This window comes from Marinomonas sp. 5E14-1 (assembly GCF_039939215.1).
Classification (GTDB): Bacteria; Pseudomonadota; Gammaproteobacteria; order Pseudomonadales; family Marinomonadaceae; genus Marinomonas.
Map to the genome: position 1 here is coordinate 173,015 of NZ_JBDXMW010000002.1, position 114,181 is coordinate 287,195.

Sequence of the window (114,181 nt, forward strand, 5' to 3'; positions counted from 1 at the left end):
CAATAGAAAGAATACAGCGCTCTATCTCGAAGAATTTACGCGCAATCCCTTCGTTATGCCTTACATTCTCTATCAGTTCGTTGATGTCATGCATCTATATGCCCTACCGCAAAAAATAAAGCGGCTCACTTTTCCACATTAATAAAGTCAAAATATTCGGAATCTAATTGATATATAATGCATTATAGTACGATGCTTGAACAATTTGAGCCATACCTGATAGCTATTTGATAAAAAGCGCTACAAAAAAATAACAATTTGATGTTTCTACCATTAGATAATGAAAAAACCGCCTCCTAATTAATCCGTTCCTCCCATCAAGAAAAAACACTTCATGCCGATAGCTTTATTGCAACTAAACCAATTAGGCTAATAAATGAATATAAGAGAAATTGTTGAAACACAGGTCACCCAGAATAGTAAAGCGGGCAATCCGGTGTCAGGCAATGCTCATTTTGCACTAATGATGAGCTTATTTAGTCAGCCAGGCCCTTCACTATTGGATACCTCTGATACCTTGAATGCCCATCAGCCTCACGCCTTGACTCGACCGATTCAATTTTCTCATCGAATTGGCTCGAACCCAGTTGCTAATCTCGCCTTACTCAAAGCGTTAAGCCAAGAACCATTGGCCTCAGGTGAAGCTTTCCAATACGACCTAGTAGAAAGTTTAGAGCAACAAATCCACACGCGAATCTAATTATAAAAACTAAGATGAGAGCGGAATAGAACAAAGACCAAACACTCGACTCCATTGTTTTGCATGTTTCTGAGATGCTTCCTGATAATCAAGCCAAACACTGCGGCTTACTCCTTGCAATGAAAACTGATGCATAAAAACCCGTGTTTCATTACTGACTTTGCCTAATTCGGCCAATCGATTCAGTAGAGGCAAAACCTCATAAGCACTGCTGTTTATCCTTCCCATATATGGTTGTAATGCCTTCACATAATGACGCTCAAATTGTTGAGACAAATACGCCATAGGTGCTCCACAAGCCTTCTGGTCTAACGCACTTGTTTCTTTAGACACTTGATTCAAATAACTTGTGATTCGAGATAAAGAATACAAAAGTCGTCCCGCATATTCACTATTCAACAAAGCCTTTAAATCATTTTCAAATCTGTCACCATCAACAACTGGAAGGCTCTCCAGATTCTCACCTATAACAATAAGGTGATTCAAAGCATTCAATAATTCTTGCTGATGTTCCTTTGAGTAATTTAAGGGTAAAAAGCCATTGGAGAGACTAAAAAAAGCATCACTCTCTTCTCCTTGAAAAATGGCATTTCCAAAGGCAATCGGTAATTCAAGCCGCTTTTTCTGCGCTACCTGATAAAGAGACTCAGCAAGTTCTCTATCTGTTACCTCACAAGATTCAATTGCACGTATAATATCCAGCTCGTACAAAAACCGCTGACTATCCGGCATTACTTTTCCTAAAATGCTGTTCTTTTTTCCCGCCACAGCACCAACACCACATTGCTGAAGAGATAGGAAATCCAACAGACCAATATCAAAAGCAGACAAGTCCAGCTGACGTAATCTTTTAGGAGGTAAACGATTTGGCATTACAATTGCTGGAGTTTCTGTGGAAAAAAACTGAGAACGGTTTAAATCCTGTACATAATCAGACAAAGTAGTCTCTGCTTTAAAACGCGTGTCACATCCGCTCACTCCAATGAGTATAATGCCACCTAACAGAATCATAGAAAGAAAAGGTTTTACTAACATGAACAAGCTACTCATTCAAAAGCGTGAAGAAATTTCTGAAACTCGCGTTGCCAAAATGGTTTTTCCAGGTACAACAAATCACTACGACACATTATTTGGCGGCATTGCATTACAATGGATGGATGAAGTGGCTTATATAGCAGCAACACGCTTTTCGAGAAAATCTATGGTGACAATTTCAACAGAGCAAGTTGACTTCAACCAGCCCATTCCATCTGGGATCCTGGTCGAGCTGATCGCCCGAGTTGTTCATGTAGGACGAACATCCCTAAAGGTAGAAGTGTCTATTTTCCTTGAGCAACTAGACAGCGACAAGCGTACAAAAGCAGTAACAGGCCACTTTAACTTTGTCGCCGTTGATGAAAACAAAAAGCCAACTCCTATTTTTGATGAAGAAGGCTCACTTTAAATAAACATCAGGGGATGAGTAAACCAAAGCCTGCGCATCCCCTCCCCCCCCATTAAATAACCAATAGATTAATTAGAATAGCGCTTCGCAATTTCTTCCGCTAATTCATCAAAACTCTTTTCAGCTTCTAACTTCTGAAATAAAGCCGCTTCACTTTTCATAGAAGTACGTAAAATGCTTTCAGCCACGCCTTCTGCCTGAGAAGGATCTAAACCAACCAAAACAACTAAACCACCAGATGGTGTTGGCATTTGGCGAACCACTTTAGAACCGATCAATTGTTGCTCTGTCACTTGCTTAGTCACAACACTGTTCACTCGATCCACCGTTTCTGCATCGCCTGCACCTGTTGTTTCCACGTATTGTTTAACCATATTTTGCAAATCAACACTCAACACTTGAGCCAATTCAACTCTTGCCGCAGTAGCCGCCATTTGCTTCATATAATTAGGGCCTGCCGCTGACTTCTCGCTGTAACCAACCGCTGACAAAGCTACACCTTCAACAGGTGCACCACAAACCCAATCAGGCGCAGCTTGATTTGAACCATCCGCAAAAGCACAATCAGGAATTGCTGCTACAGGTGTATTCACAACATCTTTACTGCAGGCAACCAACACAACACTGGATACTAATAGACTGGCAAGTTTCAATTTCATTTTATTTCCCTTCAATAACAATAATTTTGTGATGCAACATCAAAGATATTTTTACAAGATAGCTCTATCTTAGTTATTTATTTTCCGAAGCACAAAAAAGGGCGCTATGAATAGCACCCTTTTACATCAACTTACGCTATTAATTACTCAGTATAAGATGCTTTTTCTTCCTCTGTAACATCTTTCATAGAAAGTTTGATACGACCACGAGCATCAACATCTAGAACTTTAACGATGACTTCTTGACCTTCAGAAAGGAAGTCTGTCACAGCACGGATACGCTCTTCAGCGATCTGAGAAATGTGAACCAAACCATCTTTACCAGGCAGGATGTTAACGAAAGCACCAAACTCAGCAAGACGAACCACCTTACCTTTGTAAAGCTTATCTACTTCTGCTTCTGCTGTGATTTCGTGAATCAACAATAGCGCTGCATCAGAAGACGCCTTATCCGCTGCGTAAATACGAACTGTGCCATCATCATCTAGATCAACAGACGCGCCTGTTTTTTCTGTGATAGAACGAATCGTTGCGCCACCTTTACCGATAACGTCACGAATTTTCTCTGGGTCAATTTTGATTGTCGCCATAGAAGGTGCGTTAGGAGACACTTCTGGACGAGCATAACCAATCACTTGAGCCATTTCACGAAGGATGTGCTTACGCGCGTCCATTGCTTGGCTTAATGCGATATCCATGATTTCTTCATTGATACCTTCGATTTTGATGTCCATTTGAAGCGCAGTAATACCTTCTTCCGTACCTGCTACTTTAAAGTCCATATCACCAAGGTGATCTTCGTCACCCAAGATATCAGTCAATACAGCAAAACCGTCGTCTTCTTTGATAAGGCCCATTGCAATACCAGCAACTGGCGCTTTAAGAGGAACACCAGCGTCCATCATAGACAAAGAAGCACCACAAACAGAAGCCATAGAGCTCGAACCGTTCGATTCAGTGATCTCAGACACAATACGAATTGTGTATGGGAATTCGTCTTCACTTGGCAATACCGCTTGAACACCGCGACGAGCAAGACGACCATGACCGATTTCACGACGACCAACACCGCCCATACGACCACATTCACCTACAGAGTATGGAGGGAAATTGTAATGAAGCATGAAGCTGTCTTTGCTTTCGCCCGCTAAACCGTCAGACATTTGAGCATCACGGCTTGTACCTAGAGTACAAGTCGCAATTGCTTGAGTCTCGCCACGTGTAAACAAAGAAGAACCGTGAGTTTTACTTAACAAGCCAACTTCAACATTAATTGGACGAACCGTTTTGTTATCACGGCCATCAATACGAGGCTGACCATCAATAACACGACGACGTACAGTACGTTTTTCAAGTTTAGCAAACGCACCCGTTACATCGGCTTCAGAAAATTCACCTTCTTCAGTGACTAACGCAGCAACTGCTGCATCGCGCACTTCGCCTAATTTAGCGTAACGCGCCATTTTTTCACTGATGCCGTAAGCTTCTTCAATTTGTGCTGCGTAACCTGTAGTTAGAGCTTCAGTCAATGCTGCATTTGCCGCTTCAGCTTCCCACTCCCAACGAGGTTTAGCACACTCAGTTGCAAACTCAGAGATCGCAGAAATAGCTGTTTGCATTTCTTTATGAGCAAAAAGAACCGCACCCAACATTTCGTCTTCTGTCAGTTCTTGTGCTTCTGATTCAACCATAAGAACCGCGTCTTTCGTACCAGCAACAACCATGTCTAGCAAAGAGCTGTCTAGAGCAGAATAAGAAGGGTTTAAGATATAACCAGACTCATCGTTGAAACCAACACGAGCTGCACCAATTGGGCCATTAAATGGGATACCAGAAATGGTTAAAGCAGCAGACGTTGCCAACATAGCGGCGATATCTGCATCCAAATCGGTGTTTGTCGACATTACTGTACAAACAACTTGAACTTCGTTCATGAAACCTTTTGGAAACAATGGACGAATTGGGCGGTCAATAAGACGAGAGGTTAATGTTTCTTTTTCAGAAGGGCGACCTTCGCGCTTCAAGAAACCACCAGGGATTTTACCAACGGCGTAGGCACGCTCTTGATAATGTACAGACAATGGGAAAAAGTCTTGACCAGGTTTTGCAGATTTCGCACCAACAACAGTTGCTAACACTTGCGCATCACCAATAGTACATAACACCGCACCTGTTGCTTGACGAGCAATGCGGCCTGTTTCTAGCGTTACGGTATCGTTACCGAACTGGAATGTTTTTGTCGTAATACTCACACGTATTCCTTTTCATTAAAAAAATTACTTGCTCCCAAAGACCTCTTTTAAAGCCAGTACTCATATATGCTCTTCTGTTCAATTCATCACAACAGACAAAGTAAAAAACACATATGAAGTACAGGCTGTCCCTTGGGAAACCTATAAAAAAAGGGCCATAATAATTTATGGCCCTTCTTCAGTCTTAGCGACGTAGACCTAACTTTTTGATCAAGCTAGTGTAACGTGCTGCATCTTTACGCTTAAGGTAATCCAACAATTTACGACGTTGGTTTACCATGCGGATTAGACCGCGACGTGAGTGATGGTCATGGATATGAGCTTTAAAGTGACCTTGAAGACCTTCGATGTTCTTAGTCAACAATGCTACTTGAACTTCAGGAGAACCAGTGTCGCCTTCCGCTACTTGAAACTCTTTAACCAACACTGCTTTTGATTCTGCAGTTAATGCCATATCTATATCTCCAAAATAATATGCTATTTAAAAATAAAGGATAGCCGAGCATATTTTCAGTTACCCTAAGCCCGTAAGTCTAACACTAAATGTTCGTTAACTCACTGGTATTTACGAGTCGATGAGGACGAATAAATGCCTCTTTTATCACACCCAGACCTAAAAAACGCTGAGTATCTTGATCATACAGCCTAACTAACATCTCATTTTCTAAAGACGTAGCATTCTTAACTGGACGACCAAACAACATTTCCTTTGTATCATGAGTCGATAATTCGACTTTATTTAGATGTTCAACGGAAGTATCCATTGACATTAAATAACGATCTAGTTCGTCTTCACCTTTTTCTGCAATGCTTTCAAACTCTTCGAGAGTCAGCATGACTTCTGGCGAATAACCTGCTGTCGACACTCTATGCAATGAATGCAAATGTGCACCGCAACCTAAAGCTTCTCCGATATCTTCACCTATAGTTCGAATATACGTGCCTTTGGTACATTGTATGTCCAATGTCAGCGTGTCTTCTGTTCTAGAGACAAGGGTCAGATTCGTAATAGTAACGCGTCGACGTTTCCTTTCTATGACAATGCCTTGACGAGCATATTCATACAAAGGTTTGCCTTCATGCTTTAGCGCAGAATACATTGGAGGAATCTGCTCTATCTCACCACGGAAACGATTTAGTATGGACTCAAGCTCATCGTCTGTTAAAACAGGAACGGCTTCATCCGTTAATACATCACCCTCACGGTCACCCGTTGTGGTTCTTTTCCCTAATTGAATACAAGTAATGTAACGTTTATCTGCATCCAACAAAAATTGTGAAAACTTGGTTGCTTCCCCCAAACACAATGGCAACATGCCAGTTGCCAAAGGATCAAGCGCGCCAGTGTGACCCGCTTTTGCCGCTCGATAAAGACGACGAACACGTTGTAGTGCTTGGTTTGAGCTTAAACCTATCGGCTTATTCAGTAGAACGATACCGTCTACTGAACGCCACTTTGTTTTAGACATAAAAAAGTATTACTCGCTTTCGTTACCACTTTTCGTTTCATCATCACGAATCGCTTCATCAATCAGATTCGACATTCGCGAACCATTCAAAACACTTTGATCATAATGGAAACGCAAATGAGGCATGACACGAAGTTTTACTTCTTTTGCTAAACGGCCACGCAAGAAACCTTTGGCACTGTCTAAAGCTGCTTGATTTTCAGCCAACACTTCTGGCTGATCGTCTTTACCCAACACAGTGTAATAGATATCTGCATAACCTAAATCTTTTGCAACGCGTACTTCATTGATAGTAACTAACCCTAAACGAGGGTCTTTTACTTCAAATTGGATTAAGGACGCCAGCTCCTTTTGGAGCTGGTCACCAATCCGACTAGTACGACTAAATTCGCCTGCCATGATTATGTCCTATTAAAGAGTACGCGCAACTTCGATGGTTTCGAAAACCTCGATCTTATCGCCTACTTTGACATCGTTGTAGTTTTTCACACCGATACCACATTCCATGCCTCGACCAACTTCGTTAACCGCATCTTTAAAGCGACGAAGTGATTCTAGCTCACCTTCATAAATAACAACATCATCACGTAGAACACGGATTTGTTTATTACGGTATACCGTACCTTCAATCACCATACAGCCAGCAATTAAGCCAAACTTAGGAGAGTTAAATACGTCACGAACTTCTGCTGTACCTTGAATTTCTTCACGTAGATCAGGAGACAACATACCTGAAAGTGCTTGTTTAACATCGTCGATAATGTTGTAGATAACGCTGTAGTAACGAAGATCAATACTTTCACGCTCGATAAATTGCTTAGCAGATGTATCGGCACGAACGTTGAAACCAAAGATAACCGCTTCAGAAGCCAAAGCTAACGTTGCGTCAGTTTCACTAATACCACCCACACCGCTAGAAACAATGTTCACTCGTACTTCATCTGTATTCAAATCCGTTAATGACTTAATCAAAGCTTCAAGAGAACCACGAACATCGGCTTTAAGAATAACGTTCAAAGTACGAACTTCATCTTTACCCATTTCAGAGAATAAGTTCTCCAATTTCGCAGAATGTTGACGAGCAAAACGCACTTCACGGTATTTGCCTTGACGGAAGTTAGCCACTTCACGCGCTTTACGCTCATCCGCAACTACGATGAATTCTTCACCCGCATCAGGCGTTCCATCAAGACCAAGAATTTCAACTGGAATAGAAGGCCCTGCAGAAGTAATTGACTTACCGTTCTCGTCCAACAAGGCACGTACGCGGCCCATTTGTAAGCCAGCCAAGACAATGTCGCCTTTCTTCAAGGTACCGTTCTGAATAAGCAAAGTTGCGACAGAACCGCGTCCGCGGTCAAGGCGAGCTTCAACAACCACACCTTTCGCTGGCGCACTAGGAACTGCTGTTAACTCAAGCACTTCAGATTGAAGAAGTATGGCTTCTAACAGCTCTTCAATACCTTCACCAGACTTCGCAGATACACCAACGAACTGAATGTCACCACCCCATTCTTCAGGTACAACTTCTTGAGCAACCAATTCATTCTTAACGCGATCAAGATCAGCGCCTTCTTTATCAATCTTAGTGATTGCCACAACCATAGGCACTTCAGCGGCACGAGCATGCTGAATCGCCTCAATTGTTTGAGGCATAACACCATCATCCGCAGCACAAACCAGGATAACGATATCAGTTGCTTTCGCACCACGAGCACGCATAGAAGTAAACGCAGCGTGTCCAGGTGTATCTAGGAAGCTAACCATGCCATGCGGTGTTTCAACATGATATGCACCAATATGCTGGGTAATGCCGCCAGACTCACCTGCAGCAACGCGTGTTGTACGAATGTAATCAAGTAAGGATGTTTTACCGTGGTCAACGTGACCCATTACAGTAACAACAGGTGCACGCTTAATCGCTTCACCTTCGTAATCGATCGCTTCCATCATGTCATTTTCAACAGCATTTTCATCGATATAAGTCACTGTGTGACCCATTTCTTCGACAACAAGTGTTGCTGTATCACGGTCAATCGTTTGGTTAATGGTTGCCATTGCACCCATTTTAAACATGACCTTAATAACTTCCGCGCCTTTTACGGTCATTTTCTCAGCCAGTTCCGCTACTGTAATACTTTCTGGTAGCGCGACTTCGTGGATAATTTTCGCAGTTGGCTTTTGGAAACCATGCTCTTGTGGCTTAGAAGGTTTCTTATTTTTGCGCCCTAACTTACCGCGACGAACTTCCTCATCACCATTCAAGTTTACACGTGCGCCACGCTTGTTCTCTGGAGTACGACCGCGAGGCTTATCTTTCTCTTTATCGTTGTCGTGTCTCGTAGCGCCTTTTTTACCTTTTGGCACTGCAGTAGACTTTTTATTATCCGTTGCAGGTTGAGACGCTTTCTTAGGTGCTTTCTCTCGCTTAACCGTTTCCACGGGCTCTGCTCCTTTGTCGGAAGCGTTTTGCTCCGCATCATGTACCACATTAGCTTCAGCAGCCTGACGCGCTTTTTCTGCAGCTTCTGCTTTTTCTGCTTCTAACTTTTTCTCAGCTTCTAAACGTAAGCGAGCTTCTTCTGCCGCTTGTTCTTCTGCAAGGCGCTTGGCTAGCTCTTCTTGCTTTTGAGCTTCGTCATCTAAATCATCACGCTTCACGTAAGTGCGCTTTTTCTTTACAGCAACATTGACCGCTTTACCACCATCACCACGAGACAAAGTACTAGTTGTCTTACGCTGTAGAGTAATTCGTTGGCTGCTATCGCCTTCGTCACCATGTTGACGCTTTAAAAAATTCAACAAGGTTTGTTTTTCAACTTCAGAGACTTCTTGATTTGCACTCGTTTGAGGCAGACCAGCATCTTTCATCTGAGTTAGTAGCTTATCGATTGGTGTATTCACCAACTCGGATAGTATCTTTACGGTTTGAACTGTCATTAAGTTCCCCCTTATGTACTCAGATTTTATTCAGATTCAGCAAACCAAGGTGCGCGGGCAGTCAAAATAAGACTTGCAGCACGCTCTTCAGTCATACCTTCAACTTCAAGCAATTCATCAACTGATTGCTCAGCCAAATCTTCCATAGTAATCACACCAATAGACGCAAGTACTAAAGCAAGGTGATTATCCATTCCTTCCATTGCCAACAAATCAGCAGCAGGTTTAGCACCATCTAATTGCTCTTCAGCTTGAAGCGCTTGATTCAACAAAGCCTCTTTTGCTCGTGAACGCAGCTCGTTTACTAAATCTTCATCAAATCCGTCAATGTCTAACATTTCTTCCATTGGGACATAAGCCACTTCTTCTAAAGAAGTGAATCCCTCATCAACCATTTGGATTGCCAAATCGTCGTCTATATCCAGACCAGTAACAAAGACATCAATCAGCTTCTGTGACTCTTCTTGCTGCTTCGCTTCGGCATCTTCACTGGTCATTACATTCAATGCCCAACCTGTTAAGGTAGAAGCCAAACGTACATTCTGACCATTACGACCAATTGCTTGTGCTAAATTATCACTTTTAACCGCCACATCCATAGAATGAGAATCTTCATCGATGACGATAGAATCAACTTCAGCAGGCGCCATGGCATTAATAACAAGCTGTGCTGGGTTATCGTCCCAAAGTACGATATCAACACGCTCACCGTTCATTTCATTCGATACTGCTTGAACTCGTGCACCACGCATACCAACGCATGCACCGATTGGATCAATACGACGATCGTTTGTTTTAACTGCAATTTTTGCGCGTAAGCCTGGATCTCTTGAAGCACTACGAATTTCAATCACTTCTTCTGCGATTTCTGGCACTTCCAGACGGAACAGTTCAACCATAAACTCTGGTGCGTTACGAGATAGAATCAACTGAGCTCCGCGGCTGTCGTCACGAATTTCTAACAACAATGCACGAATACGATCGTTCATTCTGAAACTTTCACGCGCGATCAATTGATCTTTTGGTAAAGACGCTTCTGCGTTTTCACCAAGGTCAATGATCAAGCTATCACGAGTCACTTTCTTAACTTGACCGTGTACAAGCTTGCCAACTTTCTCTGCATACAACGCAACCATCTTAGCGCGTTCAGCTTCACGAACTTTCTGTACGATAACTTGCTTTGCAGTTTGCGCTGCGATACGACCAAAGGTTTCAGACTCAACTTCTTCTTCGTAAATGCCGCCAATATCAACGCCTAGGTTTTGCTCTTCAGAATCATCAATTGTTAATTCATACGCAGGTGCAGAGTAGTCTTCATCTGCAACAATGTTCCATTGGCGATATGTTTTATAATCACCTGTACGCTGATCGATAGAGACACGAATTAACGCCTCTTCTTCAAAACGGCGTTTGGCAGCACTAGCTAAAGCAATTTCAACGGCTTCGAAAATAACTTGTTTCGGAACATCTTTCTCGTTGGAAACGGCTTCCACTACCAAAAGAATTTCTTTGCTCATCCTTTTAGCCTCTCTTCAAGGTTAATTTTTAAAATTGTGGAACAACATTCGCTTTATCGATTAAATCAATAGGCAATAAATATTCTTCTTGATCTACACGAATGACAACGTCTTCGTTTTCGATCCCCATAAGTTGACCTTTAAACTTACGACGCCCATCAAATGGCACTCGCAAACGCAAAGAAACAACAGAACCAATATAGGCTTGATACTGAACCAAACTAAATAAAGGTCGATCTAAACCTGGTGATGAAACTTCTAGGTTATATTCCCCTGTAATTGGGTCTTCAACATCTAAAATAGAACTAACTTGACGGCTAACACTGACACAATCTTCTACATCGATGCCCTTCTCCGCATCCGTCTCAATAAAAATGCGAAGCACAGAATCTTTACCTAAAGATAAATATTCCATTCCCCAGAACTCAAACCCTAATCCTTCAACGACAGGTCGAATAAGCTCTTCTAAAATCGTATATTTTGCTGACAATCGTTTTCTCCGAAAATCAATTTTGTAAAACGCAGAAACAAAAAACGGGCTCAAGGCCCATTTCCATTTATAAAACAGCAATAAGAGTACAGATAACAAAAAACCCCATATAGGGGTTCTTAGTACTCTGTTCAGTAACACTGAGAGAGCATCCTTCAAAGAAGGTCGTCAATCCTGACACTTAATACCAAGAACAAAATGGTGCGGATACCTAATAAAGGAAACCATGAAGACAAATCGTACTCATCTTCAACCAACCAAATTACTCTGCATCAATATCGCGACATCATACACAAGATATAACATAAATTCAAGATTGGTGCGGATGGGGGGACTCGAACCCCCACGAGCATAGCTCACCACCCCCTCAAGGTGGCGCGTCTACCAATTCCGCCACATCCGCAAAACACTTACATAAACAACAAAACATCCAATTTAGATATTTCATTGAATCCTATAGACTAAAATTACTCAGTTACAGGTAGGTCTGAAGTCACTTGTGTTTCACCTAGTTCAGGCAAACTAATTGAATCTTCCACTTGAGGAACAGAAGGAACAAAATCAAGCGCACCAGAAACACTTTTCGCTTGTTCGCTGGCAAAAAAAGCCAAACCAAAACTCGTCAAAAAGAAAACCAATGCAAACACAGCCGTCATTTTCCCGAAGAAACTACCGCCGCCTTGACTACCAAATACTGTTTGAGATGCACCGCCACCAAAAGAGGCACCAGCATCTGCACCTTTACCTTGCTGCAGTAAAACCAACGCAATAATCGCTACTGCCGCCAGTACATGCAAAACTAAAATAAGTGCTTCCATTAATTAACCTGCCGCTTTTACTATTGCTATAAATTCTTTCGCATCAAGTGATGCTCCACCAACAAGAGCACCATCGACATCAGGCATTTCAAATAAAGCCGTACTGGTTGATGCTTTAACACTTCCGCCATACAGAATTTGCACTTTTTGAGACACAACTTCTGAAGACTTTGCCAAGAAGGCTCTAATTGACTGATGCACTTCTTGGGCTTGCTCAGCACTTGCTGATAATCCTGTGCCTATCGCCCAAATCGGCTCATAAGCAATAACTATTTTTGCGAACGCTTCGATTCCAACCTTAGAAACAACAGCCTGAATCTGACGCTCGCACACAGAAAATGTTTGATTTGCTTCACGCTCTTCCAACGTTTCACCAATACACAAAATTGGCGTCAATTCAGCACTCAAAGCAGTTGTAATTTTAGCAGCAACAACATCATCTGTTTCATTATAAAGTGTTCGGCGCTCCGAATGACCAAGTAAAACATACTTAACGTTGAAATCACCTAACATAGAAGCCGAGACTTCCCCTGTATAAGCACCTTTCACTTCATCACTAACATTCTGAGCAGCTAAGCTAAAGTTGCTCGTTTTAACAAGCTCATTAACAAGTGACAAATATGGAAAAGAAGGGGCAATCACCACTTCAGAGTTAGAACCCTTCATCTCAAGCAAACCATCAACTAGTGCATCAATAGACTCTTTTGAGCCATTCATTTTCCAGTTTCCAGCTACTATTTTCCGACGAATCATATTCTAACCCCTAAATTCGAGGCGCTCATTCTATGGAAAGCCTCGTTTGGTTTCAAGTGTTTATTTAAGTGACCAAAGATATTCACTTTATATAGATGTTTTGGACTCAACAACCAGCTTCACTTCTTCCGCTAGATAGTCTACTAGTTCGTTAACTGTTTCATCATCACGACCTTCAACCATCACTCGAATCAAAGGTTCCGTACCTGATGCTCGCAGCAACACTCGCCCCAAACCATTCAAACGCTCATTGGCAATCGCAATCGCTTTTTGCAAAGCAGGTTCTTCGTTAGGTACAAAACGTTTTGCTACACGAATATTTTTTAATTTTTGAGGAAATTTAACCAAGCCAGTCAAGAGTTCGTCTAATGACTTATCCTCTTCAACCATAGCTCTCAGCACTTGCAGAGCAGCAACAATACCATCACCCGTGGTGGTAATTGAACGACACACAATATGACCCGATGGTTCGCCACCAAGCACCCAACCATGTTGCATTAGCTTTTCATTTACGTATCGGTCACCAACCGCAGCGCGACTAAAACCAATACCCGTTTCAGAAAATGCTAGTTCAAGACCAAAATTGCTCATTAAGGTTCCAACAACACCACCACTAAAGCGACCTGTTTGCATCAAATGGTTGGCAATAATATAAAGAATATCGTCACCATCGCAAACCACACCATGACGATCAACCAAGATCAATCGATCGCCATCACCATCAAGAGCAATACCAATATCAGCTCCTTCAGCCAATACATTTTTACGCAACAGCTCAGGCTTAGTTGCACCGCTAAACTCATTGATATTTAATCCATCAGGATTCACACCAATGGAAATAACTTCCGCACCCAATTCAGAGAAAACTCGAGGTGCGACATGATAAGTAGCGCCATCAGCACAATCGACTATTATCTTTAATCCACTCAACTGCAGACCAATTGGAAAGGTGCCTTTGCAATATTCGATATAACGCCCTGCCGCATCCTCAATTCGTCTAGCACGACCAATCAAGCTAGATTCAACCACTTCCATAGGCTGTTCTAGAAAATACTCTATACGCTCTTCGATCTCATCTGAGATTTTCCCGCCTTCTGCAGAGAAAAACTTAATACCGTTATCTGAGTAAGGGTTATGAGAAGCACTGATAACAATGCCTGCACTGGCACGAAAAGTACGAGTTAAATAAGCAATAGCCGGTGTTGGCATAGGACCAACCAAACGAACATCTGCACCAGCAGCAACAATGCCAGATTCAAGTGCAGATTCAAACATGTAACCTGAGATACGAGTGTCTTTGCCTATTAATATTTTTTTGTCATTTTCCTTAAAAACTTGACCAGCTGCCCACCCAAGCTTAAGCATAAACTCAGGTGTAATTGGCGTTGTACCGACCTTCCCACGAATTCCATCTGTACCAAAATATTTACGCATCAAACCTCTCTCTCAATACGAGACATCAGCGCCAGCATTTCTACATGCGACCTAACATCATGAACCCTAAAAATACGAGCACCCTTCATATAAGCGGAAGCATTTGCCCCCATGGTGCCATACAAACGTTCTTCAACTGGTAAACCTAACACATCGCCAACCATGGTCTTTCGAGACAGACCAACCAGAACGTCAAAACCCAATTCTTTAAAATACTCTGTATGCTTAACTAGCGATAAATTATGAGCCAACGTTTTACCAAACCCAATACCAACATCTAATATTAGGCGATCTCTCGCAATACCCGCTTCTTCACAAGCATCTACTCTAGCCAGCAAATACGCTGCAACATCCGAAACAACAGAATGGTAATCGGGTTGATCCTGCATTGTTTTAGGCGTACCTTTCATGTGCATCAAACAAATCGGCAAATTGGTACTTGCTGCCACTTCCAAAGCACCTTCACGCTCAAGCGCTCTAACATCATTAATCAGTCCCGCATTAAGAAAAGCCGCACCTTTCATTACGTCTGCAGTACTTGTATCAACAGACACAACAATATCAAAACGTTTTTTGATTGCTTCAATGACAGGCAAAACACGATCAAGTTCTTGTTGAACCGAAACAGGAGCAGCACCAGGGCGAGTCGATTCACCGCCAACATCAATAATGCTAGCACCTTCTTGAATCATTCTTTCCGTTTGACGCAAGGCAGAATCTAAGGAATTAAACGCTCCGCCGTCAGAAAAAGAATCCGGAGTAACATTTAATATCCCCATAACATGAGGAAGGGACAAATCTAACGATTTGTCCCCAAAAGATATCAACGACATGACATAACCACATCAAACAACGAATACAAATTATTCACCCAGAGGCTTGGAAGCTTGATTTGGGTTTGTATCTAAATCATCTGATGAAACATCTACAGAAGACGGCTCAGCCTCATTTACAGGATCAACAGACACATCACCCTTTGGTGGCGTCGAACCTGGATCCGTCCAACCTTCTGGCGCCGATGGCTTTTTACCATCCATAATTTCTTTAATTTGCTTCGCATCAATTGTTTCATACTGCATTAAGGCTTCAGCCATAACATCCAGCTTAGAGCGGTTTTCATGCAGTATTTCAGTCGCTTTAGTATAACAACGAGCAATGATATCTTGAACTTCAGCATCTATTACTTTGCCAGTTTCTGGTGAGAAATAGTTCGCTTTACTTCCAGTAGGTCCTGAAATGTAGCTACCGCTGTTTTCATCTTCTTCGTATGCGTATGGACCAAGCTTTTCAGACAAACCCCACTTAGTAACCATGTTACGAGCAATGCTAGTTGCACGCTCAATATCATTAGACGCACCAGTAGAAACACCATCAAACCCATGAATCATTTCTTCGGCAATACGTCCACCATATAAGCTACACACTTGGCTTTCCAAACCGATTTTACTGACACTGTACTTATCTTCTTCAGGTAAATACATGGTAACGCCCAGAGCACGGCCACGAGGAATAATAGATACTTTATACACAGGATCATGTTCAGGGACCAAGTAACCAATAATAGTATGGCCCGCTTCATGATATGCCGTGTTTAACTTTTCTTTATCACTCATCACCATGGTTTTACGCTCAGCGCCCATGAGGATTTTATCTTTGGCTAATTCAAGTTGCTCCATATTTACCAAACGGCGATTAGAGCGAGCAGCAAACAATGCCGCTTCGTTTACTAGGTTAGCAAGATCAGCACCAGAGAAACCCGGTGTACCACGAGCAATGTTTTTTGGCTCAACATCATCATCGCAAGGCACTTTACGCAAATGCACTTTGAGAATCTGCTCACGACCACGAATATCTGGCAAACCTACTTGTACCTGACGATCAAAACGACCAGGACGTAACAATGCTGGATCCAATACATCAGGACGGTTAGTTGCCGCGATAACAATAATACCCTCGTTACCTTCAAAGCCATCCATTTCAACCAACAACTGGTTCAACGTTTGCTCACGCTCATCATTACCGCCACCCATACCGGAACCACGGTTACGACCTACCGCATCGATCTCATCAATAAAGATAATGCAAGGTGCATGTTTCTTAGCCTGCTCAAACATGTCGCGCACACGAGACGCACCAACACCAACAAACATTTCAACGAAATCAGAACCAGAAATCGTAAAGAAAGGCACTTTCGCTTCCCCAGCAATCGCTTTTGCAAGTAAAGTCTTACCTGTACCTGGAGGGCCACACATCAAAATACCACGTGGAATCTTACCACCTAAGCGCTGAAATTTACTCGGCTCTCGTAAAAAGTCCACCAACTCTTCAGTGTCTTCTTTCGCTTCATCACAACCAGCGACATCAGCAAACGTTGTCTTAATCTGATCTTCTGGTAACAAGCGCGCTTTAGACTTACCAAAAGACATTGGCCCGCCCTTACCGCCACCACCACCTTGCATTTGTCGCATGAAGAACATAAAAATGGCAAGAATAAGCAGAATAGGGAAACTCGCTACAAGCAACTGAGTCCAAATACTTGTTTGCTCAGGCAAACGCCCTTCAACAACAACATTATTGTTTAGCAAATCATCCATTATTTTAGGATCTGCAGCAGCAGGACGAACAGTATCAAACGAATCTCCGCTCGTTCTGTTACCGCTAATGATATAGCCATCAACAGTTACTTTTGCGATACGGCCGTCTTGAACCTCTTTCACAAATTCAGAATAAGTAATTCGATTTGTTTCAGCCGGAGTATTAAAATTGTTAAAAACTGTTAGCAGTACAGCTGCAATAACTAACCACAACAGTATATTTTTCATCATGTCGTTCAAGAGCACACCTCTAAACGGTTATTTTTAATGTATCTGATAATAGTATCAGAACATGTTCGATTAACCTTTGTATTGTCTTCCTAATAAATAAACTTCGCGACTTCTCGCTCGCGATGCATCTGGTTTCCGTGTTACCACAGACGAAAATTGAGCCCGCATGGCTTTGAGGTATTCTTCAAACCCCTCACCCTGAAACACTTTAACCAAAAAATTCCCATCTGGACGTAGCACTTGAGCTGCCATATCCAATGCAAGCTCTACAAGATACATAGCTTGCGGCTGATCTGAAGAACTGTTACCACTCATATTGGGGGCCATATCTGAAATTACAAGATCTGCTTTTTCATTACCCATTTCAGCCAAAATGGCCTCGTAAACCTCTTGCTCAGTAAAATCTCCCTGAACAAACCTCACACCGGGTAGTGGCGCCATCTCCAAAATATCAGACGCAATAATCGTACCCTTGTCTCCCACAAGTTTAGCCGCAATTTGAGACCAGCCTCCTGGCGCTGCGCCTAAATCTACCACACGCATTGCAGGTCGAAACAGCTTATCCTTATCGTTAATTTCTATCAGCTTGTAGCTTGCTCTAGAACGATAACCATCTTGCTGGGATTTTTTGACATAAGGATCATCAAAATGTTCCTTCATCCAACTATTACTACTTTTTGATCTTGCCACGTTTTCATCATACCTAAATCAGTCTATATTCCGCTATAATATCGCTTAACCTCTAAAGCCTCCAATAAAGAGGGTCAACTAATATGAGAAAATTTTACTATGAGCATTACAAACGCCCAAAAAAAGCAATATCGTCTAATCGGACACGCCCTTAACCCAGTCGTCATGATAGCGGGCAACGGCTTAACTGAAACCGTATTAACAGAAGTAGATCGCGCCCTTGAAGATCATGAGCTTATCAAAGTACGCATTAGCATTGCGGACCGTGATGTACGAACTGCATTAATTGCGGAAATTAGCAAAATAATGAAATGTGAAACCGTTCAAACGATTGGCAAAGTCGCACTCTTTTATCGCGCAGCCCTAGAGCCAAATCCAAAGCTATCTAACTTACTACGTTAATGGCGACATAAGAGATGGTCTTTTTGTTTAAAAAAAACGACTATCTCTAAACCCCTCTAGATTTCGGCCGATACCTTTGACAGGTATCACAGGAGCCGGAGCATGTTATTTATAGAGGCAATCAATAAAGCCAGCCCTCAATCGAGCGGAAAAAAACTGATCAATAGGGAAAGAAAACGCCCTACCATCAGCCATAAAGACTCTGTTGATTTGAGTTCAGCAGGCAATCAAGTTAAAGAAATTCACCTTGATAGCCACGAGAAAACTCAACTAACCGCCCCCGCAAGTGTGTTTGCCAATCTTATCGAACATGTTTTGAGCCATACAATGAGCACAAAGCTACATCTACACTCACCGGAAGAACTTTCTTTAGATTCAAAAGAATGGAAACTCTTTTTACAAGTACCACCAATAAAAACAGAAAGCTCTCAAAGAACAGCTGGCTACATCGAGCCGGAAATACATAAGCAACCACCAGCCAAGCAGTTAATTTTCCATATTCCAGTAAAGCCTGCTTATGGTGTGCCAATTGAGATGACATTATTGCTGTCACCTCACCATGGTTCACCAGAAACACACAGTTTGTTCCATACACTGCCAAAAGAGATCTGGCTACCAGTGTTAAACACCCCTTATTCACCTGATTTCCTATCGCAGCAACTGACCCATTATCATATTTTTCTCGATCAAGATGGCGAGCCAGACCAACTATCGCCCCTGTATTCACATATTAACCAGAGCAAAATCTCTGCAAACCAGGATCCGACCAACACCTCTGGTTTAAGAATTTGGCGTGCAAAAAATAATGCCTTAACGCCCGTTGTATTAGGAGACAAAGAGATCGGCTTGCTCTTTTTCGCCCATTACAAACCGTTAGATAGTAGTGCCATGAGCAATGATGAAAGATATCTCCAAGCCAATAATATCTATACAAAGGCCTAACTTATTAGCAATTGAAGTAGCCAAAAAAACAAAAAAGCCCTTTACATTAACAAAGGGCTTTTTCACATCAAATAAGAGAAAATCAGATAGAAATACTAAATACTAAATACTAAAACTCGCACCACAACCGCAAGTTGATGTGGCATTTGGGTTTTGCACAGTAAATCGAGAACCTTCTAAATTTTCTTTATAGTCTACTTCCGAACCAACTAAGTACTGAAAGCTCAGAGGATCAACCACCAAACTAACGCCATCGCGTTTCACTTCTGTATCATCTTCTTGATACTCTTCATCAAAAGTAAAACCATATTGAAAGCCAGAACACCCGCCACCAGTCACGTAAACACGCAACTTAAGACGATCGTTTTCTTCTTCCTCAACCAAAGATTTCAACTTCGCAGCCGCCGCCTCTGTAAACTCAATAGGATCTACTGATTCAACACTACTCATTTTGACACCATAATAACTATTTTGAATGACCGAATTATCTTCTTAACCAAGTATTTTAGTCAAGTATCAATCAATGTTCACGAGTAGAGCGGAATCGAACATCAGGCCATTTTTCTTCAGCCATCATTAAGTTCACTCGCGTTGGAGCCAAGTAAGTTAAATGACCGCCACCATCAATCGCTAAATTATCACGACACTTATTCTTAAACTCTTCGAATTTCTTTGGATCATCACACTCAACCCATCTAGCCGTATTAACATTCACGGCCTCATAAATACATTCCACTTTGTATTCATCCTTTAAACGGTAAGCAACCACTTCATATTGCAATTGACCAACCGCCCCAACAATAAGTTCATTGTTACGCTGTGGCATAAACAACTGAGTAGAACCTTCTTCAGAAAGTTGCTGCAAGCCTTTTTGAAGGGCTTTCATCTTCATCGGATCTTTCAGTCGTACACGACGGAAAAGTTCAGGAGCAAAGTGAGGAATACCAGTAAATTTAAGATCTTCACCTTCCGTAAAGGTATCACCAATCTGAATTGTACCGTGATTATGCAAACCTATAATGTCTCCCGAAAATGCCTCCTCTACGCCGTCTCGGTCACCAGCGGTAAAAGACACAGCATCTGTCACCTTAATGTCTTTACCCAAGCGACAATGACGCATTTTCATTCCGCGACTGTAAGTACCAGAACACACACGCATGAAAGCAATACGATCTCGGTGTTTTGGGTCCATATTAGCTTGAATTTTAAAAATAAAACCTGAGAATTTTTCTTCTAATGCAGAAACCTCACGTGAATTGGTTTCACGAGCAACTGGCGATGGCGCCCACTCGACAAATCCATCCAACATTTCACAAACACCGAAGTTAGATAAGGCTGTACCAAAGAACACTGGCGTCAATTCGCCTGCCAGATAAGCGTCGAGTTCAAACTCATGACTCGCACCACGAACAAGTTCAATTTCTTCCATGTACGCTTCCCAATCATCACCAAGCAGCTCTTTCGCTTCATCAGACTCCAAGCCTTCAATACGAATATCGTCCATCAAGGTATGACCTCGACCACGCACAAAAACATGAATCGTATCTGTGTAAAGATTATAAACACCTTTAAAGAAATCACTCATACCAATCGGCCAAGTAATCGGTGCAGCAGCGATTTTCAAAACTTCTTCTACTTCATCTAACAACTCGATTGGATCACGAATATCTCGGTCCATTTTGTTAATAAAAGTTAAAATTGGCGTATCACGCAGACGACACACATCCATTAATTTAATGGTTCGATCCTCAACACCTTTAGCGCCATCAATCACCATCAATACAGAGTCAACAGCGGTTAAAGTACGATAAGTATCTTCCGAGAAATCTTCGTGTCCAGGTGTATCAAGTAGGTTCACCATACGATCTTTGTAAGGAAACTGCATCACAGAAGAGGTAATCGAAATACCACGCTGCTTCTCCATCGCCATCCAGTCAGATGTTGCATGCTTATCACCTTTTCGCCCTTTCACCGAACCTGCTGTTTGAATCAACTGGCCAAGCAACAAAAGCTTTTCAGTAATGGTGGTTTTACCCGCATCAGGGTGGGAAATAATCGCAAAGGTGCGGCGCTGCTCGACTTGATCGATAAACTCTTGGGACATGATAAATGGTCTTCTACTGTGCATAAGACGCACCCTAAAAACAGAGTACGTAAAAGTGAGGTTAAAATAATTGGCGCTATTTTCGCTGATTTTCCACTTATACACAATCAATGCTGACCAGAAAGCATACTCAGACACGCTTTTGCCAAACCATTTAAACTAGGGAGTATTAATATTCCAAGGGATTTACTTCAGTAAACCTATTAACAAGAAAAAATGGCAGCACCACTCATACAAAGCACTAGCAGAACATAACGAACTAACTTCACAACAAGATGTTTGTTATAAAAAAAGGAACCAGACTGACAAGGTCTAGGCTCCTTTTAAATGACTCATTACACAACTCTAATCATGATGATTTGTACTTTCTATTGCTCCACTCCTTTCTGCGTTCTTGCGCTTAGGGAACAAGCGGCGAACAACAACAAAGAACAATGGCACAAAGAAGATTGCCAATACTGTCGCAGTTAATGTGCCACCGACAATACCAGAACCAATAGAGATACGGCTATTTGCACCAGCCCCTGAAGACAAGGCCAAAGGCAAGGTCCCGACAATGAAGGCTAAAGAGGTCATAATAATCGGACGTAAACGCAATTGCGCCGCTTCCACCGCAGCATCCCAGGCATTCGCACCTTTACTGTAAGCCGCTTCTGCAAACTCAACAATTAAGATGGCATTCTTTGATGACAAACCTATCGTCGTCAACAAGGCGACTTGGAAATACACATCGTTTTCCAAACCACGAAGATGCGCCGCTGCTGCCGCACCAATAACACCTAATGGAATGACCAACATCACAGAAAAAGGCACAGTCCAACTTTCATACAAGGCCGCAAGACATAAGAAAACCACTAAAATAGACAATCCATACAATAGCTGGGTTTGACCACCAGACAATCGTTCTTGATAAGACAAGCCACTCCACGCACCAATTGACCCTGGCGGCATCTCATCAGAAAGTCTTTGCAGCTCATCCATTGCAACACCAGAGCTGATACCATCAGCCCCTGAACCTTGAATACCATAAGACGCAGAACCATTAAATCGGTTCAAAGTTTTTGGGCCATAAGACCATTCACTGGTCATAAAGGCCGACATTGGCGTCATGGTATTGTCGCTTCCGCGCACATACCAATGCTGCAAGTTTTCAGGCGTTGAACGATATTGTGCATCACCTTGCATATAAACTTTCTTCACACGACCACGATCAATGAAGTCATTTATATAAGTGCCTGCCCATGCACTGGTCAAGGTCGAGCTAATGTTGGACAAAGACAAACCAAGCGCCGAGGCTTTTTCTTGGTCTATGTCAATTTTCAATTGTGGCGCTTCTGACTCACCACTCAAACGAACCCCCGTCAACAAAGGGCTGGTACGAGCATTCGTTAATAACTCATCACGCATTTCAATGAGTGTCTCACGACTGGTATTACCCGACGCCAACAATTGGAAAGTAAAGCCATTCGTTTGACCCAAGCCACGGATAGAAGGTGGAATCAATGAGAAGATACGGGCGTCACGAATTTTCCCAAACGCCCCATAAGAACGCCCTACAATGGCACCGGCACTGTCTTTAGGGTCTTCACGTTCGGACCAATCCGTTAACGCGGCGAAAGCAAGACCAGCATTCTGACCACTTCCCATGAAGTTAAAACCAGACACCGTAAATAACGCTCTCACATTGTCTTTTTCTGTGTTCAAAAAGTGATCTTCAACCTTACGCATCACTTCATTTGTACGAGCTTGAGAAGCACCTTCAGGTAATGACACCATAACAATCACTCGACCTTGGTCTTCCGTCGGTAGAAAGCCCGTTGGCAAGTTGTTCATCATATAAACCAAGCCCGCCACAATAAGACCATAGCCAAACAACCAGCGCATTGGCTGTTTTACTAAACGCTCCACTCGACCCGAATAACGATTCGTCGCCCGGTCGAAGTTACGGTTAAACCAACCACCTAAACCTGTTTTTGGCATACCATGATTTGGCTTAAGCAATGTGGCACACAAAGCAGGCGTAAGCGTTAGTGCCACCACCACAGACAATGTCATTGCGGCCACAATCGTCACAGAAAACTGACGATAAATAACGCCAGCAGAACCGCTGAAAAAAGCCATCGGTAAAAACACAGCCGACAACACAACCGCAATACCAATCAAAGCACTGGTGATTTCTTTCATGGATTTAATCGTGGCTTCTTTAGGAGAAAGCCCTTCTTCTTCCATGACCCTTTCTACGTTTTCAACTACCACAATGGCATCATCCACCAGCAAACCAATAGATAACACTATGCCAAACATGGTTAAGGTATTAATCGAAAAACCAGCAACTTCTAATACCCCAAACACACCCAGCAAAACCACAGGAACCGCAATGGCAGGAATAAGCGTAGCTCGCCAATTTTGCAAGAAAATAAACATGACGATGACCACTAATACAATGGCCTCGAATAATGTCTTCACGACCTCTTCAATAGAGATTTTAATGAATGCCGTACTGTCTACAGGATAAGCCAACTTATAACCATCAGGCAGATTTGGCTCTAATTCAGCCAATGCCGCTTTCACCCCTTCAGAGGTAGATAAGGCATTTGCACCAGGAGACAACATCACCGCCATACCTGAACCTGGGTGACCATTTAAGCGCACCATATTAGAGTAAGATTCACTACCGATTTCAATTCTCGCCACATCACTCAAGCGAACCGTTGCGCCACTGTCATCATAAGCCAAGATGATCTTTTCAAACTCTTCTACGGTTTGTAGTTTTGATTGAGCGGTGACAGAAACATTCAACTCTTGGCTTTCAAGAGCAGGAAAGGCACCTAGGCTGCCGGCTGCAATTTGAGTGTTTTGTGTATTGACGGCAGCAGACACATCAGAAGGAATTAAATTGTACGAGGCCAATTTCAATGGATCTAACCAAATACGCATGGAGTATTGAGCACCAAACACGCGAATACTGCCCACGCCATCTACTCGAGCAACAATGTCTTCAACACTGCTCACCATAAAATCAGACACATCAAACGCGCTGTCGGTATCCGTTTCATCATAAAGAGCAGCAACCAAGAGAAAATCGGAGTTCGACTTTGTTACGGTCACACCACTTTGCTGCACAGCCTCTGGCAGGCTAGAGGTCACTTGCTGAACTTTATTCTGCACTTGAACTTGGGCCAAATCAGCGTCTGTACCTTGTTCAAACGTCACCGTAATATCGGAACTGCCCGTTGAAGTACTGGAAGAAGAAAAATACAGCAACCCATCAAGCCCTGTAAGTTGTTGCTCTAGGACTTGAGTTACACTGTTCTCAACCGTTTCAGCCGATGCCCCCGTATAAGTGGCTGAAATATTGATAGAAGGCGGTGCCACATCCGGATATTGAGAAACAGGCAGCGTAGTAATTGCGCCTAAACCCGCCAACATAATGGCAATGGAAATAACCCAAGCAAAAACCGGTCGGTTAATAAAAAATTGCGCTAACATTTGGATACTCCCTTAGTTCGAAGACGAGGTTGTTGCTTCATTCTGTTCAAGCATTGAGCCTGTTTGAGTATCGAAGGTTAATTCAACTACGGTTACCGCACTTCCCGGTCTCACTTTTGATGAACCCTCAACAACGAGCTTATCTCCAGCGTTAATTCCAGAAGCAATCAGCCATTGATTACCAATCGCTTTCTCCGTTTCTAGTATGCGTTTTTCAATGGTATTGTTCGCGCTCACCACATAGGCAATTGGATTACCTCTTACATCTCGTGATACGCCTTTTTGAGGCACTAAAATACCGGCTGTGTAAGTGGCTTCATGAATCACACCACGAACAAACATCCCCGGAAGAAGCAAGTTATCTGGGTTCGGGAATTCTGCTCGCAATGTGACACTGCCTGTTGATTCATCTACGCTCACTTCACGCGCTTTCAGCACACCTTGATAGGAATACAAAGAGCCATCTTCTAGCGTCAGTGATACTTCATTACTACCCGCTTCAATACCATCATCTAGCAACAGTGTACGCTGGTTTAATTGGTCCAAGCTGGTTTGAGACAAATCCACATAGATAGGATCTAATGAGCGAACCGTTGTCATCGCGGTTGTTTGGCTACCAGTTACCAAAGCCCCCACAGTCACTTCTGAAATACCAATTCGCCCTGCAATAGGCGACGTAATTTTAGTGTATTCCAAACTAATTTTAGCGTTTTCTAAAGCCGCTTCCGCTTTCTTTTGATTCGCCACCGCTTCTAAATACGCCACGTGTGCATCATCACTGTCGGACTGGGAGACGTTATTTTGTTTGCGCAATTCCGTAAAACGTTGATCTGTTTGACGAGCCGACGCCAAGATGGCATTTGCAGACTCCAAATCCGCCTGAGCTTGCTTGTAAGAAGACACATAAGTGGAATCATTCAGGGAATATAAAACGTCACCCGCTTTTACATCTTGACCTTCTTCAAACAAACGCTGATTTACCAAACCACCAACTTGAGGACGAATTTCAGCAACAAGGCTCGCGGCGGTACGCCCAGGCAATTCGGTTTTCAGCGCCACACGTTGTGGTTCAACAACCACGACACCCACTTGGACACTTGGTGCTGCTTTGGGCGCAGCGTTCGTTTTTGCCTCTTCCTGACACCCCGCTAAAAGCGCTAACAGTAGAAGACCCGAAGCGTATTTTGATTTTGTGAGCATTGATTTGAGTTCCTTTTAAATTAAAAAAATCGTTGGCATTACTATAATGTATAAGCACAGCCACAATGTAGAATGAAACGTGTAAATGAATGTAAGTCGACATTTTTACCGGGTTTCAGATAACTCAATTATCTGCACAATTAATGCCACCGAGCACTAAAACATTTAAGTTCCCTTTTTTTTCCATTATTTAAAACTGTGAACATCTGATATATAAACTTTCATCAACCAATGTCAGAAAAGACATAAGTTAATGTAAGGCGCTAATGACTTTTAAATATCCCTTTTATTTGTGACCAGCGGCTTACTAACATGGCAAAAAATATTAAAAAGCACCCAAATACCTGACCGATTGTCATTACTTCATCAAACCAAAGCACAGCAAAAATCGCAGCCCAAACAGGTTCCAAATTCATAATGACGGCACCATGACTGACGGGGGTCAAACTCAAACCATAAGTCTGTAATAAATAACGCAAACTTGTTGCGATTAATGTGCTGGCGAAAAACCATCCAACAACTTCTAGTTCAACACTCTGCGGTAGGCTCTCTGCCAAAAGCGATATACAAAGCAGCAGAACGCCTGCTGTACTTAATTGAATACTGGTCAGTACCAAAACATGCATACGAACGAGAAAACGTGACAGTAAATTTAGCTGGAGAGCAATACCAATTGCCGTGCCAAGGAAATACAAATGAGCCACTTCAAAACTCAAACCATTACTCAGCGCTAGAAACGCTAATCCTACAACAGCAACAGGCAAAGCAACCCAAATACTTAAAGTAGAGCGAACACCAAATACCAAACGGCCAATAATCGGCACAAACACCACGCCAAGACAGGTAATAAAAGCCCCAACACCAAGGTTCGTTCCTTTATCCAAGCCTGTTATCCAGCTCATCATCGCAATCCCCATAACAGCACCGATCATAATCGCTTGCTTGACGTCTACCCGCTGCATAACACGAAAGTGTTTTTTCCCAACAAGGAACAAAACAAAACCAGCTATCAGAAAGCGAGTCCCCATGAAGAACAAAGGCGGTAATCCTGCCAGCGCCTCTTTGGAAAAGATCCATCCAAAAGCCGCCAAAACAGTCACTAAAACCAGTATCCATTCAGCTCTAAAACCAGAATTTTGCCCCACTCTTATTCCTTAGTAATCAATAATGCTCTGAGATAAAAATCGGTGAGTTTAACAATAAGAAGAGAAATAAAAACAAGAAAGAAAAAAAAGCGAATGAAAAGCCCACTTGCCTTCTCACATTTAAGACCTCAATTGTGCTTTTAAAACATGGACCAAAAGTTCTCACATAAGAAGCCCTACAGACTGAGTTTAACCTAGGCTATAAACATCATTGCGACACTTATAAAAACACCTAATTACTTAGCAACTTTAGGCCAAGCAAATACAATCGAAATTATCGAAGCGAACCCTAACAATCAGCGATATTGCACATAACCAACTAATGACAGTGGCGACACACTAGCCAAAGAAGAAGTCAGTAATATCTTTAGTGGCAGAGCAATAAAACTGCGCAGCCAAACCAATGCTACTACCAACCGTCAATAACAGTGGTAAATCCGCGATTTCTACAACATCAATAGCAATCGGTGCAATGGTTCCCATTGATGCAACAACAAAAAAGCAGGCACAACATTCAAACCGAAGCTCACCGTTGCCACGACATCACCAATACTTTTCGCAACGCTGGCAAAAGCGCTAAAGGAGACTTTATGATGTTACATTTTAGCAAGGGAGGCGGGATGATAATAAAACGATCATAGAGACAACTAATAATTAATTGTCATGACCGTCATTAATCCCCATATAACAAAAGTATATGCTTCAAAACGCAAATCAATTCAAAAAAGTAATAAGCATGTTTTTATAACTGATGAACATCATAACCATAAACGGGATCTAACTTTGACTGGATGAGGTCTGGTGCAAATTGAGACGCGGCTTTTAACGCCTTAAGTTTCATTTTCCCAACAAATCCACCGTGCATGTGATACAAGCTCGCATTGGCTTTGGACATTTTTTGAATGTTAGTCGCTCGTGGTTTACGGATTTTCTCATACTCGATTAACGCATCAGAAATCGTGTGATCTGCAACACATTTCGCCAGAACATAAGCATCCTCGATTGCCATAGCAGCACCCTGCGCCATAAAAGGCAGCATAGGGTGACAAGCATCTCCGAGTAATACAGCGTGCCCTTGATGCCATGTAGGCAGCTCATCTCGACCATTTAATGCCCATAAAAAACTATTGCTTGCGGCAGACAAAATCTCTGTCACTTCAGGATGCCAACCAGAGAAACTTTGTCTAAGCTCTGCGACATTCCCCTCTTCTCGCCATGATTCAGAAATCCAATCATCACGCTCTTCTACCGCGACAAAATTCACATATTCACCACCACGTAAATAGTAGCTAACAAAGTGACGATTCGGACCAACCCAAACACACGCATCAGGCTGAACTTTCACCTTCAACTCACTGACCGGAACAATCCCGCGCCACGCGACTTGCTTCATGAAAGTCGCTTTTTCATAACCTAACATCTGCTCTCGTACGGTGGAGTGAATCCCGTCTGCGCCTACCAACAAATCCGAAGAAAACGTGCGACCATCATCCAACGTAACCTGAACGCTCTTTTCTACTGTCTCAGCATAATGAGTCATATTGGCGCTTAAAACGAACTCAACACCCGCCGCCTTGCAACCATTTGCCAATACACGATGTAAGTCTGCTCTATGCAAATGCAAATAAGGCGCACCATAACGATGAATAGCCTGATCCGCCAAAGGAACTTTTAAATAATAGTCACCTGTTTTGTAGTTACGCATTGAAGCATGCTGTGGCGTGAAGGCATATTGGTTTAATTCGTTTTCCAAGCCCAAGTAGCGCAACACTTTTAACGCATTTGGGCTTATCTGCAATCCAGCTCCTACCTCGCCAAAACACTCAGCCTGCTCCAAAACCGTGACCTGAACATTCTGCTTAGCAAACGCTAATGCAGCGCTTAAGCCACCAATCCCAGCGCCGACGATTATAATGTGACTAACTTGGCTCACTTATCTTTCCTCTATTAATGCGTAATAACAGCATCGACTGAACAAGCGCACCATGATAATGAATTTACTTCTCTGTAAAACAGACCTAAATCATGAAACGAAAAAACATTTTTCGTCATTATACAGACAAATAGTATGGCGCGATCCTTGCTTTGAACATTGTTAATAATGCGTCGTCATTATGTGAATTAAATATAAAGCTATACTTTGACCATCCTTGGTCTAACCTTGTAAAGAAAAGATGTCTCCCAAAAATAGGGCAGGCGCACAAAAAAAGTACACCGAGATGTGCGAAATTAAAGCACACGCCTCCAGGATAATGTAGAGAACGAGGTATACATGGAAACACTAACAAGCCAATACCAATCATCAGACTTTTTTGATGAGTTAATTGATAAAGATGGAACACCAAGATCACCAGCAAAACAACTTTTAGGCTATTTAGACAGCTTATCTGAAGAAGAACTAGAAAAGAGGCGAACAACAGCCGAAGCCACCATACAAGAAATGGGTATTAGCTTCACGGTATATACAGAAGAAGGCAACATTGATAGAGCATGGCCCTTTGATATCGTCCCCCGAACCATAAAAGCATCAGACTGGAAAATAGCAGAAGCAGGGCTAAAACAACGCCTCAAAGCACTCAACCTTTTCATCGACGATCTCTACCACGACCAAAACGTCATCAAAGACGGAATCATCCCAGAACACATCATCAAAGACTCCAAAAACTTCAGACCAGAATGCGTCGGCGTATCACCTGCTTACGGTGTTTGGGCTCATATTTGTGGCACTGATTTAGTTCGCGATGAAAACGGCGACTTCTTTGTTTTAGAAGACAACCTACGCGTCCCATCTGGTGTATCTTACATGCTAGAAAACCGCGCCATTACTAAACGCGTACTACCAGAATTATTCGAGAACGAATCCATACTGCCTGTTGATTCATACACATCTCAACTATTTGATACTTTGGCGTCCTTGTCTCCTAGAGACATTGAAAACCCAGAAATCGTGGTTTTAACGCCCGGCATATACAACTCAGCTTATTTCGAACACGCCTTTCTTGCTCAACAAATGGGAGCAGAGTTGGTGGAAGGCAGCGACTTATTTGTCGACAGTGATGACTGCGTTTACATGAAAACCATTAATGGCCCAGAGCGTGTGGATGTAATTTACCGTCGTATCGACGACCTCTTCATCGACCCTGAAGCCTTCGACCCAGAATCTGTTTTGGGTGTCGCTGGACTCATGCGTGCATGGCGTAAAGGTAATGTTGCTCTTGCCAATGCACCTGGCGCAGGTGTAGCCGACGACAAGGTTGTCTATGCTTATGTCCCTGAGATTATTCGTTACTATCTGAACGAAGAGCCGATTCTTAAAAACGTTGAAACCTTCCTATGCGATGATCCAGAACAACGTGCTTATGTGCTGGAAAATCTGGATAAATTAGTAGTAAAACCTGCGAATGAATCTGGTGGTTACGGCATGCTAGTTGGCCCACATTCCACAAAAAAAGAACAAGCTTTATTTGCAGATTTGATCACCAAGCATCCAAGAAATTACATAGCTCAGCCAACGCTCAAACTATCCACTTCTCCCACGCTAATTTCCAAAGGAACATTAGAACCTCGCCACTTGGATTTGCGTCCGTTCATTTTGCAAGCCAAAGACTCTTATGTAACAACGGGTGGCTTGACTCGCGTCGCAATGAAAAAAGGCTCTTTGGTCGTTAATTCGTCACAAGGTGGTGGTAGTAAAGACACTTGGATCGTTGACACTAAGGGGGAATAATTATGTTATCTAGAGTCGCAGAGCGTTTATATTGGAGCGCAAGATACTTAGAACGTGTTGAAAACACTGCCCGTTTAGTCAGTGTTTATGATGACCTACTATTTGACCTACCAAACGACATTAACGTTTCTTGGTATAACTTAATTGAAATACTCAGTGGTGAGGAAGCGTTCGAACAACGTTACAAAGTGAAAGATGAGCGCAATGTGGTGAAGTTTCTTTTAGCCGATGACACCAATTCCAGTTCTATTTTATCTTCATTGAAAATGGTTCGAGAAAACATCCGAACAACTCGCGATGTGGTGCCTAAAGAAACCTGGGAGTTGATTAACGAACTAGACCTATACGCTCAGAAAAATATTAAACAAGGTATTAACCGTTCAGAGCGTCACCTTTTCTTGAACACCATTATTGAAGGTTGTCAAAAAATCATTGGTCTTTTTGCTGGCGCAATGAGTCGAGATTCTGGCTGGCATTTCTTGATCATGGGACGCTATCTTGAACGTGCTGACATGGGGACACGAATCTTAGATGCCGCAGTTTCCTTAATGTTGCAATCAGATCAAGAAGCCAGAATTCAACTGGGGCAAGTAACTTGGTCAAAAGTCCTCAAATCTCAAAGTGCTTACTTGGATTACCGTCGTACAGTCAGAACCTCAATCAATGGCGCAAAAGCCACAACTTTTTTGATGAACGACCCATGTTTCCCACGAAGCCTGGATTATTGCTTCGGCCAAATCAGTGAAGCAGCAAAAAAACTACCTCGCTCCGCGCTGATTGCTGCCCAAGCAAATAAAATTTTTGAATTTAAATACCCACTTTCAAGTTCAGAAGATCTAAACGAAGATTTCCACAACCACCTTAACGAATTACAAATTGCCATTATTGAAATTAACCATAAAATCACAGAAAACTGGTTTCAATTTAGGCAGGGAGACGCTGCATGACCATTAGAGTCGCAATACAGCACAAAACCACCTATGAGTTTGACCGCTTTATTAATGTAGCCCCTCATGTTTTAAGACTACGACCTGCGGCGCATTCCCGTACCAAAATTCACGATTATTCTTTAAAGGTCTTGCCTGAAAAGCACTTTATCAATGTGCAACAAGACCCTTTTGGAAACTTTCAGACACGTCTAGTGTTTCCGGAAAAAACCAATAAGCTTGAATTCATTGTGGAAGTAATCGCCGATATGACGGTGATCAACCCATTCGACTTCTTTGTGGAAAGTTACGCAGAAGAGTTCCCTTTTGCGTACGATAAAGCCCTTAAGAAAGAATTAGAGCCTTATTTAAAAGTCACAGAATCTTGTCCATTATTGGACAAATGGCTATCAACCGTTGACCGCAAAAACACACCAGTAAATGACTTTCTGGTTGCCATCAACAGTCGATTAGCGAGTGATATCGGTTACGGAATTCGTCTGGAGCCAGGCGTTCAAACTTGTGAAGAAACCCTGACATTGAAAAAAGGGTCTTGCCGCGACACATCTTGGTTATTGGTTCAAATTCTTCGTAGTCTTGGTTTTGCTGCTCGTTTTGCATCGGGTTATTTGGTTCAACTGACTGCCGACGTGAAAGCCCTCGATGGCCCTTCTGGACCAGAAGAAGATTTCACTGACTTACATGCTTGGTGTGAAGTATTCTTACCTGGCGCAGGCTGGGTTGGGTTAGATCCGACTTCTGGATTATTCGCAGGTGAAGGTCACATCCCTTTAGCTTGTACTCCTGAGCCGGCTTCTGCGGCGCCAATCACTGGTCTCATCGACGAATGTGAATGTGAATTCAGCTACAGCAACACAGTTACTCGTATTCACGAAGACCCTCGCGTTACAAAACCTTATGCAGAAGGCGAATGGGAAACCATCAAAGCACTTGGGTTTGCTGTTGATGAAGAACTTGAGAAAGGCGATGTTCGTCTTACTATGGGTGGCGAGCCGACCTTTGTTTCCATTGACGACATGGATTCCGAGCAATGGAATACAGGTGCGTTAGGTGCAGATAAGCTCAAGCTTGCGAAAGACTTACTTCTAAAAATGAAGCAAGAATTTGGCGCAAATGGCCTACTTCACTATGGACAAGGTAAATGGTATCCAGGCGAGGAAATTCCTCGTTGGGCACTAGGATGTTTCTGGCGAACTGACGGCGCCGCCCTTTGGAATGATCCAAAATATCTGGCTCGTGTTGATACTAACTATAAACATACTATCAAAGACGCAGAAGCTTTTGGCACAGCCTTATGTGAGCAGCTTAACCTAGATAAAAAGTACCTTCAGAGCACTTACGAAGATACCTTGTACTATCTATGGTTAGAGCAGTCTTTGCCTGCGGATGCAGACCCAACCAAAGCGGATCTAAAAGACGATTTAGAACGCCGCCGCTTGGCAAAATTATTAAACCGTGGATTGAGCCAAACCACAGGTTATTTGTTGCCGTTAGAGTTTAATACCGTCACTAATAGTTGGGACAGCTCACTTTGGCCAATGCGAAGTGATGTGATTACACTCATACCTGGTGACAGCCCAATGGGTTATCGCTTACCACTTAATTCTCTGCCTGCTGTAGCGGAAGAAGACAGAATTCCAGACAGAGACCCTTTTGATCCACGACAGCCATTGGCGAATAAAAAAGAATCACCATCACCCAGTAATTCAGCCAAACCAAGTGCAGCGAAAGTGACTCCAAAAGCGTCCACTAAGCAAGAAAAAGTGCTCAAAAACGTTATTCGAACCTCTTTGTGTATCGAACCTCGCGATGGTCGTTTGCATATCTTTATGCCACCTATGACACACTTAGAACACTTTGTGTCTTTGCTAGAATACATGGAGCAAGTGGCGAAGGAATTAGAACTTCCGATCGTAATTGAAGGTTACGAACCACCGAAAGATCCACGTTTACAGAAGTTCCTAATCACACCTGACCCAGGTGTGATTGAAGTGAACATTCATCCTGCATCAAGCTGGAAAGAATTGGTTCACAATACGGAAACCCTCTACCATCAAGCCTATTTGTCTCGCCTCGGCGCAGAAAAATTCATGCTAGATGGTCGTCACACAGGAACCGGTGGCGGTAATCACGTCACATTAGGTGGTCGTACTCCTGCCGACAGCCCACTATTACGTCGCCCAGAATTATTGCAAAGCTTGGTGACATTCTGGCAGCATCACCCTGGTTTGTCGTACCTGTTCTCTGGCATGTTCATTGGCCCTACCAGCCAAGCACCTCGACCAGATGAAGGCCGAGACGAAGCTCTGTATGAAATGGAAATCGCTTTCCAAAACATGCCAGAAGGCTTAGTGGATGAGCCGTGGTTAGCCGATCGACTGATGCGTAATTTATTGGTCGATATCACAGGTAACACGCACCGTTCAGAGTTTTGTATCGATAAACTTTATGCAGCAGGAAGCGCAAGCGGTCGGCAAGGTTTATTAGAATTCCGTGGTTTTGAAATGCCACCACACCCTCATATGTCTTTGGTGCAAATGCTATTGCTACGTTGCTTGGTTGCTCGTTTCTGGAAGGAACCGTACAAAAAGCCACTTGTTCGCTGGGGAACCAGCCTGCACGACAAATTCATGATGCCACACTTTGTTTGGCAAGATGTGAAAGAAGTTGTCGAAGATTTACAGCGTCACGGCTTCCCATTCAAATTGGAATGGCTTGCGCCTTTTGAAGAGTTCCGTTTCCCTCATTATGGCCGTAAGAAAATTGACGACATGGAGATCGAATTACGCTGGGCAATCGAGCCTTGGCACGTTCTTGGTGAAGAAGTCACAGGGTCAGGCACAGCCCGTTATGTAGACTCTTCTGTCGAGCGATTACAAGTCAAACTGTCTGGCTTAACAGACAGTCGATATGTCTTAAGTTGTAATGGCCGCAGAGTACCCATTCGCTCAACTGGTCGTAAAGGCGAGTATGTTGGTGCCGTTCGTTATAAAGCATGGGCGCCGCCTTCTGCTTTACACCCAACTCTTGGCATGGACACCCCTTTGGTATTTGACCTTATTGATACGTGGAATGGCTTATCGGTAGGTGGCTGCACTTATCATGTATCTCACCCTGGAGGCCGGACTTACGACAATGTACCTGTGAACAGCAATGAAGCAGAAGCGAGACGTGTGAATCGTTTCTGGGATCATGGCTTCACTCAAGGCGCATTGTCACCACCGCCAGCATTCAGTGCTTTACGCGCTTTTTACCCTAATGAAGAAGCGCCTCGTCCTATGTCGCCACCAGCGGAAGAACCAATGAATGAATATCCGCATACATTAGACCTAAGGAAGCAGTATAATGTTCTCTAATATTTAATTTTTAGGCTCAAGAACATTATGCAACTTCAAACAGGTAACTTTATAACGTCGGTGATAGATGAAAAGCCGACGTTATCTTCCGCCTATGACATTCCACTTAATGCTTATGATGAAACCTTCATGAGTGATCGCCAACCTCGTAAACATTGGGAGCCAATGTTACGAGGTATGAGCAATCTTACCAATGAAGAAATGCTCGACAGACAAAGACGCGCCCAACGAATTCTTCGCGAAGACGGTGCAACATACAACTTAAACAGTGACCCTCTTACTCCCAGCGTTTGGTCATTGGATCTTATCCCGAATATTATTCCAACCGATGAATGGCTAGCGATTGAACAAGGTCTAGCGCAAAGGTCGACCCTTTTTGATCTCATCTTAAAAGACCTTTATGGTCCACAAGAATTATTAAGAAACGGCATTGTTCCTTCTGAAATCATTTTCAGTCACCCTGGCTTTTTACGCCAATGTCATGGTGTTACCGTACCTGGCGCTCACCAATTACTTTTACATGCGGTGGATTTAGTTCGCGATTCGTCTGGGCAATTTCAAGTTATTGGAGACCGAACACAAGCACCAAGCGGTGCAGGCTACGCCTTAGAAAATCGCACCGTTGTCTCTCGTGTGATTCCGAACAGCTTTCGTGACAGCCAAGTTCGACGCTTAGCCAGTTTCTTCCAGTCCTTCAAAAACATGCTTTCCTCTCTTGCCTGTGAATGGACAGACACACCACGTATCGTCATGCTGACACCAGGAGCTTTTAGCAGCACGTATTTCGAACAAGCTTATCTATCCAACTACTTGGGCTTTCCTTTAGTCCAAGGCAGTGACTTAACCGTGCGAAATGGCGCGGTTTGGATGAAATCTCTCAATGGTTTAGCTCGAGTCGACGTGATTTTACGTCGCGTAGAAGACTCCTATTGCGACCAAGCTGAACTGAAAGTGGATTCATTTTTAGGTGTGCCAGGTCTATTAGAAGTGGTTCGTGCAGGTAATGTTGTGCTTGCAAACCCATTAGGCAGTGGCATTTTAGAAGCGCCAGCTCTGGTCAAATTTTTACCTGCTATTAGTGAGTTCTTAATGGGCGAGCAATTAACGCTGCCATCTGTTGCCTCTTGGTGGTGTGGCGACAAAGCTGATTTGGCTTATGTCATTGAAAACATTAGCAACCTAATTATTAAACCAGCAAGTCGACAACACAATAGTTGCAGTATTTACGGCCACACACTGACTCCTGAGCAGAAACACAGCACCATCGAGAAAATTAAAAATCAGCCTCATCTTTACGTCGCACAAAGCTATATTCCAGGGTCAATGACGCCAGTCTGGTTAGATGGAAAAATGCAGGCTCGACCAAGTTTGCTTCGTGCTTTTACTGTAGCGAATTCAAAAGATTACACTGTTATGCCTGGCGGTTTATCTCGCGCAGGTGAATCGGACAAAGAAGCAATTGTTTCCAATATCACTCACTCCAAAAGCAAAGACACTTGGATTCTAGCTGCAGAGCCAGAGCAACCAACGAAAAACAACAGCGAACAAATTCTTCTACAAGACGAAGCATTACAAGCTAACTTACCAAGCCGAGTAGTTGAAAATTTATTCTGGATGGGGCGCTACGCTGAGCGAGCTGAAATTGGCATGCGCTTACTTCGAACTATATTCAAACAAATGAACGGCGTAGACCCTTTACCAGAAGAAAGTAAACGCACATTGCTTGAAATGGCATCAATCCAAACGGGCTGTTTACCGGGTTTTGTAGAAGCTGATGAAGCTCTATTAGCCAACCCAGAGGAGGAGTTGGTTTCGCTTATTACTGACGCCAGCAGAGCCGGTTCCATCAAGGCAAATCTGCAAGCAATGCTCAGTTGCAGTGAACAAGCAAAAGAGATGCTCTCCGCTGACACTCGTATTATTATCAACGAGTTACGCGATCATATTCATGAATTGGATCGAGCTTACACAAATGGTTTACCTTCTGCACCAGAAGAGTCTCTTGATAGCTTAGTCACATCGTTACTGGCTCTATCAGGTCTTAATCATGAAAGTATGTTGCGCGGTCTAGACTGGACATTCCAAGAAATTGGTCGTCGTACTGAGCGAGCTTTGCAAACGGCCACCTTGCTTCGTTCAGCGCTCACCAAGCCTTTACCTGATGTGCCTCAGCAACAAATTCTGGAATCTGTTTTATTAAGTGTTGAGGCCTTAATTTCTTTCCGCCGTCGCTATCGTAACCGCGCGCGCGTCGCTTATGGCTTAGACTTATTAATGATCGACGGCACAAATCCTCGCTCCCTGCTTTATCAAGTGGAGCAATTACGCCGTTACATCAAAGAGCTACCAAGAAATAAGACTACAACGGCTGGACTCAGCCCAGAAAATAAAATCATCATTAAATCACTGAATGACATCCAATTGGCTGACTTAGAAGAACTGGCAGCAATCGACGAAACAACTCAAAGTCGTCTCGCGCTTAAACAGCTAATGACTGAATTGCTCGAACAGTTAGAGCAATTCACCGTTTTAATCAGTGATAAATACTTTGACCATACAGCGGGACCTCAACCTCTGATGAAAGCCATTGGGGAAAATAATTTATGAAATATCGTGTCCGACATATAACGGAATATACCTACGGTGCACCAGTCAGTCTATGCTATAACATGGCGCATCTACTGCCGAGAGACACTCGTAATCAACGCTGTATTAATCAAAAGATTCAGATCAATCCCCCACCGATTTATAAAAGCGAAGGCGAAGATTATTTTGGCAACCAGACCTTTTATTTCTCAATCCAAGAGGCGCACAAGAAACTCGTCATCGACGTTTCAACTGATTTTGAAATCGTTCCGATAGACGCCTATAAAGAAAAAATTCTCCCAGCGATGACTTGTGGAGAATTGCGAAACCTATTAAGCGCACCAGACACGCCAGAATTGCGCATGGCAAAAGAGTATCTACTAGATTCGCCTCAAATACGCAGTTCGAGCGAGTTAAAAGCATATGCTGAAAGCACTTTCAGTGATGAAAAACCTATTTTAGAAGCGGCACTTAATTTTACTCATAAAATTTTCACTGAATTCAAATTTGACCCAAACACCACCACGGTTGCGACTCCGTTAGAACAAGTTCTGAAACAGCGCAGTGGGGTTTGTCAGGATTTCGCTCATTTGGCGATAGGCTGTTTGCGTTCTGTCGGCCTTCCAGCAAGGTACATGAGTGGCTATTTAGAAACCTTGCCACCACCAGGACAAGAAAAGCTGGTTGGTGTTGACGCCTCACATGCTTGGTTTGCAGTTTTTATCCCTGAACTAGGTTGGATTGAATTTGACCCGACCAACGATTTAATGCCAACCGATCAACATATTGTGACGGCGTGGGGGCGAGATTATTCTGATGTCACACCATTACAAGGCGTTATCTTTGAAGGGGGTGGATCACAACAGTTGGCTGTCTCTGTGGACGTAAAAAGAATCTAGCTTGATAGTATGTAGAGCCAATATAGGGTAAGCTTCACACAATTATTGCATACCTGATCGGTCAGTTTTGCACCCGCCTTTGATAAAACATGAGAACATCTATGAGTTTCGACAAACTTGGGCTTTCTGCCCACATCTTAAAAGCGATTCAAGACCAAGGTTATACTGAGCCATCCGCAATACAGGCTCAGGCAATACCATCCATTCTTGAAGGCAAAGATGTAATGGCTGCAGCCCAAACAGGAACAGGCAAAACAGCCGGTTTTACTTTACCTTTGCTTGAACGACTAAGCCATGGTGAAAATGCACAAAACAACCAAGTTCGCGCATTAGTATTAACGCCAACACGTGAATTAGCTGCTCAAGTCGCTGAAAGCGTCAAAAACTACGGCCAACATCTATCTCTCAAATCTACAGTTGTTTTTGGTGGTGTTAAAATTAACCCGCAAATGATGGCTCTTCGTCGCGGCGCTGATATTTTAATCGCAACACCTGGCCGTATGATGGATTTATACAATCAAAAAGCCGTTCGCTTTGATAAGCTAGAAATGCTTGTACTAGATGAAGCCGACCGCATGCTGGATATGGGCTTTATCCACGATATTAAAAAGATATTAGCGATTCTACCTAAGAAACGTCAGAACCTACTATTCTCTGCAACTTTCTCACCTGAAATTCGCCAACTAGCAAAAGGCCTAGTAAATAACCCGGTAGAAATCTCTGTCACGCCACGCAATGCCACTGCCGTTTCTGTAGAGCAATGGCTACATCCTGTTGATAAAAAGCGTAAAACCGAACTACTGATTAAACTCATCAAAGACGGTAAATGGGATCAAGCATTAGTTTTCTCTCGCACGAAACATGGCGCCAATAAAATAACCAAATTACTGGAAGAAGCAGGCATACGCGCCAGCGCCATCCATGGCAACAAAAGCCAAGGGGCTCGTACTCGTGCATTGGCGGACTTTAAAGATGGCCGCATTCGAATTCTTGTTGCAACAGACATTGCTGCTCGTGGCCTAGACATTGAGCAATTGCCTCATGTGGTCAACTTTGACCTACCAGACGTAGCAGAAGACTATGTTCACCGTATTGGTCGTACTGGCCGTGCTGGCGCAACAGGTAAAGCGATTTCATTGGTTGCTGCTGATGAACTTGATCAATTGCGTGCGATTGAGCGTTTAACCCAGAAACTGATTGAGCGTCGTTATGAAGATGATTTCATGCCAACGCACATGCTGCCAGATACCACATTGGATACACGCCCTATCAAGCCTAAGAAGCCTAAAAAGCCAAAATTGCCTCGTGATCAAAATAGTGGAGCAAGAAACACAAACAGTCCAAAAAAAGGCAGCACAACCAAACCTGGTAATCGTCGTCCAGCAGCACCAAAAGCCGACGTGACATCTGGCCAAGGCTTGCGTAGTAAACCTCTTGCGCCTGCTCGAAAAAATCGCCGACCGGCCCAAGATCGAAACTAGGTTCTGAGTCGTTAGATACATAAAAGCCCTTAGCGAAAAATCACTAAGGGCTTTTTTATGAAGAGCATAAGCCTTCAATGGCACATAATCTAAAGCATCACCCTATTGCTAATTTTTTATGCTCAATAGTGACACAAGGCTTTTAAATTTATTGGCTAGGTTTTAACGTTAATAGGTGTCTAGTAAAGTCTGGGAAGTCCACAGTTTAATCTCGTTTTCTAAGGTACATCATCTTTCTCTGACAAGTACCCTTAGAACACCCAAAATCACAGGCAATAAAAAAGGCGTAGTAGGAATTAACCTTCTACGCCTTTTTTTATATGGTGGGCCTGCCCCGACTTGAACGGGGGACCTGCCGATTATGAGTCGGATGCTCTAACCAACTGAGCTACAGGCCCGAAAAACGATCCGCATTATAGCGATATGGCTAACACTTGCCAAGAAGTGAATAGCATTTAAAACCAATAAAAGTTATTAAGTTTACCAATCAGTAACGTCAAATGGCACGACCAAGAAGATTAGAGCCTCTTAAAAAAACAATAATTCTATATAAATCAAAATCTTAAAGAACATAAACATGTCAAAAATACTTATTCACGACAAAAACCCTTAATTACATTTTTCACTTTTTAAAAGAAAGCCATCATGATCACTAAGTCCTGCAAAACACGATCAAATTACGCACCTAAAAAAAGTATAAATACGCCAGAATGATGATTAAAGAGCACTATCCCAAGCACCAGATCATGGGTATATCTAGTGCTGGCGCTACCGCGGTAGCGCGTTGGAAAAATAGTATTTAGACGAACAACATAGCGAATTTACCGAAGATAAAGCGCCTTTAGATCCAGACAAACGCTTGATAGAAGAACTCAAAAAGAGTTGGCAGAATCAATAAAGGCAACAGCCTTATTCATACGCGACAATAAATACAAAAAGTGGCTTAGCGCACCTATATGGCTAATCATGTCTGATAGTTATGACCACATAGAATTAAAACCTTCAATCTTATTATTTTTATTGTTCCTTCTATCCACTCCAGGAGGAAAGCCAAAGAAACCACGATAACTGTTAGAAAATAATGTTGTGCTAGAAAATCCACAGGAGATACTTATATCAGTAATTGACATATTAGTTTGCATCAACAGTCTTCGAGCTTTATTAAGCCTAATTTTTAAATAATAACGAGAAGGGCTATCTTGTAGGTTTTTTTTGAACAGTCTCTCTAGCTGTCGACGAGAAATATTAACGTATTCAGCAATTGAATTTAAATCGACTAACTCCTCGGTGTTCTCTTCCATGATACCTATTGCATCGATTAAGGCTTCATGACTATTACCTAAAGACGCTTTTAATGGGATTTTCTGTTTTTCCCCCTCTCCACGCATACGCTCTGTTAAAAATACTTCACTGATTTGGTTACTGATGTCCCGACTAAAATCTTTATAAACTATGTTCATGATTAAATCGAGTGGCGCCGTCCCACCAGCACAAGTAAGGCGTTGATTCTCTTCAATAAAAATTGAGCTTTCGACATTCAAGGAAGGAAAAGTCTCACATAGCATCTCCATATGATCCCATGAAATGGTACAACGTGTGTTTTGCAACAACCCCGCTTGAGCCAATAAATATGAACCCGTGCATAATGAGCCAATGACAAGCTCTGTTTCTTGCTCTAATTGCCTTAAAAATCTTAAGAGGACGGAGTTACTTCTCTTATCAACATTGATCCCAGCACATACAAAAATAGTATTAAACTGACTAAAATCAGCACTAAAATCTAAATCGGCATGAATACGTAAACCATCGCTGGCTTTAATGGACTCCCCATTTTGGGTAATAATTGACCAAGAATAAGCCGTAAAACCTAATAACTGATTTGCCATTCGCATCGCTTCAATGGCGGATGTCATCGGCAGTAAAGAAAAGTCTTCAACTAACACAAATCCATAGTTATGTATTTTTCTAAGATGATTGGATTCCATGATGAACATAGCCTATATGGAAATGCATTAACCTTCCTTCTCACTCTTATCTTCATGAACCATTTCTTTTATTTTCATGAATCATTTCTCTGATAAAACTGACACTCAGAAGGCTAATCGATTTATATTTTGCTTATTTTTCAACTGGATTTTGAGGTGCTAAATAAGCCGCGGCTTCTGCGACGGTCGTCCATATTCCTGCGCGAACGTATTGCTTAGAAGCATCCTCGAATGGTTGATAATCCCATTTAGGAAATTCTCCTTGCTTTTGAGCTTCAAAAACAAGCTTGCGACGTTGTTGATCAAGAATAATTTTTTGCTTTAACGCCTCATTATCCCAATAACTATCAGCGTCTTTTTTATACTCTGCAATCAATTCCTTATGCTCTTCACTAAGAGAAAGATCGTAACGTTCTTTAGGGTCATTCTCCATGTCATAAAGAGTACTAATGTCGTCTTTTGAATAAATGAATTTATATTTTGAACTGCGTATCATAAACACAGGATCAAAAACCCCTTCCGCTAAATATTCAGCCCTTACAGGTCGATCCTCAAGATCACCTTCACCTGATAAAAGCCCCATAAGGTTGGATCCGTTGGTCTCTAGAATCTCATCATCAGAACAACCAGACATGGCTGCAAAGGTGGGTAAAAAGTCTAGGTGGGACACTACATTATCCACATACTTTGCTGAGAAGATTTTTGGTGCCGTAACAATAAATGGAACTTGAAGTGAATGATCAAAAAAGTTTTTCTTGTACCACATCCCTCTTTCTCCGGCCATATCACCATGGTCAGCTGTGAAAATGACGATGGTATCTTCCAGTTGGCCTGAGCTTTCTAAGGCCGACATAATGTCACCCACTTTGTCATCTATATAGCTTATTGAGCCATAATAGCCATGACGCATTTGGCGTATATCCGCTTCGTTAAGATTAGCTTCGTCAGTCGAGTAATGATAATAAAGGCGTTTACTATGACTGTCTCGATCCTCTAATGGAATAAAGGGCACTTCTGGCAAATCAATCTCAGCATCGTTATAAAGATTCCAATATTTTTCAAGCGGCGTATATGGATCATGAGGGTTAGTAAAAGAAATGGTTAAGAAGAAAGGGTTATCATCTTTTTCACGTGCAAAATCGTAGATTTGCTTAATTCCGCGGTAAGCCACTTCATCATCATAATCTATCTGCATGGATCGAGTGCAAGGCCCTACGTTCAAAACATTAGTCATATCTTGAAAACGTACTTTCGCTTCATGGTCATACCAATTAGCCGTCCAACCAAAATCTGTTGGATAGATGTCCGTCGTTACTCTTTTCTCATATCCATGTAATTGGTCAGGGCCGGCGAAATGCATTTTTCCACTAAGACAGGTTTTATAACCTTGTCGACGCATGTAATGCACAAAGGTAGGCTGGGAAGCGGGCAGTTCTGAGGCGTTGTCGAAAGCACCTACTGCTGAGGGCAATAAGCCAGTCATCATAGACATTCTTGATGGGCCACATAAAGGAGATGCACAGTAAGCGTTTTTAAATACCACTCCCTTTTCAGCGAGGCGATCAATATTGGGCGTTTTAACAACCTTATGACCATAAGCAGGAAGAAACTTAGCACCTAGTTGGTCTGCCATAATCAAAACAATATTTGGCTTTTTTCCCATTTCATTTATTCCTTTCACAATATTCTTCTTGCTATGAAGCACTTAGGCATCATACGAATGATCATTAGCGAGTCAGTAAATTGACCCAAATCGCTTATCAAGCCTCTTTGATATAGAGAGGCGGTCACAGGCCTAATTTGATTTAACGCGTTTTTTCTTGCCATCGAACAATGACAACACCATACCAATCGGGCCAACCTGATACCAGCTAACAGAGCCACTAGCTACGCGCTGTTCACCCATGGATTGTGTTAAACGATCTAAGAAAATAGCCAAAAGAACCAAGCCAAGTCCGCCCACTGTAGCTAACCCCATATCGAGTCGACCAATACCTCTAAGAACCATCTGACCCAGCCCTTCTACAGAAATCATTGAGGCGATGACAACCATAGATAGAGACAGCATTAAGGTTTGATTTATACCGGCCATAATAGTTGGAGTGGCAAGAGGGAGTTGCACCTTGATTAACATTTGCTGTTTTGTACAGCCAAAAGCACGAGCCGCTTCGATTTTATCTTCTGGTATTTGTCGAATACCTAAGTTCGTCAAGCGAACGAGAGGAGGTAAAGCAAATATGATGGTTACCAACACACCTGGGACATTACCAATACCAAACAACATAACGACAGGCACCAGATAAACAAAGGCAGGCAAGGTCTGCATGGCGTCTAGAATCGGTCGAATTATTTTCTCTACTCGATCATAACGGGCACTTAAAATGCCAAGAGGGATACCTATCACAACGCAGAAAAATAGAGAAGTAAACACCAGAGCAAGGGTTATCATGGATTGTTCCCACACTCCGATCAAACCGATTAAGGTTAACGTAACCGCGCATAAAATTCCCATACGAGGCCCAGCCACCTGCCAACCAAACAACGCAGACAATAGGATTCCAATCAATGGTGGAATAAAGCTTAAAATGCCTTCTACCAAATCTAAAATCTGATCAATCGGCCAGCGAGCAGCTCGAAAAAACTCACGAAAATTATGTACTAGATAATTCAGAGCGGACTCTACCCACTCACCAACAGGAATGGTAAAGAATTGAAATGGGTCTAAAAAACTAACATCGATCATAGTATTCACCTTTTTGTGGTCTGCTCTAATTAGTTGTTGGCTAGAATAGCTAGAGTATGGTCTTTTGAAAGAGTACCTATGTAGACGCCGTGGTCATCTAATACAGGAACGGGATAAGAAGATTGATGCACTAGGTTAATAGAATCTTTCAATGTGGTTGAACCATTTAGACTGTATTCCACGGCCATTTTTTGCTCCATCAATGATTGAAGAGTGTCTGTACCATCTTGTTTCATTGTCGCAACACCAACCAAACGATTCTCATCATCTAATAAATAAGCATAATTTCCGGAGACTTCCGTTAAGTCGATAGCTTGAGTGGTAGTTGTAGAGACAGTGAATGCATCATTTTGAGCAATATCTTTTGCTTTGATTGTTTTTGTCGCATCAACACTTTTAAAGAATGAAGCCACATAATCATCAGCGGGGTTATTCATAATCTCTTCTGGAGTACCAATCTGGACGATTCGACCGCCCTCCATAATGGCGATTCGATCACCAATACGAATGGCTTCATCTAGATCATGGGAGATAAATACAATGGTTCGCTCTTGCTCTTTTTGCAATCGAATCAATTCACCTTGCATTTCATGACGAATCAGGGGGTCTAACGCAGAAAAAGCTTCGTCCATTAAGAGAATGGTCGGGTCATTTGCCAAAGCACGAGCAAGACCAACACGTTGCTGCATACCACCGGATAATTGATCTGGGCGACTAAAAGCGTAGCTTCCTAATCCAACTTGCTCCAAAGCTTTTAAAGCACGTTCCTGACGTGTCTTTTTATCAAGTCCAGCCACTTCTAAACCAAATGCAGCATTTTCGATCACGGACATATGAGGCATGAGTGCAAAAGACTGAAATACCATACTCATATCTTGCCTACGGACATTTAACAGATCTTTGTCTTTAAAATTGGTTATGTCTTGGCCTTTAAGCTTGATACTACCGGAGCTTGGCTCAATGAGTCGGTTAAGCAATCGTACCAGAGTGGATTTACCTGAGCCGGATAGGCCCATAATCACAAAAATCTCACCTCGATTGACACTAAAGCTTGCATCAAAAACGCCAACGTTATGACCTGTTTCGCTTAATACTTGTTCTTTTGTCGCACCATTTCGCAACATATCCATTGCACGATCTGGGGTATCACCAAACACCTTGAAGACATTACTCACTTCTAGGATTTCTTGTGTGTTACTCATATGAACCTCATCAAATTCTTAATCATTTGTAGTGCATAGCCGTTGGACTTTTTAGATAAGCTAACAGGTAAATAAAGTTACTTACTCTACAGTAAGAACTTTATGAGACATCGTCCAATCACATATTCTTAGCCTCATTAATAAGTCTAGGTAATGGTTAATGGAACCAAAAAGCTCTATTTTGGGGCATTCTTACAGTGCACAACACTAAAAACGCACCTTTTGATAACTTTTAGTATATAAAAAAGCGAATTTGGTTTTTTCCACGATATAGGCAACTAAATCACTAACCGAATGAGAGTGAAGAAGTCATGCCTACCTTCAAAACGTTCCTGCTAAACGCAACCAATCTAACATGTTGTTCATATCTTTGAACTGTATTTGCAATACTATCTGTGGCTGTAAAAAAGAGTCTGTGACTGTAAAAAAGAGCCTGGGGGCACGTAACATAATTAAATAAGCCAATACCATCGACTCTAAAGTAGAGCACTGCAATTCATTATGAATGCATAACTACTTTTCCGTCATAACCCAGTTACTGAAATTTATATAAGGTCAAGCTGAACGAGTCGCTCTGCACTCTGCTTAAAGGTCCGGTAGAGGAACATGTAAACGTTGCAGTAGCCATGATCGGAACTGAACGAAAGCGGGATTATTTTCAAATTTTTCCGGGTAGCTTAAATAGTGATATTTTTCTGTATACTTAAGCTCTTGGCTTGTTATACGCACCAACTTTCCATCTTTGACCAACTGTCTCACCAGGTGATGCCAACCTAAACAAATGCCTTGGCCTGTGACAGCCATCTGAATAAGCATACAATAATCATTAGAATTGAAGTGTTTTTTTCCTGTTTGTTCAGAGTAATCAATACCAAAAGCTTTTAACCACACACTCCAATCAACATGCTCAGCAACCTGATCTCTTCCATATGGTGTTAAGTTTAAAAAGTCTGCATCAATTAACGAGTGCACATCTTTAATATCTGAATGCTCTTCTAAGTAACTAGGCGAGCAAACAGGATAGATAATGTCATGAAACAAGGGGATAGACTTATAACCCTCCCTTGGGTCATAGACCTTACTAATAAAAACATCAGGCTCTTTACCCTCAATAGTATTTAGATCATGTATCAGCTGATTTGTTGAAATCACATTCACATGAGTATCAGGTACCTCGTCAAAGAAACTGACCAACTGATGGGCTAACCAAAGAGATGTAAAGGCGGGTGAACAAAAAACCGTCAACTCATGTTTGACTGGCTCTACCTTTTGTATACGTTGTGCAGCCTGCGAAATATTCATGAAGGATAAATAAGCAGCATCATAAAACTGTCTACCCGCTTCGGTCAGTGTGACAGTTCTGCCCGATCGCTGAAACAGCTCGACACCTAGCGCAAACTCTAGCTCTCTTATTTGACGACTAATTGCTGCCTGAGTTACGCATAAGGACTCTGCAGCTCGAGTAAAGTTCTGATATTTTGCTGCAGCAACAAAAGACTTAACCGCTCTTAATGAAGGCATCTTGACTAAGGTTTTATCTGGCTCTGAATGCTTTACCATTGTATTTTCGGCTCCCCCAATTCTGTGTAATCTATGGTTTAAGAGTAGTTTTATGATTCAGCCTTAACTGAAAAGATCGTCGCTAACTGTTAGTAATGCGTAACTCAAGCAACATCGATACCAAGTAGCTTTGCTTCCAAGCTAAAGTTACACAAAGATTAACTGGGCATGAAGAAGCCAGTTCCAATAACTGATCTTTTTGACTGTTGCATACTAAAGTATCTTGTTCCGCAATCGTAACGCTTAGATTAGGTGATTTTTATATAAGTGGGTTAAATACAGATAGCGCTTATTCTATGAGGTTTAGCATGGGGACAGAAATACGTTGAGTCATAAGAGTGGGTAGCCAATGTCTAGGTGACAAGATAAGGGAGTGTCTTAATAATCATGAAAAGCCGCTATTTCGATGTGCTTCTCGCAGAGCTTTAGATTACAAACGAGAAATTCGAGGCTAAGAGTTACCTTAGCCTCTTATACAGAAAAACGTTAGCATAAAGAAGAATGCTATTTATATAAGGTAATTAAAGCTCCACCTCAATATCCCCTTTTATACGAGTGCAACACGATAAAACATACCCTAAATCAATTTCTTCTTGGCTAATGCCACCGTTATGATCCATTTCGTACTGACCATGAACCACTTTCACACGGCAAGAGCCACATATCCCAACGCCACAGGCTTTTGGGATATTAACACCTACTCCAGCGGCCGCTTCATTGAGTATTCCGTTGAGTTCAACAGGTTTCATTATGTCCATTTCAGGTATGCGTAATGTCACCAGATTTTTCGGCACTTTATCTTCTAGCGCAGCTTCTTCAGCGTGTTTTTCTGCTAATTCAACATTTTTTTCAGGTGTCTCTCCAAAGGACTCTTCGTGATAACGAGACATATCAAAGCCAAGCTCTTGCAGCATGGAACGTACTGCTTTCATGTAGAGCTCTGGGCCACAACAAAAGACTTCCCTTTCTGCCAAATCAGGAGCCATCAGTTGCAACATATGAGTGTTTAAATAGCCTCGATACCCTCCCCAAGATTGGCCTATATTTGTTTGCTCACATATCAGGTGCATCTTGAAATTGTCGATGCGAGTTGACATATACTCTAACTCTTTCGCATAAATAATATCTTTGGGGGAACGGGCGCTATGGGCAAAAACCATATCCACTTCAGAGTCTGTATTAAACCACCACCGGGCCATAGACATGACAGGAGTAATTCCCACCCCCCCTGATAATAGGAGTACTTTTTCAGCGGGAAAATCCATGCAGTTAAAGTTACCGACTGGACCATGAACAGCTATTTGATCGCCTGATTTCAAATTATCGTGCAACCAATTTGAGACGACCCCACCAGCCACACGTTTCACTGTAATTGAAAAACTATATGGAATGGAAGGCGAACTGGATATTGTGTAGGAACGCATAATACGTTCTTCAGCAATATCAAGCTCTAAAGTCACAAACTGGCCCGGCTTGAAATAAAACAGCACAGGTTCATTCATACTAAACGTAAAAGTCATTACGTCATGAGTTTCGGGAATAACTTTGACACATCTAACAAGATGGCGACCATTACTCCATGTTTGGGTTCTCATGGTATTCATAAAGTCAGACGTTTTAAAATTGCTCATGGTGCTCTCCGTAAGGCTGAGGGTAAACAAGAGTGCTATGCAATTACAGTTCTTTTCCGGCTTGCCATTGTTTCCAGCGCATCATCATATTTGCACCTAACGACAAAAACGGCTCAGGAGGTAATTTACTGGGTGCTTGATGGTCTAAAAAATCGGTAAGAAAATCTGAACTACCCAGTACCGCCTGCTCGGCGGCAGCAATACCAGATAAGGTTCCTTTCACTGTCCCTAAACCATTTTGACAACAGGCTGACCAAACTCTCGATTCAAGCTCTCCAAATGCAGGCATAGCATTCAGTGACAGACATAATCGCCCGCCCCAGCGATATTCCATATCGACATTTTGTAGCATTGGGAAACGATTCTTGAAAGACCTATCCTGCATAAATTCAGCACGCTTCATATCGTTTATAGGCGCTTCTAGGGATTGGTTCATTGTGGCCAAATTTCGGACAATAATGCGATCTCCACTTCCTGAATAGTCTGAAATTTTGCGTACAGTCGTCCCCATCGGATCCGCTGGAAGAAGACTCCAATCAGGCTCTCCTCCTAAGAGTTGAAGCTCGGTAGATGAAAGCTTTCGAGTCATTGAGGCATAGGTGAATACATGCATTAAACGCTTAGGAAAAAAGCCAAAGGATTGAATGTGGCCATTAACTGCTAAGATAACATTGCGAGCTTTGACTTTACCTTTTGGCGTACTTAATACGTGCGATGAGCCTGTTTTTAGCTCTAGCACTGGAGAGTTTTCAAAAATCTGCACACGACTACGCAAACCATTAGCGAAAGCTCGAATGTACGCTGCTGGATGCACCATAGCACCACCTTCCGTCTTAAGGCCGGCCATATAAAAGGATGAGCCTGTTATTCCTCGCATAGAATCAGCGTCTTTAAGCTCAAAAGACTCTCCCATTTCAGCAAGGTGCTGGCTGTAACTCTTGATATGTTTCACACCTTGCGCTGTAGAGGCTGCTGTAATTTTTCCTGGTCGGCTAAAAACAGCTTTAGGCATGTTATATTCGATCGCCGCTGATTCAGCAAAATCAATTGCATGTCGATTTAACTTAATTTGCTTTAAATCATTATCACTGTTGCCCGCATAGGCCTCAGAATTCAAATCATGAGGTAAATCAATCATAAAACCACTGTTGCGACCAGCAGGCCCTTCGGCAATACGTTTGGCTTCTAGGACAGTGATAGTCTCGTCTTTGGGCAATAATTGACTTAATCTACGAGCCGCTGCTAATCCAGCCCAGCCTCCGCCTACAATTACCCAATCTGTCTCAATGTCATTAACAATAGAGTCATAGCCGGTTTCAGGTTCAATAATGCTATTCCAGGCTGAAGGCCCAGGGTCTTTAGGAAGTCGCGAAATTCTTTTCTGTGTCATATTGAAGGCCGAATAAATAGATACGGGAAGGTAGCCCTCCTCTTCATTAAGAAACTTGAAGAGGAGTTCCGCACAATCAACGCTTGAGGTTTAGTCGATTGCGCCGTCTACGACATGGTCGCTTAGATCAATCCAGACTGTTTTTAATTCCGTGTATTGGTCATGGGCATGAATGGAGTTATCACGCCCACCAAAGCCAGATTGTTTATAACCACCAAACGGTGTAGTGACATCTCCTTCGCCAAAGCAATTCACAGTCACAGTACCGGCTTTAATCTCTTTAGCAGCACGAATCGCTTTCTTAGCATTGGCTGTAAAAACGGAAGCCGCTAAGCCATATTCGGTGTCATTGGCCACTTGTAACGCTTCTTCATAGCTATTGACTGTGATCACAGATAGAACAGGGCCAAAGATTTCTTCACGTGCTAACTCATCAGAGTTGGCTACACCATCAAAAATGGTAGGCTGTATATAGGTTCCATCCATTGTGTCACCGCCTATCAAGACATCGTATCCAGCTTGTTTGCCTTTCTCTAGAAAGCTTGTCACTTTGCTAAAATGCCCGCTATCAATCATGGCACCTAATGCATTTTGAGGATCAAGAGGGTTACCTACTCGCCACTCACGAGAATGAGCTTTGACTCGTTCAAGTAATTTGTCTTTGATACCTGCTTGAACAATTAGGCGAGAAGCGGCAGAACAGTTCTCTCCCATATTCCAAAAAGCAGCGGCGCATACTTGTTGAGCCACGTAATCAATATTTTCCGCATCATCCAATACAATGCATGGGTTTTTCCCGCCTAACTCAAGCACAATTTTTTTCATATTTGAGTCAGCTGAGTAACGTAGGAAACGACGACCTGTCACCGTAGACCCAGTAAAAGTAATCATATCCACATCCATATGCAGACCTAATGACTCACCCGTTTCAGCGCCTCCAGTGACGATGTTTAACACCCCACGTGGAAGACCAGCTTCAGAGGCAAGTTCTGCAATACGAAGAGCGGTTAAAGAGGTTTGCTCCGCTGGTTTGATCACCATAGAACAGCCAGCAGAAAGTGCCGGTGCAATTTTCCAAACCAACATCAATAGAGGGAAGTTCCACGGCAAAACAGCACCAACCACACCGACAGGTTCGCGTACAATCATAGACATGGCATCATTGCCAACTGGCGCGGTTTGGTCGTAGATTTTATCGGCTAATTCAGCATGCCAATTCATAATGTGTATGAACTCTTCAATGTCTAAGTTCTCACAATCCGCAATGGGTTTGCCTGAATCCAAACTTTCCATAACCGCTAATTCATGGCGATTGCGTAACACCAATTTAGATAACTTGAGCAGCACTTTTTTACGTTCATTTGGGTGCAGTTGGCTCCAGCGCCCATCGTCAAATGACTCGCGTGCTTTCTCCACGGCAAAATCCACATCTTCTTTTGCACACGCTGAAATGTCGGCTAAATGGTCACCTGTAGCTGGGTTTACTGTTGCGAAGGTTTTACCTAAAGCGGCAGGTCGGAATTTACCGTCGATAAACGACATTGTTGGCAGAGTCAATGAACCAGCAATCGCTTGGTATTCTTGTAACGTTAATAGATTTGACATGTTTGCTCTCCAGCTTACTTTTTCGCTTTGGTGGATGTTTTGGAAGACGTCTCATCAAGAATACTGGCGATTGTCGTTTTCAAAGTGCGTACAACCTGTTCCATTTGACGTTTATCATCTTTATTCAAACCGCGTAACGGCTTACGCACAGTGCCTGCAAAACGGCCATCTAGCGTAACGCCATATTTAACGGACTGGATAAACTTGCCACCTTGCTCAAGAACACGCATTAGTGGAAGCATAGAAGACATAATGCGTCGTCCTTTTTCAAAGTCGTTTTCAAGCACACAAGCTTCGTATAATGCGATGTGTTCTTTTGGTAAGAAATTAGATCCTGCACATACCCAACTGCGTGCGCCCCAAGCAAAAAACTCAAGCGCCTGATCATCCATACCACAAGATGTTTGGATATGAGGATAATCACGAAGCAACATATGCAAACGGTTAATATCACCGGAACTTTCTTTAATACCGCAGAAATTTTTTGATTGGCATACACGGTCTAGAAACTCTTCTTCCATGTTAACGCCCATGCGGTCTGGGTAGTTGTAAAGCATGACAGGTAAATTGGCAGCCCGATCAATTGACAAAGCATGTAATGACAATTCACGCTGGGTCGGTAGAGAATAAGGAGGCGTTGCTATTAACAATGCATCTGCACCATTTTTGGCGCCATCTTCCGCCAGTTTCAGTGACGCTTTCGGGTCTAAAGAACCTGTACCAAAGATTATTTGTGCTTTGTCGCCAACGACCTTTCTAGCTTCTGATAGGAGTTCAACACGCTCGTCATGGCTTTCAACATAATATTCGCCTGTTGTTCCCCCAATCATTAAACCATGAACACCCGACTCAATTAGGTGGTTGATATGCGTAAGATAAGCATCAAAATCAATAGAACTGTCATCACGAAATGGTGTGATGACAGGAGTGTATATACCTTCAAATTTCATTTTATTCTCTCATCTTTAAGTCGTTGTAATTCAATTTACGCAACGAGGTTACTGGGTAATGTCAGACTCTTGTTTAAGAAATGTTACCGACTAATCCAATATGCCCACAATCAATCTTTTATTGGCTTCATTCCTAACATGTCGTTATCAAAAATGACCAAAAAAACGATTTGAGGACATAAAAATGCAATAAAGACAAAAAAAATGCGGCCATATAGGCCGCATTAAATACTAAAAAGTTAGAGGATATTAACTAAGACGTTGCGCCATGGTTTTGCAGTACCAGTCAACAAATTGGCACACACCATTTTCAGCAACTTCGGAGAAGGGTCCTGGAACATAAGCCGGAGATTGAACCCCTCTATATGTCTCTTCTACTAGCTCTCTATCCTGATCATTTGTAGCGAGCCATACTTTTGTCAGAGTGTCGAGATCATAGTCCACCCCCTCTTGCGCCTCTTTAGGAACTAGCCACTTAGTCGTTACTAATGTTTCACCAGAGCTCAAAGGTAGAATACGGAAACTCAATGCATGATCACCTAAAAAATGGTTCCATGTGGAGGGATACAAGAAGTAGAGCAAAGCACCAATATCTTCTACACCAGATTTATCTAAACGCATATTTATAGCTGGCTTGCCAGAAATAGTGTAACTAACAGCCTTTGCAGATAGGGGGATACGTGTCATACGATATTGGCCATTCTCATCCATGACTAACCGACTAGGAAGTCCTGCTGCTTCACATTTATTCCAATGTTCTACTAGTTCAGGATCTTCTTCGCCACCCACTCCCGCCACAGATAAATTCTCAACAAATGAATTCAATAGTTCAGGGTGGCTACCATCACAGTGATAACACTCCCGGTTATTTTCAAAAACCAACTTCCAGTTGCCTTTCTCAATCAAGTTCGACTCAAAGGCTACTTTGCAATCATCAAGATAGTGTGGCGTAGTGAAAGTACTCACTGTTTCTCGGAATGGCTCAAAGTCTGGCGCATTATCTGCAACGCAAATATAAATATAGCTATTGACGACTTCACAATGGACGCTATTTAAACCATGATCAGATTTATCAAAACTTTCACCCATGTTACCTGCAAATAGTAGCTTACCATCTAAGCCAAATGTCCATTTGTGATAAGGGCAAACTAACTTAGCACTCTTACCTTTGGCATTTTTACAAATACGAGACCCACGATGTCTACAGGCATTATGAAATGCTTTTACTTGCCCCGAGTCATCACGTACAACCATTACTGGGTAGTTACCTACTTGTAGAGTAATGTATTCACCAGGTTTTACGATTTCAAAAGTATGACCGGCAAAAATCCATTCCTTGTGCCAAATATGCTCTAGCTCTTCCTGATAAACCGCTTCATCTGTGTATAGCTCACGACTAAGAGCGTGCTGTGGTTTACGCTCATTGATCAAGTCTAAGATAGATTTTTGGCTACTCATTGCATTACTCCGTAATATATTAAATCGGAAGTGATACCCAATACTCAGGCTAGAAAGCATTAGAAAAACTAAATTTCCATTAGCCGATGTAAATCTAGTATTACTTTAATAAGCTTAGGCGTGTGTCATTTCCCACGAAATTTCAAGTTTAGGCCTAGCTCCTCTGAGGGCAAAACGACCTTTTTTTGGGAACATTAAGAACTTCAGGTTATTTGAATTTTTTAAAAAATTTCCGAGGAGATGAAAAAAAAAGCATAAATCATTGATTTTATTAAGATATCACCAAATTCAGCAAAACACTACCAACACATAATCGAAGCGTTTCCTGTTGCATTGATACGATTTTCTATTTAAAAACGATTATTATCTAATGCTGCGAAATTTGGGGAAATTCAAGAAAACCACGTGCAGATTCTTCCGCATCATCATGTATACAAAACTAAAATCAGTTTTGTATATCAACTATGTACAACTGACCGAGTTAAGCTAACACTTGACTTCAAAACCAACGCAACTCTAGATTAAAAGTCGTTAATAACCAAAAGTCATCAATGACATATTATTTTTTGTAGTTGGACTGTACTCTTAAAACACGTTAACTTGAGGATAGTTTAACCTTTGAATGCAGCTACTGCCTGATAGTTTCACTTAATGATCTTTAGTAAGAAATATAAGTATTTTTCCTACTAACTAGAAGGAAGCTAGCTCTTTCTAACAAATAAAGAATATTAACTTTAGTAATTAAAAACAGATACAAGAATAAGGAAATAACAGAGATTATTTAAATTAAACTTAAAAAAAGAGGTTCATATGTCATTGAAATACCTAGTTCAATCAGATAATAAAACCGTATCAAATAAAATTTTGAGCAAATTTGCCATCGGCACTCTATGTGTTGGGCTCGCTTTTTCATCCTTTCATGCTAATGCGAGTGATGAGCTTCCTGGTGATGGCGTTACGGTCACACCAATCGGTTTTGGTAATCAAAACACACAATTCCAAGACGGCATCATCAAAAAAGGGCTAGAGAAATTAGGCTATAAAGTAAAAAGAACCTTGGAAGCCGATCCAACAATTGCACACGTATCCGTTGGTCAAGGTGATGCTGATTATATGCCTGTTCATTGGGATCCTTTGCATAATGACTATTACGAAAGAGCCGGTGGCGATGATGTAAACACTCGTTTCGGCGCCTTAGTAGGCAATGCAGCTCAAGGCCTACTTATTGATAAAAAAACCGCTGACGCCTATGGCATAACCAGTGTGACACAACTTAAAGACCCAGAGATTGCCGCTTTATTTGATATGGACGGCGATGGTAAAGCAGACCTTACTGGCTGCAACCCAGGATGGGGATGCGAAACTCTCATAGAACAACATTTAGACAATCTAGATTTGCGCGATACCGTTACTCATAGACAAGGCGTCTATGTTGCATTAATGGCAGATACTATTGCTCGTTTCCGCCAAGGCAAACCAGTACTTTATTTCACTTGGACACCAATGTGGGTCAATAGCCTGCTTGTCCCTGGAAAAGAATCAACTTGGTTAACCATTCCAGATGAAGATGGAAAAGAAATACCAGGAAAAACACTTGGTTTTACAGTTAACACAGTGCGTATCATGGCAAACAATGAATTTCTTGATGATAACCCTGCTGCAAAACGATTCTTTGAGCTAGCAACGATCGATATAAATGACGTTAATAAAGAGAACTCTTTAATTCAAGACGGCGAAAAAAGCGACAAGGCGATCAATAAGCATGTCGATGACTGGATTGCAGAAAATACTGAGATTTTCGAAGAGTGGTTATCTGAGGCGAGAGCTGCGGCAAAAAAGTAGCTAATTTGTAAGTTTAGATGCTGTTTAGGCCATTCATAAATACAAAAAGCGTCTCAATAGAGACGCTCTTTGTATATAATTTTGGACCTCATAAAGACTAGTGATAAAGCCCTATACTCTCCCTTCCTAACTATTTATAAATCAGCGACTTTAATTTTTCTATAAGTCTATCTCTCTGCATTTTTGTCACATCTAGGATGACATATTCTTTTACTCTCGAAGACTTTTGAGCTTAATCTATGACCTCTAAACTTGCTAAATATCTCCCTGCCAGCGAGTGGCTAAAAACCTATAATACAACATCGTTTAAGAACGATACCGTGGCCAGCCTAATTTTCACCATCATGGTCATCCCACAAAGTTTAGCCTACGCTATGCTAGTCGGCCTGCCTGCCATTACAGGTTTATACGCCAGTATTTTACCTTCTATTTTGTATTCTTTGTTTGGCACCAGCCGCTCATTAGCTGTTGGTCCAGTTGCACTTACCTCAGTCATGACCGCCTCAGCGATTTTGCCTTTTGCCACCGCAGGCAGCGAACATTACGTCACCATTGCCATACTGCTAACCTTTATGTCTGGAGTATTTTTACTGGTATTAAGCTTATTAAAGCTCGGCTTTTTAACTAACCTGCTTAGCCATCCTGTTATTTCTGGGTTTATCAGTGCGTCTGCTTTGCTCATTGTCATCGGTCAAATTAAATACTTATTAGGTATAGAATCGACAGGAAATACCTTGCTTCCCTTGGTACACAGTCTTTATGACCATGTTGCAGAGGTGAATATTCCAACGCTAATCTTAAGCGCCACCGCCATCACTGCATTGCTTATAATGCGTCGCTATTTTGCTCTCTTTCTAGAAAAATGCGGTTGCTCTGAACAATATGTGCAACTGTTCGGAAAATCAGGCCCCGTCCTAGTGGTGATATTAACCACATTCACGGTTGCTTGGTTGTCTTTAGATAAAGTAGGCGTGAGTATTATCGGCGCCGTGCCGAGTACGCCTTTCGGGCTGAACTTTCAGCAACTTAACTGGCAACTAATAAAAGAGCTGCTGCCAAGTGCTGTGCTTATTAGTATTGTCGGTTTTATTGGTTCCGTCTCCGTTGCTCAATCATTCGCTGCTAAACGACGACAAGACATAGACCCGAACCAAGAGTTAGTTGGTTTAGGTCTTGCCAATATTGGCTCCGCGGCTTGCGGAGCATTTCCAGTGACTGGAGGGTTTTCGCGTACCGTGTTAAACGTCGATTGTGGCTCTACTAGCCCAATGACAGGCATTATTTCCGCCCTCTTTATTTTGCTGACTCTGTTATTTTTAACACCCTTATTTTATTACCTACCTAAAGCGATTCTCGCTGCGATTATCTCTCTTTCAATGTTGCAATTAGTCAGTGTGGCCGACCTTAAAGATTTATGGCGATTCTCTAAGAAAGAAGCCAGCTTGCTGGTCATCACTTTTAGTGTGGTTATGGTAGAAGGCATGGAGACGGGATTGATTGTTGGTGTAGTGCTTTCGATCTTATTTTTCCTATGGCACACCAGCCATCCTCATATTGCGATTGTCGGCCGCTTACCGGGAACGGAGCACTATCGTAATGTGCAGCGTTTTGCTGTGGAAACTCACCCTACCATTTTGACAGTACGGATCGATGAGAATCTATTTTTTGCCAACGCACGTGTGTTCGAGGAAAGGTTGCAATACTTGGTTTCCCAAAATAGAGAAATAAAACATCTGGTCCTGATGTGTACTGCCATCAATATGATTGATGCCAGCGCCTTGCAAAGTTTAGAGAAAATAGTAGATAGATTAAAAGATTCAGGAGTAAAACTGCATTTATCAGAGGTGAAAGGCCCAATTATGGACAGGCTAAAAGACTCTACTTTGATCGAGCGTCTTAATGGGAAGATTTTCATTAGCCAGCATGAAGCCATCAAAGAGCTAGAAGATAAATAGTTTCTACATCAGAGTAGTAATAAGAATGCGAAGAGTAAAAAATCGACACTATATTTGCTGACTAGAGTAACCTTTATTTATTACGTGCAGTCTTAGTTACTGAAAAAATGGCACGCCCGAGAGGATTCGAACCCTTTTAACATGTACAGCAATGAACATCAACGAGCTGCAATGAGCATAGTAAAAGGGTTATGGGCTTTCTAAGTAATCATTACAACTCATAACTACTCATAACTACTCATAACTACTCATAACTACTCATAACTACTCATAACTACTCATAACTACTCATAACTACTCTATTCTGTAGACATGATGTAGCCAACCATTATAAGTTAATATAGTCATTTAACTAGCTGACTAATTTTCGAATGTTTCGAACAAGATACATTTGCATAAACTCTAGCTTCTATGACTAAAAAACTTCATCAAGAAAAGATTACTATTGAAGGTGACACACTGTCTTTCAATATAAAACCAACATAAAAAGGAATTACCTATGTACAAACTTATTGCGACTTCAACTTTGGCTGTTTTTTTAATCGCATGTAGTCCCAAGGAAGAAGTAAAAACCGTTCAATTTTATCTTGATAATGAAGACGCTTTAGAATTGAAGATGGCTTATTGTAAGAACAATCCAGGAAAAGCCATGACAGATGAGAATTGTATTAATTCACTTGAAGCAAGTTCAAAGTTGAAAGATAAAGTAATGTTTGGTGAAGGATTCAAAGTTGATTATTCATCACTAGATAAAGAAAAAGGGTAGTAGTAATGAACATTAACGAGTTGCAATGAGCATAATAAAAAGACTATAGGTTTTCTAATTACTCATTACAGCTCTATTCTAATAGATACTGTAATAGTCCCCTATCCCCAAGACCACTGCGTGGCAAGGAGATAGGGGGCTATTACATCAAAGTAGCATCGTTTTAATAAATACCATTAATTCTTTCTGTAAATTACTTTCACTTTCTGATTTAAAAAGTTGTCCTAGATAAGGAATATTCATCAATACTGGAACGCCTGTAATGAACTTTCTCGTCTCGTTAGATATAAGACCACCTAATGCAATCGTTTCACCATCATTGACTCGTGCGACCGTTGAAATAGACCGTTTGTTAGTAACGAGGTCACTTGCTTGAGCAATACTGGTAACACTTTATGACTCTGTGAAATATTCAAAACGATGTCATCAGAGTCCAGTACGTGAGGAAAGTCCACATAGAAGCACAACGCTTTGAAAAATATGTTCTCAATAAATCCTTTGAAGACAAAGATTGGAACCCATCAAAAGAAGACAGCCGAAAACTAAGTGAGTTAATTGATATATGGTTTGAGTCCCATGGGCGTTATCTAAAAGGTGCCAGCCAGCGAGTAAGAACGCTTAGGAATTTAGACCGTAGATTAGGCTCCCCTATTGCTAAAAAGGTTAACCCTACCAGCTATATGATTGAACGATCTAGTAGGATTGAATCAGGTGTCACACCTAAAACATGCAACAACGAATTAGGCTACCTCAATGCCGTTTTTAATGAATTGGAACGCACCCAGACAATTGATTACAGCAATCCGTTAAAGGGTGTACGCCCTATCAAAATCAGTGAAAAAGAATTGAGCTGGCTAACGTCAGAACAAATCGAAGAGCTGTTATCTACCCTAGATAAGATTGGTAATGAGCACGTTTCCCTTATAACAAGAGTGTGTCTATCAACTGGTGCAAGGTGGGGAGAAGCGGAAGGACTAACAGCGAAAAATATTAGGAATGGTCAGGTAGATTTCACTGATACAAAAAGTGGAAAAAATCGCTCTATTCCAATAAATGACACTCTATTCAAGCAACTTGAAGAACATATGCAAAATCATGGTCGATTCTTCGATTGTATAAAATCTTTCAGAAAATACCTGAAAACTACGAGTATAAAGCTGCCTCAAGGGCAATCATCTCACGTTCTTAGGCATAGCTTTGCAAGCCATTTCATAATGAACGGTGGAAACATACTGACATTGCAAAAAATTCTTGGACACTCAACCATTACAATGACGATGAGATATGCCCACTTAGCACCTGAACATTTAAAAGATGCAGAGAAATTTAATCCTTTAGCTTATTAGTTAAGCAAAGAAGATTTCAGCGTTTTAGCTCGCTCTTTCATTTTAGGATCAATAGAAGAGAGAGCATATAAACGGCCTAACAAGCTCTGAGCAGTGGATGAATCACTAGAAAAAGGAACACCTTTCAAAGATTTCACTAAACTAAATCCTTCATATAATTTTGCATGCTGAGCATTTGTAATCAACAAAGAATCTTTATTTATAGCAACCCCTGTCACAACCCTCACAGACTCTTTTGAATATATCTTTGATTTATTAGGATGTAAATTATGCGAATGCCGCACTGCAATCTTTCTTAAAGTAGATAAAAATAGTTTATTTATCTGCTGCCCTGAAAAAGTAATATCGTCAACATACACAGTCATTATAACGTCATGTTTCAATGACAAATTCATAAAATCATTAAACATTCCCATATTAGCCCAGTAAGCAAGAGGCATGCTAATTTGACTTCCCGTTGGTATATGACCCTTTACACAAGACAAGTTCGTTAGTATTTCAGCTATATCAGCAGAACACTTTAAATGGGATCGATAAAAATCAAATACTTTATCCCGTTTCGTACTTTCAAAATACGATTTTATATCAGCCGTTAATAATTTTTGATCATTAGCATGAACTGCTGCATTTGTAATATTTGAGCGGTGTTTAACCCCTGAATGAAGGTAATCAGGAACTTCAATTCTACACAAAAAACTGGCAATTTTATTATGGATAAACTTAAGCTTTCTTATCGGCTCTTGAACCATCCTAGACTTACCATTTTTAGTAGTACTAAATTCATGGTAATAAGTAGATGTATCTTTAGATATTATCAATAAATCATGAAGAACAACTCCGAAAAGCTCTGCAAGTTTCTTCTTACTTCTTAAAAAATAAAATGGACTTTGGTCAAGAGGGTATGATTTTTTCTTTGTATTTATCTTAAGCTTTGGATTTATTTTCTTTTTCAACAACCCACTCCATTATTTTAAGGGCTTTATCAGCGACTTGTTCCTTTAGTCTTACAGAAAAATTACTTTTTTGGCTTTTACGATTAGCAGATTCAGAGATGAAAATTAATGCGGATATAGGAATATCAAAACCATTAGAATATTTACTTAAGACATCATGTGTTAGTGGTTTTTCTCCACTCTCAAGCTTTCGAATGATCGATGAATCAATTTCAAGTAAATTAGATACTTCTAATATGCTATAGTCATGGTACTGACGAAGAAGTTTTATAGCTTTGTTTATCATTAAAATACCTAAAAATTAAACTAGGGACGGCCGCTAAGAAGCGTCCCCATCAAAAAACCACCATAGTAGAAATTTAATTGTTTTTAAAATAAAAAATTTAAAAACTTTCCACAAGACAGTTTTAATTCGGTTCTTTTTCTTAACGACTTTCTGGTTGGTGTTATCTAATAATTGTGACATGTTATGCCTCCTGCTTAATAACCTATGCGAAATTGCATAAGCTCGCCCAAATCAAGCAGTGGATGTAACCAGAATATGTCCCCGTCTCTGCACACGGGTCGCCCACGTGTGCCAGTTATTCCATGCTCATTCCTGTACTGACAAGGATACAGCAGCAGGTGTGCGTGGAAAAATTTTAGGAAGCTACCTTCCCGCGAAGCTTAGCTTCAGTTTTATGACGATTTCATCCGTAAATAACACTGCCATAAACACTAGATTAAAAAACTAAAGAAGTCAAAAAAACTTCTGTAGCCATTTTGTAGGCACAGAAAAAACAACAATCAATTGAGTTACGTTAAAAACGGCTTGGTATAAGGGCTTGATGAAAATATAAATGGCACGCCCGAGAGGATTCGAACCTCCGGCCTTCGCCTCCGGAGGGCGACGCTCTATCCAGCTGAGCTACGGGCGCATGTCTGTGGCGAAGGTAGTTTTGTCCTATCGAGGAATAACAAAGCCAGCAAGAAATGGAGTGCGTATTCTAAAGGAAATTGTTTAGGATTCCAGTATTAATAGCAATTTGGAGTGATAAAGTGATTTTTGTATGCTTTCCAATCCATCGTTAAACACTCCACGTATAAGTACATTGACTGCTATAATGACTTAAACTTTTTCTTTAGAGCTCCCTTGTGAATATATTTTTTTGTATCTGCCGCTTCTCTTTCTCAGCTTGCCTAATGATGACTTCTCTAGTGAGTTTGACGGCTCAAGCCGAGCGCCCAGCTGATCAAATATACAATACTTATTGTATTGCTTGTCATGCTAGCGGTGTGGCAAATGCGCCGAAGTTTGGCAGCCAAGCCGATTGGTTACCTCATATTGAAAAAGGCATGGATACATTATTGATGAATGCGACAAAAGGTATTAATGCAATGCCGCCAAAAGGGTTATGTTTTGATTGTAGTGATACTGAAATGCAAAACACCATTCAATACATGATAGATAACAGTCAAAGTTAACAAAAATCAAAACAGACTTTGATTAGTCGTTTAACATGGCTTTTAGAGCGGATAATGACGCTTGGCCACGCTCTTTTTTAACACTTTCAGTCTCATCACCTCGACCTTCCCAAACAAGGTCTTCTTCTGGTAACTCATCTAAAAAGCGGCTTGGTAAACAGTCTATTTCCTCACCGTATTGTCGACGTTTCGCAGCCAGCGTGATGCACAAGGTTTTCTTCGCACGGGTAATACCAACATAAGCAAGACGACGTTCTTCTTCGATATCGTCGTTTTCTATACTGTTACGATGCGGCAAAAGTTCTTCTTCACAACCAATTAAAAAAACATGCGGATATTCCAACCCTTTTGAGGCATGAAGCGTGAGCAGCTGAACCTTATCTTCGTCTTCCTCTTCTTCTTGGCGCTCTAACATATCGATCAAAAGAAGCTTACTGATGGCTTGATCCAATCCTGCAGTTTCGTCTTCTTCCCATGCAGATTCCATCATGCGTTGAATCGAGTCTAATAAGAATCGAACGTTTTCAATGCGACGTTCAGCAGCTTTGGTGGATGAACTCTGCTCTTGAATCCAGCCGTAATAATCCATGTCGTGGATCATCTGCTCAATAACAGGAACTGGCGAAGCGCCTTCTAAACGTCGTCGCAATGTAGACATCCAACTTTCAAAATCTTGTAAGCTTTTTAATGATCGCCCTGTTACGCTCTCTTCTATGTCTTTGTAACCACAAGCTTCAAACAAGCTGACGTTACGGTCTGTTGCCACATTACCGACTTTTTCCAGTGTCGCTGGGCCAATTTCACGGCGCGGCAAGTTCACTACTCGCAAGAAAGCATTGTCATCTGCTGGGTTTACAAGAAGGCGTAAATAGCCCATTAAATCTTTGATTTCAGCGCGAGAGAAAAAGGATGTACCACCGTTCATTTTATAAGGAATCCGATAGGCTTGAAGCTTAATCTCCAACAAGCGCGCCTGATGATTTCCTCGATATAACACAGCAAAATCACGGTATGGAATATCATGACGCAAATGGCGTGTTTGTATCTCAGCCGCCACGCGCTCCGCTTCAGAATCTTCATTACGAGTCACCATGACGCGAATAGGATCACCTACACCAAGGTCACTCCATAGGGCTTTGTCGTAGATGTGCGGGTTATTAGCGATCAAGGTATTAGCGGCTTTCAAGATGGTTTTTGTTGAGCGGTAGTTTTGCTCAAGCTTCACCAGTTTTAAGTTCGGGTAATCTGTGGATAAGCGCTCTAAGTTTTCAGGGCGAGCGCCACGCCAAGCGTAAATAGATTGGTCATCGTCTCCTACCAAAGTGAAACAACGTCGATAACCTGCCAACAAACGAATCAATTCATATTGACTGGCATTGGTATCCTGACACTCGTCCACCAGCAAATAGCGTACTTTTTTTTGCCAACGCTCTCGTAATTCGTCGTCTGACATTAACAAACTCACAGGCAACAGAATCAAATCGTCGAAGTCTACCGCGTTGTACGCTCGCAAATAACGCTGATATTGCGCATAGACTTGAGCCGCCAATAAAAACTCTTCTGTGTCAGCATTGGTCATGGCTTCTTGTGGCGTGGTAAGGTCATTTTTCCAATTGGAAATCGTATTTTGACAATAAGCCGCAGAGTCTGTTTGGCCATTAAATTCTTTGTCGAGGATCTCTTTTACTAAGCTAAGAGAGTCTTGCGAGTCGAATAAAGTGAAGCCCTCTTTTAAACCTGCGCGGCGGTATTCACGACGTAAAATACGCAACCCCAAATTATGGAAGGTGGAAATGCTCAAACCTCGGCTTTCGGGCTTAGACAGAATGCTCACGACACGCTCTTTCATCTCACGCGCGGCTTTATTAGTAAAGGTAACAGCAATAATACTGTTCGCTTTAAAACCACAAGTTTGAATCAGATAAGCAATTTTCGTGGTGATTACGCTGGTTTTCCCTGAACCTGCGCCAGCCAACACAAGCAGCGGCCCATCAATTTGTTTCACCGCGTCTAGCTGACGTTCGTTCAAACTTCGAAGACGTTGGGATATGGATGGAAGCGGCTCACTCATGACAAGACTCTGGCTAAAAAAAGGGAATTAAAAAAACGACCTCAAGTGTACCTGAGATCAACTTCAGCCGCACGACAGAAAAAGTACTCAGCCATAAAAAAAGGGATACGAAATCGCATCCCTTTTTGAGTACAAGACAGCCTATTTTTAATTAGACGAATCTTTATACGTTGCGCTCTTTACTGCTCGTCGGCTCCAATAACTTGCCAACAATGATCCAGAAATGTTGTGCCATACACTGAAAAGTGTGCCAGGCAAAGCAGACAAAGGCGTAAAGAATTTCACAGCTAGCGCCGCTGCCAAGCCAGAGTTTTGCAAGCCAACTTCAAATGCGATAGTTCGGCAAACTCGAGAATCAAATCCGAGTAAATATGTCACCCAATAACCAAGGATCAAACCAATCGTATTGTGAATAATAACGGCAGCAGCAACCACAAGTCCCACTTCCACTAACTTGGAGGAGCTCAATGCCACCACAATCGCAATGATCAACACAATGGCGAACATGGAAATATAAGGAAAAACCACTTCTGCTTTGCGGATAACTTTCGAGAAAAGTGTGTTAATCACCACACCAGCAGCCACTGGCAACAAGACAATTTTAAAGAGGCTGATCAACATAGAAGAAACCGGCACATCAACACTGGTCCCAATCATTAAAGAAACAAGGAAAGGCGTTAGTACTACACCCAATAGAGTGGAAATGGCTGTCATAGAAATAGATAGCGCGGTGTCACCTTTCGCTAAGTAACACATGACATTCGACGAGGTTCCGCCGGCCACACTACCAACCAACAACATACCGACAGTTAATTCGGTATCAAATCCAAACGCCATAGCCACAGCGAACGCCGCAATTGGCATCACCAAGAACTGCAATAAAACGCCGACAGCAACGGCTTTTCTGCTTTTCAATACTTGTTTAAAGTCTTTTGGACTTAATGTTAACCCCATCGCTAGCATAATAATCATAAGCAGAGGGACAATTTGAGTCTTCAGCCCAACGAATAAATCAGGCTGAAAAAAAGCAAGGGCAGAAAGCAGTATCGCCCAAAGAGGAAAAAGCTGGATAACCATAAGATGAAACTCCATTTATGCAAACTGATTCACACCTAATAAGGCACTTAAGTAAGCATTTCATTATTATTCGAAGAAACCAGAAAACCCATTCAACGACTTTTGCTCACAGCTTTTCTCACAACTCATATTGAAGAAAAACAAAGCTGTCATGTCGATTTAAAAAACGGGCGAAGAATTGTAACGAAATGAAACTATTTGAAACAGTTTTTATTCATCCTTTAAGTAATGTTAAAACTCAAAAAGCACCTCTAATGCAAAATACAACATATCAAAAATCAAAGCTCTCACAATAAAAGCAACTAAGAAGACACAGCGCTCGCGAGCGTTTTCTCCATTTTTCGATAACTCAAAGACTCCATAAGGTGTGCTCTTGTTACTGGAGAATCGTTTAAATCCGCCAAGGTTAAGGCCACTTTTAACACCCGATGATAAGCTCTTGCTGAAAGTTTCAGGGTTTCTAAGGCTTGTTGCATAAAATGCTTATCTTCTTCACTCAATGCACAGATCTGTTCCAATTGACGACCACTTAGCAAAGCGTTCTGAACTCCTTGCCGTACTCTTTGCCTGGTAACAGCTTTCTCAACACGTTCACGGACACTGGCGCTACACTCACCTTCTTCTTGAGCATTCACCAAAACATTCGAGGGTAAAGGCGGAACTTCTACATGTAAATCAATACGATCCAAAAAGGGTGCGGACAACTTCTTAAGATATTTTTGGCTCGCATTCGACTGATAATAGTCTTGGCCGCCCGTATAAGCTTCATTGCTCGCATTCATTGCGGCGACTAATTGGAACCGAGCTGGAAAAGTGACCTGACCACGGGCTCGCGAAATATGCACTTCACCATTCTCAAGAGGTTCTCTTAAAACTTCTAATACCTTACGATCAAATTCTGGTAATTCGTCTAGAAATAAAACGCCATTGTGGGACAAAGACGCTTCTCCCGGTTTAGGTATCGAACCGCCACCGACCAAAGCCGCAGCCGAACAAGAATGGTGCGGTGATCGAAATGGACGCTCAGACCAATACCAATCCAGCCCCATCTTTCGCCCTGCAACCGACTGAACCGATGCAACAGATAGCGCTTCTTGCTCTGTCATTGCAGGCATAATGCTCGGTAAGCGCGACGCCAGCATGGTTTTACCTGTGCCAGCAGGACCAATAAACAGTAGATTATGACCACCTGCCGCTGCGACTTCTAAAGCCCGTCGCGCTTGGTATTGTCCTTTTACGTCGCGCATATCTTTATGGTTTAGAGGCAAAGGCGCCACAGGTTTGGATTCACAATGGGGCAACGGATTCATTTTTAATAAATGTGCGGTCACTTGTGTGAGGTGTTTTGCATAAACCGCATTCCCCTCTACCAAAGCTGCTTCGTCTTGATTGTCTTCTGGCAGAATCAATTGACGGTTGGCCTCCTGACACGCAATCGCTGAAGGCAGCAAGCCCGGAACACCTCGGATATCACCAGACAAAGCTAATTCACCAATAAACTCGGTATCACCTAAACTCACTTCCCCTAATTGGCCTGAGGCCGCTAACACACTAATTGCAATGGCCAAATCATAACGCCCACCTTCTTTGGGCAAATCAGCAGGCGCGAGATTAATAGTGACTCTTCGGGTAGGAAATTCGAAATGACTGTTGATGATGGCGCTGCGAACACGATCTTTTGCTTCTCGAACTGCCGCTTCAGGCAATCCCACAATATTGAGGGAAGGCAAACCATTTGAAATATGCGTTTCAACCGTTACCAAAGGGGAAGCCACACCAACTCGTGCACGGCTGTAAATCGTCGCTAAACTCATGATCACTCCTTGATCTTAGTCAGTTTTAAATAGCACAAGCAATCCGGCTTGTCTTTTTTAACGTATTTATAGAAGTGAGAACGTAACTCTCTCTTCTATATTAATGTAATGAGATCACTTTATGCCAAAAACTCAGATTAATCCTAATAAACTATTACTCTCAAAATGGACTTCTATCTCGCCTATCCATAAAGAGAAGCACTTTATTGTGACCGAGTTGATACGAGATGAAGAAGGTATCGTTATCGAATGTACTCTTGAAGCTGTCATCAACAGAAACTCATATACACTATCTTGGCAATCACTGACTTCTGCTACAGATTGGAAGCAAGGTTGGAAATAAACAATGGTACTACCATTGTTTATTTTCTGTTTTTAATTTTTTGTTCCAGCTTCCAGTTCAGTCAAGCGCGTTTCTAAAGCTGCAAGCTTTGTTCGATATTTCGCTAACATAGCTTCTTGCACCTCGAATTCTTCGCGCGTCACTAGATCCATTTTAGTCAGTGTATTGCGAGCAACTTCATGCAACTGTGACTGAATTTCTTCTTTCGGCAATTTTCCTAACGTCTCTGCTGCTTGCTCTAAGCCTGTACCAAGTTGCTTAATAAATTGATCTATCATGTCATATTACTCATTGTATTTTTGAACACCTCATAAAGGTATCGAGTCAGTGCTTTAAAACATAGTATAGAGGTCGTTAAAAGGTACAAACAAGCACTCTATGTTTCCTAAGCTACTTTTTCACGCTCTAGGTTAAACGCTCATCAATCTAGCATAAGAATGAATCGCCTCTTTTTTGTGCGATTTTCAACCAACCGTCGACCTTTTACTATCAACCTAATACAGGCATTCCTTATCTTCTCGTATCTAAAGGATTTTTCTCAATCAGAACAAAGGAGATAAAACCAAGAAAGTTTATTTGACACAAACACTTCCGCACCAAGTTAACGCACCAAAAAATAAAAACTTGAAAATGAATGCACCATTTGTAAACACAATCTCGTCTTTTTAATTTCCAAAAGCAGACAAAATCCTTACAAACCCTTTAGCACTAAGGTACTTCAGTATATGGCACGCATATTGAATAAAAACCTTACCTGCGTTACGACAATAATACTGACTTAATTAAAGGAGACAGTGGGTATGAAGCTTATAACAGCCATCATCAAGCCATTTAAACTGGATGATGTTCGAGAAGCTCTTTCTGAAATTGGTGTTCAAGGTATCACGGTTACAGAAGTAAAAGGTTTCGGACGTCAAAAGGGCCACACAGAACTATACCGTGGCGCTGAATACGTAGTTGATTTTCTACCTAAAGTAAAAATCGAACTTGCTATTGCTGACGACATGACAGACCAAGTTGTAGAAGCAATTAGTGGCGCTGCAAATACAGGTAAAATTGGCGACGGTAAAATCTTTATCGTTAACCTTGAGCAAGCGGTTCGTATTCGTACCGGTGAGACTGGTGTAGAAGCAGTTTAATTATCGCTTCAATCTTACAAGCCTTTAGGGGGGCGAAACATGCAAGATCAAATTTTTCATTTACAATATGCCATGGACACTTTTTACTTTTTGGTGTGTGGCGCACTAGTTATGTGGATGGCAGCCGGATTTGCCATGTTAGAAGCGGGTTTAGTACGCGCTAAAAACACCACTGAAATCTTAACCAAGAACGTGGCCTTGTTTGCCATTTCTTGCATCATGTACCTAGTTTGCGGTTACTCGATCATGTACGGTGGCGAGTGGTTCCTAACTGGTATTCAAGACGTTGATGTAGACTCAACTCTAGCTGACTTCGCTGCTCGTGATGGCGGTTTTGAAGGCGGTTCTATCTACTCCGGCGCTTCTGACTTCTTCTTCCAAGTAGTATTCGTTGCGACAGCAATGTCTATCGTATCTGGTGCAGTTGCTGAACGTATGAAACTATGGGCTTTCCTAGCATTCGCTGTTGTTATGACTGGTTTCATCTACCCAATGGAAGGTAACTGGACTTGGGGCGGCGGTTCTGTATTCGGTATGTTTAGCCTTGGTGACATTGGTTTCTCTGACTTTGCCGGTTCTGGTATCGTTCACATGGCAGGTGCTGCTGCAGCATTGGCTGGCGTGATCATCCTAGGCGCTCGTAAAGGTAAATACGGCCCTAACGGTGAAGTACGTGCTATCCCTGGCGCCAACCTACCTCTTGCAACTTTAGGTACTCTTATCCTTTGGTTGGGTTGGTTCGGTTTCAACGGCGGTTCTGTATTGAAACTTGGTGATATCGCAAGTGCTAACTCTGTTGCTATGGTGTTCCTGAACACTAACGCTGCAGCAGCTGGTGGTGCAATTGGCGCACTAATTCTTGCTCGCATCACATTCGGTAAGGCAGATTTGACTATGCTTCTAAACGGCGCACTAGCTGGTTTGGTTGCTATCACTGCAGAACCTTCAACACCTTCTGCTCTAGGCGCAACTTTGATTGGTCTAGTTGGTGGTGTGATTGTTGTAGTTTCTATTATTACTCTAGACAAGCTGAAGCTTGACGATCCAGTGGGCGCGATCTCTGTTCACGGTGTTGTTGGTCTTTGGGGTCTATTAGCTGTTCCTCTAACAAACGACGGAGCTACTTTTGGCGGTCAAATCGCTGGTGCAGTAACTATCTTCGTTTGGGTATTCGGAGCGAGCCTAGTAACTTGGTTGATCATCAAAGCAATCATGGGTGTTCGTGTTAGCGAAGAAGAAGAATACGAAGGCGTTGACTTTTCTGAATGTGGTATGGAAGCATACCCAGAATTCAAAAAGTAATTCTTCCAGATAGCATTTAGTTCTTTCTTAATAAAACCCTCGCCTCGGCGGGGGTTTTCTTTTTCTAACGACAATTTTTTTGGTGCTTTAAAACAAATATAACGCCCTCATGACATGAAGAAGCGTTATTATCTTGTTATACAAATACAGCCTGATGCATCTACAAAAACACGCATCAGCCAATACAAGCGAGGCCATCATGCTAGAAGACTTACATTTAAAAATTCGTAATCTAACCAACAACGATTATGAGCAAGTAAAAATACTCATGGATAAGGTTTACCATGATATTGGTGGGTCTTGGCCGAAGCACACAATCCACCAATTAATAAAAGACTTTCCTGAGGGACAAATTTGTCTAGAAGATCACGGCAAAATTGTCGGTATCGCATTATCTGTACAAGCCAATTATCAACGCTTTAGCAACCCTCATACTTATGATGATTTAGTCGATCAAAAAGAAAACATTTTAAACGACCCTCAAGGCGATGCCATGTATGGCTTAGACGCTCTTATTGCACCGGAATATCGAGGCTATCGTTTAGGCAGACGTTTATACGAAGCCCGCAAGGAGCTTTGTCGTCAGCATAACTTCCGAGCCATTTTGGCAGGCGGTCGAATTCCAAGCTATCACCAACACGCACACGATCACACGCCAGCGGAATATTTAGAATCTGTTCGCGAGAAGAAAATCTACGACCCTATTTTGTCTTTCCAATTATCGAATGATTTTCAGGTCACGCGGTTACTCAAACGCTATTTACCAGAAGACGAAAAGTCTCAAGGTTATGCGACTCTTCTGGAATGGAAAAACATCTTTTACGAACCAGAAACAAGCGTCATTCAATCTCGTAAGACTCAAGTTCGAGTCGGTGCCGTTCAATGGCAAATGCGCGAAGTCGAAAGCGCCGATGAACTCTTGAAGCAGGTGGAATACTTCATCGATGCGGTGTCAAATTACAAAAGCGATTTCGCCGTTTTCCCTGAATTTTTCAATGCACCTTTGATTGGTTTAAGTCCAGACCAAAGTAACCAAACCGAAGCCATTCGTTTCTTAGCCAGCTTCACTGAGCGCTTTAAAAATGAAATTTCTCAGTTGGCCGTAAGCTATAACATCAACGTCATCACAGGCTCTATGCCAATCATCGAAGACGAAGTGGTTTATAATATCAGTTATTTATGTCGTCGTGACGGCACAGTAGAAGAACAGAAAAAAGTTCATATCACACCACATGAGCGCCGTGACTGGGTGATTCAAGGTGGTAATGACTTAAAAGTTTTTGACACTGACGCGGGTCGTGTCGGCATTCTGATTTGCTACGATGTGGAATTCCCAGAACTTGGTCGACTGCTTGCAGAGCAAGATATGGACATTCTTTTCGTACCTTTTTGGACCGACACAAAAAATGGCTATCTACGAGTGCGAAACTGCGCCCAAGCACGCGCCATTGAAAACGAATGTTATGTGGTTATTTGTGGTAGTTGTGGCAACTTGCCTCAGGTCGAGAACTTGGACATTCAGTACTCTCAAAGCTCTGTATTCTCACCTTCTGATTTCTCGTATCCACACGATGCAGTCATGGCAGAAACTACGCCTAATACTGAGATGATCATGTTCTCTGACTTAGACTTGGATAAGCTGAAATTCACTCGCAGTGAAGGCTCAGTCAACAACCTGAAAGATCGACGTCTTGACTTGTATTCGGTTAACTGGAAAAAATAATCAATAACACAAACCGATAAGAAGAAGCACCCCGCCTCTTCTTTATTGAATGAAGAGTATTTTCATGGCTAAAGCAAAAACAGCCTTTGTATGTAATGAATGTGGTGCTGACTACGCAAAATGGCAAGGTCAGTGCCAAGCCTGCAAAGCCTGGAATTCCCTATCTGAAATTCGCCTAACGTCGACTAAAACCTCAGCGCGCGTGTCGGCGGCACAAGACCCTCGCTATCAAGGTTATGCTGGCGCAACCACAGGCATTCAAAGTCTATCGGATGTGGACTTATCCGATGTGCCACGTTTTAGTTCAGGTGCCAGTGAATTTGATCGGGTGCTCGGTGGCGGTCTCGTTCCTGGTGGTGTTGTTTTGATTGGCGGCAGTCCCGGAGCAGGCAAAAGTACGTTATTACTGCAAACCATGTGTTGGTTAGCTCAACAACAAAGCGCCTTATACGTCACTGGAGAGGAATCTCTACAACAGGTTGCTATGCGTGCCCACCGCCTTGGTTTGCCGACACAAAATTTGAAAATGCTTTCCGAAACCAATGTAGAAAGCATTTTAAACACAGCCCAACAGTTGAAACCAAAAGTCATGGTAATCGACTCCATTCAGGTTATGCATTTAGATGGCATTGAATCAGCGCCTGGTAGCGTTTCACAAGTTAGAGAAAGTGCCGCTGTGTTAACTCGCTTCGCCAAGCAAACTCAAACAGCTGTCTTGCTTGTTGGCCATGTAACCAAAGATGGGACACTGGCTGGGCCAAAAGTACTTGAGCACATGGTGGACTGCTCTGTTCTCTTGGAAGGCTCTGAAGACTCTCGTTTCCGAACACTTCGTGGTATGAAAAACCGTTTTGGCGCAATCAATGAGCTGGGTGTTTTTGCCATGCTGGAAAGCGGACTAAAAGAAGTCAAAAACCCAAGCTCTATTTTCTTAAATCGAAGCAATAAACCTGCTGCTGGCAGCTTAGTCATGGTGGTTTGGGAAGGAACTCGCCCTCTACTCGTAGAGTTACAAGCCTTGGTGGATGACTCTGCATTTGGTAATCCTCGACGAGTAACCGTAGGTTTTGACCACAACAGACTTGCAATGTTGCTCGCTGTACTTCACAAGCATGGCGGCCTGCACACAGCAGACCAAGATGTGTATTTGAACGTGGTTGGTGGTGTAAAAGTGCTGGAAACCAGTGCGGACCTCGCCGCTATTTCAGCGGTAGTTTCCAGCTTCAGGGATAGAGTTTTACCACACGATTTAGTAGTACTTGGGGAGGTTGGTTTGTCCGGGGAAATTCGCCCCGTACCATCAGGACAAGAACGTATCAGCGAAGCCGCTAAACATGGCTTTACACGAGCGGTCGTACCTAAAAGTAACTGTCCGAAGAAACCAATCGAAGGAATGAAAGTCATTGGTGTCGACCGTTTGTCAGAAGCGTTAGACGCTATTTTTGAGAATTAACTAGAAAAGGAAAAAGTGGGCTAACGCTCTCTTCTTCCATACCGTAAGGCAGCGCCTTATCAAAATTCGCTGCTAAGCGTTCTTGGCGCGCCTTCAATAAACGAGCACGGCGCTGTTTGCATAAGCCTAAGATATGGTGTCGATCTTCATTCGATAAGGAAAACCAATGAAACCGCTCGTCTCGACTACGCAAGCACCCTTTGCAAAAGCCTTTGACACTGTTCTCGCAAACGCCTTTGCAGGGGCTTTCTATCACAAACATTTCGATTTGTTCCATCTGCCCCTCCATTTATTTCTACTGCGTCACTAATTGATAATCGTACATTTCTTCAGGTGACAAAAAGTACACTCTGTCTTCGGGCGCGGCCTCAAGCGAGAACCAATAAAAGCGCTCCGGCACACCCATTTCTAGGTAAAAATTCACATAAGTCGCATGCACTGGATCCATTGGATCTAAATTAGCGGCTTTAACTTTTGTCCCATCAGACCAAGCGTGAACACCAACACCCGCGCCTGCACCGATCAGCCTTTCTACGCCTCCTAAGAATAGATCAACACCACCAGAAAGCACAAAACCCGTTGGCGCAATCTGTGTATTCAAATCTAAACGTCGAATCAAGCGCGCACCTTCCATAGTCGCTTGCTGGTCAAAAGAACCACGAATATCCACTAAGACCAAATCCGTCACGTTAGGATTTTCTTTGATAAGATCGCTTAATCGATTAACAAGGTCGCTGCCTAAAACACCCGATAGATAAGCAACATCGTCCATCACTTCAACACTTAATTCCCCACTCGGTTCAATACTTTCTCGATGAGAAGGTGCAGCACAACCAACCAATGATACTGTGAGTAACATGATGAACAACTTAGCTACAAACAAACAGTGATTCATGACTTAGACGTTGCTCCAAAAAGTTAAAAAATATAACAACATTGCGTCAGATTAGATCAAAACACGTACAAATAAAACCTATTCCCCACCTATTAAAAACGCACAAATAAAAACAGTTAGTTATAAAAGTACCAATCAACACATAAAAAAAGGCTGCTTATCAAAAGATAAACAGCCTGAAAGACACTTCTAATATGGTTGCCTTAATTAAGGCATAGAAATGCACGGGATCTATGATGGAAAAGAGAAGCTCTTACCTTCTCGTACTCCAGCCGAAGGCCAGCGCTGAGTAATAGTTTTGCGTTTAGTGTAGAAACGTACCGCATCTGGACCATAAGCATGCAGATCACCAAACAGTGAACGCTTCCAGCCACCAAAACTGTGGTACGCAACAGGAACAGGCAGTGGAACATTAATACCAACCATGCCAACTTCAATGTGATCTGAAAAATAGCGTGCTGCTTCGCCATCTCGCGTAAAGATACAAGTACCATTGCCGTATTCGTGATCATTAATCAGCGCCATGGCTTCTTCCATAGTATCAACACGAACTACTTGCAAAACAGGGCCAAAAATTTCCTGCTGATAACTGTCCATTTCCCTGGTTACGCCGTCAATTAATGTCGCGCCAACAAAAAAGCCATTTTCATAACCAGCAACATTTGGGTTGCGACCATCCACAATAACAGTCGCACCTTGAGCTTCTGCGCTATCAATGAAACCAACAACCTTGTCTTTATGTTCTTTCGTAATAACAGGACCAAAATCGTTAGTTTTATCTGAACATTCACCAACTTTAAGAGGCTTCATAGCTTCAGACATTTTATTAATCAAAATATCACCTGCTTCTTTGCCAACCGCCACCGCGACAGAAAGCGCCATGCAACGCTCTCCAGAAGAGCCAAATGCTGCGCCTAGCAACTGGCTTACAACGTTATCCATATCTGCATCAGGCATAACAATCGCGTGGTTTTTCGCACCGCCTAGTGCCTGACAACGTTTACCGTTCGCACTTGCTTTGCTGTAAATGTATTCTGCGATAGGCGTGGAGCCAACAAAACTGACCGCTTTCACGCGAGTGTCTTCTAATAAAGTATCAACCGCTTCTTTATCGCCATTTACTACATTGAAAACACCCGGTGGCAATCCAGCTTCATGTAAAAGCTCAGCAATAAACAACGCGGTACTTGGATCGCGTTCAGATGGCTTAAGAACAAAAGTATTGCCGCAAACAATCGCCATTGGGAACATCCACAAAGGCACCATGGCAGGGAAGTTAAATGGCGTAATACCCGCCACCACACCTAGCGGTTGAAACTCACTCCAAGAATCTATGTTTGGGCCAACATTTTTACTGTATTCACCTTTTAACAATTCTGGTGCGCCGCAAGCATATTCAACGTTTTCAATACCACGCTGCAATTCGCCTGCTGCGTCATGGCAAATTTTCCCATGTTCAGCGCCAATTAACTCGCAAATTTTATCTGCGTGCTTTTCTAATAACGCTTTGTAGTTAAACATCACGCGAGCGCGTTTCAATGGCGGAGTATTTCGCCATTCAGGATAAGCCGCCTGAGCAACTGCAATGGCTTCCTCTACTGTTTCTTTCGAGGCAATAGCGACTTTTTTAGAAACCAGACCTGTAGCTGGATTAAATACATCTTGAGTGCGTGCTGCCTCTTGTGACAACTTACCGCCAACCAAATGTCCGATAATTTCCATGAAAAACTCCAAAGTTTTTAAACTAAAACATTTCTATTAACGCTTTTCTTCAAAGAGAGAAGCTGTCTATATTGACTCCACTATGCCAGAGTAATAGATTATAAAAAGTCTATTTCATTAACTCTTACTTAATCTTTTAGTTAACTAAACATCATCCAAATGATGTAATTCAAACAGCAAAAGGCAACGCCATGAAAAAGTTTAATAGCCAAGTCAGTGACGCCGACCTCAGAATTTTAAGAATCTTTAAAATTGTCGTTGAATCTGGCGGCTTCTCTGCCGCCGAAGTAGAACTCAACATTAGCCGAGCTGCCATTAGCATTGCCATTTCTGATTTGGAAACACGATTAGGATTCCGTCTTTGCCAGAGAGGGAGATCTGGATTTTCTCTCACGAATGAAGGTAGCCAAGTTTATGAACATACTCTGCAGCTATTATCATCCATTGAAGATTTTCGCACTCACATCAATGCATTACATCAGCATTTGAAAGGCGAATTAAACATAGGTATCACAGATAATTTAGTGACTTTGCCTCACACACGAATTACCAAAGCCTTGGCTGGACTTAAAGACAAAGGCCCTCAGGTCACAGTGAATATTAGGATGATTCCACCAAACGACGTGGAAAGAGGTGTTTTGGATGGCACACTGCATATCGGCATAGTGCCTGATTTGAAAATCCTCAGTGGACTAGACTACAGCCACCTTTATCAAGAAGAATCCAAGCTCTATTGCAGTGACACTCACCCACTTTTCACCGTGGACGACAAACAACTGTCCAAAGCAAAACTCAAAGGCTTTGATGCAGTGTTGCCTGCTTATGCACAAACGCCAGAAATCAAAACACAGCACCAACCGCTCACCGCCAGCGCAACAGCAACAGCAACAGACCGAGAAGGCATCGCCTTTCTCATTCTAACGGGGCGTTACATTGGCTTTTTGCCAGACCACGTTGCAGAGCGCTGGATTCGTGATGGCCGCATGCGCGCCATTTTGCCAACACAATGCCATTATGTAACACAATTTTCTTCAATCACTCGAAAAGGCGCACGCTCGAATTTGGTTTTAGAAACCTTCCTAGAAGAACTTGCAAAGACTCAATAGTATTCCTGATTGTTTGTTATTATAAACTCACTATATAATTCTTTCTTCAATTCATGAACATATGGAATCCCTAGTGTCTGACATAGCAGCTCCTAATTTATCTAACTTGTTCGATGATTTACCTAACGTACCACAACCTATTTACGCCAAACTAAAGCAAGCTATTTCGTTAAAAATTTCATCTGGTGAATGGCAAACAAATCAGCGAGTTCCTTCAGAAGCAGATGTGGTTAAAGCATTAGGTGTAAGTCGTATGACTGTAAATCGTGCATTACGTGAGTTAACCGCTGAGGGCTTATTAGTCAGACATCAAGGTTTAGGTACATTTGTAGCAGAAAAAAAAGCACATTCTGCACTTTTTGAGGTTCATAACATAGCAGAAGAAGTCGCAGCACGAGGCCATGTACATCGCTCAGAATTATTAATACTAGAATCTACTAAAGCCTCAATGGAAGAAGCTATGACACTTGGTATTCGCACTAATCATGGTATTTTTCGTTCTATTGTTTTGCACTTTGAAAATGATTTACCGATTCAAATAGAAGAAAGAATTGTCAATGCAACATTAGTCCCCGAATACGATAAACAAAATTTTGTTAAGCACACACCTTATGAGTACCTCACAAGTATTGCACCAATGACAGAAGGGGAGCATTTAGTGGAAGCTATCTTGCCTAATGCTATTGAATGCGAACGTTTACAAGTCAAGGCTTCCGAACCTTGTTTGCAAATAAAACGACGTACTTGGTCGGGTGATGAGATTGTCACCGCCGCTCGCTTATTACATCCCGGTTCACGCTTCCAACTATTTGGACATTTTGGTCGTTAATTCGATTATTCAAGCGCATGTTTTAGACACACCACTTTAATGTTTAATTTTGGTGCAAAGAGCTCTTTTAAGTGCATTAAAAGGGCTTTTTTTATCTCTTCTTTTAGCTTCCCCTTCCTTTTTTCCATTTAATCCACGGCTCAAAACTAAGAAAGGTATTGGCATATGATTTGCTTGTATATACATGTTACTACAAATTGTCATATAAAATATTTTATTGATGCATTTAATGGTATTGGGTGTGAAGTAGCTGAAATACCGAGAACTTATAATTAACCAAAAACGCAATCATGAGGAACGATCAAATGAAAATAGTGAGCAAAATAAAATATGCTGCGATAGGGCTGGCTCTAACAACAGGAGCAAATGCCAGTTTTGCTAATGATTGGTGTGATTCAGGTAAAGCAGTAAAGTTTGCTGGGTTGAATTGGGAAAGCGGTATGCTACTCACTGAGCTAATGCAAACCGTTTTAAAAGAAGGTTATGGATGTGAAGTAGAAAGCTTACCAGGCAATTCTATCTCTATGGAAAACGCTCTTAGCAGTAATGATATTCAAGTTTTTGCTGAAGAGTGGGTCGGCAGAAGTGAAGTATGGAATAAAGCTGAAGCAGCAGGAAAAGTAGTGGGTGTTGGCGCTCCAGTAATTGGTGCAATAGAAGGCTGGTATGTACCACGTTTTGTTGTTGAAGGAGACGCCGCTAGGGGCATTAAAGCGGTCGCACCAGGTCTGAAAAATATTTCAGACCTTCCGCAATACTCTGCTATTTTCCGCGATCAAGAAGAACCATCTAAAGGACGTTTTTATAACTGTCCAGCGGGTTGGACATGTGAAACTGAAAATACAAAAATGTTAAAAGATTACGGTTTAGAAAGCAGCTATACAAACTTCCGTACCGGCACAGGTCCAGCGTTGGATGCGGCGGTGTTATCTAGCTACAAACGTAAAGAACCTATTTTATTCTATTACTGGTCACCTACAGCCCTTTTAGGGCGTGTTGATGTTATCAAATTAGAGGAAAAACCGGGCGTAGATAAAAGCGTTTCCATTCAAGTTGGACTGTCTAAAACTTTCCACGATGAAGCCCCTGAGCTTGTAAGTGTGTTGTCTAAAGTAAATATCCCTATTGATTTATTAAATACTTACTTAGCACGCATGAGTACAGAGAATATTAATGCTCCTGACTTGGCTAAAACTTTCCTAAAAGAAAAACCTGAAATTTGGAAATCATGGGTAAGTACTAGCGCTGCACAAAATATCCAAAGCAGCCTTTAATCATGACGCCTTCTCTTTAGCGTAAGAAAGAGAAGGCGCATTTTTTAAATAAAAATTAGGTACTGATATGTTTCCACAAAACTTTACTTTTACGACAGCCAATTGGGTTAACTCTTGGGTTGATAGTCTTGTCACCAATTATGGTGATGTCTTTCGATATATTTCTGATTTCCTTTTAATTTTTATTGTCAATCTTGAGAAATTTCTCCGTTTTGTCCCATGGTGGCTAATGCTTTTGTTTGTGGCATTAATTGCTTTTCATGCGACTAGAAAAGTTATCCCTACGCTAGTAATCACAGGATTACTTTTTTTGGTTGGCGCGGTAGGTTTGTGGGACAAACTTATGCAGACGCTGGCGCTGATGCTAATTGCGACTTTCATATCAGTGTTAGTCGGCATTCCAATGGGAATATTATCTGCTCGCAGTGATAGGCTGCGAAAAGTACTGATGCCGATGCTCGACATCATGCAAACCATGCCAAGTTTTGTCTATTTGATTCCCGTACTTATGCTATTTGGTTTAGGGAAAGTTCCAGCCATTTTTGCAACCGTTATTTATGCCGCTCCTCCTTTGATACGACTAACAGACCTTGGGATTCGCCAAGTCGATAAAGAGGTCATAGAAGCCGTACATTCTTTTGGTGTGACACGTTCTCAATTACTTTTTGGAGTGCAGTTGCCTTTATCTTTGCCGAGTATCATGGCGGGGATCAACCAAACGACGATGATGGCGCTATCTATGGTGGTTATTGCTTCTATGATTGGGGCTCGAGGGTTAGGTGAAGACGTACTTATTGGTATTCAAACATTGAATGTAGGGCGCGGCCTCGAAGCTGGGTTAGCCATTGTTATTTTAGCAGTAGTATTTGACCGAATTACTCAAGCCTACGGCAAAACAAAATACGGAGAATAAGCATGGCCTCTTCAAAAGAAAAAATTGTAATAGAAAATGTCTTCAAAGTATTTGGAGACAACCTTCCTGCGGCTATCAAACTCATTGAAAATTCTGAATCAAAAAATGATATTTTAGCTAAAACAGGCTGTGTTGTAGGTGTAAATGACATTTCACTTAGCATTAAGTCTGGAGAGATCTTTGTCATTATGGGCTTGTCTGGCTCTGGCAAATCCACATTAGTACGTCACTTTAATCGCTTAATAGATCCTACCAGCGGCCAAATCTACGTAGATGGCGAGGACATACTTCAATATGATTCAAACCAGCTACGTCAATTCCGCCGTAAGAAAATAAGTATGGTGTTCCAAAGCTTTGGGTTATTACCTCATAAAACCGTACTGGAGAATGTGGCTTATACCCTCAAAGTTCGTGGCGAAAGTAAAGCCTTTCAAGAAGAGAAAGCCAATTATTGGATAGAGACAGTGGGATTAAAAGGCTATGAATCTCGTTATCCGTCTCAACTATCTGGTGGTATGCGCCAGCGTGTCGGCTTAGCCCGCGCCCTAGCAGCAGATACCGATATTATTTTGATGGATGAAGCTTTTAGCGCCTTAGACCCACTGATTCGCACCGAAATGCAAGATCAGCTTCTAACATTGCAAAGCACACTTAATAAAACAATAGTCTTTATTACTCATGATTTAGACGAAGCGCTTCGTATCGGAAATCGTATTGCTATCATGAAAGATGGGCAGCTTATACAAGTAGGTACGCCTCATGATATTTTGAACAATCCAGCAGATGAGTACGTTGATCGCTTTGTTCAACGCCGTGCGGCCATCGTATAGAACATGAGTAAAATACATAATGCGTAGTTATGAAAAAGTAATCATTGATGAACAAGAAGTTTGCTGGCAAGACGTTGTGCAAGTTGCCCGCTATGGTGCGTTGCTAGAGCTATCAGACTCTGTCTGGGAGAAAATCGATAATGCGCAAAAAATTGTTCAAGGCATTGTCGAAAGTGGCGAAAATGCGTATGGCATTAACACCGGTTTAGGCTCACTTTGTGATGTCAGTTTGACGGCTGAACAGCTTAGCAAATTGTCACGCAACACCGTGCTTAGTCACGCATGTGGCGTTGGCCCAATACTGCCTGATGAGCAATGCCGAGCCATTATGTGTGCGGCTGTTGTCAACTACAGTAAAGGAAAATCAGGCATTCATCGGAATGTAGTTAAAGGGTTATTGGATTGTCTGAATCGCGGCATAACGCCTCAAGTTCCGAGTCAAGGTTCCGTAGGCTACTTAACTCATATGGCGCATATTGGTGTTTGCTTGCTAGGCATTGGAAACGTTTCTTACCAAGGCAAAGTAATATCAACATCCGACGCTTTTTTGGCTGAAAAATTAGAGCCAATAACCTTAGGAGCGAAAGACGGCTTAAGTTTGGTAAACGGTACGCCATGCATGACGGGGTTGTCCTGTCTTGCACTAGACGATACATGGCGTTTAAGCAAATGGGCGGATGTTATCAGCGCTTTAAGCTTTGAAGCTTTAAAAGGCCAACAAGATGCATTAGATCCAGAGGTTTTATTATTAAAGCCTTATGAAGGTGTACAAATAGTTGGTCACAATTTACGCAGTCTGCTCAATGGCAGTAAAAACTTAATAGAACATCAAGGCATTCACACCCAAGATGCATTAAGTATTCGTGCGATCCCTCAAGTTCATGGTGCCGTCAGAGATCAGCTTAAACACGCGGCAATGCAAGTCAATACAGAACTGAATTCAGCAACTGATAATCCTTTAATTCTTGGTACACCCGATAACTATCGTGTGGTTTCTCAAGCAAACCCCCATGGTGAAAGTGTCGCAATGGCGGCAGATTTGATGTCCATCAGTATTGCAGAACTCGGAGGTATTTCTGAGCGCCGTTTGGATCGCCTGATAAATCCATTAGTCAGTGGTTTACCTGCTTATTTGGTTTCTGAACCGGGTGCAAACTCCGGAATGATGATTGTCCAATATGTGGTCGCCTCTTTATGCTCGGAGAACAAACGTTTCTCTATACCGGCCGTAACAGATAACTATGTGACCTCGGCATTGCAGGAGGACCATTTAAGTATGGGAACGACAGCCGCACTTAAGTTATTAAATATACTAGAAAATACCAACAAAATTTTGGCAGTCGAATACCTTTGTGCCGCTCAAGCTTGTGAGTTCATTGATCCTAGCAGTATGGGGAAAGGGTCTTTAAAAGCGTGGCAGCTGATCCGTCAAAGCATTTCGTCTTACAATGAGGACCGTTGGCTAGCACCGGAAATTGAGAAAAGCAGTGCGTTAATCCGCGACAATGCCTTACTAACAACGCATTTCTCAGACATTCAGTAAAACCTCAAAATAGCGCATCTAAAAAGAACCCCTTTAGTTAAAAATAACTAAAGGGGTTAATGGGAGTGCTAGGTAGCAGCGTGGCTTAATCGTTATGCTATTTTTATGAGTACTCTACTGTTATGAGTGCGCCACTTCCTTGAACCAAACAAAACCTTGCTGTCTGCTTGATAACTAAAGTACTGTTGGCTGGCAAGGTTATAATCTGGCTCTCATCCAGTTTGGCCTCGCAGGCTTGATTTGCATAAAAGCTGCTAAACGCATTTTCTTCGCTTATTGCTATTTCGCAAATTGAGTGGCTTGAAGAAGAATCCAAAGAATCGTTAATACAGGCAATCACATTCGCCTTTGTATCCGTTTCTCGAACCATGATATTTAAATCTTCAATCGCACTGTTGTGCAGGGTTGCATGGGTTTCATCGCCACCAAAGAAGCTTGCCATGTCTAATCTTGCACCCAATACAGAGTCCGGTTGAGACTGGTGAGCTAATGTCATGCCATCACCTGATAGCAATACCAAGGTGCGATGCAAACCACTGAAATCTGAAAATATACCATCTTCGACAACCGATGCTTGACTGATACGAAAACGCAGACCGTCAGCGTCTTCCGCACGATAAATTTCTAAGGTTTCTCCAAGGCCATTTTTCCAAGGCATGCGCTTGTATTCATCTTGCAATATCACCTGATAGCACGATTGAGAATTAAGCGTCATACATCACCTTTTTGATCACTCGAATAAACGCCTGACGACTGTTTTCTTCTTCTATATGGTGGAAGTTATTAATGACGTGTTTACCTGCAACAAAAACATCTCTAACAAGGTTTTCGTTGCAAGCGAATAGCCAGCGATTGAGAACATCTTGTGTCTGGCTAGCGCCGATCAATGGATGGCTATCATCTAACACCATAAAGTCAGCACGATTACCAACGGCCAAGCCGAATGACACACCACAAGCTTGATTACCACCCAATAACGCTTGCTGATAAAGATTATCACCAACACTGGTTTGCTCAGGGCGATATAAACGATTACGTTGTTGATCTCTAAGGCGTTGGCCGTATTCCAATGTGCGCAGTTCTTCAACGATCGACAAGCTAACATGGCTGTCTGAACCAACCCCCCAGCGACCGTTGGCTTTTTCAAACTCGACTGCAGGAAAAATACCATCACCTAAGTTCGCTTCTGTCGTCGGACATAGTCCAGCAACCGCTTGGCTCGACGCAATAGCATTCAACTCATTCTTATCGAGATGAGTCGCGTGCACCAAGCACCATCTATCGGTTAAGCCAATTTCATTGTGCAACCACTCAATTGGGCGCTGACCACTCCAAGCAAGGCAGTCTTGTACTTCTTTTTGTTGTTCAGCGATATGAATATGAATGGGCATAGACGTACTTAAATTAGCCAATACAGTGTCTATTTGTGGCTTAGTAACTGCTCGCAGAGAATGGAAGCAAATACCCAGTTTGTGCAGTGAATGGTCTTGTAAGGCTTCTGCACACTCTTGATGAAGCGATAGATAAGAATCAGTAGAGTTAATAAAACGTGCTTGGCCTGCATTAGGTGCTTGCCCACCAAAGCCAGAATGAGAATACAAAACAGGCAATAATGTTAAACCGATACCAGATGCGTTGGCTGCCGCGATTAGCTGGTTTGACATCTCACTCAACTGATCATACTGCTGACCACCAATATTGTGATGCAAATAATGAAATTCGCCCACTTGTGTATAACCTGCTTTAAGCATGTCGATATAAAGCTGCTTAGCAATTATTTGCGCATCGTCTGGTGTGAGCTTCTGTACTATTTTATACATCAAATCACGCCAACTCCAAAAGCTGTCGTTCGGATTCAAACTGACTTCTGCCGCGCCCGCCATGACTCGTTGAAAGGCATGGGAGTGAAGATTGGCTAAACTCGGTAATGTCGGACCAGACAGAATAATACTGTCTTGAAGAGGCAATTGATCCGTTTGAACATCCGTAAATAAGCCATTGCGAACGGTAATTAATACATTGCTCGCCCAGCCAGAAGGCAAAAGTGCGGCAGGAGAAAAATAGGTTTGCTGTGTTTGAAAGTCTGCTAGTTGAGTCATTAAAGGAGGCGCCCTAAGAATACATAGATGGAAACAGTGTAATGCAATTTTGAATGTATATACAAATTTTATTTTTCTAGTCAGAAAAAACTTGAAATAAGAGGTTTTTGATTTTATCTTACTCAAATAGTTGTATATACATTTAACTAATTAAATGAAAAGCATTGAAGCAAACCGTATTCTTTAGGAGATTCAAATGGCAAAGCAAACCATCGATCAAAAACGTTTTCGTGCTGGTGAAGTCAGAGCGGCGACAGGCACTAAATTATCTGCAAAATCTTGGTTTACAGAAGCACCAATGCGCATGTTAATGAACAACCTAGACCCAGACGTAGCGGAAAACCCTGAAGAGTTAGTGGTTTATGGCGGTATTGGTCGTGCGGCACGTGATTGGGAAAGCTACGATAAGATCGTTGAATCACTTAAAGAATTGGAAGAAGACGAAACCTTGTTGGTTCAATCTGGCAAACCTGTTGGCGTATTTAAAACTCACAGCAATGCACCTCGCGTATTAATTGCTAACTCTAACCTAGTGCCACATTGGGCGAACTGGGAGCATTTCAACGAGTTGGACGCAAAAGGTTTGGCAATGTACGGCCAAATGACCGCGGGTTCTTGGATCTACATTGGCAGCCAAGGTATTGTCCAAGGGACTTATGAAACTTTCGTTGAAGCTGGTCGCCAACATTACAATGGCAACTTAACAGGTCGTTGGGTGTTAACGGCTGGTTTAGGCGGCATGGGCGGTGCGCAACCTTTAGCGGCGACGTTAGCAGGCGCCTGTTCATTGAATATTGAATGCCAACAAAGCCGTATCGACTTCCGTCTTCGCACCCGTTACGTGGATGAGCAAGCCGCTGATTTGGACGATGCGTTAGCACGTATCAAAAAGTACACAGAGGAAGGCAAAGCCGTATCGATTGCGCTTTGTGGCAACGCCGCTGACATCTTACCTGAAATGGTAAAACGCGGTGTTCGTCCTGATATGGTGACAGACCAAACGTCAGCACACGATCCATTAAATGGTTACTTGCCATCTGGTATGAGCTGGGAAGAATACCGTGAAAAATCACAAGCCCAACCGGCAAAAATCGTCACGGCAGCGAAAAAAACTATGGCGGTGCATGTTCAAGCTATGTTGGACTTCCAAAAGATGGGCATTCCTACTTTCGACTATGGCAACAATATTCGTCAAATGGCGATGGAAGAAGGCGTGGAAAATGCCTTTGATTTCCCAGGTTTCGTACCAGCGTATATTCGTCCATTGTTCTGTCGTGGTATTGGCCCATTCCGTTGGGCTGCGCTTTCTGGTGATCCAGAAGATATTTATAAAACCGACGCAAAAGTAAAAGAAGTGATCGCTGACGATGCACATCTTCATCATTGGTTAGACATGGCACGCGAGCGTATTCAGTTCCAAGGTTTGCCTGCACGTATTTGTTGGGTGGGTCTTGGCCAACGAGCCAAGCTTGGTCTTGCTTTTAACGAAATGGTTCGCAGTGGCGAATTGTCAGCACCGATTGTCATTGGTCGAGATCACCTAGATTCAGGGTCGGTTTCAAGCCCTAACCGTGAAACCGAAGGCATGCAAGATGGCTCTGATGCGGTATCGGATTGGCCATTATTGAACGCGCTATTAAACACAGCGTCTGGCGCGACTTGGGTGTCTTTGCATCATGGTGGCGGCGTTGGTATGGGCTTTTCTCAGCATTCCGGCATGGTGATTGTGTGCGATGGTAGTGATGATGCGGCAGAACGAATTGCCCGCGTATTAACGAATGACCCAGCGACAGGTGTCATGCGTCATGCTGATGCGGGTTATGACATTGCTATTGAATGCGCGAAAGAACAAGGCTTAAATTTGCCGATGATCACAGGTAAATAAATAGCATAAATACGCTATTGTGCATCACCTTCTGATATCAAATAGTGAAGACGTCATTAAAAGGCCTTCTGTGCAAAGGCCTTTTCGATTTTTAGAGAAAAGAGGTTTCCAATGACAGGCAATACACCACTTGTTTTAGACAGCTTATGGCTTGGTGCGAACGTGGCAACTATGAAAGATGGTCGCTATAACGCAATTGAAAAGGCGGCCATTGGCGTCTTCGGTGATCGTATTGCTTGGCTTGGGGAAGCGAAGAATCTTCCTGAATACCAAGCAGAGCAAGAGCATCATCTTGCTGGTGGTTGGATCACACCTGGATTAATAGATTGTCACACGCACCTTGTATTTGGTGGCAATCGCGCAGAAGAATTCGAACAACGACTAAACGGCGTGAGTTACCAAGACATCGCCAAGCAAGGAGGCGGTATTGCTTCCTCGGTCAAATCCACACGAGAAGCAAGCGAAGCTGAACTGGTGGAAAGTGCAACACGTCGTTTGAAAAGCCTGATGGCGGATGGCGTGACCACAGTGGAAATCAAATCCGGTTATGGTTTGTCCTTCGACAGCGAATTAAAAATGCTGCAGGTGGCAACTGAATTGGGTAATGAGCAGCCTGTGACAATCAAGCGCACCTGTTTGGCAGCGCATTCTATGCCGCCAGAATACGACGACAAAGACGCATATATTGATCACTTGTGTGACACGGTGTTGCCCAAAATCGCAGCACTTGGGGTCGCTGACACCGTAGACGCTTTTTGTGAAGGCATCGCTTTCAGTACTGAACAAGTGGCGCGTTATTTCAAAACCGCAACAAACCTTGGCTTACCTGTTAAAATCCACGCAGAGCAGCTTTCGCCTTTGGGCGGCACGCGCATGGCGTCGTCGTTTAAAGCTTTATCTGCGGATCACATTGAATTTATTGAAGAAGAAGATGTTCGCGCCATGGCTGAATCTGACACGGTTGCCGTGTTATTGCCCGGCGCGTTCTTTACATTGAAAGAAACCCAATGCCCGCCAATCGACTTACTGCGCCAACATGGCGTGAAAATGGCCATTGCGACGGACGCAAATCCGGGAACGTCTCCCGCTCTATCTTTGCGATTAATGATGAATATGAGTTGTACGCTATTTGGTTTAACACCAGAAGAAGCCTTAGCAGGCGCAACCATTCACGCTGCAAAAGCGCTTGGTATGAGTGACACACACGGCAGCTTGGAAATAGGTAAAATCGCAGATTTTGTCTGTTGGGACGTGGAAAGTCCGGGAGAACTTAGTTATTGGTTAGGTGGTAATCTAGTGAAAAATCGGATTCATATGGGTACAGAGCAACAAGGAGAGCAATCATGAAGCATCCATTAACCATGCCTGCATTTGAATTTACACAAGGCGATTCTCCTTTGTTGATCAGCATGCCTCATTCTGGTCTGGCGTTAACAGCAGAAGTAGAAGCCGGCTTATCAGCGCAAGCCAAAAAACTCCCAGACACGGATTGGTTTATTCCAGAGTTGTATGACTTTTTCTCATCATTGGATGTGAGTTGCGTTAAAGCCAATTACTCTCGCTACGTGATCGACTTGAATCGGCCGTACGACGACAAGCCTTTGTACACAACGAAAACCACAGGATTGTTCCCCGATATTCTTTTTGAAGACAGCCCAGTGTTTGACCAAGGCAAAGCCCCAAATGATAAGCATAAAGCCTTTTGCAAAGATGAGATTTGGAAGCCATATCACACGATAATTGAACAAGAATTGGCACGACTCAAAGCCAAATTTGGCTACGCCATTCTATTCGACGCTCACAGCATTGCTGCCCAAGTTCCGATGTTATTTGACGGTACTTTGCCAGACTTCAACTGGGGAACCAACCAAGGAGCGTCTTGTCACGAAAACATCGCTAACGCCGTCACACAAGTTGTGCAGCCATACTATACGCAAGTGGTAAACGGACGCTTCAAAGGCGGCTACATCACTCGCCAATACGGCCAACCAGACAACAACATCCACGCCATCCAACTGGAACTATCCCAAGCCACTTACTTAAACGAAAATATATTAAAAGATCATCGATATGAGTTAGATCTCCAAAAACTACCAGTTATAAAAGATCAGCTAAAAAACATCATCACATCGATTCTTCAAATTAGCTTATAAATATAAAGGCTAACTTTTATAAAACACACAGTTCCCCTCCTCTCATTTAAACATCAACAAATCCCATGCCCATCGATAGAGATATTCCTTCAAAGGAATATCTTTAATATATATTTAAAAATTCATATCGCTATTAAAGAGATATAAAATACTTTCATCTTACTATTTTTAAATAATTGACGGAGCAATGCATGAATCGCGTAACACGCATAAATATGATGGCTGGCGCAGCAATAACTCTAACGTTATTATTGGCTGGCTGTTCATCTGATGAAGCTGATGTAGCAACAGAAGACAAAGAAATCATTCGTCCAGTCAAACTCCTCACTATAAAGTCCACCGATGCAGTCAATATTCGTCGCTTCCCTGCTGAATTACAGGCAAGTGAAGAAGTAGACTTGGCTTTCCGTGTCGGCGGTCAAATTATCAAGTTAGATGCAACATCTGGACAACGGGTTAAAAAAGGCGATTTGTTGGCGACACTTGATCCAACTGACTTCCAATTACAAATTGAATTAGCGCAAGCAAATCAAAGTCTAGCTGAATCGCAGTTCAAACGAATTCAAACCATGCTAGAGCAAAATGCGACAACACGTTCTCAGTATGACTCTGCAAAAGCCACGCTAGACCAAGCGAATAACGCGCTTCAAACGGCAAAAAATCAACTTAAATACACCAAGGTTTACGCGCCATTTGATGGTGTTATCTCGTCTGTTGATACTGAAAACTTCCAATATGTCAGCGCGACACAAAAGCTGATGCATATTCAGAACATAGACAAGCTAGAAGTCGACTTCCAAATACCAGAAGGTTTGGTTGTAAGCATTCGCTCTACTCAATCTGACTACACTCCAAGAGTCGTTGTTGATGTGGCACCAGAAGACCTTCTGTTCGGATCTTACAAAGAGCATAAAACAACACCTGATCCAAATACCAAGGCGTACGATGTAACCTTAAACCTGATACGCAAAGGCAAAGGTATGTACACACTTTTACCAGGCATGACCGCCAACGTAGATATGGATTTGAACCAGCTATTAGGCGAAATAAAACATTACACTGTGCCTGTTGAAGCTGTGTTGCGTCACGAAAACACCACAACAGGGAAATCAGAAAGCGCGGTTTGGGTTTTCAATGAAAGTACGAATAAAGTTGAATCTCGCCCAGTGAAGCTCGGAGTTTTACAAGGTGATTCCATTGAGATCGTCGAAGGTATTAAAGAGAACGATCGCGTTGTAACCGCTGGCATTCACACTCTCACAGAGTCAATGCAAGTTCGTCCTTGGACACGTGAGAGAGGTCTATAATGGATATTGCAGCGTATTTTATGAAGCGTAAGGTTACCAGCTGGATGGTCACCTTGATCCTTCTGATTGGTGGTGCCTTGGCATTTACCAGTTTAGGACAATTAGAAGACCCTGAGTTTACCATCAAGGATGCCTTGATCATCACAACATATCCAGGCGCTTCACCAGAACAGGTGGAAGAAGAAGTCACCTATCCGATTGAAAGCGAGCTTCAAAATCTACCTTATGTGGACAAAATTACGTCCACATCAAAAGCGGGATATTCAAAAGTTCAATTAACGATCAAAGACACATACCGTGCCAAAGAGCTGAAACAAATTTGGGATGAAGTCCGCAAGAAAATCAGCGATATTTCTGGTGGTTTTCCAAGCGGTGTTAGCACGCCAACTGTGTACGACGACTTCGGTGATGTATACGGCGTTATGCTGGCTATTCATGGTGACGGCTACCCATACAAAGACTTGGAAAATTACGTTGATTTCATCAAGCGTGAACTGGTTTTGGTGGACGGCATTGCGAAAGTAAGTGTTGCTGGAGAACAAAGCGAACAGGTTACGATTGAGATTTCACGCTCTAAATTAGCCAATATGGGTATTACGTCTAGCGAATTGCAAACCCTATTAGCGAACCAAAACAGCGTATCCAATGCCGGCAGCGTCAAAGTAGGCAGCGAGTACGTTCGCATTAGTCCAACTGGCGAATTTAAAGACATTTCTGAATTAGAAAACCTCATCATAGGTGAGCCGATCGATGGCAACCTAATTCGCTTAAGTGACGTTGCAACAATCAAACGTGAATACTCTGACCCTCAAACACATATGGTAAACTTCAACGGTGAGAAGTCCTTGTTATTGGGTATCTCATTCTCTTCTGGTGTGAACGTAGTAAAAATTGGTGAACAACTAGAAAACCGCATTGAAGAGCTTAAATACCAACAGCCAGTTGGCATGGAAATGGATGCTATTTATTTCCAATCAAAAGAAGTGGATCGCTCCGTTTCTAATTTCTTGCTGAACCTAGTTGAAGCTGTCGGAATCGTTATTCTTGTGCTTTTGATTTTCATGGGTATCCGCTCTGGTATCTTGATCGGTCTTATCTTGTTGCTGACTATTCTTGGCACCTTTATCGTCATGGATTACTTCAGTATCAACCTACAAAGAATCTCACTAGGTGGTTTGATTATTGCTCTCGGGATGCTGGTCGATAACGCCATTGTGGTAACCGAAGGCATACTCATCGGTTTGCAGCGCGGTATGACAAAAGTTCAAGCTGCAAGCTCTGTAGTCAAACAAACAAAATGGCCTTTATTAGGCGCCACCGTCATCGCAATTATGGCCTTCGCACCAATAGGTTTGTCTCCAGACTCTGTAGGTGAATTTGTTGGCTCACTCTTTTATGTATTGCTCATTTCACTGTTCTTAAGCTGGATTACAGCCATAACACTAACGCCTTTCTTCTGCGATCTATTCTTCAAAGAATCCATTGCAAAAGCAGACAATGAAAACGAGCAAGAACAAGAGAAAGTTGATCCATACAAAGGCTTCATGTTCACAGGTTATAAGTGGTTGTTAGACAAGGCCATGCATTACCGCTGGCTCACTGTCATCGCATTGATTGGATGTTTGTTGACATCTGGTTGGGCTTTTCAGTTTGTGAAGCAAGCTTTCTTCCCGCCTTCTACAACGCCAATGTTTTACATGGATGTGCAGATGCCGGAAGGCACACATATTGACGATACTTACGCAAAAGTGTCGAAAATTGAGAAAGAGTTGCTGGAAGATGATCGTATTGAATACGTGACATCCACAACGGGACAAGGCGCATTGCGCTTCATGTTGACCTACAACGCAGAGCAGACAAACTCTAGTTATGCTCAATTTATTGTTCGCACAAAAAACGAAGAAGAGATTCCACAGTTGTTCGAGGAGCTTCACCTCAAAATGAAGGAAGACTACCCTGAGCTAGAAGTGAAATTACAGCGCCTTCAATTAGGGCCTTCAAGCGGTGCGAAAATTGAAGCTCGCATCAGTGGACCAGATCCTAAACTGTTGCGTCAGTTTAGCGCTCAAATCCAAGAGATTTACCGAGCAGACGGCGGCCTAGAAAGCATTAAAGACAATTGGCGTCAGCCAGTAAAAGTGCTTCGCCCTATCTTCAATGATGCTCAAGCACGCCGTTTAGGCATCAGTAAAACCGACTTAGATAATGTGTTGTTAACCAACTTCACCGGCTCTCGTATCGGCTTATATCGTGAAGGCACAGATTTGTTGCCTATCATGCAAACGGTTCCTGAGAACGAAAGATTGTCGATCGACCAAATTCGTGATTTGCAAATTTACAGTCCGTCTTCTGGCTCGTACGTAACGCTTTCAACCTTGGTGTCTGGATTTGAAACCACATGGGAAAATCCAATCATCGAACGTCTTGATCGTAAACGTACCATTACCGTAATGGCAGACCCTAACATTCTAGATGACGAAACGGCTATGGCTGTATTCAGCCGTATTCGTAACGATGTTGAAGCCATCGAGCTTCCACCAGGTTACAACTTAGAATGGGGTGGTGAATACGAAAGCAGCACAGACGCACAAGCGAATATTTTCAGTGCCTTGCCAATGGGTTACTTGTTTATGTTCATCATTACCGTGTTGCTGTTCAATTCGGTTCGTGTGCCTCTTACCATTTGGTTTTGTGTGCCTTTGGCCTTGATCGGTGTTTCTACGGGCTTGCTTGTGATGAACTCGGCGTTTAGCTTCATGGCATTGCTAGGCTTCTTGAGTTTATCGGGCATGACGGTGAAAAACGGTATCGTTTTGGCCGATCAAATTAACTACGAACTTGAACAAGGCACAGAGCGATACGAGGCGATTTTCAACTCAGCAGTGAGTCGTGTGCGCCCTGTTTGTATGGCTGCGGTCACAACTATTTTGGGTATGATCCCATTATTGTTTGACGCCTTCTTTGAAGGCATGGCCGTTGTTATTTCATTCGGCCTAGGGTTCGCAACCATTTTGACTTTGATTGCTGTCCCTGTGTTTTATGCACTCATGTTCCGAGTGAAATATCGCCCACATAATGAATTTGATTAGTCGATCTTGAAACATCGAAAAATCCGTCATGAATGAAGGGATCAAAGAGCTTTGACGCTATTTATGTCGAAGCTCTTTATTTACTCACAACACATTGAAAAATTCGCGCCATAGGAAAGCTTATGCAACTAGACGACATCTTAAAATTAGACATTAAGTTACTCGTCGCCTTTGCTACCATCATGGAAGAAGGCAGCGTATCGAGAGCCGCAGAGAAACTTGGCGTCACTCAACCTGCGCTCAGTAAAAGCTTGCAAAGATTAAGGGAGTTATTTAAAGACTCTCTTTTTACTCGTCAAGCCTATGGTTTAACGCCAACGGCACGAGCCTCTGAATTACACAGCTCAATACAACCTATTTTAAGCTCTCTCTCTGAGTTGATGAATCCAAACACCTTGGATTTAAAAAGCCTAGATCGCCGCTTTAAACTGCGAGTTGATGAAGGCGATTTAGAAAACTTTATTGAACCACTATTAACATCCATACAAGATGAAGCGCCTGGTGTAAGACTCGCTATCACCTCATGGGGCGATTCACAGTTTGAAGAGTTAATATCGGGTCATGTTGACCTTGGGATCATGAGGCTCAACGACACACCAGGGAACATTCGCAGTAAACTGGTTGGTCATATGGAAGCATGCATTGTTTTAGGTGAAGCTCACCCATTATTCCACCAAGATAAAGCCTCATTACAGGAATTGCTCGACCATAAAGTTGTAAAACCTCATTGGCGACATAACCACAAAAACTCATTTACAAGAACTGAGCAGAAACTAAGAGAAAAGGGTTATAAGCTTCAACCTACCTTAGAAACCGACAGTTTGATGGCCACTATGCAAGCCGTAAAGCAAGGAATGGCCTTGGTTACATCTCGGTCTATTGGTGATTTATTTCTGAAAATAATGTGTCCACAAGGCGCGATAACAAAAGTAAAAATTGTACCCGTGCCACAGGAAGTAATTGAATTGGATGAGAATAAAGGCCGCCTACCCATCCATATTTTATGGCATGAACGCTTTAATAATGATTTGGCTCACCGTTGGCTGAGAGAACAGATTATTCACTTTATGCGTGAATCACCGTGGATGCATCCACCAATTTAATCATCTTAACTGTCACAGGTCAGAGCTCTCATTCATAAACGACTCAGTTTTGACTACACAGCACCGCGTTCAGCTCTCACCCATTCAAAGCGTGGAATACTCTCTTGGTTGATAACAACGGATTCTTTAAACATGCTTAATGGTCTTGCCCACCAGCCACATTCACCGTACAAGGCTTGATAAATCACCAAGCTCTCTTCTGTTTCGCTGTGTTTTACTACTCGCTCAACCCAATATTCCGCACCTTTATAATGCTGATAAACGCCTTGCTTCATTTTCTAACTCTCTATACTTTTTAAAAATCGACTAAAAAAGCCATTATTCAGAAAAAACTGTCGCCAATTAGAAAGTTTTGCTCTTACGCCCTTTTTGTAACTCAGCAATAATGAACACATAACTAGCTAATTAACCGATTTCAGGATTTTCCTATGTATCTAGTACGTCCAGTTGACTTTGCAGACCTTCCCGCACTAGAGCGCCTTGCTCAACAAGCTGGTATCGGCATTACCAACTTCCCTGCAAACAGAGACAGACTGAACGATAAAATTGCGTCTTCTCGACGTTCCTTCCAAATGGACGTTGTTCAGCCGGGGGATGAATCCTACTTGTTTGTTCTGGTTGATACTAGTACAGATGAAATTGTTGGTTGTTGTGGCATAGACGCAATGGTCGGTATTGATACCCCTTTTTACAGTTACCGCATTGATGAAGTGGTTCATGCATCACCACAATTGCAAATTCACAACCGAATCCCAGCTCTATTTTTATGTCACGACTACAACGGCACCAGCCGTCTGATTGCTTTAGTAGTGGACAAAGCGCACCAAAACCAAACGGCTATGTCCTTGTTATCAAAAGTAAGGTTACTCTTTATCGCTCGTCATCCTGAGCGTTTTACAAAACGCATCTTTGTGGAATTGCGTGGCGAAAGCGACAAATATGGCTATTCAGCGTTTTGGGACGCTCTTGGAAAGCACTTTTTCTCCATGGACTTTCAAAAAGCGGACTATCTTTCAGGGGTGAGTAATAAACATTTTATTGCGGACTTAATGCCACGATACCCAATTTATGTGCCGACACTGCCGGAAAACGCTCAAGATGCGATTGGCGTCATCCACGAAAATTCTAGTCAAAGCGTGGACATATTATTAGACGAGGGGTTTGAGTTCCGCGGTTATGTAGACATTTTTGACGCAGGCCCAACCATTGAAGCACGAACAGAAAGCTTAAAAACCGTTGCCAATCAAAAAACAGGCAAGGCGTTAACTTTAACGGGTACGTCTAAAGGTCCAATGCACATCATCGCAGCAGGTCATTTAGAAAGTTTTAGAGCCACTGCGGCTTGCGCAGAATACCAAGCAGCAGGCTTAAGCTTAGAGGAAGAAACCCTAGATCATCTGGCCGTTTCATCGGGTCATCGCATCCAATGGGCGAAACTTTAAATACAATTTTTATGAGTTTTTGTGGCGTCACTTCAGTGAAAAACATCACAAAAAATTATCACAGCAGATTTACTGGATTTTAGAGGATTACCACCATGATGGTCATACGCCCAATTAACCAAAATGATCTGAAGTCGCTTTACCGACTTGCAGAACAAACCGGAATAGGTTTTACCTCTTTGGTCGCAGATGAAGCCATTTTACAAAAGAAAATCGATGGTGCTGTACGCTCTTTTTCTAAAGAAGAAGTAACATCGCCATCAGAAGAAGACTATTTAATGGTGCTAGAAGACTCTTCCACTGGCCAAGTTGTCGGTACTTGCGGCATATTGGCGACAGTCGGCTTAGAAGAACCTTTCTATAGCTACCATTTAGGCACAATCACCCACGCGTCTCGCGAGCTTGGCGTACATAACGCGATTCCAACTTTGATTCTGAACAACGACTTCACTGGCTGCAGTGAGATTTGCACCTTGTTTTTGGAAGAAAGCTATCGCCACTCTAAAAACGGACAACTACTGTCTAAAGCCCGCTTCATGTTTATGGCGCAGTTTCCTGAGCGCTTCACTGAAAAAGTGTTCGCGGAAATGCGAGGCGTGAGCGATGAAAACGGTGTATCGCCTTTATGGGAAAGCTTAGGTCGCCACTTCTTCTCTATCGACTTTGTCAAAGCAGACGAATTAACAACTCAGGGCAACAAGCAGTTCATCGCTGAATTAATGCCAAACAACCCAGTATACGTCAATCTATTGCCGAAAGAAGCTCGTAACGTGTTAGGTAAAGTTCACACCAATACCGTACCAGCACGTCGCCTTTTAGAACAAGAAGGTTTCCGCTACGAAAACTACGTGGACATTTTTGACGGCGGCCCAAGCCTAGAAGCCAGAGTGGAAGACATTCGTGCTGTACGAAACAGCCGTTTATGTTGCGTTGAAATAGGTGAACATACTGAATCCGAAGGAGGCAGCCATTATCTGGTTTCCAATACCAAGGTAACAGATTTTCGATGCATATTAGTTCAGCGTAATACATCGCCTGTAGAAGAAATAAAGTTAACTCAAGAAGAAGCAGACGCGCTTCAAGTCAAGGTGGAAGAAGCTGTTCGTGTAGTGGAGCTATCTCCAAACACAAGTCGCTAACATTCAACTATTACGGAAAGAAGCCTTTGTCGAACCTCAAAAAAACAAGGCTTCCATAAAGGGGTTATCATGAAACAGTTACATTATATTAATGGTCAATGGCTCGCAGGCGAAGGCAGTGCTTTTCACTCTATTGATCCATCAGATGCAAGCCAAGTATGGCAAGCCAATAGCGCCACCGTTCAACAAGTTGATTCAGCGATTAGTGCTGCACGAGATGCATTTCCAACATGGGCAAACCGCCCGCTTGAAGAACGCCTTGCCATCATTGATGCTTTTGCCACATTGGTAAAAGAAAACAGCGAAGCCATCGCCACAATCATCAGCCGAGAAACCGGCAAACCAATTTGGGAAACGCGTACCGAAGCGGCGGCCATGGTGGGTAAAGTGACCATTTCAAAGCAAGCTTACAACGAGCGAACGGGTGAAAAAACCACACAAATGCCTGGAGCAACCGCCCGTTTACGTCATCGTCCACACGGCGTTGTTGCTGTTTTTGGCCCTTACAATTTTCCAGGTCATCTGCCAAACGGTCACATTGTTCCCGCGCTTATTGCTGGTAACACTGTGGTGTTCAAGCCAAGCGAACAAGCACCAGCCACCTCGGATCTTATTATCCAGTTGTGGGAACAAGCAGGTTTACCAGCAGGTGTGCTTAACTTGGTTCAAGGAGAACGAGAAACAGGCGTGGCCTTAGCCAATCATCAAGGCATCGATGGACTATTCTTCACTGGCAGCCCACAAGTCGGTCACATATTACACAAAGACTTCGCAGGTCATCCGGGGAAAATTCTCGCCTTAGAAATGGGTGGCAACAACCCTCTTTTGGTGTCTGAAAAAATCGCAGATCAACGCGCGGCAGTGCATGAAATCATTCAATCTGCTTTTATTTCAGCGGGTCAGCGTTGCACTTGCGCACGACGTTTATTGTTACCTAAAGGTAAACTTGGTGATGCCGTTCTGGCCACTTTAGTCGCCGCAACCAAAGCATTGCGCATTGATCGATTCGACGCTGAAGAACAACCTTTCATGGGGCCAATTGTGTCAGCGCAAGCGGCAGATGGTTTAATGCAAGCCTATAAAAAGCTGATTGATCTCGGCGCTGACTCCCTCTTAGAAATGACTCGCGGCGAGGCAAACACAGGTTTTATCACACCGGCCATTATCGATGCGACGAATATACTGGACGATTTACCAGACCAAGAATACTTTGGCCCCTTGCTCACCGTGATTCGTTATGACTCATTGGATCACGCCATGGACATCGCCAACAACACGCAATTTGGTCTGTCCGCAGGTATTTTGTCTGACGACGCCGCGGAATATGAGTGGTTTTTACAACATAGCCGAGCAGGCATTATCAACTGGAACCGTCAAACCACAGGCGCAGCAAGCAGCGCACCCTTTGGTGGAACTGGCGCCAGCGGCAATCACAGAGCCAGTGCTTACTACGCCGCAGATTATTGTGCTTACCCAGTTTCCAGCATTGAAGCCGATAGCCTTTCCATGCCTGAAAAACTGGGCCATGGCTTAACTTTGTAATTTGAAAGCACTTAACAGCACTTAATAAAAAACAGAGAATCAAAGATGAACAAAGCGACAGAAGCCAATTTCGATGGTTTAGTGGGACCCACTCACAATTACAGCGGCCTTTCATTTGGTAATGTCGCGTCAGTAAACAACTCAGCACGTCCATCAAATCCGAAAGCCGCCGCCAAACAAGGCTTAGTCAAAATGAAAACCTTGGCCGACATGGGCTTTGTGCAAGGCGTGTTAGCACCTCATGAGCGTCCACACATTCCAACATTACGTAAACTTGGTTTCACAGGTTCCGACGCCAAAGTGCTCGAACAAGTGGCAAAACAGTCGCCTAAACTTTTGGCCTCAGTGAGTTCCGCTTCTTGCATGTGGACGGCCAACGCGGCTACCGTTTCGCCAAGCGGCGACACCAAAGACGATCGCGTGCATTTCACGCCAGCGAACTTAATCAATAAATTTCATCGCTCTATTGAACACGAAACCACAGGTGCCATCTTACAAGCCACGTTTAAAGACGACGCGCATTTTGCACATCATCACGCCTTGCCAAACGTCGATCACTTTGGTGACGAAGGCGCGGCAAACCACACACGTTTTTGCGATCAATATGGCGAACGAGGCATCGAATTCTTTGTCTATGGTATGGAAGCTTTTAACCAAAGTGCGCCACGCCCAAGCAAGTTTCCTGCGCGTCACACATTGGAAGCGTCTCAAGCCGTCGCTCGTGCACATGGTTTAGTGGATAACCATGTGGTTTATGCACAACAAAACCCAGACGTCATCGATGCGGGTGTTTTCCACAACGATGTGATTGCCGTTGGCAATCGCAACGCGCACTTTTACCATCAAGACGCTTTCCTTGATACGGCAAAAATGAAGCAGGATTTACTCACGGCTTGGGGCGACAGAGCCTCGCCATTCCATTTAATTGAAGTACCAAGCAACCGAATATCCATTGAAGATTGTGTGCAATCTTATCTCTTTAATAGCCAATTATTGAGCCGTGGCGACAACGACATGGTGCTTGTGGTGCCAGAAGAATGTGAAAACAACCAAGGCGTTTGGCGTTACTTAAAGGAATTGGTGGAAGGCCCTTCACCGATCAATGAGATCAAAATGTTTGACCTCAAACAAAGCATGAGCAACGGCGGCGGCCCAGCTTGCCTTCGATTACGAGTGGCTTTAACCGAAGCAGAGCATCAAGCAGTTAACCCTTTCACATTAATGAATGATGCGTTATTTGAGCAACTTACGAATTGGGTGGATAAACATTACCGAGACGAGCTGCACGAAGCCGACCTCGCCGACCCTCAACTCTTGATGGAAAGTCACACAGCATTGGATGAATTGACGCAGATATTGAAACTAGGCAGCGTGTACGAATTTCAACGATAAACCCAACGGTTCCTTTATATCGCCTAAAAGCACGAAACACGGCCTACATTGATTGTCTTTTGTAGGCCGTGATTGGTTTAGTATTAAACAATCCTTGATGACAGCTGTCTTGCGGCTTTTAACGCTTGTTGCCCGACCAGTCGCGGCACCATTGAAATCGCCTCCAATAATCCAATGGATGCGGCATTTATCAAGCCAAATTACTTGTCTACCAAAGAAGAAGTGATTCCGGGCAAAGACGCCGTATACGACGACACCATGATGACATATTACCGCGAAAACGCAGGATCGATTTATCATCTATGTGGCTCTTGTGCCATGGGCCCCAGCGCGAAAGACTCTGTGGTAGACAGCCAATTAAAAGTACACGGAATACGTAACCTGAGAGTAATCGATGCCTCTATTTTCCCAAACATCACGTCTGGCAATGTGAATGCGCCAACCATGATGGTGGCGGAAAAAGGGGCTGAGATGGTGAGAGAAGATCACGGCAAATAACTCAGCCGCTAAGCCTGTATTTCATTGCTCTACAAACAAAAATGCCTTCTTTAAGAAGGCGTTTTTTTAGAAATGTTCACCGTTTTCGTAGTAATCCTTACCCTTAATATCATGGAACAAAACGGTAATATCTTGACCGCTGTCTACTAAAGGTCGGAATAGCTCCTCAATCAAAGAAGCCACTTTTTGCTTTATTTCATCACCACGATCAAACCATAAAATATCGAAAAATGGATAAGCAGGAGAAGCGCCGCCCATGACAAGATAGGTCGTCGGTTGGTATTCAAGCGTAAAGTGAGAATTCGGCGTATCGGTTATTTCGGCCATGCTTTCAATGAGAATATCAGCAACTGATTCTAACTCGTCAAAAGACAGTCCACGAACACGTAAATGAGGCATAATAATCCTTAATCAATAGCGTTACATCGAGGTCATTCCTATTTCCCAATGACCAAAAAGCTTATCGTTTAAGGATGCACCATTTTTTAATATTCATCTACATAATCGAATGAACGGCTATTAATTACTTGGCCATCCAACACCACATCGACACTCCATGTACCATCAAACCCTGGCATCAGACGTTTGCTTGACCATACACGCCAGCGATCGCCACCAATCTCAAACGCCACATCTGCTTGGTCTTCACCGTCTAACTTCCAGCGATGAACAACTTGATTCCCAGACATTTCTCGCAAATCCGTAAAGAAGTACACACGTTGAATTTCACCGTACTCCACTTTTACAACATTACCGATATCATCAATAGGCTCACGATCGATAACCGCTGTCGAGAATTGAGCACGAGCAACGAAACCTTCAGCCAAGACAGGCGCAGCAATCGCAAAGGATAACATGCCAGTAAGGAGAACTCGGGTTAGCACTTTGACCATAATTAAATCCTTAGTGTCTTGAGATAGGAGCAATAAAAAATAAACGACTCAAAAAAGCATTTTGAATCGTTTATTTTACAAAAGTATTTATGACAAGTTAGCTGAAAACAGCGTAAATAAAATGAGAAATTTGTGTTATTTTGCAAATTCTTCCACTTTATTTGATATAAGCCATTAAAAGCCTATCAAGAAAAGAGACTACTTACCTTGGCGGTCAGCAAGTGGCGTAGAAAAAGTGTATTCCATATCCCAAGGGAAGCGAATCCACGTATCTTGGCTTACTTCTGTAATAAAAGTATCCACTAAAGGCTTACCTGCAGGCTTTGCATAAATCGTTGCAAAGTGTGCTTTTGGCAGCATTTCACGAACTTTTTCCGCTGTGCGTCCAGTATCAACAAGGTCGTCGATCAAAATAAAACCTTCGCCATCCCCTTCAACGCCTTTTAGTACGTTCAGGTCACCTTGCTTCATAGCGCCTTCGCCAGCTTCGCCTTCTTTGTAACTCACGACACAAATTGTATCAATCAGACGAATGTCCATTTCACGGCATAAAATAGCAGCAGGAACCAAGCCACCACGAGTAATTGCAATGATACCTTTCCATGGACCTTGTTCAAGCAAACGCCAAGACAAAGCACGTGCATTTCTATGTAACTCTTCCCATGATACAGGGAAATCTTTTGAATAAGGGGTCATCGAAGTTCCTAGGCTTTCGCACTATCAGTTTTTATGAGGCCGATTTTAAAGAAGTCATTTCTAAAAGTCCGATTTTAACGGCATAGGTAGGCCTGCCGCAACAAAAGTTACCCGATTGGTCAATTTAGCTAAAGATTGATTCATACTGCCCGCTTCATCAGCAAATCGCCTTGCCAAAGTGTTCATTGGCATAATGCCCAACCCGACTTCACTGGACACCAAAACCAAATCTCCTTGGAATGCTTCTACTACTTTCAATAAAGCCTGTTTCTCTTGCTCCAATCGTTCCTCATCTTCCAAACAAAGAAGATTCGTCAGCCACAAGGTAAAGCATTCCACAATGACAGCTTGGTCTGGAGAGTTCAGCGAGTTTAATACATCAGCAAGCGCCAGCGGCTCCTCAATTAAGCGCCATTCCGCAGGACGGTTTTCTTTGTGCAATTGCACCCGCTTTTCCATGTCGTCATCCCACGCTTGAGCTGTCGCCACATAACAAACTGGTTTACCAGATACAGCCACTTGCTTTTGAGCAAAAGCACTTTTCCCGCTGCGAACACCACCAAGTACTAAATGCTTCATGCCAGTTCTCCCCTCGTCATTCCAACGTTTGGACCTTGATTTTTCCCGCCCGTGCCTCTTAACAATTGAATAAGCGCTTTATCGAGCACAGGGATTTCCTCCATAGCCGGCAAGGCAACACGAATCCAACCTTCGCCAAGCCGGGTATGAATGCCGACCTGATGCAACATGTCGAACACTTGCTCCGCATATTCATGACTGTCTAACGTCCAAGTGATAAAAAGAGGGTTCAGTACACTGTCTTGAGAATCAAAGATCGTATTAAACTTAGGCATCACTCGCTCAATAAAAGCCGACTGACGATGTCTCAACGAATCAATGGCTTGCGTTTGCCATTCCACATCCGTAAAGGCCAAGCTGACTAAATGCAAACTCGGTGTCGCAACAGGCCAAGGTCCCATTAAGTTTTTCAGTATTGTTTGCCACTTATCCGCACAGAAAACAAAGCCAACACGAGCGCCAGCCAAACCAAAGAACTTGCCAACAGAACGCAACAAAAACAAGGATTCAGGCCATGATTCAACCGCATTCTGCGACAACAAACTACGCTCTGAACAAGGATCAATAAAGGCTTCATCGACGACCAAACTAGCACCCTGCTGTTCTGAATGTTGAATCACCGCAGACAAGGTATCGGCCTTTGCCCATTCGCCTGTTGGATTATTGGGTTGAATAATCACAGCCACAGCAAAATTTTCATCAAGCAAGGCGGCAATCGAATCGTAATAAGCCAATTCAAAACCCCATTTCCGCCAAACAAAAGCGTGCTCTTGATAACCGATTCTCGGCACAAAAACGATGTTACTTTTCAGCGAGCGACTCTCTTTGCTCTCTTTTATTAACAAAGGTAAGGCTTCAATAATATGCTGCGAACCAGCACCCAACGCCGTCGGTCGGCGGCCATAATAGTTCTCGGCGACATCCAATAAAGCGGTTTGATCTGGTAAAGACATCCAATGTTCCGGCTCTATGGTCGGAATGGGCCAAGGCTCACGGTTACAAGCAGAAGATAAATCCAGCCAATTTAAGGCTTGATTACCGACTTTACGCTGCCAATAAGCCAAATCTCCACCGTGCTTTGGTGGCGCTAAATTGAGTTTCGAAACCGCTTTTTCAGAAAGCTCTTTTTCAGTAGGAGTTAGACCAGAAGACATATTACCAATCCCCATAAATACACGCTTTTATCCACCAGCAAAATCGCCTCGTTTAAATGCCTTGGCTCAGGCTTCATGTGGTTTTCTGAGCTTTCATTGCCCTCCTCATAACCAAGAACGGGCCTCGTTTCTGTTTTACCAAAATACTGCGCTTCGCCACCAAGCAAAATCCCCAAAGCGCCCGCGCCTGCCGCCATGACAGGGCCAGCATTTGGGCTTTTCCAACGCGCAGACTCACGACGTGAACTGTAAATCGCTTTATGCCATTTGCCGCAAGCGGCGTAACTGTAAATAACCAATCGAGCTGGCACATAATTCAATACATCATCAAAACGCGCCGCAAACCAGCCAAAGTGCAAAAGCTCCGTCGTTTTATAGCCCCACATGGCGTCTAATGTATTCGCCAGTCGGTATAACAAAACACCCGGAGCGCCTAGAATAAGAAACCAAAATATCGGTGCAAAAATCGCATCGCTGCCATTTTCCAAAACGGATTCAATACCCGCCTTCGCCACATCCGATTCATCCAAGCTTTTGGTGTCTCGGCTAACAATATGACTAACGGCAAGGCGTGCTTCATCCAGTTTCTCTGTGGTAATTGGGGTTGTGGACAACGGCTGATAGATAGCTAACGCGTGTTCCCGCAGGCTTTGCCAACCAATGGCGAAATACAAAACAACCACAGACAAAACATGATCTAACCAATTGGGTAACAACCAAAACAAAACCAACAGAAGAATTAGCCAAGGCACCACAGCCAACAGCCAAGCCTGAACGCCAGACAAGCGTTGTGTCTGAGCAGTTTCGTCTAAAGGCAATTGCGTATATTGGCGACACAGATCCACCCAACGACCAAACCAAATAAGTGGATGCCAGCTTTTTGGCTCACCTAGCAAGCGGTCCAAGACCAAGGCTGCCACAAGAATTAAGCTGATGGTGGAAAACACCTCAAAGAAACCAGTAAAAATACTGTCTGAATTAGAAAGGATCATAAATATAAGTCGTTTTTTCACTTAACAAGACAAGAAGGTAAGGTAGAATTCTATCACCTTATTGATTTAAAGCGTGACGAACTGAATGCCAGCTTTTAGCTTAATGGTCCAAGGGACAACCTCGGACGCCGGAAAAAGTACCCTAGTAACCGCTTTGTGCCGTTTACTTGTTCGACGCGGTATCAAGGTCGCGCCTTTTAAGCCGCAAAACATGGCACTCAACAGCGCTGTCACAAACGACGGTAACGAAATTGGTCGCGCACAAGCCGTGCAAGCCTACGCCGCCGGTTTAGAAGCCCACGTAGACATGAACCCCATTCTGCTAAAACCAAATACAGACACAGGCGCGCAGGTCATTATTCAGGGCAAAGCCATTGGCAACATGAACGCCGTTGGTTATCACGAATACAAAACCGTCGCCAAAGACGCTGCGCTAGAATCCTATTATCGGCTTGCTGATCAATATGACGCCGTATTGATCGAAGGCGCTGGCAGCCCAGCCGAAATCAACTTGCGCGCTCGCGATATTGCCAATATGGGGTTTGCCGAAAGCGTTGACTGCCCTGTTATCATCATTGCCGACATAGACAAAGGCGGCGTGTTTGCTCACCTTGTCGGTACATTGGCATTGCTCAGCCAGAGTGAACAAGACCGCGTGATCGGCTTTGTCATCAATCGTTTTCGTGGCGACATTAGCTTGTTGCAATCCGGCTTAGATTGGCTCGAAGAGCGAACAGGCAAACCAGTTTTAGGGGTTTTGCCTTACTTAACTGGTTTTCATTTGGAGTCGGAAGACGCTGTCACTAAAAGCCCGATCAAAACAGAAACCAACACCAAGCTCAACATAGTGATTCCTATCATGCCGCGCACCAGCAACCACACAGATTGGGACGCGTTGCGCCTTCACCCAGATGTTCAAGTGACCTTGGTTGGCGCAAATGAAGCCATTCCACCAGCCGACTTGGTTATCTTGCCCGGCAGCAAAAGCGTACAAAGTGACCTCGCGTTCTTACGCGAACAAGGTTGGGAAGAATATTTGAACAAACACCTGAGATACGACGGAAAAGTCATCGGCATTTGTGGCGGATTCCAGATGCTTGGAGAGGTCTTATTAGACCCACTGGGACTGGAAAACAAAACCGCCAACACCAACGCCAAAGGCTTCGGCTTCATTCCCATGGAAACGGAATTAAAAGAAGAAAAACAACTCAGCCAACGCCAAGGAACACTAAATATCACTGCGAAAAATTGCCAAGTCACCGGCTATGAAATCCACTCTGGCGTATCGCGTTTTGCCGAAGAAGTCCGTCATTTCTCGACCCTTGAAAACGGCGAACAAGAAGGGTTTATCTCAACAGACAACAAGATCATTGGCACGTATCTTCATGGTGTTTTTGATCACCCAGAAGCCCTCACTGTATTGTTAGAATGGTCAGGCGTACAAGAAGCCAATCATTTTAATTACGACCAATTCCGCGACAGTGAAATCAACCGACTCGCCGACAGCGCCGAACAACACATGAAAATCGACGAACTGATAGAAGAATGCAAAAGGTTTCAGTCACGCCTTTACTGATTAATATAAAACTCTTTTTTAAACACAAAATGAGCTTCCACCATTCACATATTTAAAAACACATTAAAATATGAAGCACATTCAGAAATAAGATTTGTTATGAATATGAATCAGCTTGAAATGTCTTATTGAAAATACAGATTATTGGAAATAGTAATTTGAGGAATTTGGTGAATGTTATTGCTTCATATGTTCCTTACGCCATGCATTTGGAGTCACACCAACAACTCGGCGAAAAGCCGCTGAAAATTTACTTGGATTTGAATAGCCAATATTGATCGCCACGTCGGTGATATTTAAGTTACCTTGGCATAATAGGCGCTTAGCGTATTCCATTCTACGTAAGGTAAAATACACATAAGGTGTGTACCCAACGGTCATGGTAAATGAACGAGTAAAACTGCGGGTATCTTGTCCAACTAATGTGGCTAATTCAGCAATACTGACATCACTGCACACTTTACTTTCTATATATTCAAGTACTGTCTCAATATGTCTCTTGCTTAAAGAATAAACCGATTTTTTCGACATAGGCTTATATTCAGCATTACTCAAGTGTTTGAGAATCGCATTCAGACCATGTTCAAAAAAAGCACTTGATAGCCCATGTAATTCGGCATCACGCCATAATGCATTCATAACCGAACTAAGGTATACATCGTTATGCAATTGAGAGGCGGCTGGAATGAAATCTTCCGTTGTATATGTATGTTCTGTAAGAGAATTTAAAGCGCTCAAATTCACCGCAATACCCAGCATGTCTGTTCCAGGAAAAGAACCAAAAACCGACGTGTTTGGTAACGCCATCGTGAAAGTGCCTGGGCGTAATACACCTTCAAGTGATGGCCCTTCTCCAGACCGGTGTATTCTTCCAACCTTTGCAGTACACAGTGTTAGCATTAAAAAAGGTGCCGCCTCAAATTCACCTTCAAATGGGGAAAAACGTGCATGAGCAAGCATTGCCATGCCCTTCTGATCGGACACAGAAATAGAAGGTGTTGCCTCTAATTCAGCCATTCTGGCGTTAAAATCGTCAACTTCATTTGACCAACCATCAGACTCTTTTCTCTGCATATTAGTGATCTGAGACATCGTTTTATTATCCCCATTTTGGAGTATTTGCCTGCTATTGGAGTGGTTAGTAGCTAAAAATCGATGTTAATCTAATTGATAAACGTTATCAATTAGATTGTTTGGAGAAATAAATGATTCAACAGGAAACTCTGAAAAAGCTGTTCTTACCACTGGTGCTTATAAGTGAGATCGCCATGGCGAATGACAATACTGAAATTGTCAATTTAGACACTATCGTTGTTAGTGCGGAATTGCTCAACAAATCAGCAAAAGAGAGTGCGCAAAGTGTTGAAATATTTGATGAAGAAGCGCTTAAAAATCAAGCAGGTATAAACTCTGCTGAAGACGTTTTAAACGCAACTTCTAACGTCAATTTAGTCGAAGGTACAGGAACAGCCGCAACCGTGCGAGGCATAGACGGAACAGGTGCCGCACAAAATACTATTGCCATTTACGCAGGAAGTAGACAAAGGCTCAACTACGAAGTAGATGACAGACCTTTGTCTTTTAATGAAATCGTCTACAGTGACACTAATTTATTTGATGTAGAGAAAGTTGAAGTACTGCGTGGGCCCCAAAGTACATTATCTGGCCGAAATGCAATGGCAGGTACAATCAGCATCAAAACAAACGATCCAGTTTATGAAGATGAAACCATTTTGCGCGCCGCCGCTGGCAATTACGATACACAAGAACTGTCCGCCGTCGTTAACAGAGCCATTGGTGATGATGACACCATGGCGTATCGTTTGGCTGCAGACGTAAAAGAAAAAGACTCCACTGTTGAATACGGATCAACAGATAATGTAGATGATGTTAGTCGGTATGAAAGTGTAAACCTAAGAGGTAAATTACTGATAGAACCGGATTCAGAAGACAACAAACGATTACTTTTAGGAGTCTCTCATACGGATTATGCTGGACCACACTTAGAAACCGTAGCCGCTCCCTATGAAGACAGACAAGCCTTTACTTTTGATGGGCAAGCTTACCACAACACTATCGCCGACACGGTATCCTTGGATTATTCTCAAGATCTCACTTCTGACATGTACTTCCGATTAAATACCTCGCTAACAAACGCAGAGTTTATTCGAACAACGGCAGACAACTTTACCAATGTAGACATTGATACCACTGAAATAGTTTTAGAACCTCAGTTCTATTATGAAAATGAAACGTTAAATCTTGTCGCTGGTATTTATTACTACAATGCAGCGGAAGAAGAAGATACTGAATTATTCTCTACCAAATATCGCTACAACGACGATACAGAAGCACTTAGCGCTTATATTGAAGGGACGTTTGACTTATCAGACACTCTCATTCTATCAATGGGTGGGCGTCAAGAGAATGAATCAAGGCAACGTGATGGCGGCGTTTACAGTAATGGAGCAACAAGTAACGACTTTGATTACGATGAAAGTTATTCAGAGTTTCTACCTAAAATCGGCATCAATTGGCAGCAATCTGACAACATAAGCTGGGGAGCACAACTATCAAAAGGCTACAATGCTGGTGGAGCAGGCATCTATTTTGATAGCTCGTTTGCTGTTCAAGATTATGATTTTAAAGAAGAAACCTCTTGGACCTATGAAATCTATGGCCGACAGCAATTTTTGCAAGGCAAACTAAGCAGCACACAAAATCTATTCTATTCTCGCTATAAAGACTTACAACTCGCCTATAGTTCAACTGGCGATTTTGATAGCGACCTTTCGTATTTAATTGCCAATGTAGATAGAGCCAATACTTGGGGCTTTGAACAAGGCCTAACAGCAATACTCTCTGACGAATTTACTCTATCAGGCAGTTTAGGTTTTCTAAATACTGAGATTGTTGAGTTTTCTAGCGATACCAGTTTAGAAGGTAATGATCTTGCAATTGCTCCTTCCATTACCTCTAGCATCAACTTAGATTGGCACAAAGACCGTTGGACCGCCAACCTGAATCTACGCTATTCAGGTAGCTACTACACCTACCCAAATAATGCATCAGCATCAAAAACAGATTCGTACGTTGTCGCAAATGTACGGGCCACTTACCAAATGGGCAAAGCTGAATGGTTCGCTAGCGTAGACAACTTATTCGATGAAGACGCCATTATTTATCAACGTTCAACGTCAGCCGTATTGTTACAACCACGTACTTTCCTAGTGGGCGTGGAATACACACTTTAAACACGGGCACATTGAGCAAACATAGAGGCCGACTTTGGCTAATTTAACACAAGGCTTTTACGGAGACTTTTTATGAGTCTATTAATCCATGAAACCAAACACTGGCCTCTCATGCTTGCTATCGCTAAAGGTAAGCCGACTATAGAGCAGCATATGGCGTCATTAATCCAATGGGATAATTGGTTTGCCGATGAAAAAGACATTCATGTAATACGTTTTTTTGATGATGCAGATTCCCTTCATCCACCTTCAGGCGCTGGCAAAGTGACCAAGACATGGATGAACGAAGGCGCCGATCATAAATTCCGAACCTTTATAAAAAGCATGGTGATTGTTGTACCAGAAGACCAATATGAACGCATGAAAAACATGAGTATTACAAAAGTATTTGGCATTCCTGGTGGTATATTCCCTTCCATCTATGAGGCATTTGAATGGTTAACCAAGCAACCTGACACAGATGTTTTTAGCCATGATGATGCTTGGCGCAATGACATACAAGCAACAATCAATACGCACCTTTTAGAAGAGCAGACAAAGTAAAATCTAGCCATGCCATCACCTAAATTTAGAGGTAAAAAATGACAACATATAAACACTCTACTTGGTCGTTATTGTTTAGCTTATACGCAACACAATATGTAGGGATTAGCTTTTTACTGGTGGCATTGGTGGCTATTTTACGCAGTCAAGGCATGCCTTTAGAGAAATTGGGTATTGTTTATAGTCTGGGCATTTTTTGGGTGTTTAAATTTCTTTGGGCACCTTTGATTGACCGTTTTTCATGGCCTCGATTTGGTCATTATCGAGCTTGGCTACTGATTTTACAGGCCGCCATGATGATCAACTTAACTATACTAGGCTTTTACAACCTCTCAACCGACTTTGTATTAGTTATGTCTCTTTGCGCTACTTTTTCCTTTTTCTCTGCGACTCAAGATGTCGCGGTAGATGGCTTAGCTTGCCGCCTTCTTGATATCGACAGCCGCGGAGTGGGAAATGGCATACAGCAAGCGGGTACCATGTTTGGCAGCTTGGTGGGCAGTGGCCTAGTATTGGCGATTTACCCCACACTGGGATGGTTTGGCTGCATGCTGTTTATGGCCGGACTGACCAGTATCTCTTGGCTTCAACTACTTTGGTATAAAGAACCAACTGGAAAAATACGACCAATCATGGGTTATAAACGTTTATTGAGTTTTTGGCGGTACGTATCAAAACCATGGCTTGGTATTTTACTGTTGTATCCGATAGGCGGAGGTATGGCGTACGCCATCGTTAATCCTATGCTTGTCGATTTAGGCTGGTCTTTGAGTAGTATAGGAACGTCAATATACTTAGTTGCTACACCGTTTGGCATTATCTCGGCTATAATTTCAGGAAAGTACATTCAACTCGTTGGAAGACGCAAAGCCCTGCTTGGCTTAATGTCTGCGCAAGCCCTGTTTTTATTAGTGTTACTCATTCCTGCTTATGGTGTGAATGAGACACTCCCTGTATACGTATGCCTTATCACCTTTTTTATTTTCCATTCCCCGATACCTGCAGTGTTATATACCTTAATGATGGATCAAACAGATCCAAGTACACCAGCAACAGATTTTACTATTCAAGCCAGTACTCTCATGCTTATTGGAATCATCACATCTGGCGCAAGCACTGCATTGGCAGGTGCATTCGGCTACATTGCGGTTATTTGGATGGCATCTACGATGTGTGTTGTGGCGTTTATCACCGTATGGGTAGTGAAATCAATCGACTCGCCGACAGCGTCGAACAACACATGAAAATCGACAAACTAATAGAAGAATGCAAAAGGTTTCAATTGTAGAGTGGGAAAAAAAAACGAGAAACGAAGAAAGCCGACTCCTCAATAACCAACACCGCAGGCACAAGGTTGATTTTCAAATGCACAATGACGTGCACCATTTTCAATATAGTAATTTTTTACAATTGTCTATTAGAGAGGTTTACTGGCAATAGTGTAGACGTGCTTTTCAGGGTATTGATCCAGCTCAAGGTGCAAAATCGACAACCCATTGTCCATCAGTAATCGCATGTTTTCGTTAATACCAATAGAGCTATAGTAAAACGTATCTTTGTGCCATTGATCCGTATGCTCTCCTTCCGCGTTGCCAAACGTATAAATCAAGACGCCGCCTTTTTTTAAAAGTCGACACAGCTTTGATAGAACAGGTTTTTGCATCGCCAACGGCAAATGAAAAATACTGTCCCAAGCAACAATAAAGTCGAATGTCTCTTCCGTTTCCCATGCACAAATATCTTGGTGTACAAAGGTATGTTCTGGGTGATTGCGTCTCGCCAATTTAACCATTTCCTCCGACACATCAAGCCCTGTCACCGAGAAACCGTGATCTTGTAATATGCGGATAAATCTACCGCCCGCACCGCAGCCAACATCTAATGCTTTTGTACCGCCAGAAGCATACTCAATGGCTCGCTCGAATTGGCTCACGCCATAGGAAGACTGCTCGTGTCGATCGTGCCACCACTGAGCGATTTTGTCGTATTTCTCACCAAGTTTAGAGGGTTGCATTTTAACGCCTTAGTACACACTTCATTAAAACATTATGCTTTGCGGTCAAGCTGATTCTGTCTCATATAAAGAAACAATGGCAAGCCAAGAGAAACACCCACACTGAAAGTCGCAACCACAGGGAGCCATAAATTTGGCATCTCAAGGCGTTTGCCCTCAGCAAAAATGAAGAGAATTAACACAACGGCAGAAACGATGACATCCATGCCGAAGAAGCCACCAATTTTGGTTGAAAACAACTCTTGAAAGAAAAGAGACACATCGAGTCCATTGTCGACCACCCACGTTATGAATTGAGATAAGGCAACAGAGTTCCAAGAACACACAGTACTAAAAATACTACTTTGAGATTCATGAGGTAATTTCCTTATTTGGAGAACGCTTGCGGAGTCAAATTTCATGCGCTTGCTATACGTTTACTCGAAAAGAGGACGAAAGAAACTACGCTCGTAACTTAAAATACACATGGTATCTTCTGCATATTTAAATGCACTGATGCAGTCACTGTCTAACGCCAACCACAACTGCGTAGTAAGCTGGCGGAATTTTTGGAACAAAAAGTATGACAGGTTGCGGAGTCAGATTGATGGTTCTTGTTATACGAATTTGACACTATCGCCATGCCGCTTCTATTTTTTCACCACGTACGATCTGATAAATGGCTATGTTTTTCTCATTCAATAGTCTCACTACATCTGGTACACATTGGATAGGCATCGCTAGTTCATATCCAAACTCCAAGTGTATGATATTCTTTGAATGAGAATTACTAACAAACGATTCAATAATGCCGAGAGCAGTTCCCTCCCACTCCCCAACCTCAAAGTAGACTTTATACATGTCTTCGCTATAGTCGCTTGGTGTACCACTTTTCATCTCTAGTATCCTACTTTTTGTTTTATCTTTGATGGTTCGTTTTTAGCCATCATTCGTATAACGCCCACATAAACGGCAGCCGAAGCGAAGCGTAGGCTGTCCAGTGGAGGCCGCGCTTTTTGCGGCCGGAACGTGTTTGATGTGCTTGTTATACCTTTTACGCATTTGGAATTTTGACCAGTAAATCAGTCACACCAACCTCAACACCTGCTTGGCTAAGAAGAGTGGAAGCTTGCCCACGGTGGTGAGTTTGATGATTGAAAAAATGCTGAATAAGGTGACCAAAGTTTTTGTTAAACGGTTCTCCTTTGGTATTACTATACGACAGATTAGATGCCAATGCTTCGTCTGTAAGTTCATGTGCAAAATCTCGGATAACCTCATCCATTTTGATTCGCGCACTCTCAAGATTTTTAAATTCAGGGTAGAGAATGGCGTCCAAGGCTTTTGGTTTATTAAGAGCCCGAACGTAATCAAGAGTTTTCAATTTTGATGGGTGATCAGCAAATCGCTTAAGCCAGATTGTGTCTCCAACAAGAATGTGATTAAGCGTGCCGATGATTGACCCAAAAAATGCTCCTCGATCTTTAGATAGATCATCGGCGCTCAATTTGGATGCGACTAGATAGACGCTTTTATTCATCCACTGATTGTAATCTGCCATCAACTCAAAATTTGATTTTAGTGACATGACTTTCCTTTAGGTATAACGTTTTGCTAATAGGCAAATTACGTTGGCTATAATGTGCGAGGCACGAGCGCAGCCAACTGTTTTTTGTCCTTTTGAGCGACTTGTTATGTT

97 protein-coding genes and 3 tRNA genes (1 of these 100 only partly in view) are annotated in these 114,181 nt (G+C 42.6%); 41 read left to right on the plus strand and 59 right to left on the minus strand.

Annotation, left to right across the window (positions count from 1 at the left end):
• Positions 1 to 94 carry the start of a diguanylate cyclase gene (locus ABFY09_RS02450; protein WP_347982704.1) on the minus strand. The gene continues 971 nt to the left of window position 1, outside the view, so 94 of the gene's 1,065 nt are visible here — the first part of the coding sequence; the start codon lies at positions 92 to 94; its stop codon lies beyond the left edge, outside the window.
• A 282-nt stretch (positions 95 to 376) separates the two neighbouring features.
• Here ABFY09_RS02450 and ABFY09_RS02455 point away from each other — a divergent pair, with 282 nt between their 5' ends.
• On the plus strand, positions 377 to 700 hold the full coding sequence (locus tag ABFY09_RS02455; protein WP_347982705.1) for a hypothetical protein: 324 nt from the start codon (positions 377 to 379) through the stop codon (positions 698 to 700).
• Positions 701 to 709: 9 nt separating this feature from the next.
• Here the strand turns inward: ABFY09_RS02455 and ABFY09_RS02460 are convergent, their stop codons facing one another.
• Positions 710 to 1,735, minus strand: coding sequence for a DUF3080 family protein (locus tag ABFY09_RS02460; RefSeq protein WP_347982706.1), 1,026 nt, complete (start codon positions 1,733 to 1,735; stop codon positions 710 to 712).
• Here ABFY09_RS02460 and ABFY09_RS02465 point away from each other — a divergent pair.
• Positions 1,734 to 2,144 (plus strand): acyl-CoA thioesterase, encoded by a 411-nt coding sequence (locus ABFY09_RS02465; RefSeq protein WP_347982707.1) that lies wholly within the window; start codon positions 1,734 to 1,736, stop codon positions 2,142 to 2,144. The genes ABFY09_RS02460 and ABFY09_RS02465 overlap by 2 nt on opposite strands.
• A 68-nt stretch (positions 2,145 to 2,212) precedes the next feature.
• On the opposite strand, the gene ABFY09_RS02470 is transcribed toward ABFY09_RS02465, so the two are convergent.
• From ABFY09_RS02470 to rlmE, 15 genes are all read right to left on the minus strand, one after another.
• Positions 2,213 to 2,803 (minus strand): LPP20 family lipoprotein, encoded by a 591-nt coding sequence (locus ABFY09_RS02470; protein WP_347982708.1) that lies wholly within the window; start codon positions 2,801 to 2,803, stop codon positions 2,213 to 2,215.
• Between the two features lie 143 nt (positions 2,804 to 2,946).
• On the minus strand, positions 2,947 to 5,055 hold the full coding sequence (gene pnp, locus ABFY09_RS02475; RefSeq protein ID WP_347982709.1) for a polyribonucleotide nucleotidyltransferase: 2,109 nt from the start codon (positions 5,053 to 5,055) through the stop codon (positions 2,947 to 2,949).
• A 184-nt stretch (positions 5,056 to 5,239) separates the two neighbouring features.
• Positions 5,240 to 5,509 carry a 30S ribosomal protein S15 gene (rpsO, locus tag ABFY09_RS02480; RefSeq protein WP_347982710.1) on the minus strand — a complete coding sequence of 90 codons (270 nt, stop codon included), beginning with the start codon at positions 5,507 to 5,509 and terminating at the stop codon, positions 5,240 to 5,242.
• Between the two features lie 85 nt (positions 5,510 to 5,594).
• On the minus strand, positions 5,595 to 6,524 hold the full coding sequence (gene truB / locus ABFY09_RS02485; RefSeq protein WP_347982711.1) for a tRNA pseudouridine(55) synthase TruB: 930 nt from the start codon (positions 6,522 to 6,524) through the stop codon (positions 5,595 to 5,597).
• A 9-nt stretch (positions 6,525 to 6,533) separates the two neighbouring features.
• A complete protein-coding gene (rbfA, locus tag ABFY09_RS02490; RefSeq protein ID WP_347982712.1) occupies positions 6,534 to 6,923 on the minus strand; it encodes a 30S ribosome-binding factor RbfA in 390 nt (129 codons plus the stop codon).
• A 12-nt stretch (positions 6,924 to 6,935) separates the two neighbouring features.
• A complete protein-coding gene (infB, locus tag ABFY09_RS02495; protein WP_347982713.1) occupies positions 6,936 to 9,464 on the minus strand; it encodes a translation initiation factor IF-2 in 2,529 nt (842 codons plus the stop codon).
• A gap of 26 nt (positions 9,465 to 9,490) precedes the next feature.
• A complete protein-coding gene (gene nusA, locus ABFY09_RS02500; protein ID WP_347982714.1) occupies positions 9,491 to 10,981 on the minus strand; it encodes a transcription termination factor NusA in 1,491 nt (496 codons plus the stop codon).
• Between the two features lie 28 nt (positions 10,982 to 11,009).
• Complete coding sequence (gene rimP / locus ABFY09_RS02505) at positions 11,010 to 11,471, minus strand: ribosome maturation factor RimP (RefSeq protein ID WP_347982715.1); 462 nt, start codon at positions 11,469 to 11,471, stop codon at positions 11,010 to 11,012.
• Between the two features lie 317 nt (positions 11,472 to 11,788).
• Positions 11,789 to 11,874: transfer RNA gene (locus ABFY09_RS02510), tRNA-Leu, on the minus strand.
• A gap of 64 nt (positions 11,875 to 11,938) precedes the next feature.
• The gene (gene secG / locus ABFY09_RS02515; protein ID WP_347982716.1) at positions 11,939 to 12,289 is read right to left on the minus strand and encodes a preprotein translocase subunit SecG; all 351 of its coding nucleotides are present in this window, start codon (positions 12,287 to 12,289) and stop codon (positions 11,939 to 11,941) included.
• 3 nt (positions 12,290 to 12,292) lie between these two features.
• A complete protein-coding gene (gene tpiA, locus ABFY09_RS02520; protein WP_347982717.1) occupies positions 12,293 to 13,042 on the minus strand; it encodes a triose-phosphate isomerase in 750 nt (249 codons plus the stop codon).
• A gap of 87 nt (positions 13,043 to 13,129) precedes the next feature.
• Positions 13,130 to 14,476 (minus strand): phosphoglucosamine mutase, encoded by a 1,347-nt coding sequence (gene glmM / locus ABFY09_RS02525; protein ID WP_347982718.1) that lies wholly within the window; start codon positions 14,474 to 14,476, stop codon positions 13,130 to 13,132.
• Positions 14,476 to 15,309 carry a dihydropteroate synthase gene (gene folP, locus ABFY09_RS02530; RefSeq protein WP_347982719.1) on the minus strand — a complete coding sequence of 278 codons (834 nt, stop codon included), beginning with the start codon at positions 15,307 to 15,309 and terminating at the stop codon, positions 14,476 to 14,478. Before folP ends, glmM begins: the two co-directional genes overlap by 1 nt.
• A 30-nt stretch (positions 15,310 to 15,339) precedes the next feature.
• Complete coding sequence (gene ftsH, locus ABFY09_RS02535) at positions 15,340 to 17,310, minus strand: ATP-dependent zinc metalloprotease FtsH (RefSeq protein WP_347982720.1); 1,971 nt, start codon at positions 17,308 to 17,310, stop codon at positions 15,340 to 15,342.
• A gap of 60 nt (positions 17,311 to 17,370) precedes the next feature.
• A complete protein-coding gene (rlmE, locus tag ABFY09_RS02540) occupies positions 17,371 to 17,991 on the minus strand; it encodes a 23S rRNA (uridine(2552)-2'-O)-methyltransferase RlmE (protein WP_347982721.1) in 621 nt (206 codons plus the stop codon).
• A gap of 99 nt (positions 17,992 to 18,090) precedes the next feature.
• On the opposite strand from rlmE, the gene ABFY09_RS02545 reads away from it, so the two are divergent.
• The gene (locus ABFY09_RS02545; protein ID WP_317002816.1) at positions 18,091 to 18,393 is read left to right on the plus strand and encodes a YhbY family RNA-binding protein; all 303 of its coding nucleotides are present in this window, start codon (positions 18,091 to 18,093) and stop codon (positions 18,391 to 18,393) included.
• Positions 18,394 to 18,495: 102 nt separating this feature from the next.
• Positions 18,496 to 19,335, plus strand: coding sequence for a hypothetical protein (locus ABFY09_RS02550; protein ID WP_347982722.1), 840 nt, complete (start codon positions 18,496 to 18,498; stop codon positions 19,333 to 19,335).
• Positions 19,336 to 19,437: 102 nt separating this feature from the next.
• Here ABFY09_RS02550 and erpA read toward each other — a convergent pair whose 3' ends face one another.
• The 7 genes from erpA to ABFY09_RS02585 form a co-directional block, all read right to left on the minus strand.
• Positions 19,438 to 19,785: an iron-sulfur cluster insertion protein ErpA gene (gene erpA / locus ABFY09_RS02555; protein WP_317002814.1), complete on the minus strand. Its 348-nt coding sequence runs from the start codon at positions 19,783 to 19,785 to the stop codon at positions 19,438 to 19,440.
• Between the two features lie 70 nt (positions 19,786 to 19,855).
• A complete protein-coding gene (locus tag ABFY09_RS02560) occupies positions 19,856 to 21,463 on the minus strand; it encodes a peptide chain release factor 3 (RefSeq protein ID WP_347982723.1) in 1,608 nt (535 codons plus the stop codon).
• A 321-nt stretch (positions 21,464 to 21,784) separates the two neighbouring features.
• Entirely contained in the window at positions 21,785 to 24,928 is a 3,144-nt protein-coding gene (locus ABFY09_RS02565; protein ID WP_347982724.1) for an efflux RND transporter permease subunit, read from the minus strand.
• 12 nt (positions 24,929 to 24,940) lie between these two features.
• Positions 24,941 to 26,128 carry an efflux RND transporter periplasmic adaptor subunit gene (locus ABFY09_RS02570; RefSeq protein WP_347982725.1) on the minus strand — a complete coding sequence of 396 codons (1,188 nt, stop codon included), beginning with the start codon at positions 26,126 to 26,128 and terminating at the stop codon, positions 24,941 to 24,943.
• Positions 26,129 to 26,391: 263 nt separating this feature from the next.
• Complete coding sequence (locus ABFY09_RS02575; protein WP_347982726.1) at positions 26,392 to 27,273, minus strand: DMT family transporter; 882 nt, start codon at positions 27,271 to 27,273, stop codon at positions 26,392 to 26,394.
• A 339-nt stretch (positions 27,274 to 27,612) separates the two neighbouring features.
• The gene (locus ABFY09_RS02580; protein ID WP_347982727.1) at positions 27,613 to 27,756 is read right to left on the minus strand and encodes a hypothetical protein; all 144 of its coding nucleotides are present in this window, start codon (positions 27,754 to 27,756) and stop codon (positions 27,613 to 27,615) included.
• Positions 27,757 to 28,015: 259 nt separating this feature from the next.
• Positions 28,016 to 29,206, minus strand: coding sequence for an FAD-dependent monooxygenase (locus ABFY09_RS02585; RefSeq protein WP_347982728.1), 1,191 nt, complete (start codon positions 29,204 to 29,206; stop codon positions 28,016 to 28,018).
• Positions 29,207 to 29,545: 339 nt separating this feature from the next.
• Here ABFY09_RS02585 and ABFY09_RS02590 point away from each other — a divergent pair, with 339 nt between their 5' ends.
• The 6 genes from ABFY09_RS02590 to ABFY09_RS02615 all read left to right on the plus strand — a co-directional run bounded on the left by ABFY09_RS02590 (position 29,546) and on the right by ABFY09_RS02615 (position 40,269).
• On the plus strand, positions 29,546 to 31,000 hold the full coding sequence (locus tag ABFY09_RS02590) for a circularly permuted type 2 ATP-grasp protein (RefSeq protein WP_347982729.1): 1,455 nt from the start codon (positions 29,546 to 29,548) through the stop codon (positions 30,998 to 31,000).
• Positions 31,001 to 31,002: 2 nt separating this feature from the next.
• Complete coding sequence (locus ABFY09_RS02595) at positions 31,003 to 31,947, plus strand: alpha-E domain-containing protein (RefSeq protein ID WP_347982730.1); 945 nt, start codon at positions 31,003 to 31,005, stop codon at positions 31,945 to 31,947.
• Positions 31,944 to 35,303: a transglutaminase family protein gene (locus ABFY09_RS02600; protein ID WP_347982731.1), complete on the plus strand. Its 3,360-nt coding sequence runs from the start codon at positions 31,944 to 31,946 to the stop codon at positions 35,301 to 35,303. Before ABFY09_RS02595 ends, ABFY09_RS02600 begins: the two co-directional genes overlap by 4 nt.
• A 27-nt stretch (positions 35,304 to 35,330) precedes the next feature.
• On the plus strand, positions 35,331 to 37,910 hold the full coding sequence (locus ABFY09_RS02605) for a circularly permuted type 2 ATP-grasp protein (RefSeq protein ID WP_347982732.1): 2,580 nt from the start codon (positions 35,331 to 35,333) through the stop codon (positions 37,908 to 37,910).
• Positions 37,907 to 38,788: a transglutaminase family protein gene (locus ABFY09_RS02610; RefSeq protein WP_347982733.1), complete on the plus strand. Its 882-nt coding sequence runs from the start codon at positions 37,907 to 37,909 to the stop codon at positions 38,786 to 38,788. Before ABFY09_RS02605 ends, ABFY09_RS02610 begins: the two co-directional genes overlap by 4 nt.
• A 101-nt stretch (positions 38,789 to 38,889) precedes the next feature.
• On the plus strand, positions 38,890 to 40,269 hold the full coding sequence (locus ABFY09_RS02615; RefSeq protein WP_347982734.1) for a DEAD/DEAH box helicase: 1,380 nt from the start codon (positions 38,890 to 38,892) through the stop codon (positions 40,267 to 40,269).
• A 321-nt stretch (positions 40,270 to 40,590) separates the two neighbouring features.
• Here the strand turns inward: ABFY09_RS02615 and ABFY09_RS02620 are convergent.
• The 11 genes from ABFY09_RS02620 to ABFY09_RS02670 all read right to left on the minus strand — a co-directional run bounded on the left by ABFY09_RS02620 (position 40,591) and on the right by ABFY09_RS02670 (position 54,793).
• Positions 40,591 to 40,667, minus strand: a tRNA-Ile gene (locus tag ABFY09_RS02620).
• A 579-nt stretch (positions 40,668 to 41,246) separates the two neighbouring features.
• Positions 41,247 to 42,254 carry a GlxA family transcriptional regulator gene (locus ABFY09_RS02625; RefSeq protein WP_347982735.1) on the minus strand — a complete coding sequence of 336 codons (1,008 nt, stop codon included), beginning with the start codon at positions 42,252 to 42,254 and terminating at the stop codon, positions 41,247 to 41,249.
• 133 nt (positions 42,255 to 42,387) lie between these two features.
• Positions 42,388 to 43,917: a choline-sulfatase gene (gene betC, locus ABFY09_RS02630; protein WP_347982736.1), complete on the minus strand. Its 1,530-nt coding sequence runs from the start codon at positions 43,915 to 43,917 to the stop codon at positions 42,388 to 42,390.
• Positions 43,918 to 44,049: 132 nt separating this feature from the next.
• Positions 44,050 to 44,997: a glycine betaine/L-proline ABC transporter permease ProW gene (gene proW, locus ABFY09_RS02635; RefSeq protein WP_347982737.1), complete on the minus strand. Its 948-nt coding sequence runs from the start codon at positions 44,995 to 44,997 to the stop codon at positions 44,050 to 44,052.
• 29 nt (positions 44,998 to 45,026) lie between these two features.
• Positions 45,027 to 46,199 (minus strand): glycine betaine/L-proline ABC transporter ATP-binding protein, encoded by a 1,173-nt coding sequence (locus ABFY09_RS02640; protein ID WP_347982738.1) that lies wholly within the window; start codon positions 46,197 to 46,199, stop codon positions 45,027 to 45,029.
• Between the two features lie 585 nt (positions 46,200 to 46,784).
• Entirely contained in the window at positions 46,785 to 47,759 is a 975-nt protein-coding gene (locus ABFY09_RS02645) for a LysR family transcriptional regulator (RefSeq protein ID WP_347982739.1), read from the minus strand.
• Positions 47,760 to 48,280: 521 nt separating this feature from the next.
• Positions 48,281 to 49,390, minus strand: a complete 1,110-nt coding sequence (locus tag ABFY09_RS02650) for a hybrid-cluster NAD(P)-dependent oxidoreductase (RefSeq protein ID WP_347982740.1) — start codon at positions 49,388 to 49,390, stop codon at positions 48,281 to 48,283.
• A gap of 43 nt (positions 49,391 to 49,433) precedes the next feature.
• Positions 49,434 to 50,780 carry an FAD-binding oxidoreductase gene (locus tag ABFY09_RS02655; protein ID WP_347982741.1) on the minus strand — a complete coding sequence of 449 codons (1,347 nt, stop codon included), beginning with the start codon at positions 50,778 to 50,780 and terminating at the stop codon, positions 49,434 to 49,436.
• A gap of 90 nt (positions 50,781 to 50,870) precedes the next feature.
• Positions 50,871 to 52,385: an aldehyde dehydrogenase gene (locus tag ABFY09_RS02660; protein ID WP_347982742.1), complete on the minus strand. Its 1,515-nt coding sequence runs from the start codon at positions 52,383 to 52,385 to the stop codon at positions 50,871 to 50,873.
• A gap of 14 nt (positions 52,386 to 52,399) precedes the next feature.
• On the minus strand, positions 52,400 to 53,335 hold the full coding sequence (locus ABFY09_RS02665; RefSeq protein ID WP_347982743.1) for a dihydrodipicolinate synthase family protein: 936 nt from the start codon (positions 53,333 to 53,335) through the stop codon (positions 52,400 to 52,402).
• A gap of 249 nt (positions 53,336 to 53,584) precedes the next feature.
• Positions 53,585 to 54,793: an aromatic ring-hydroxylating dioxygenase subunit alpha gene (locus ABFY09_RS02670; protein WP_347982744.1), complete on the minus strand. Its 1,209-nt coding sequence runs from the start codon at positions 54,791 to 54,793 to the stop codon at positions 53,585 to 53,587.
• Positions 54,794 to 55,603: 810 nt separating this feature from the next.
• Between ABFY09_RS02670 and proX the strand changes: the two genes are divergently transcribed.
• The 4 genes from proX (at position 55,604) to ABFY09_RS02690 (ending at position 60,702) form a co-directional block, all read left to right on the plus strand.
• Positions 55,604 to 56,635, plus strand: a complete 1,032-nt coding sequence (gene proX / locus ABFY09_RS02675; protein ID WP_347982745.1) for a glycine betaine/L-proline ABC transporter substrate-binding protein ProX — start codon at positions 55,604 to 55,606, stop codon at positions 56,633 to 56,635.
• Between the two features lie 239 nt (positions 56,636 to 56,874).
• On the plus strand, positions 56,875 to 58,590 hold the full coding sequence (gene sulP / locus ABFY09_RS02680; protein WP_347982746.1) for a sulfate permease: 1,716 nt from the start codon (positions 56,875 to 56,877) through the stop codon (positions 58,588 to 58,590).
• Positions 58,591 to 59,089: 499 nt separating this feature from the next.
• On the plus strand, positions 59,090 to 59,356 hold the full coding sequence (locus ABFY09_RS02685; protein WP_347982747.1) for an EexN family lipoprotein: 267 nt from the start codon (positions 59,090 to 59,092) through the stop codon (positions 59,354 to 59,356).
• Between the two features lie 440 nt (positions 59,357 to 59,796).
• On the plus strand, positions 59,797 to 60,702 hold the full coding sequence (locus ABFY09_RS02690; protein WP_347982748.1) for a tyrosine-type recombinase/integrase: 906 nt from the start codon (positions 59,797 to 59,799) through the stop codon (positions 60,700 to 60,702).
• Here ABFY09_RS02690 and ABFY09_RS02695 read toward each other — a convergent pair.
• The 3 genes from ABFY09_RS02695 to ABFY09_RS02705 form a co-directional block, all read right to left on the minus strand.
• Positions 60,699 to 61,655, minus strand: coding sequence for a reverse transcriptase family protein (locus ABFY09_RS02695; RefSeq protein WP_347982749.1), 957 nt, complete (start codon positions 61,653 to 61,655; stop codon positions 60,699 to 60,701). The two genes, ABFY09_RS02690 and ABFY09_RS02695, sit on opposite strands and share 4 nt — an antisense overlap.
• Entirely contained in the window at positions 61,627 to 61,941 is a 315-nt protein-coding gene (locus tag ABFY09_RS02700; RefSeq protein WP_347982750.1) for a helix-turn-helix transcriptional regulator, read from the minus strand. Before ABFY09_RS02700 ends, ABFY09_RS02695 begins: the two co-directional genes overlap by 29 nt.
• Before the next feature lie 554 nt (positions 61,942 to 62,495).
• Positions 62,496 to 62,572 (minus strand) — tRNA-Arg (locus tag ABFY09_RS02705).
• 265 nt (positions 62,573 to 62,837) lie between these two features.
• On the opposite strand from ABFY09_RS02705, the gene ABFY09_RS02710 reads away from it, so the two are divergent.
• The gene (locus ABFY09_RS02710) at positions 62,838 to 63,119 is read left to right on the plus strand and encodes a c-type cytochrome (protein WP_347982751.1); all 282 of its coding nucleotides are present in this window, start codon (positions 62,838 to 62,840) and stop codon (positions 63,117 to 63,119) included.
• A 22-nt stretch (positions 63,120 to 63,141) separates the two neighbouring features.
• Here ABFY09_RS02710 and rep read toward each other — a convergent pair whose 3' ends face one another.
• The 3 genes from rep to ABFY09_RS02725 form a co-directional block, all read right to left on the minus strand.
• A complete protein-coding gene (rep, locus tag ABFY09_RS02715; RefSeq protein WP_347982752.1) occupies positions 63,142 to 65,190 on the minus strand; it encodes a DNA helicase Rep in 2,049 nt (682 codons plus the stop codon).
• Positions 65,191 to 65,337: 147 nt separating this feature from the next.
• The gene (locus tag ABFY09_RS02720) at positions 65,338 to 66,267 is read right to left on the minus strand and encodes a bile acid:sodium symporter family protein (protein WP_347982753.1); all 930 of its coding nucleotides are present in this window, start codon (positions 66,265 to 66,267) and stop codon (positions 65,338 to 65,340) included.
• A gap of 302 nt (positions 66,268 to 66,569) precedes the next feature.
• A complete protein-coding gene (locus ABFY09_RS02725) occupies positions 66,570 to 68,081 on the minus strand; it encodes a YifB family Mg chelatase-like AAA ATPase (protein ID WP_347982754.1) in 1,512 nt (503 codons plus the stop codon).
• A gap of 121 nt (positions 68,082 to 68,202) precedes the next feature.
• Between ABFY09_RS02725 and ABFY09_RS02730 the strand changes: the two genes are divergently transcribed.
• On the plus strand, positions 68,203 to 68,424 hold the full coding sequence (locus ABFY09_RS02730; protein ID WP_347982755.1) for a TIGR02450 family Trp-rich protein: 222 nt from the start codon (positions 68,203 to 68,205) through the stop codon (positions 68,422 to 68,424).
• Positions 68,425 to 68,456: 32 nt separating this feature from the next.
• Here ABFY09_RS02730 and ABFY09_RS02735 read toward each other — a convergent pair whose 3' ends face one another.
• The gene (locus tag ABFY09_RS02735; protein ID WP_347982756.1) at positions 68,457 to 68,702 is read right to left on the minus strand and encodes an accessory factor UbiK family protein; all 246 of its coding nucleotides are present in this window, start codon (positions 68,700 to 68,702) and stop codon (positions 68,457 to 68,459) included.
• A gap of 522 nt (positions 68,703 to 69,224) precedes the next feature.
• On the opposite strand from ABFY09_RS02735, the gene glnK reads away from it, so the two are divergent.
• The 4 genes from glnK (at position 69,225) to radA (ending at position 74,041) form a co-directional block, all read left to right on the plus strand.
• Complete coding sequence (gene glnK / locus ABFY09_RS02740; RefSeq protein WP_013795072.1) at positions 69,225 to 69,563, plus strand: P-II family nitrogen regulator; 339 nt, start codon at positions 69,225 to 69,227, stop codon at positions 69,561 to 69,563.
• Between the two features lie 39 nt (positions 69,564 to 69,602).
• Positions 69,603 to 70,865 (plus strand): ammonium transporter, encoded by a 1,263-nt coding sequence (locus ABFY09_RS02745; protein ID WP_347982757.1) that lies wholly within the window; start codon positions 69,603 to 69,605, stop codon positions 70,863 to 70,865.
• A gap of 196 nt (positions 70,866 to 71,061) precedes the next feature.
• A complete protein-coding gene (locus tag ABFY09_RS02750; protein ID WP_347982801.1) occupies positions 71,062 to 72,588 on the plus strand; it encodes a GNAT family N-acetyltransferase in 1,527 nt (508 codons plus the stop codon).
• Positions 72,589 to 72,652: 64 nt separating this feature from the next.
• Positions 72,653 to 74,041: a DNA repair protein RadA gene (gene radA / locus ABFY09_RS02755; RefSeq protein WP_347982758.1), complete on the plus strand. Its 1,389-nt coding sequence runs from the start codon at positions 72,653 to 72,655 to the stop codon at positions 74,039 to 74,041.
• Here radA and ABFY09_RS02760 read toward each other — a convergent pair.
• The 3 genes from ABFY09_RS02760 to ABFY09_RS02770 form a co-directional block, all read right to left on the minus strand.
• Complete coding sequence (locus tag ABFY09_RS02760; protein WP_347982759.1) at positions 74,025 to 74,318, minus strand: DUF1289 domain-containing protein; 294 nt, start codon at positions 74,316 to 74,318, stop codon at positions 74,025 to 74,027. The genes radA and ABFY09_RS02760 overlap by 17 nt on opposite strands.
• A gap of 18 nt (positions 74,319 to 74,336) precedes the next feature.
• Positions 74,337 to 74,900, minus strand: coding sequence for an alpha/beta hydrolase (locus ABFY09_RS02765; protein WP_347982760.1), 564 nt, complete (start codon positions 74,898 to 74,900; stop codon positions 74,337 to 74,339).
• A 267-nt stretch (positions 74,901 to 75,167) separates the two neighbouring features.
• Positions 75,168 to 76,658: a CoA-acylating methylmalonate-semialdehyde dehydrogenase gene (locus ABFY09_RS02770; protein ID WP_347982761.1), complete on the minus strand. Its 1,491-nt coding sequence runs from the start codon at positions 76,656 to 76,658 to the stop codon at positions 75,168 to 75,170.
• A gap of 191 nt (positions 76,659 to 76,849) precedes the next feature.
• On the opposite strand from ABFY09_RS02770, the gene ABFY09_RS02775 reads away from it, so the two are divergent.
• The 6 genes from ABFY09_RS02775 (at position 76,850) to hutH (ending at position 83,153) form a co-directional block, all read left to right on the plus strand.
• Positions 76,850 to 77,764 (plus strand): LysR family transcriptional regulator, encoded by a 915-nt coding sequence (locus ABFY09_RS02775; RefSeq protein ID WP_347982762.1) that lies wholly within the window; start codon positions 76,850 to 76,852, stop codon positions 77,762 to 77,764.
• Positions 77,765 to 77,837: 73 nt separating this feature from the next.
• Positions 77,838 to 78,593, plus strand: coding sequence for a histidine utilization repressor (hutC, locus tag ABFY09_RS02780; protein ID WP_347982763.1), 756 nt, complete (start codon positions 77,838 to 77,840; stop codon positions 78,591 to 78,593).
• A gap of 305 nt (positions 78,594 to 78,898) precedes the next feature.
• The gene (locus tag ABFY09_RS02785; RefSeq protein ID WP_347982764.1) at positions 78,899 to 79,867 is read left to right on the plus strand and encodes an ABC transporter substrate-binding protein; all 969 of its coding nucleotides are present in this window, start codon (positions 78,899 to 78,901) and stop codon (positions 79,865 to 79,867) included.
• Between the two features lie 67 nt (positions 79,868 to 79,934).
• Complete coding sequence (locus ABFY09_RS02790) at positions 79,935 to 80,780, plus strand: proline/glycine betaine ABC transporter permease (RefSeq protein ID WP_347982765.1); 846 nt, start codon at positions 79,935 to 79,937, stop codon at positions 80,778 to 80,780.
• A gap of 2 nt (positions 80,781 to 80,782) precedes the next feature.
• Complete coding sequence (locus tag ABFY09_RS02795) at positions 80,783 to 81,610, plus strand: glycine betaine/L-proline ABC transporter ATP-binding protein (protein WP_347982766.1); 828 nt, start codon at positions 80,783 to 80,785, stop codon at positions 81,608 to 81,610.
• 19 nt (positions 81,611 to 81,629) lie between these two features.
• On the plus strand, positions 81,630 to 83,153 hold the full coding sequence (gene hutH, locus ABFY09_RS02800; RefSeq protein WP_347982767.1) for a histidine ammonia-lyase: 1,524 nt from the start codon (positions 81,630 to 81,632) through the stop codon (positions 83,151 to 83,153).
• 103 nt (positions 83,154 to 83,256) lie between these two features.
• Here hutH and ABFY09_RS02805 read toward each other — a convergent pair whose 3' ends face one another.
• Positions 83,257 to 83,868, minus strand: coding sequence for a HutD family protein (locus tag ABFY09_RS02805; RefSeq protein WP_347982768.1), 612 nt, complete (start codon positions 83,866 to 83,868; stop codon positions 83,257 to 83,259).
• Positions 83,858 to 85,252, minus strand: coding sequence for a formimidoylglutamate deiminase (locus ABFY09_RS02810; RefSeq protein ID WP_347982769.1), 1,395 nt, complete (start codon positions 85,250 to 85,252; stop codon positions 83,858 to 83,860). The genes ABFY09_RS02805 and ABFY09_RS02810 overlap by 11 nt, the downstream gene beginning before the upstream one ends.
• A gap of 196 nt (positions 85,253 to 85,448) precedes the next feature.
• Here ABFY09_RS02810 and hutU point away from each other — a divergent pair, with 196 nt between their 5' ends.
• The 6 genes from hutU to ABFY09_RS02840 all read left to right on the plus strand — a co-directional run bounded on the left by hutU (position 85,449) and on the right by ABFY09_RS02840 (position 94,789).
• Complete coding sequence (gene hutU / locus ABFY09_RS02815) at positions 85,449 to 87,137, plus strand: urocanate hydratase (protein WP_347982770.1); 1,689 nt, start codon at positions 85,449 to 85,451, stop codon at positions 87,135 to 87,137.
• 111 nt (positions 87,138 to 87,248) lie between these two features.
• Positions 87,249 to 88,484: an imidazolonepropionase gene (hutI, locus tag ABFY09_RS02820; RefSeq protein ID WP_347982771.1), complete on the plus strand. Its 1,236-nt coding sequence runs from the start codon at positions 87,249 to 87,251 to the stop codon at positions 88,482 to 88,484.
• Positions 88,481 to 89,290, plus strand: a complete 810-nt coding sequence (gene hutG / locus ABFY09_RS02825; protein WP_347982772.1) for an N-formylglutamate deformylase — start codon at positions 88,481 to 88,483, stop codon at positions 89,288 to 89,290. Before hutI ends, hutG begins: the two co-directional genes overlap by 4 nt.
• 191 nt (positions 89,291 to 89,481) lie before the next feature.
• Positions 89,482 to 90,597: an efflux RND transporter periplasmic adaptor subunit gene (locus tag ABFY09_RS02830; RefSeq protein WP_347982773.1), complete on the plus strand. Its 1,116-nt coding sequence runs from the start codon at positions 89,482 to 89,484 to the stop codon at positions 90,595 to 90,597.
• Positions 90,597 to 93,686: an efflux RND transporter permease subunit gene (locus ABFY09_RS02835; protein ID WP_347982774.1), complete on the plus strand. Its 3,090-nt coding sequence runs from the start codon at positions 90,597 to 90,599 to the stop codon at positions 93,684 to 93,686. The genes ABFY09_RS02830 and ABFY09_RS02835 overlap by 1 nt, the downstream gene beginning before the upstream one ends.
• Positions 93,687 to 93,808: 122 nt before the next feature.
• Positions 93,809 to 94,789, plus strand: a complete 981-nt coding sequence (locus ABFY09_RS02840; protein ID WP_347982775.1) for a LysR family transcriptional regulator — start codon at positions 93,809 to 93,811, stop codon at positions 94,787 to 94,789.
• 53 nt (positions 94,790 to 94,842) lie between these two features.
• Here ABFY09_RS02840 and ABFY09_RS02845 read toward each other — a convergent pair whose 3' ends face one another.
• Positions 94,843 to 95,064, minus strand: a complete 222-nt coding sequence (locus tag ABFY09_RS02845; protein ID WP_347982776.1) for a DUF1653 domain-containing protein — start codon at positions 95,062 to 95,064, stop codon at positions 94,843 to 94,845.
• Positions 95,065 to 95,217: 153 nt separating this feature from the next.
• Between ABFY09_RS02845 and ABFY09_RS02850 the strand changes: the two genes are divergently transcribed.
• From ABFY09_RS02850 to ABFY09_RS02870, 5 genes are all read left to right on the plus strand, one after another.
• Entirely contained in the window at positions 95,218 to 96,231 is a 1,014-nt protein-coding gene (locus ABFY09_RS02850; RefSeq protein WP_347982777.1) for an arginine N-succinyltransferase, read from the plus strand.
• A gap of 95 nt (positions 96,232 to 96,326) precedes the next feature.
• Complete coding sequence (gene astA, locus ABFY09_RS02855) at positions 96,327 to 97,370, plus strand: arginine N-succinyltransferase (RefSeq protein ID WP_347982778.1); 1,044 nt, start codon at positions 96,327 to 96,329, stop codon at positions 97,368 to 97,370.
• A 69-nt stretch (positions 97,371 to 97,439) separates the two neighbouring features.
• Positions 97,440 to 98,912, plus strand: coding sequence for a succinylglutamate-semialdehyde dehydrogenase (astD, locus tag ABFY09_RS02860; RefSeq protein ID WP_347982779.1), 1,473 nt, complete (start codon positions 97,440 to 97,442; stop codon positions 98,910 to 98,912).
• Positions 98,913 to 98,957: 45 nt separating this feature from the next.
• On the plus strand, positions 98,958 to 100,304 hold the full coding sequence (astB, locus tag ABFY09_RS02865; RefSeq protein WP_347982780.1) for an N-succinylarginine dihydrolase: 1,347 nt from the start codon (positions 98,958 to 98,960) through the stop codon (positions 100,302 to 100,304).
• 204 nt (positions 100,305 to 100,508) lie between these two features.
• On the plus strand, positions 100,509 to 100,802 hold the full coding sequence (locus ABFY09_RS02870; RefSeq protein WP_347982781.1) for a GMC oxidoreductase: 294 nt from the start codon (positions 100,509 to 100,511) through the stop codon (positions 100,800 to 100,802).
• Positions 100,803 to 100,868: 66 nt separating this feature from the next.
• On the opposite strand, the gene ABFY09_RS02875 is transcribed toward ABFY09_RS02870, so the two are convergent.
• The 6 genes from ABFY09_RS02875 to cbiB all read right to left on the minus strand — a co-directional run bounded on the left by ABFY09_RS02875 (position 100,869) and on the right by cbiB (position 105,116).
• Entirely contained in the window at positions 100,869 to 101,201 is a 333-nt protein-coding gene (locus ABFY09_RS02875) for a DUF1904 family protein (RefSeq protein ID WP_317004919.1), read from the minus strand.
• An 86-nt stretch (positions 101,202 to 101,287) separates the two neighbouring features.
• Positions 101,288 to 101,695 (minus strand): DUF2914 domain-containing protein, encoded by a 408-nt coding sequence (locus tag ABFY09_RS02880; protein ID WP_347982782.1) that lies wholly within the window; start codon positions 101,693 to 101,695, stop codon positions 101,288 to 101,290.
• A 198-nt stretch (positions 101,696 to 101,893) separates the two neighbouring features.
• A complete protein-coding gene (gene gpt, locus ABFY09_RS02885) occupies positions 101,894 to 102,391 on the minus strand; it encodes a xanthine phosphoribosyltransferase (protein ID WP_347982783.1) in 498 nt (165 codons plus the stop codon).
• Between the two features lie 60 nt (positions 102,392 to 102,451).
• Positions 102,452 to 102,970, minus strand: a complete 519-nt coding sequence (gene cobU / locus ABFY09_RS02890) for a bifunctional adenosylcobinamide kinase/adenosylcobinamide-phosphate guanylyltransferase (RefSeq protein ID WP_347982784.1) — start codon at positions 102,968 to 102,970, stop codon at positions 102,452 to 102,454.
• Entirely contained in the window at positions 102,967 to 104,124 is a 1,158-nt protein-coding gene (locus ABFY09_RS02895) for an aminotransferase class I/II-fold pyridoxal phosphate-dependent enzyme (protein WP_347982785.1), read from the minus strand. The genes cobU and ABFY09_RS02895 overlap by 4 nt, the downstream gene beginning before the upstream one ends.
• Positions 104,109 to 105,116 carry an adenosylcobinamide-phosphate synthase CbiB gene (cbiB, locus tag ABFY09_RS02900; RefSeq protein WP_347982786.1) on the minus strand — a complete coding sequence of 336 codons (1,008 nt, stop codon included), beginning with the start codon at positions 105,114 to 105,116 and terminating at the stop codon, positions 104,109 to 104,111. The genes ABFY09_RS02895 and cbiB overlap by 16 nt, the downstream gene beginning before the upstream one ends.
• Positions 105,117 to 105,201: 85 nt before the next feature.
• Here cbiB and ABFY09_RS02905 point away from each other — a divergent pair, with 85 nt between their 5' ends.
• A complete protein-coding gene (locus tag ABFY09_RS02905; RefSeq protein ID WP_347982787.1) occupies positions 105,202 to 106,692 on the plus strand; it encodes a cobyric acid synthase in 1,491 nt (496 codons plus the stop codon).
• 177 nt (positions 106,693 to 106,869) lie between these two features.
• Here the strand turns inward: ABFY09_RS02905 and ABFY09_RS02910 are convergent, their stop codons facing one another.
• Positions 106,870 to 107,784, minus strand: coding sequence for an AraC family transcriptional regulator (locus tag ABFY09_RS02910; protein WP_347982788.1), 915 nt, complete (start codon positions 107,782 to 107,784; stop codon positions 106,870 to 106,872).
• A gap of 113 nt (positions 107,785 to 107,897) precedes the next feature.
• Here ABFY09_RS02910 and ABFY09_RS02915 point away from each other — a divergent pair, with 113 nt between their 5' ends.
• From ABFY09_RS02915 to ABFY09_RS02925, 3 genes are all read left to right on the plus strand, one after another.
• Positions 107,898 to 109,946, plus strand: a complete 2,049-nt coding sequence (locus ABFY09_RS02915) for a TonB-dependent receptor (protein WP_347982789.1) — start codon at positions 107,898 to 107,900, stop codon at positions 109,944 to 109,946.
• A gap of 72 nt (positions 109,947 to 110,018) precedes the next feature.
• Positions 110,019 to 110,489: a hypothetical protein gene (locus ABFY09_RS02920; protein WP_347982790.1), complete on the plus strand. Its 471-nt coding sequence runs from the start codon at positions 110,019 to 110,021 to the stop codon at positions 110,487 to 110,489.
• Between the two features lie 38 nt (positions 110,490 to 110,527).
• Entirely contained in the window at positions 110,528 to 111,733 is a 1,206-nt protein-coding gene (locus tag ABFY09_RS02925; RefSeq protein ID WP_347982791.1) for an MFS transporter, read from the plus strand.
• A gap of 173 nt (positions 111,734 to 111,906) precedes the next feature.
• Here the strand turns inward: ABFY09_RS02925 and ABFY09_RS02930 are convergent, their stop codons facing one another.
• From ABFY09_RS02930 to ABFY09_RS02945, 4 genes are all read right to left on the minus strand, one after another.
• Positions 111,907 to 112,503 carry a class I SAM-dependent methyltransferase gene (locus ABFY09_RS02930; RefSeq protein ID WP_347982792.1) on the minus strand — a complete coding sequence of 199 codons (597 nt, stop codon included), beginning with the start codon at positions 112,501 to 112,503 and terminating at the stop codon, positions 111,907 to 111,909.
• A gap of 32 nt (positions 112,504 to 112,535) precedes the next feature.
• Entirely contained in the window at positions 112,536 to 112,904 is a 369-nt protein-coding gene (locus ABFY09_RS02935) for a DUF2834 domain-containing protein (RefSeq protein WP_347982793.1), read from the minus strand.
• 211 nt (positions 112,905 to 113,115) lie between these two features.
• Positions 113,116 to 113,379, minus strand: coding sequence for a hypothetical protein (locus ABFY09_RS02940; protein ID WP_347982794.1), 264 nt, complete (start codon positions 113,377 to 113,379; stop codon positions 113,116 to 113,118).
• Positions 113,380 to 113,536: 157 nt separating this feature from the next.
• Positions 113,537 to 114,070 carry a DinB family protein gene (locus ABFY09_RS02945; RefSeq protein WP_347982795.1) on the minus strand — a complete coding sequence of 178 codons (534 nt, stop codon included), beginning with the start codon at positions 114,068 to 114,070 and terminating at the stop codon, positions 113,537 to 113,539.
• Between the last annotated feature and the right edge of the window lie 111 nt (positions 114,071 to 114,181).

Coding starts and splice junctions, on each gene's coding strand:
- ABFY09_RS02455 (WP_347982705.1), top strand. CDS start 377: ATGAATATAAGAGAAATTGTTGAAACACAGGTCACCCAGAATAGTAAA.
- ABFY09_RS02465 (WP_347982707.1), top strand. CDS start 1,734: ATGAACAAGCTACTCATTCAAAAGCGTGAAGAAATTTCTGAAACTCGC.
- ABFY09_RS02460 (WP_347982706.1), bottom strand. CDS start 1,735: ATGTTAGTAAAACCTTTTCTTTCTATGATTCTGTTAGGTGGCATTATA.
- ABFY09_RS02470 (WP_347982708.1), bottom strand. CDS start 2,803: ATGAAATTGAAACTTGCCAGTCTATTAGTATCCAGTGTTGTGTTGGTT.
- rpsO (WP_347982710.1), bottom strand. CDS start 5,509: ATGGCATTAACTGCAGAATCAAAAGCAGTGTTGGTTAAAGAGTTTCAA.
- truB (WP_347982711.1), bottom strand. CDS start 6,524: ATGTCTAAAACAAAGTGGCGTTCAGTAGACGGTATCGTTCTACTGAAT.
- rbfA (WP_347982712.1), bottom strand. CDS start 6,923: ATGGCAGGCGAATTTAGTCGTACTAGTCGGATTGGTGACCAGCTCCAA.
- infB (WP_347982713.1), bottom strand. CDS start 9,464: ATGACAGTTCAAACCGTAAAGATACTATCCGAGTTGGTGAATACACCA.
- nusA (WP_347982714.1), bottom strand. CDS start 10,981: ATGAGCAAAGAAATTCTTTTGGTAGTGGAAGCCGTTTCCAACGAGAAA.
- secG (WP_347982716.1), bottom strand. CDS start 12,289: ATGGAAGCACTTATTTTAGTTTTGCATGTACTGGCGGCAGTAGCGATT.
- tpiA (WP_347982717.1), bottom strand. CDS start 13,042: ATGATTCGTCGGAAAATAGTAGCTGGAAACTGGAAAATGAATGGCTCA.
- glmM (WP_347982718.1), bottom strand. CDS start 14,476: ATGCGTAAATATTTTGGTACAGATGGAATTCGTGGGAAGGTCGGTACA.
- folP (WP_347982719.1), bottom strand. CDS start 15,309: ATGTCGTTGATATCTTTTGGGGACAAATCGTTAGATTTGTCCCTTCCT.
- ABFY09_RS02545 (WP_317002816.1), top strand. CDS start 18,091: ATGAGCATTACAAACGCCCAAAAAAAGCAATATCGTCTAATCGGACAC.
- ABFY09_RS02550 (WP_347982722.1), top strand. CDS start 18,496: ATGTTATTTATAGAGGCAATCAATAAAGCCAGCCCTCAATCGAGCGGA.
- erpA (WP_317002814.1), bottom strand. CDS start 19,785: ATGAGTAGTGTTGAATCAGTAGATCCTATTGAGTTTACAGAGGCGGCG.
- ABFY09_RS02560 (WP_347982723.1), bottom strand. CDS start 21,463: ATGCACAGTAGAAGACCATTTATCATGTCCCAAGAGTTTATCGATCAA.
- ABFY09_RS02565 (WP_347982724.1), bottom strand. CDS start 24,928: ATGTTAGCGCAATTTTTTATTAACCGACCGGTTTTTGCTTGGGTTATT.
- ABFY09_RS02570 (WP_347982725.1), bottom strand. CDS start 26,128: ATGCTCACAAAATCAAAATACGCTTCGGGTCTTCTACTGTTAGCGCTT.
- ABFY09_RS02580 (WP_347982727.1), bottom strand. CDS start 27,756: ATGGGAACCATTGCACCGATTGCTATTGATGTTGTAGAAATCGCGGAT.
- ABFY09_RS02590 (WP_347982729.1), top strand. CDS start 29,546: ATGGAAACACTAACAAGCCAATACCAATCATCAGACTTTTTTGATGAG.
- ABFY09_RS02595 (WP_347982730.1), top strand. CDS start 31,003: ATGTTATCTAGAGTCGCAGAGCGTTTATATTGGAGCGCAAGATACTTA.
- ABFY09_RS02600 (WP_347982731.1), top strand. CDS start 31,944: ATGACCATTAGAGTCGCAATACAGCACAAAACCACCTATGAGTTTGAC.
- ABFY09_RS02605 (WP_347982732.1), top strand. CDS start 35,331: ATGCAACTTCAAACAGGTAACTTTATAACGTCGGTGATAGATGAAAAG.
- ABFY09_RS02610 (WP_347982733.1), top strand. CDS start 37,907: ATGAAATATCGTGTCCGACATATAACGGAATATACCTACGGTGCACCA.
- ABFY09_RS02615 (WP_347982734.1), top strand. CDS start 38,890: ATGAGTTTCGACAAACTTGGGCTTTCTGCCCACATCTTAAAAGCGATT.
- ABFY09_RS02625 (WP_347982735.1), bottom strand. CDS start 42,254: ATGGAATCCAATCATCTTAGAAAAATACATAACTATGGATTTGTGTTA.
- betC (WP_347982736.1), bottom strand. CDS start 43,917: ATGGGAAAAAAGCCAAATATTGTTTTGATTATGGCAGACCAACTAGGT.
- proW (WP_347982737.1), bottom strand. CDS start 44,997: ATGATCGATGTTAGTTTTTTAGACCCATTTCAATTCTTTACCATTCCT.
- ABFY09_RS02640 (WP_347982738.1), bottom strand. CDS start 46,199: ATGAGTAACACACAAGAAATCCTAGAAGTGAGTAATGTCTTCAAGGTG.
- ABFY09_RS02645 (WP_347982739.1), bottom strand. CDS start 47,759: ATGGTAAAGCATTCAGAGCCAGATAAAACCTTAGTCAAGATGCCTTCA.
- ABFY09_RS02650 (WP_347982740.1), bottom strand. CDS start 49,390: ATGAGCAATTTTAAAACGTCTGACTTTATGAATACCATGAGAACCCAA.
- ABFY09_RS02655 (WP_347982741.1), bottom strand. CDS start 50,780: ATGACACAGAAAAGAATTTCGCGACTTCCTAAAGACCCTGGGCCTTCA.
- ABFY09_RS02660 (WP_347982742.1), bottom strand. CDS start 52,385: ATGTCAAATCTATTAACGTTACAAGAATACCAAGCGATTGCTGGTTCA.
- ABFY09_RS02665 (WP_347982743.1), bottom strand. CDS start 53,335: ATGAAATTTGAAGGTATATACACTCCTGTCATCACACCATTTCGTGAT.
- ABFY09_RS02670 (WP_347982744.1), bottom strand. CDS start 54,793: ATGAGTAGCCAAAAATCTATCTTAGACTTGATCAATGAGCGTAAACCA.
- proX (WP_347982745.1), top strand. CDS start 55,604: ATGTCATTGAAATACCTAGTTCAATCAGATAATAAAACCGTATCAAAT.
- sulP (WP_347982746.1), top strand. CDS start 56,875: ATGACCTCTAAACTTGCTAAATATCTCCCTGCCAGCGAGTGGCTAAAA.
- ABFY09_RS02685 (WP_347982747.1), top strand. CDS start 59,090: ATGTACAAACTTATTGCGACTTCAACTTTGGCTGTTTTTTTAATCGCA.
- ABFY09_RS02700 (WP_347982750.1), bottom strand. CDS start 61,941: ATGATAAACAAAGCTATAAAACTTCTTCGTCAGTACCATGACTATAGC.
- ABFY09_RS02710 (WP_347982751.1), top strand. CDS start 62,838: ATGATGACTTCTCTAGTGAGTTTGACGGCTCAAGCCGAGCGCCCAGCT.
- rep (WP_347982752.1), bottom strand. CDS start 65,190: ATGAGTGAGCCGCTTCCATCCATATCCCAACGTCTTCGAAGTTTGAAC.
- ABFY09_RS02720 (WP_347982753.1), bottom strand. CDS start 66,267: ATGGTTATCCAGCTTTTTCCTCTTTGGGCGATACTGCTTTCTGCCCTT.
- ABFY09_RS02725 (WP_347982754.1), bottom strand. CDS start 68,081: ATGAGTTTAGCGACGATTTACAGCCGTGCACGAGTTGGTGTGGCTTCC.
- ABFY09_RS02730 (WP_347982755.1), top strand. CDS start 68,203: ATGCCAAAAACTCAGATTAATCCTAATAAACTATTACTCTCAAAATGG.
- ABFY09_RS02735 (WP_347982756.1), bottom strand. CDS start 68,702: ATGATAGATCAATTTATTAAGCAACTTGGTACAGGCTTAGAGCAAGCA.
- glnK (WP_013795072.1), top strand. CDS start 69,225: ATGAAGCTTATAACAGCCATCATCAAGCCATTTAAACTGGATGATGTT.
- ABFY09_RS02745 (WP_347982757.1), top strand. CDS start 69,603: ATGCAAGATCAAATTTTTCATTTACAATATGCCATGGACACTTTTTAC.
- radA (WP_347982758.1), top strand. CDS start 72,653: ATGGCTAAAGCAAAAACAGCCTTTGTATGTAATGAATGTGGTGCTGAC.
- ABFY09_RS02760 (WP_347982759.1), bottom strand. CDS start 74,318: ATGGAACAAATCGAAATGTTTGTGATAGAAAGCCCCTGCAAAGGCGTT.
- ABFY09_RS02765 (WP_347982760.1), bottom strand. CDS start 74,900: ATGTTACTCACAGTATCATTGGTTGGTTGTGCTGCACCTTCTCATCGA.
- ABFY09_RS02770 (WP_347982761.1), bottom strand. CDS start 76,658: ATGGAAATTATCGGACATTTGGTTGGCGGTAAGTTGTCACAAGAGGCA.
- ABFY09_RS02775 (WP_347982762.1), top strand. CDS start 76,850: ATGAAAAAGTTTAATAGCCAAGTCAGTGACGCCGACCTCAGAATTTTA.
- ABFY09_RS02785 (WP_347982764.1), top strand. CDS start 78,899: ATGAAAATAGTGAGCAAAATAAAATATGCTGCGATAGGGCTGGCTCTA.
- ABFY09_RS02790 (WP_347982765.1), top strand. CDS start 79,935: ATGTTTCCACAAAACTTTACTTTTACGACAGCCAATTGGGTTAACTCT.
- ABFY09_RS02795 (WP_347982766.1), top strand. CDS start 80,783: ATGGCCTCTTCAAAAGAAAAAATTGTAATAGAAAATGTCTTCAAAGTA.
- hutH (WP_347982767.1), top strand. CDS start 81,630: ATGCGTAGTTATGAAAAAGTAATCATTGATGAACAAGAAGTTTGCTGG.
- ABFY09_RS02805 (WP_347982768.1), bottom strand. CDS start 83,868: ATGACGCTTAATTCTCAATCGTGCTATCAGGTGATATTGCAAGATGAA.
- ABFY09_RS02810 (WP_347982769.1), bottom strand. CDS start 85,252: ATGACTCAACTAGCAGACTTTCAAACACAGCAAACCTATTTTTCTCCT.
- hutU (WP_347982770.1), top strand. CDS start 85,449: ATGGCAAAGCAAACCATCGATCAAAAACGTTTTCGTGCTGGTGAAGTC.
- hutI (WP_347982771.1), top strand. CDS start 87,249: ATGACAGGCAATACACCACTTGTTTTAGACAGCTTATGGCTTGGTGCG.
- hutG (WP_347982772.1), top strand. CDS start 88,481: ATGAAGCATCCATTAACCATGCCTGCATTTGAATTTACACAAGGCGAT.
- ABFY09_RS02830 (WP_347982773.1), top strand. CDS start 89,482: ATGAATCGCGTAACACGCATAAATATGATGGCTGGCGCAGCAATAACT.
- ABFY09_RS02835 (WP_347982774.1), top strand. CDS start 90,597: ATGGATATTGCAGCGTATTTTATGAAGCGTAAGGTTACCAGCTGGATG.
- ABFY09_RS02840 (WP_347982775.1), top strand. CDS start 93,809: ATGCAACTAGACGACATCTTAAAATTAGACATTAAGTTACTCGTCGCC.
- ABFY09_RS02845 (WP_347982776.1), bottom strand. CDS start 95,064: ATGAAGCAAGGCGTTTATCAGCATTATAAAGGTGCGGAATATTGGGTT.
- ABFY09_RS02850 (WP_347982777.1), top strand. CDS start 95,218: ATGTATCTAGTACGTCCAGTTGACTTTGCAGACCTTCCCGCACTAGAG.
- astA (WP_347982778.1), top strand. CDS start 96,327: ATGATGGTCATACGCCCAATTAACCAAAATGATCTGAAGTCGCTTTAC.
- astD (WP_347982779.1), top strand. CDS start 97,440: ATGAAACAGTTACATTATATTAATGGTCAATGGCTCGCAGGCGAAGGC.
- astB (WP_347982780.1), top strand. CDS start 98,958: ATGAACAAAGCGACAGAAGCCAATTTCGATGGTTTAGTGGGACCCACT.
- ABFY09_RS02875 (WP_317004919.1), bottom strand. CDS start 101,201: ATGCCTCATTTACGTGTTCGTGGACTGTCTTTTGACGAGTTAGAATCA.
- ABFY09_RS02880 (WP_347982782.1), bottom strand. CDS start 101,695: ATGGTCAAAGTGCTAACCCGAGTTCTCCTTACTGGCATGTTATCCTTT.
- gpt (WP_347982783.1), bottom strand. CDS start 102,391: ATGACCCCTTATTCAAAAGATTTCCCTGTATCATGGGAAGAGTTACAT.
- cobU (WP_347982784.1), bottom strand. CDS start 102,970: ATGAAGCATTTAGTACTTGGTGGTGTTCGCAGCGGGAAAAGTGCTTTT.
- ABFY09_RS02895 (WP_347982785.1), bottom strand. CDS start 104,124: ATGTCTTCTGGTCTAACTCCTACTGAAAAAGAGCTTTCTGAAAAAGCG.
- cbiB (WP_347982786.1), bottom strand. CDS start 105,116: ATGATCCTTTCTAATTCAGACAGTATTTTTACTGGTTTCTTTGAGGTG.
- ABFY09_RS02905 (WP_347982787.1), top strand. CDS start 105,202: ATGCCAGCTTTTAGCTTAATGGTCCAAGGGACAACCTCGGACGCCGGA.
- ABFY09_RS02910 (WP_347982788.1), bottom strand. CDS start 107,784: ATGTCTCAGATCACTAATATGCAGAGAAAAGAGTCTGATGGTTGGTCA.
- ABFY09_RS02915 (WP_347982789.1), top strand. CDS start 107,898: ATGATTCAACAGGAAACTCTGAAAAAGCTGTTCTTACCACTGGTGCTT.
- ABFY09_RS02920 (WP_347982790.1), top strand. CDS start 110,019: ATGAGTCTATTAATCCATGAAACCAAACACTGGCCTCTCATGCTTGCT.
- ABFY09_RS02925 (WP_347982791.1), top strand. CDS start 110,528: ATGACAACATATAAACACTCTACTTGGTCGTTATTGTTTAGCTTATAC.
- ABFY09_RS02930 (WP_347982792.1), bottom strand. CDS start 112,503: ATGCAACCCTCTAAACTTGGTGAGAAATACGACAAAATCGCTCAGTGG.
- ABFY09_RS02935 (WP_347982793.1), bottom strand. CDS start 112,904: ATGAAATTTGACTCCGCAAGCGTTCTCCAAATAAGGAAATTACCTCAT.
- ABFY09_RS02940 (WP_347982794.1), bottom strand. CDS start 113,379: ATGAAAAGTGGTACACCAAGCGACTATAGCGAAGACATGTATAAAGTC.
- ABFY09_RS02945 (WP_347982795.1), bottom strand. CDS start 114,070: ATGTCACTAAAATCAAATTTTGAGTTGATGGCAGATTACAATCAGTGG.